This window comes from Arthrobacter sp. J156, assembly GCF_056172865.1.
Map to the genome: position 1 here is coordinate 394975 of NZ_CM149650.1, position 112957 is coordinate 507931.

Genomic DNA, 112957 nt, shown 5'->3' on the forward strand with positions numbered 1-112957 from the left:
CAGCCCGGGGAGAGCCCGCTCGGTTCGGCGACGTCCGAACGCGGGCGCTACCAGGTGGAGAGCTACCTGGACCACCAGGCGGACAAGCTCGCGGCGCGCTTCGACGCCAACAGCTACCTGGTCCTGACCGAGGCGCTCATGAGCCACGACGTCGGCCGCGGCCGGGGCGGCGTGGAGGCGGCGCTCGCGCGTCTGGATTCGACCCGCTTCTTCATCGCCGCGGTGACGAGCGACCGGTTGTACTGGCCGGAGCAGTCGGAGCGCCTCGCGGCGCTCCTGCCGGGCCGTCCGCCGGTCCACGCCATCGACTCGCCGATCGGGCATGACGGCTTCCTCACGGACATCACGCAGCTCGACGCGCCGCTGCGCGCCACGGTCTTCGCCGGCTGAGCCGCGGGAGCGGCCGGGCCCCGGACCCCTCCACCCGGCGGGGCCGGGCGTGCGTCCCGCGCCTAGCCTTCCCCGTGCTGCCGCTCGGGATCGCCGGCGCCCACCGTGCCCGTCGAAAGCGGGGAGGCGAGCGGGCGCTTGGCGGTGACCCCGTCGCCGCTGGAGCGGCCGCGCAGGCGGCGCAGGACCCAGGGGGTCAAGTGGGTCCTGGCCCAGACGAGGTCCTCGCGGCGGGCCTCGCGCCAGGGCTTCGGCACCACGGGCTTGACCTGCAGGGGCTCGAGCTCGTGCGCCACGTTGAGGGTGTCCAGGAACATCGCGGCGATCGTGTGGTGGCCCAGCGCCGAGAAGTGCAGCCGGTCCTCGGCCCACATGGCCGGGTGGTGCAGCTCGCCGAGGGACCAGAGGTCGGCGACCACGGCGTCGTGCCGCGCTGCCACGGTGCGCAGGTTCTCGTTGTAGATGGCCACGCGCCCGCGCCGGGTGTTCAAGACGGGGGTCGTGCCGATGTCGGGGCCGTTGAACAGGACGACAGTGGCCCCGGTGGCCGCGAGGTCGCCGATGAGGACGTCCATCTCGGCCGCGAGCGCGTCGGGGTCGCCATTGGGCCGGATCACGTCGTTGCCGCCGGCGCAGATGCTCACGAGGTCGGGCTTGAGCTCGATCGCGGGGCCGACCTGCTCCTCGTGGATCTGCCGCAGCAGGCGCCCGCGGATCGCCAGGTTGGCGTAGGCGAAGCCCTCCACGCCGCGGCTGAGCTCCTCGGCCGCGCGGTCCGCCCAGCCCCGGCTGCCGCCGGGGGAGGATGGATCCGGGTCGCCGATGCCCTCGGTGAACGAGTCGCCCAGGGCCACGTAGCGCCGCCAGGGATGCCGTTCCACGTCACGGGCGTCGTCGCCGACCGTGTCGGACCAGGGGGAGGTCTTGTGGTTACTCACGGGTACATCCTCGCAAATCGAGGCCCTCGGCGCCATGCCTGGCGGGGTGCGACGCATTGCTTCAAGCTTCAATGACGCGCGTGGTTCAATGGTCTTCATGAGTGCGCATGCCTGGAATCCCGTTGTCGTCTGGTCCCGCCCCGAGTCCGAGCGGGCGGGGACGCCCCTGCTCGTCATGTTCCACGGCTACCTGTCCCACGAGCGGGACCTGATCGGCCTGGCGCCGCTGCTCCCCGCCGAGTTCACGATCGCCTCGGTGCGCGCGCCCCACGCCCTCGGACCCGGCTTCACGTGGTTCCCCCTGACCCAGGACATCGACTATTCCGTCGAGAAGGTCGTCGAGGCCTGCGGGGACGTCTGGTCGTGGCTGGACGCCGTCAGGGACCAGCACAGCTCCGTGACGCTGCTGGGCTTCTCCATGGGCATGGCCGTGGCGACGTCCGTGCTGCGCCACCGCCCCGCGGACATCGACGCGGTCGTCGGGCTGTCCGGATTCGCCGTCGATGCGGGCGGCGACGCGTTCTTCGACGACGAGGCGGCCCGCCGGCTCCGCCGACCGCTGTTCTGGGGCCGTGGCCAGGCGGACGCCGTCATCGGCGAGGACAAGATCGCCCACACCCTCGCATGGGCCAGGGACCATGCGGAGCTGAGCAAGATGCTCTACGCCGGACTGCCGCACTCGATCAACGAGGCCGAGATGGGCCACGTCTCCGAGTTCCTGCGGCACCACGTCCTGGACCGCAGCGTGGCCGAGGCGTAGCGCGGTCCGGGCGCGGCGCCGCGCTCCGGGCTCAGGCCCCGGACTCGACGCGGATGCGCTCCCCGTTCGCCTCGACCTCGTCGCCCGGGCGGACCTGGCGGCCCCTGCGCGTCTCGATATCGCCGTTGACCTTGACCAGCCCGTTCTCGATGAACTCCTTGGCCTGGATCCCGTCCTCCGCGAGGGAGGCCAGCTTCAACAGCTGGCCGAGGCGGATCGACTCGTCGCGGATGGCCACGGGCAGCGGTTCGTGTGCGCTCATGGAACCATCATCCACCATGCGTCCTCCGCCCCCGGAACGCTCCCCGGCGGACCGGAGGCCGGCACCGCCGTCGTCCGCCGCGACCCCTCGCCGGATCCCCGGCGCAGGAGTAGCGTTGGACCCAGGACCGGACCCCAGGGGGAAGCCATGGACTCCAACGCGCACCGCACGGGATACGACCCCGGATTCCTCGGCCCAGCCATCGAGCCGCCGGCACGGGCGGGGGAGGGAGCCGCGGTCGCGTACGACGACGGCGAGGTCGTCCCCTACGCCCACTTCTCCCTGTCCATGCACGGGGCCAGGCGCCTGGCGCGCTGGGTCGCGTGGAACATCGACGGCGGAGGACTCATGAGGCTCAACCGCACCGGGATCCGCTTCACCAAGGACCGGCGGGTGCCCGCCGGGCACCAGGCCGGCGACGAGCTCTACTCCGCGAACCGCCTGGACCGCGGGCACATCGCCCGGCGGGCCGACCTGCTGTGGGGAGGCCGCGAGGAGGCGGAGGCGGCCAATCGGGACTCCTTCTACTTCACCAACATCGCCCCGCAGCTCGACGACTTCAACCAGAGCAGCCGCCAGGGCGTCTGGGGCCGCATCGAGGACGCGCTCTTCGAGGACGTCGAGGTCCAGGGGCTGCGCGCCTCGGTCTTCGGCGGACCCGTCTTCCACGACGACGACCGCGTCTACCGCGGCGTTCCGATCCCGCGGGAGTTCTGGAAGCTCGTCGCCTTCCTCCACGACGACCACCTCACGGCACGCGCCTTCCTCCTGACGCAGAACCTCTCCGTCCTCGAGGCCCTGGAGATCGACGAGTTCCGCACGTACCAGGTCTCCGTGGCCGAGCTCGAGGACCGGACCGGGCTGCGCTTCGACGCCCCGCTGCACGACGCCGACACCCTCGCCGTGACCGCCGACGACGCCCTGCGCCGGCCCCTCGACGCCCCCGCCGACATCCAGTGGTGAACGCCCGCGGGCCCCGCGGGCGCGCCGTCATGGACGCCGTGCCCGTGGGGGCCACGCACTAGCATGGGCCGGTGAGCCAGAGCCCCGTACCCCGACCGATGCCCGCACCCGGATCCGCCGCTGCCCGGCGTGTGCTCCCGGTCTGGGCCGGCCTCCTCCTAGCGGTCTTCGCGGGACTGCTCATGCCCCTGCAGGGGCGCGTCAACGGGGGACTGAGCACGGCGATGGACGACGGCGCCGGCGCCGCGACCGTCAGCTTCGCCACGGGCCTGATCGTCATGACCGTCCTCTCCTTCGCCCTCCCCGCCGGCCGCCGGGGGCTCGCCCAGGCGCGCGCGGCCCTCCGCGACCGCGACTTCCCCCGCTGGTACCTCCTGGCCGGCGTGCTCGGCGCCTACCTCGTCCTCGGCCAGGCGAGCGCGGTGCCGCTCATCGGCGTGGCCGTGTTCACGGTCGCCGTGGTCGCAGGCCAGACGATCAGCGGCCTGGTCGTGGACCGGATCGGCTTCGGACCCGGAGGCCGCCGCGCCGTGACGGCCCGGCGCCTGACCGCCGCGGTCGTCATGGTCCTGGCTGTCGCGTGGGCCGTGTCTCCGAGGATGGCCCCGGGAAGCGACGGCGACCCGGGCCCCCTGCTTCCCGTCCTCCTGCCGTTCACGGCGGGGCTGCTCATGGGGTTCCAGCAGGCCATGAACGGGACGCAGGCCGCCCGCTATGGCACGCCGATCACCGCGACGTTGTTCAACTTCGCCGCCGGCGCCCTCGTGCTCGCCACCGCGTGGGCGGTCAAGGTCCTCGTCGGCGGCGGAACCGCCTCCTGGCCGGGCGAGTGGTGGCTCTATACGGGCGGACTGTTCGGTTGCATCTTCATCGCCATCGGCGCCGTCCTGGTCCGCTCCCTCGGCGTCCTGGTCTCCGGGCTGTGCATGATCGCCGGCCAGCTCGTCGGCTCCCTCGCCATCGACCTCGTCCTGCCCGCTCCGGGAACGATCATCGCCCCGGCCACGGTCCTCGGGACGCTCGTGACCCTCGGCGCGGTCGTCCTCGCGAGCCTTCCCGGACGGCGCCCGCGGTAGGCGCGGCCCCGGCGTCGTCCTCCGCCCCCGCGCAGACCGCGAATCCTTCCCCCCTCGCACGGACCGCGCCTCCCTCCTCCGCGCCCGGCCCGAGCCACCCGGCCCCCGCTGCCGGCGGCGGATTGCGGCGGCGGCAAGGCGCCGCGCTAGGCTGTGTCGGTAGCATTTCCCACCCCCGTTGCGGACCGCAACCAGCGGCCACGTGAACCTTTGGAGTTGTATTCATGGCGCCCCAGTCCAAGCTCGACCAGGTCATCTCCCTCGCCAAGCGGCGCGGCTTCGTCTTCCAGGCGGGTGAGATCTACGGCGGATCCCGCTCCGCGTGGGACTACGGACCCCTGGGCACCGAGCTCAAGGAGAACATCAAGCGCGAGTGGTGGCAGACGTTCGTCCGCGGTCGCGAGGACATGGTGGGGCTCGACTCCTCCATCATCCTGCCCAAGCAGGTCTGGGAGGCCTCCGGACACGTCGCGACGTTCACCGACCCGCTCGTCGAGTGCACCTCGTGCCACAAGCGCCACCGCCAGGACCACCTCCTCGAGGCCTTCGAGGCCAAGAAGGGGCGCGCGCCGGAGTCCATGGCGGACATCGCCTGCCCCGATTGCGGCACCAAGGGGCAGTGGACCGAGCCCCAGCTCTTCTCCGGCCTGGTCAAGACCTACCTCGGCCCCGTGGACAACGAGGCGGGCCTGCACTTCCTGCGCCCCGAGACGGCCCAGGGCATCTTCGTGAACTTCAACAACGTCCTGACCGTGTCCCGGAAGAAGCCGCCGTTCGGCATCGGGCAGATCGGCAAGGCGTTCCGCAACGAGATCACGCCCGGCAACTTCATCTTCCGCACGCGCGAGTTCGAGCAGATGGAGATCGAGTTCTTCACCGCTCCCGAGGACGCCGACACGTGGTTCAAGGACTGGGTCGAGGAGTGCTGGACGTGGTTCCTGGACCTGGGCATCGACCCCGAGAACATGCGCCGCTTCGACGTCCCCGAGGACGAGCGCGCCCACTATTCCGCGGGGACGATCGACTTCGAGTACCGCTTCGGCTTCCAGGGCTCCGAGTGGGGCGAGCTGATGGGCGTCGCCAACCGCACCGACTACGACCTCGGCTCCCACACGAAGGGCTCCGGCACCGAGCTCAGCTTCTTCAATCAGGCCACGGGCGAGCGCTACACCCCGTACGTGATCGAGCCGTCCTTCGGCCTGACCCGGTCCATGATGGCCTTCCTCGTCGACGCCTACACCGAGGACGAGGCCCCGAACGCCAAGGGCGGCGTGGACAAGCGCACCGTCCTGAAGCTCGATCCGCGCCTGGCCCCGGTCAAGGCCGCCGTCCTGCCGCTGAGCCGCAACGAGGAGCTCTCGCCGAAGGCGCGCGACCTCGCCGCCGAGCTGCGCCGGCACTGGAACATCGATTTCGACGACGCCGGCGCGATCGGCCGGCGGTACCGCCGGCAGGACGAGATCGGGACGCCGTTCTGCATCACGGTGGACTTCGACACGCTCGAGGACCAGGCCGTCACCATCCGCGAGCGCGACACGATGGCGCAGGAGCGCGTGGCCCTGGACCAGGTCCGGAGCTACCTGGCGGCGCGTCTGCTGGGAGCGTGAGCATGGCCGAGCTGAGCTACCGTCCCTGGACCGACGGCGACGACCTGGCCCTGCTGCAGGTGTGGGGGGACCCCGCCACACCGCAGGCCCATCTGGACCGCACGATGCTGCGGCCCGCGAGCGGGGATCCCTGGGCCCGGACGCTCGTGGCCGAGGACCAGGGCGTCCCGGTCGCCGCGGCGACGCTCTTCGAATCCTCGCTCCACCCGGACCGGCTGTGGCTCTACGCGGAGGTCGCGCGCGAGAACCGCCGCGCGGGCGTGGGCACCGAGCTGCTGCGGCGCCTGCGCGAGGAGGTCCCGCCGTCGGGCACCACCGCGGTCCGCGCCCGGTACACCGTGGAAGGGGCCGACGGCGAGGCCGCCGCCGCCTTCGCCGCGTCGCTCGGGCTGCACCCGATCCAGCGCTCGCGCGACGTCGTCGTCGAACCGGGCGGCCTGCCCCTGCCCGTCTTCGAGGAGGACGGGCTCACGCTCGAGGAATCGGCGACCGGTTCGGTCGAGCTGACCCAGCTCGTCGCCGACTTCTACAACGCCGTCCACGGCTGGGACCGTTCCGAGATGACGCTTGGCCGGGCGCAGACCATGCTCCTCGGCGACCCGACCGGCGCCAAGGGAGCCGTGGTGCTGCGCGACCGTCCGCGGGAGCAGGGCGGGAAGATCCTGGCCTTCGCCGTCAGCTACGAGCCGGACCGCCTCGACGCCCCGGCGGACGTCCTCCTGGGCTGGGATCCCTCGCTCGCCGAGCCGGCAGCCCGCGAGGCGCTCTCCGGCCTGCTCGCGATGCTCGCGCACCAGTACCCGGTCAAGCTCGAGGTCGACGACGCGATGCAGCCCCTCGGCGACCTCGTCGACGCGCTCATTGCGGCCGGGCAGGCGACCGTCGTCACGACGACGCACATCGTCTCCGACCAGTAGCCGCAAGCGAGCCGGAGGAAACCGCATGGGACACAGCCACGGCCACGAGGGCCCCGTGCTGAGCGATCCGCTGCGCCGACGCCGCGCGACGGTGATCCTGGCGGCCATCCTGCTGCCGCTGGCCGTGCTCACCGGCATCGGGGCGGTGGCCCTCTGGCCGGGGCCGGCGGCCGACCGCGTCTCGCTCGGAGACCCCTACTCCACGGCAGCGGGCGTCGTCTTCGCCTCGGGAACCGTGCAGCGCACGGTGACCGAGGAGTGCCCGTCCTCGGGGGCCACGGCGGACGCCGGCGGGACGGCGCAGCTTTGCGAGGTCTCCTACGTGCTGCCGTCGGCGGGCGGCAGCGCCGTCCCCGTGGAGGTCCCGCCGGAGATCGTCGCCTCGACGGGCGTGCAGGCCGGGGACAAGATCCGGTACCTCGACCTGCGCGGCGCCGTGACCGGCTCGGCCGCGCCCTACGTGTTCGTGGACTTCGTGCGGACCGTGCCCATCCTGCTGCTCGCCGTCGTCTACGCGGCCGTCGTCTGCCTCGTCGCGCGGTGGCGCGGCTTCCGCGCGCTCCTCGGGCTCGTCGGCGCCTACGGCGTGTTGTCCGTGTTCATGCTGCCGGCGCTCGTCGAGGGGAAGCCGCCGCTGCTCGTGGGCCTCGTGGGCTCCTCCATGATCATGATCGCGGTGCTCTACTTCGCCCACGGCTTCACGGCCCGCACCACGACGGCCCTGCTCGGGACGATCTTCGGGCTCATGGTGACCACGGTCCTCGCGGCCTGGGCGACGGGCGCCGCGCACCTGACCGGGGTGGGCGACGACGCCTCCTACACGCTCGTCAACCAGGTCCCGCAGCTGAGCCTGTCCGGCGTCATCCTCTGCGGCCTCCTCGTGGCCGGGCTCGGCGTGCTCAACGACGTCACCATCACGCAGTCCTCGGCCGTGTGGGAGCTCGCCGAGGCCTCGCCGGACCGCAGCGCCGGGGAGCTGTTCGCGTCCGCCATGCGGATCGGCCGCGACCACATCGCCTCCACGGTCTACACGATCGCCTTCGCCTACGCGGGGGCCGCGCTGCCGGTGCTGATCCTCCTGAGCCTCTACGACCGGGCCCTGTTGGACACGTTCACGAGCGGCGAGCTGGCGGAGGAGGTGATCCGGACGCTCGTCGGGTCGATCGGCCTGGTCCTGGCCATCCCCGTGACGACGGGCATCGCCGTCCTCGTCGTCAAGGCCGTCGGCCCGGGGAGGGGCCGCGGGCCCGGTGCCGCGGGCGCCGCGGGTGGCGGCGCATCCGGTGATCCCCTCGCGAGCCGGGCCGGCTGACGGGCGCCGCCGATTTGCCCCCTCTTGACATAATGGACGGGTGACTGCCACTACCGCCGCCCCGACCACCACGAAGCTGGAACTGCCGCCCCTGAAGCTGGGCCGGCTGACCATCGACGTGCCCGTGGTCCTGGCGCCCATGGCCGGCATCACCAACCGCGCCTTCCGGCGGCTCTGCCGCGAATACGGCGGCGGACTGTACGTCGCCGAGATGGTGACCTCCCGCGCGCTCGTGGAGCGCAACGAGATGTCGATGCGCATCATCTCCCACGACGCCGACGAGGACGTGCGCTCCGTGCAGCTCTACGGGGTGGACCCGAAGACCGTCGGCGCGGCCGTGCGCCTCCTGGTCGAGGAGGACCGGGCCGACCACATCGACCTGAACTTCGGCTGCCCCGTCCCCAAGGTGACGCGCCGCGGCGGGGGATCGGCCCTGCCCTGGAAGACGGAGCTGTTCACGGCGATCGTGCAGACGGCCGCCCGGGAGGCCGCCCGCGGGGACGTCCCCCTGACCATCAAGATGCGCAAGGGCATCGACGACGACCACTTGACGTTCATCGAGGCGGGCCGGATCGCCCGCGACGCCGGCGTCGCCGCCGTCGCCCTGCACGGGCGCACGGCGAGCCAGTACTACTCCGGGCAGGCCGACTGGAACGCCATCGCGGAGCTGCGCAACGCGCTGCCCGACATCCCCGTGCTCGGCAACGGGGACATCTGGAGCGCCGAGGACGCGGTCGCCATGGTCGAGCAGACGGGTGTGGACGGGGTCGTGATCGGCCGCGGATGCCAGGGGCGGCCGTGGCTTTTCGGCGACCTGCAGGCGGCGTTCGAGGGATCCGGGCGCCGCTTCAGGCCGGGGCTGAAGGAGGTCGCCGACAGCTTCTACCGCCATGCCCAGCTGCTCGTGGAGTACTTCGAGGACGAGGGCAAGGCCCTGCGCGACATCCGCAAGCACGTCGCCTGGTACTTCAAGGGCTACCAGGTCGGTGGGGAGCTGCGGGCCTCCCTCGCCACGGTGCCGGACCTCGCGACGCTGCGCGCGCTCCTGGCCGAGCTCGACGCCGGGGCCCCCTACCCGGGGCCGGACGCCGAGGGCCCGCGGGGCCGCGCCGGATCACCCAAGCGGACCACGCTGCCCGACGGGTGGCTCGACAGCCGCGAGCTGAGCACCGCGCACCGGGCCATGATCTCCGCCGCCGAGCTGGACGTCTCGGGTGGCTGAGCGCCGCACCGCCGCCTGGCCGGCCGGTACCGCGGGACGTCCCGTGCCCGGATACAGCGCATACGACGAGGAGCGCTGGGTCCCCGAACCACCCAAGAAGTCCTACCGGACGAGTTTCGAACGGGACCGCGCGCGCGTGCTCCACTCCTCGGCCCTGCGCCGGCTCGGGGCGAAGACACAGGTCGTCGCCCCCTACTCGGACGACTTCGTCCGGACGCGCCTGACGCACTCGCTCGAGGTCGCGCAGGTCGGGCGCGAGCTCGGCGCCACGCTGGGCTGCGATCCCGACGTCGTGGACACGGCGTGCCTCGCCCACGACCTGGGGCATCCGCCGTTCGGCCACAACGGGGAGAAGGCGCTGGACCGCCTCGCCGCCCACATCGGCGGCTTCGAGGGCAACGCCCAGACGCTGCGCCTGCTGACCCGTCTCGAGACCAAGGCCTTCCGCCCCGGGGGCGGCTCGGCCGGCCTGAACCTGACGCGGGCGACGCTGGACGCCGCCTGCAAGTACCCGTGGGCCCGGCCCGAGGCCCCGTTGAAGGCGGACGGGACGCCGACGCGGAAGTTCGGGGTCTACCAGGACGACCTCCCGGTCTTCGAGTGGCTCCGTTCCGGGAACGACGACGGTGCCTCCGGGGCGCGCCCGGAACCGCAGCAGAAGTGCGTCGAGGCCCAGGTCATGGACCTCGCCGACGACATCTCCTACTCCGTGCACGACGTCGAGGACGCGATCGTCGCCGGCCGGTTCCAGTTGCGCTGGATCCGCAACGCCGACCAGCGCGGGAGGGTCATCGAGTACACGCGGCGCTGGTACCTGCCCGGGATGGACGACGCGACGATCGACGCCGCGTTGCGGCGCCTCGAGGCGACCGACGAGTGGGTTCCGCACGCGGACGGCTCCCGCCGCTCGATGGCGGCGCTGAAGGACATGACGAGCCAGTTCATCGGGCGGTTCTGCCAGTCTGCGCTTGACGCGACGGCCGCGGAGTTCGGCAGCGAGCCGCTCACGCGCTTCAACGGCCGGCTCATCGTGCCGGAGGAGACGGAGCACGAGATCGCCGCGATGAAGGGCCTCGCGACCGCGTACGTCATGACGAGCGAGGAACGCCAGCCCATCTACCAGCGGCAGCAGGAGGTCCTCGGGGACCTCGTGGGACTGCTGGAGGAGACGGGGGAGCGGTACCTCGAGCCGATGTTCGCGGCGGATTGGCGGGAGGCCGAGGACGACGCGGGCCGGCTGCGCGCCGTGGTCGACCAGGTGGCGTCCCTGACCGACGGCTCCGCGATCGAGTGGCACGCGACCCTCGTCCAGGGGCATTCGTTCGGGGCGGAGCTCTTCTGAACCGTGCGGAGCAGCGCGTGGGGCGTTAGGTAAGCCTAACCAACGTGATAGCGTGGTGCGCGACGGCCACCGGCCCCGAGCATCCAGGAGCGTTCCATGTCCGAGCAGTCCACTGCCCCACGGCGACTGGCCCGCGGCTTCGAGGGGGCGGTCCTCAAGCTGCTCCGGGCCGACGACCACGAGATCCGCCTCACGGCACGGCGGCCGCTGCCGGGGCGCATGCTCCGCCTCTCGTTCGCCTCACCGACCCTCTTCGGGGCCGCTCCGCCCTTCCCGTCCTTCTGGATCCGCATCTGGTTCCCGGATCCCGCCGCACCGGGCAGGGCCCGCCAGCGTGCCTATACCGTCCTCAACGCCGACCCGGAGGCGGGCACGTTCGACGTCGACTTCCTGGTCCATGAGCCCGCCGGGCCCGCCTCGGGCTGGGCGGGGACCGCGGAACCCGGCGAGGTGCTCGCCGCGACCGTCTACGGATCCAAGGAGTACCCCACCGGGCCGGGCCGCCGCCATGTCCTGCTCGCGGACCTCGCCTCACTGCCGGCGGCGCGCGACGTCGCCGCGACGCTGGCCGCCGACGGCGCCGAGGCCCGCGTCCACATCGCCCTGCTGCCGGCCGAGGATTGGCGCGGCGCGCCGGACGGCCGCCCCGAGACCGACGGCATGGAGCGCGCCGACGTGGCCTGGACGATCGACCGCGGGACCGGTGACGAGCTGGCGGCCGCCGCCGGGCCGGACCTGGCCTGGGCGGACGCCGTCTGGATCGCGGGGGAGTCCGGCCGGATCAGGACGCTGCGCCGGGCCGTGAAGGAGCACACGTCGCTCGGGCGCAAGGACGTCCACGCGCTGGCCTACTGGGCCTCGGGCCGGGCCATGGGCAGGTCCCCTCCGAGGCCGGCTGAGGGCCGGGCGGGTCCGCCGGGACGGGTGCCGGGCGCCGGGTCCAAAGCGTCGCCTTCCGCCAGTAAGCTGGAGGGCATGGCGGGGCTGATCAAACGCGAGGACATCGACGAGGTCCGCTCTCGCACCGACATCAAGGAAGTCGTCGAGGGGTACGTGACGCTGCGCTCGGCGGGCGTCGGATCCTTCAAGGGCCTGTGCCCCTTCCACGATGAACGGAGCCCCAGCTTCCACGTCCGGCCGCAGGTCGGGTCGTTCCACTGCTTCGGGTGCGGCGAGAGCGGCGACGTCATCTCCTTCATCCAGAAGATGGACCACACGGGATTCTCGGAAACCGTCGAGCGGCTCGCGGCCCGCATCGGCTACGAGCTGCGCTACGAGGACGGCGGCACCGGCCCGAGCCGGCAGGAGGTCGGCCGCCGCCAGCGGCTCATCGACGCCCACAAGGTGGCCGAGGAGTTCTTCCGCGCCCAGTTGGGAACGCCCGGCGCCGAGACCGGCCGGGCCTTCCTCACCGAGCGCGGCTTCGACCGCGCCGCGTGCGAGCACTTCGGCGTCGGCTACGCGCCCCAGGGCTGGGACGCGCTCCTGAAGCACCTGCGCAACAAGGGCTTCCACGACGAGGAGCTCAAGCTCACCGGCATGTTCTCGGAGGGCCAGCGGGGCATCTACGACCGCTTCCGCGGCCGCCTCACGTGGCCGATCCGCGACCTCACGGGGGCGACGATCGGCTTCGGCGCCCGCAAGCTGTACGAGGACGACCAGGGCCCCAAGTACCTCAATACTCCCGAGACCCAGCTGTACAAGAAGTCCCAGGTCCTCTACGGCGTGGACCTCGCCAAGCGCGAGATCACGCGGAACCGGCAGATCATCGTCGTCGAGGGGTACACCGACGTCATGGCCTGCCACCTCTCCGGGGTCGGGACGGCCGTGGCGACGTGCGGTACGGCGTTCGGAGCGGACCACATCAAGATCGCCCGGCGGCTCCTGCAGGACGACGGGACCGGGGGCGAGGTGGTCTTCACCTTCGACGGCGACGCGGCGGGTCAGAAGGCCGCGCTGCGCGCCTTCGAGGAGGACCAGCGGTTCATCGCCCAGACCTACGTGGCCGTCGAACCGAGCGGCGCCGATCCCTGCGAGCTGCGCCAGCAGCGCGGGCCGGAGGCCGTCCGGGAACTCATCGCGTCGAAGCGCCCGCTGTTCGAGTTCGCGATCAAGGTCGGCCTGAAGAAGTTCGACCTGGACACGGTCGAGGGCCGCGTCCAGGCGCTGCGCACCTCCGCCCCCATCATCGCCGCCATCCGCGACTCCGCGATGCGCCCCGCCTATGCGCGCGAGCTCGCCGGCTGGCTCGGCATGGACATGGACGACGTCCACCGCGCGGTTTCGGCCGCGGCCAAGCGGGCCCGCGAGGCTCCGCCGGCCGGGACGGAGCGCGGACGGCGGCAGGGTGCCGCCGCGGACCGCGAGGGCCGGGACGCGGCGCGCCCGGGCGCGGAGCAGGGGAGGGGGTACGACGGCGGGGCCGGCGCCCCGTCGTCGTACTCCCCGCCGGCGCACCAGCAGCCCGACGTGAACGATCCCGTGACGCGGATGGAGCGGGAGTCGCTCGAGGTGGTCCTGCAGCAGCCCGCGATGCTGACGCCCGAGCAGTGGCAGGCGTTCTACGAGGCGCGCTTCCTGGCGCCGGCCCACGCCGCGGTCCACGCGGCCGTTCGGGCCGCCGGCGCGTCCGGCGCGACGCCGTCACGCTGGGTCGAGGCGATCCGGCAGGAGGTGCCGGAACCGTTGCGGCCGCTCGTGTCGGAGATGGCCGTGATGCCGTTGCCGGCGAACTCGACGGAGGCGCTCGCGCGGTACTGCCGGGACATCATGAACCGCCTGTTCGAGCTGCAGATCACCCACCAGAAGGCGGAGCGGATCGGACAGCTCCAGCGCATGGATCCCGCCGCGGACCCGGAGGGCTTCCAGCGGATCAACCGGGAGCTCATGGAGCTCGAGATCCGGCGGCGCGCCCTGCGCGGGGACTGAGCCAGGGGGAGGCCCGTGATTTAGCGTCGGCGGCGCGGCTCTTGTATAGTCTTATCCGTTGCCTTCCCCCGTAGCTCAATTGGCAGAGCATTCGACTGTTAATCGAAGGGTTACTGGTTCGAGTCCAGTCGGGGGAGCTCTCCGCGAAGTCCCAGCAGGCCCAGGCCGCTGGGACTTTCGTCGTTAACCCGTGGGGTTGCAACGCCGCCGCCGGCACGCCGGCCCCGGCGGCGCGCCCGGATATCAAATCGTTATTTCAGGACTCTTCGCGGTCCAGCGAGGCCGCTCTGCCCGCGACGATCGTTTCCGAAACGTAACCTTCACGTCGAGGGTGGCGGCGCCTGGTCGCCGCGCGCCGCTGCCCGATGCGCGCCACGGCGCGGCCGGATGTGACCCGCGTCACGGGGTGGGGCATTGTAGGGACATCCACGCCAGGCTTCAATGACCCCTTCGGTGGACCCGGCCACCCGTCCTGCTCGACGATTCCACGTTCCGCGGGCGTGATTCCGTGGAGGCGGCGCAAGGGCGACGCGGAGTGTGCCTAGAATGACTGGAATTCCCGACGGTCAACACGATCTGTCGAGTGGTTCCTGGCGGATTTCCGCCTGATTGACGTGGCGTGTGAGGAGCGTGGTCCGTGGTTCTGTCGACGGCTGGGGGAGGTCCAGAACGGGTACGGCCGCCCCGGTCCGGGAGGGGGCCCGCGGGGCGGGGTGCGCCATGCTGAAGTACCTGGGCCGCCGGGCGGCGACCTACGTGGTCATGATCTTCCTGACCACGTCCGCCACCTACTTCCTGGCCGTGAGCACCATGAAGCCGGCGCTGTTGGAACAGGAACGGATCCCCCGCCCCACGCCCGAACAGGTCGAACGCTCCTTCAAGGGCCTCGGGCTGGACCCGACCGCCTCGCCCTGGGAACGCTACGTCGACTGGCTCTCGGGCGTGCTCTTCCGGTGGGACTGGGGCCGCAGCCCCAACAGCGCCTTCGTCAACGAGCAGTTCGGGGACCGCGTCTGGGTCTCGACCCGCCTCTTCCTCGCCGCGATCATCCTGACGCTCGTGATCGGCGTCGTCCTCGGCGTCGTCTCCGCGGCGCGGCAGTACAAGATCTCCGACCGTCTCATCACCGGCTACAGCTACTTCGTCTACATCCTCCCGGCCCCGATCGGCTACTTCCTGATCCAGCTCGGGGCCATCCAGATCAACGCCATGGCGGGCGAGCGGATCTTCTTCGTCACGGGCATCGCCACCCCGGGGGTCGAGCCGGGCTGGGAGGCCTTCTGGGACATGGCCGCCCACTACGCCGTGCCGACGTTCGCCATCACGGTCATGGGCTGGCAGGCCTACCAGATCGCGCAGCGCCAGTACCTCCTCGACAACGTCAACGCCGACTTCGTGCGCACCGCGCGGGCCAAGGGGCTGACCCGCAACCAGGCGATCAGCCGGCACGCGCTGCGCGTCTCCTTCATCCCCGTCGCCCAGTCGATCGCCTTCACCATCCCGGCCATCTTCACGGGAGGCTTCTTCGCGGAGGCCATCTTCGCCTGGCCGGGCATCGGGCTGTGGGGCATCCAGGCGATCTCCATGGCCGACGTGAACGGCACCGTGGCCACCGTCGCCTACGCCTCGCTGATCTTCGCCATCGGCGCCATCCTGGCCGACTTCGCCACGACGCTCGTCGATCCGAGAGTGAGGGTCTCATGACCACGTGGGGAACCCCGGACCCCCGGGACATCGGCACCCTGGAGCCGGACGCGGAGCCGACGCTCGAGCACGGCGTCGTCAAGAGCAAGAACGCCATCATCCTCCGCCGCTTCCTGCGCAACCGGACGGCCGTCCTCGGTCTGTGCATGTTCGGCTTCCTGTGCGTCTTCGCCGCGTTCGGCGGACTCCTGAGCCCGTGGGACAGCCGGACCATCGATCCGCTCGCGGTTTCGCAGGGGCCGTCGGCCGAGCACTGGTTCGGGACGTCGCAAAGCGGGCGGGACCTCTACATGCAGATGGTGGACGGCGTCCGGACCTCGATCGTCATCGGACTGATCGTCGGTCTCGGATCGGCCCTGCTGGCGGCGGTCTACGGCTGCACGATGGCCTACTTCGGCGGCCGGGTCGAGAAGTACATGCTGCTGTTCCTGGAGACGCTGATCATGGTCCCGACGATCCTCATCGTGGCCATCGCCACGAGCGGCGGCGGCGGGCTCAAGGAGAACGTCCCCGGGTGGATCCTGCTCACCGCGGTCCTGTTGCTCTTCGGCTGGATGGGCGCCGCCCGACTCATCCGCTCGCTCGGGCTGTCCCTCATGACGCGGGAGTTCATTAAGGCGGCCCAGTTCATGGGGATCCACCCCTTCAAGATCGTCTGGCGTCACCTGGTCCCGAACATCGGTTCCCTCCTGGTCCTCGAGGTCACCAAGGGCATCTCCCTGGCCGTGCTGGCCGAGATCTCCTTCTCCTTCGTGGGAATCGGCGTCAAGGACCCGGACATCAGCCTCGGCGTCCTCATCGCCCAGGCCTCCTCCCAGGTCAGCTCCTTCCCGTGGATGTTCTGGTTCCCGCTCGCGGCGATGTTCTTCCTCACGGGAGCGCTGGCCATGATGAACGACGGCCTGCGGGACGCGTTCGACCCGCACTCGACGTCCGTCGGAAAGGCCAAGCCATGAAGCAGCGACCCCTAGGTGACACTCCGGCCGCGGGCGCGGGTGCCCGGCCCGCCCCGGGAACGGGAGCGGCCGGCACCCTCGCGCAGGGCCCCGCCCCCGTGCTGAGCGTCCGGGACCTCAACGTCCGCTTCAACACGGAGAACGGCGTGATCCACGCGGTCCGGGGCATCGACCTGGACCTGCACCCCGGCAAGACCCTCGGGGTCGTCGGCGAGTCCGGATCCGGAAAGTCCGTGACGTCGATGGCCGTCATGGGGCTGCTGCCCGAGACCGCGCGGATCACGGGCTCCATCAGCTACCGGGGAACCGAGCTGCTCGGCCTGGGCGACAAGGAGATGTGCCGCTACCGCGGCAAGGACCTGGCCATGGTCTTCCAGGACCCGCTCTCCTCCCTGACCCCCGTCTTCACGGTCGGGGACCAGATCATGGAGGCGCTCACGGTCCACCACCCCCGGATGAGCCGGCAGGCCAAGGCCGCCCGCGCCGTCGAGCTCCTCGCCCTCGTGGGCATTCCGAGCCCGAGGGAGCGCATGAAGGCGTTCCCGCACGAGTTCTCCGGCGGCATGCGCCAGCGGGTGATGATCGCCATCGCCATCGCCAACGATCCGCAGGTCATCATCGCCGACGAATGCACGACGGCGCTCGACGTGACCATCCAGGCGCAGGTGCTCGAGGTGCTCAAGGCCGCCCAGGAGGAGACCGGCGCCGCCGTGATGATGATCACCCACGACCTCGGCGTCGTGGCCGGCATGGCCGACGACATCGTCGTCATGTATGCCGGACGGGCCGTCGAGAACGGGACGGTCGAGGACATCTACTACGGCCCGCGCATGCCCTACACGCTCGGCCTGCTGGCGGCCGTGCCCCGCGTGAACCAGACCACGTCCGAGTCGCTCGTGCCCATCCACGGCACGCCGCCCAACCTCGTCGACCCGCCGCCCGGGTGCGCGTTCGCCCCGCGCTGCCCGCTCGCCTCCGAGGAATGCACCCGCTCCGACGTGGCGCTCGTACCGGTCGACGGAAGCCCGGGCCACAGCGCGGCCTGCCTCAAGACCGACCTCGTCAGGGACAACCCGGACGCCCACCAGGTCTTCTCGGCGCCCGAGATCCCGGGATCGCTGCTCGCCGACGTCCCCCGGGCCGAGCGGCGCACGGTCCTGGAGCTGCGCGACGTCAAGAAGCACTTCCCGCTCATGAAGGGCGCGCTCGTGAAGCGCCGGATCGGTACCGTCAAGGCCGTCGACGGGCTCAGCTTCGACATCCGGGAGGGGGAGTGCTTCTCGATCGTCGGCGAATCCGGCTGCGGCAAGACCACCACGCTGCTCGAGATCATGGAGTTCAAGAAGGCGACGGACGGGCAGATCCGGATCAACGGCGTCGGAAACGGCGAGGCGAGCCGGAACGAGGTCCGCACCGGGGTCCGCAAGGACCTCCAGATGGTCTTCCAGGACCCCACCGGGGCGCTGGACCCGCGGTTCACGGTCTACGAGATCCTGGCCGAGCCGCTCGAGAACCAATGCGTGGCCAAGCCCGAGATCCGGCGCCGCATCCTCGAGCTGATGCGGACCGTGGGCCTCCAACCGGACCACGTCAACCGCTTCCCGAACCAGTTCTCGGGAGGACAACGGCAGCGGATCGGCATCGCGCGGGCGCTCGCGACCAACCCCCGGCTCGTGGTCCTCGACGAGCCCGTGTCCGCCCTCGACGTCTCCGTCCAGGCGGGCGTGGTCAACCTCCTCGACCAGCTGCGGGCCGAGCGCGGCCTCAGCTACCTCATGGTGGCCCACGACCTCTCCGTCGTCCGGCACATCTCGGACCGCGTCGCCGTGATGTACCTGGGCCGGATCGTGGAGATCGGGGAGGTCGACGAGGTCTTCGAACGCCCCCGGCACCCCTACACGCGGGCCCTCCTCTCGGCGATCCCCATCCCCGATCCCCGGGTGGAGCGCGCGCGGCGCCGGATCATCCTCGACGGCGACCTGCCCACGCCGCTCGACGCGCCCCGGGGGTGCAACTTCGCCTCGCGGTGCCCCATCTTCGCGGGCCTCCCGCCGGAACGCCGGCAGAAGTGCCTCGACGAGGTGCCCGAGCTGCAAGCGGTGGCCGCCGACCACGGCCACGCCTGCTTCTACCCCGACGACCGCCTGGACGACGCCGTCGTCGTCCAGGGACATTCCGCGGGCCACGTCAGCGCCGCGGCGACAAGCCTCGACCGGACCACGGGACAGGACCACTGAGAAAGGTATGCCATGAACAACCACATCAAGGTAGGCGCGGCGCTGTCCGCCGCCCTGCTGCTGACCGCATGCGCGGGCGGCGGCAACGGAAGCGGCGGCCCGGCCTCGGCCGCGGCCGGCGTCTCGGGCGACGACCTCGCCCAGCTCGTGGACATCAACGAGCAGCCCCGCGAGGCGCTCGCCGACGGCGGGACCCTGACCCTCCCGGTCGGCAACGTCGGGCCGAACTTCAACCGTCACACCAACGCCGGCAATTCCGCTGACAACGCGTTCCTGCTCTCGCCCATGAACCAGGCCGGCTGCTGGACCGGGGACGCCGTGGGCACGCCCCAGCTCAAGGAGGACTTCTGCACGGAGTTCGAGAGCGATGTCGTGGACGGGGTCCAGACCATCACCATCAAGATCAACGAGCAGGCCGCCTGGAACGACGGCACGCCCATCGAGGCGGACTCCTTCATCAACACGTGGAAGCAGCTCGACGGCTCCATCGAGGACAACGACATCGTCAGCCCGGGCAGCTACGAGTACATCGAGTCCGTCGAGCAGGGCGAGACCGCCAAGGACGTCACCGTGGTCATGAAGACGCCGACGTTCCCCGTCGACGCCCTGTTCTACCGTCTCGTCCACCCCGACGTGAACACGCCCGAGGTCTTCAATGACGGGTTCGTCGGCGAACCGCATCCCGAGTGGCGCGCGGGCCCCTACACGCTGGACCAGTACGACAGCGCCGCGCAGACGATCTCCTACAAGAAGAACGACGCTTGGTGGGGCGAACCCGGCAAGCTGGACACGATCGTGTTCCGCCAAATGGAGGACTCGGCGACCATCGCGGCCTTCAAGAACGGCGAGATCGACGCGACCGCGGCCAACACGCTCAACCGCTACCAGCAACTCGACGGAACCCCCGACGCGGACGTCCGCCGCGGCCAGCGGCTCTTCGCCGGCGGCATGAACATCAACGCCCAGGCCGACGTCGTCAGCGACGTCGCCGTCCGCGAGGCGATCTTCACGGCTGTGGACCGCAAGGCGCTCGCCGCCGTGCGCTACAGCGGACTGAACTGGGAGGAGGAGACGCCGGGATCGATGATGCTCCTGCCGGTCTCGCCGCACTACCAGGACAACTACCCCGTCGAGGAGCCGGGCGCCGAGGCGGCCAAGCAGGTGCTCGTGGACGCCGGGTACGAGGAGGGCGCGGACGGCGTCATGGCCAAGGACGGGGAGAAGGTGGCGTTCTCGATCACCAACTTCGGCGACGACCCGACGACCCTGGCGCTCGTCCAGACGCTCCAGGACCAGCTGAACAAGGCCGGGATGGAGGTCTCGATCGACCAGCGCGGTTCCTCGGACTTCGGCAAGGTCATGGGCGAGCGGACGTTCCAGATGACGATCTCCGGATACACGGTCGGCTCCGATCCGACGAACACGGTCAAGCAGTTCTACGACACCAAGGTCTCGGCCAACGGCGTCGGCGACGAGGAACTGGACCGCCGGATCGCGGAGGTCCCGCAGATCGAGGACGACACCGAGCGCATCAAGGCCGCGATGGACATCGAGAAGGAGCACATGGCCAAGTACTACTCCATGGGCATCGCGTTCAACGGGCCGCTGATCACCTTCGCCAAGCAGAAGCTGGCGAACTACGGCTCGCCGCTCTTCAAGGGCAGCGAGGACCTGGACTGGACGCTCGTGGGCTGGGAGTCCGAGTAGGCCGGGACCGGGGCGGGCGCGCACCCCGTCGGGTGCGCGCCCGCCGCGGCACGGATTGGCACTGGTGCGCGGGAGCCTGCTAGAGTTTTGTTCGCTTCATTCCCCCGTAGCTCAATTGGCAGAGCATTCGACTGTTAATCGAAGGGTTACTGGTTCGAGTCCAGTCGGGGGAGCGTTCCCGAAAACCCCCGCCTTGGTCCTCGAGGCGGGGGTTTTCCCGTCCCCGGGCCGCGACGTGGCGGCCCGCCTCATCCCGGGGTCGTACGCCCGGAGGCTGAGCCGATCCCACGTGACGCAGTGGTAGCTTTGGTGTGGATCGGCCCAGGGTGGCCGGGAGAGGATGGAAGCGGACCATGGCAGGAAGCACCTCCAACGGCCAGTCGGCATCGCTCATCGGACTGCTCAAGGACGCGGGCCGGTTGGCACCCAAGCAGTTGAACGACGAGATCCAGCTCGCCGTCGCCCAAATGAAGTCCAAGGGGATCCACGTCGGCATCGCCGCGGCCCTGGCCGTCGTCGCGCTCGTGTTCGTGGCGTTCGTCGTCGTGGCACTGCTGGTGGCGGGGATCCTGGCGCTCGGCCTCGTCGTCGAGCCGTGGCTCGCCGCGCTGCTCGTGGCCGCGTTCTTCCTGGTCCTCGGCGGACTCCTCGGCCTCATCGGCTTCGGGCGCGTGAAGAAGGCCATGCCGCTCGTCCCGGAGGACGCGATCCGAGGGTTCAAGCACGATCTCGGCGTGATCGCCGAGGGATCGGCCTTCGACCCCTCCGTCCTCGACGAGCCCAAGCCCGAGAAGGAGGAGGACTCCTCCGGGGAAGACGCCAAGGAGAAGAAGCCCAAGCCGGAGCCCGTCCCCTACGACGAGCTGCTGCGCCGCTCGGCCGAGCGCCGCGACCACCTCGCCCGCCTGCGCGACGAGATCGGCCCCAAGGTCGACGTCAAGACCCGGGCCGGGCACGGCGTCGAGCGCCTCATGGGCTTCGCCTCCCGCGGTGCCGAGCGGGCCTCGCAGACCGTGTCCGACGCCGGGTCGGCAGTGGGCGACGACGCCGCGCGCCTCGTGCGCGAACGGTGGCAGCCCCTCGCGGTGATGGGCGCCTCCCTCATCGCCCTCGCCGTGTTCCTCAGGCGCCTGACCAAGGGGTAGGCCCCGGGCGCCGCGCCGCCACCGAGCACAAGAAAGGGGGAGCCACGTTGCGGATCTTCGGCGCCGGCCACCGCGACGACATCGAGTACCGCGTCCTCGATTCGTTCTGGACCGTACCCAATGTCATCACCGTCGGCCGGTTCCTCCTGGTCCCGGCGTTCGTCTGGCTCGGCGCCACCGGGCAGTACCTGGCCGCGACGGTCGTCCTCGTGGTCCTCGGCAGCACCGATTGGATCGACGGATACCTCGCGCGGCGCCTGAACCAGGTCTCCACCGTCGGGATGTGGCTCGACCCCCTCGCGGACCGCCTGGCGCTGATCACGGTGGCGGCCACGTTCGTCGTCACGGGAATCGCCCCGGCGTGGCTCGTCTATTCGATTGTCGTGCCGGACGTCATCCTGATCGTCAACTCGCTCCTGCTCTTCGGCGGCAGTCCGGGCCTGCGCGTCTCGCGACTGGGCAAGACCCGCACGGCCCTGATGCTCGTCGGCGCGCCCCTGTTGCTGCTGGGCCGCGTCCCCGGCCTGGAGGAGAGCGCCATCGGTCCGACGGCGACCGTGCTGCTCGCCATCGCCTGCGCACTGCACATCGCCGCCGCGGCCGGCTACTTCGTCAAGGCCCACCAGAAGGCCAGGGCACGACGTTCCGGGACCGCATGGTCTGGGTAGCCGTCTGCTGCGCGATCGCGGCGGCCTTCTTCCTGGCCTTCGGCACGCAGCGCCAAGGCGGTGCGGTGCGGGCCAGCACGGGCGGACTGAGCGTCACCTCGCGTGGCATGGTCCGCCTGCTGGCCAACCCCCGCTGGGTCTTCGGCCTGCTCCTGATGGTCATCGGCATGTCGCTCAACGTCTACGCGCTGGCGACGGCGCCGCTCACGGTCGTGCAGCCCATCGGGGCGATCGCGCTCGTGATCACCACGATCGTGAACTCCCGAGAGCTCGGCATCCGGATCAACCGCCCGACCGTCCTGGCCATCACGGCATGCATGGTCGGCAGCATCGGATTCGTCCTCATGGCCATCAATGCGACGGCCGAGAACCACAGCGTCACGCGGGAGCAGGAACTGACCACGGTGCTGCTGCTCGTGCTGGTCGTGGCCGCGTTCGGAGGACTCGCTTCCGTCTTCCGGCACCGGCTCAACGCCTTCTTCTACATCGTCGGCGCGGGCGTGCTGTTCGGCTTCGTGGCCGTCCTGGTCCGGACCATCGCGATCGCGCTCATGGACCCGAACGGGCTCTTCCTCGCCAACGTCTCCTGGTATGTGGTGCTGTCCGTGGCCGCGGCCGGACTGCTCGGGACGTACTTCGTGCAGAACGCCTACTCGAGCGGCCCGCCGGACCTCGTGATCGCCGGTCTCACCGTGATCGACCCGATCGTGGGGATCGCGATCGGGATCTGGATCCTCGGCGAGCTGCGCCCCGACGTGCATCCGGTCACGGCGATCTCCATGGCCGGGGCCGCCATCGTTGCTATCGTGGGGGTCGTTGCCCTTTCCCGGCACCACCCGGACGTCCTGCAACGCCAGGCCGAGGCGCGTCGGAAGCATCCCGACGCCTAGCCGGTGCCCGTCCCACGGGCCGCACGTCCCGCCAGCCGCTTCCCCCGAACGACGCAAGGAGCCCGCCACCGTGACCGGTGACAAGCCACTGAAGATCCTCATCGCCGCGGACACGTATCCGCCGGACGTCAACGGGGCGTCGGTCTTCTGCCACCGGCTCGCCACGGCGATGGCGGCGCGCGGCCACGAAGTGCATGTCGTGGCGGCCCGCGCCTCGAAGGGCCCGGGCTACGTCGAGCAGCGTCCGGAGGCGACCGTGCACCGGTTGGCCTCGCACGCCGTCCCGACGCACCCGAGCTACAGGATCGTCTTCCCGTGGGATGCGGCCCGGGACCTGGCGCGCATCATCGACGACGTGCGGCCCGACGCCGTCCACGTCCAGTGCCACTACATGGTGGGCCAGGCGGCGGTGAACCAGGCGGTGAAGCGCGGGATCCGGACCATCGCGACGAACCACTTCATGCCGGAGAACCTCGACCCGTTCCTGCCGTTCCCGCGGTGGTTCAAGCGCATCGTGGCCCGCAATTCGTGGCGGGACATGGGCAAGATCATGGGTCGGGCCGACGTCGTCACGACGCCGACGCCGCTGGCGGCCCGTGCGATGAAGCTCCACGCCCGCCTCGACGAGGTGCTGCCGCTGTCCAACGGCATCGATTCGAGCCACTACGAGCTGGCGCCGGGGGAGGAGGTCGTGAAGGACCCCTGGCCGCTGGTGTTGTTCGTGGGACGCCTGGCGGTGGAGAAGAACGTCGACGTCCTGCTCGAGTCGCTGACGCGGATGAAGACCGAGCCCGCTCCGCACCTCGAGGTCATCGGCGGCGGAGAGCAGCGCGCCAACCTCGAGCGGCGGGCCGCGGAGCTCGGCGTCGCGGACCGCGTGGCGTTCCGCGGCCACGTGGACGACGAGGAGCTGCGCCGCGCCTACCTGCGGGCCGACGTGTTCTGCCAGCCGGGAACCGCCGAGCTGCAGTCGCTCGTGACGCTGGAGGCGCTGTCCGCGTCCCGTCCCGTGGTGCTGGCGGACGCCATGGCCCTCCCGCATCTGGTGGACGACGGCGGGAACGGCTACCTCTTCACCCCGGGGGACGCGGAGGACCTGGCCGGGAAGATCGACCGCGTCCTGGCCGCCTCGGACGAGGAACGCGCGGCGATGGGGGAGGCCGGCCACCGGAAGGCCGTGTTCCACAGTGCGGAGAAGACGATGAACACCTTCGAGGCGCTCTACCGTGGCGCCACGGCGCAGGACGTCCTCGGCGCATGAAGCCCTCCGGCCGTCCACTAGGATGGTTGGTGCTGCCCGGCGCTCCGCGGTGCCGCGGCCGAGGGGCGGTAGCTCAGTTGGTTAGAGCAAGGGACTCATAATCCCTGGGTCGTGGGTTCAAGCCCCACCCGCCCTACCACGGGCGGTTCCGGTGTACCGGGACCGCCCTTCGGGGCACGACAGCAATCCGTAGGGAGGTGCCGCATGGACCGGCCGCTGCACATCGCCATGTTCGTGGACCAGCATCCGCAGTCCCTCGGCGGCATGCAGACCTCCGTCCGCCTGCAGCGCAAGTACCTCGAGCGGCTGGGCCACCAGGTCAGCGTCGTCGCTCCGCCGGCGCGGCACGGCCAACCCGAGGGCGCCGCCGTCATCGAGCTGCCGGGCTTCGGCGTGCGCGGCAGCGAGTACTCGGTGAGCCTTCCGGGCCGCCGGGCCGATCGCGTGCTCGACGAGGCGCTGGCCGGCAGCGCCCCGGTCGACGTCGTCCACGTCCAGGCCGACTTCTGGCAGGCCGCGACCGGATACCGATTCGCCCACCGGCACCGCCTGCCCGTCGTCCACACCATGCACAACCGCCTGGACGTGGGCCTGCGCGCCACGGTCCCGTTCCCCGACGTCGTCGAGCGGGCCATGGGCCCGGCGATGCGGGCGATGCTGCCCGGGCCGACGCCGCCGGCCAGGGACGCCTGGGGCTATCTGCGGGTCATGACCGAACGGGCTGCCGTGGTCACGGCCCCGTCCAGCCACTTCGCCCGCCTCCTCGAGGAACGCGGGGTATTCGACTCCGTCCGCGTGGTCCCCAACGGCTTCGACGACGACCTCGCCGCCGAACTGCTCTCCGTCCCGCGGCCGCAGCGATCGGGCCGCCCGCGCCTCGTGTGGATCGGCCGCTTCAGCCCCGAGAAGCGGTTGCTCCCGTTCCTCGATGCCGTGCGGCGCTCCGGCATCGACGCCGAGGTCCACGTCTTCGGCGACGGGGCCGAGAGGGCGCGCGCCGAGGCCGCGGTGCGGGGGCTGACGACGCCGGACGTCGTCTTCCGGGGCACCGTCCCCTACGCGGCCATGCTGGGGGAGCTGCGGGCCGCCGATGCGCTGGTGCAGACCTCGCTCGGCTTCGAGACGCAGGGCATGACCGTCTTCGAGGCGGCGGCCCTCGGCACGCCCACGATCCTCAGCGACGCCCGGATCGCCGAGGACCTGCCGCCGGGCTCGTTCGTCCAGGTGCCGTCCGGGCAGCACGCCGACGACGTCGAGCCGCTCGCCACCGCGTTGCGTTCCTCGGTCGCCGCGCTGAAGGACGGCCGCCTCGGCCGCGTCGAGGGCATCGACCCCGAAGCGGTCCTGCAGTCGCGGCAGACCCGGCTCATGCTCGACGCCTACGTCTCGGTCCTGGTCCGCCGCTGACGCCCACCGGTCGCCGGCCCCTCCCGGCCTGCCGTCCGATCAAGCCCCGGGTCTCGGACCTACCGGTGCGCCGCCGGCCGGGGCCGCCCCGGTCGGCCGTCCGAAGCCGCCATGGTCCTGCGCGGCTCACCGCCCTCCCGGCGGGAGGGGGAGCAGGACGGACGGCCTCCGGTCGCCGACCGTGTCGAGCGGGTCGATGTACTCTCCGTCCAGCCGCAGTCCCCAGTGGACGCAGCTGCTGCCGCAGTGGCCGCCGGATCCGACCGCGCCGAGCGGTTGTCCCCGGGCGAGCACGGCTCCGACCTCGAGTTCCGTCTCCACCGGTTCAAGGCTCGTGACGAGTCCGTTGCCGTGGTCGACCGTGACGACGGGCCGGTCGACGACGATGCCGGCGAACGCCACCCTGCCTGCGGCCGGGGACACGACGGGCGTTCCCGGCGACGAGGCCAGGTCAGCGCCGCGGTGCCCTGCCATCCAGTCCTTCGGCGGCGGATCGAAGCCCTCGAGGACGCGGGGACCGGCAGGCCCGCCGACCGGCCAGGCCCAGGAACCCGTCGGCGCGGCCGTCGGCTCTGAGGGGGCCGCGGCCGAGGCGGTACCGAGGAGGGCGAGGGCCGCGGCGAGGAGGACCGCTGGGGCCCGGCGCCCCGCACCCGGCATCCTGTTGCCGCGATGCCCGGTCCGCCAGGGGCCGGGCGGGCGGCTGTTCCCGCCCGCCGGAACCGCCTGCCGGTGCTCGACGACGCGCATGCCGCCCTCCCGTTCCGTTCTGCCGCTTCCGTTGTGGTCCGCCGTCTCCCGGCGCCTTCCGAACCAGTCTGGCCGGCCGCCGCCCGGGTGCCCGTCCGGCGTCGTACTCCTGTGGATCCCTGCCCGACCGCGGCGCTTGTGGAGGGCGGATCCGCGCGGCCGGGACAGGCTGTGGGGTGGGCCCCGGGCGGCGCCGGGACGCGGTCCGGGGCGCGGCGGCGCTGTAGTACAATTGGGGGTGCAGTTTTGTGCGTCGATGATCCCTGTCCGGATCCCGGCCGCTGAACTGACTTCGCGCATCGCGCATCCACCACCGGAACCCTCGGGAACGGGTGTGGACCGCGCCGCCTTCGGTCCGGAATACCGGTGGGGCGGCGGGGCCGGGAATCCGGGGCCGATGCCAGGGGCGCCGTCCACCAGGGGCGGAGGCCGACAACCGATAAACAACAGGCAGTTACCGCAGCCCCCACGGGCTGGTCCGCCACTGCCGGAAGGAGTGACGACATGCCCGTCGTTACCATGCGCCAGCTGCTCGACAGCGGAGTCCACTTCGGTCACCAGACCCGCCGCTGGAACCCGAAGATGAAGCGCTTCATCTTCACCGAGCGCAACGGCATCTACATCATCGACCTCCAGCAGTCGCTGTCCTACATCGACCGCGCCTACGAGTTCGTCAAGGCCACCGTCGCCCACGGCGGCACCGTGCTCTTCGTCGGCACCAAGAAGCAGGCCCAGGAGGCCATCGCCGAGCAGGCCACGCGCGTCAACCAGCCGTACATCAACCACCGCTGGCTCGGTGGCATGCTGACCAACTTCTCCACCGTCGCCAAGCGCGTGCAGCGGATGAAGGAACTCGAAGAGATCAACTTCGACGACGTCGCCGGCTCGGGCCACACCAAGAAGGAACTGCTGCTGCTCAAGCGCGAGCTCACCAAGCTGCAGGCCAACCTGGGCGGCATCCGCAACCTCACCAAGACCCCGTCCGCCATCTGGATCGTGGACACCAAGAAGGAGCACCTGGCGGTCGACGAGGCCAAGAAGCTGGGCATCCCCGTGGTGGCCATCCTCGACACCAACTGCGACCCGGATGAGGTCGACTTCCCGATCCCGGGCAACGACGACGCCATCCGCTCCGTCAACCTGCTCACCCGCGTGATCGCCGACGCCGTTGCCGAGGGCCTCATCGCCCGCAACAACAAGGCCGCCGGCAACACCGAGGCCGCGGCCGAGCCGCTGGCCGAGTGGGAGCGCGAGCTGCTCGAGGGCAACGCCGAGGAGGCTCCGGCCGCCGAGGCCCCCGCCGCCGAGGTGCCGGCCACGGAGGCCCCCGCCACCGAGGCGCCCGCCGCCGAGGCCCCGGCCGAGGACGCCAAGTAACCATCCGAGTTTCGAGCCGGCGGGCGTGAGCCCGCCGGCCCGGGTCAACCGGGTGCGGACCATTCCGCCGCGCCTGGAACATCAACGAACCACACAGAATGGGGTTGCACATGGCCAACTACACCGCCGCTGACATCAAGGCCCTGCGCGAACGCACCGGCGCCGGCATGATGGACGTCAAGAAGGCCCTCGACGAGGCCAACGGCGACGCCGACAAGGCCGTCGAGATCATCCGCATCAAGGGCCTCAAGGGCGCCACCAAGCGCGAGGGCCGCTCCACCGCCGAGGGCCTCGTGGCCGCGACGGTCGTCGACGGCACCGTCGGCTACATGGTCGAGGTCAACTGCGAGACCGACTTCGTCGCCAAGAACGAGAAGTTCATCGCCCTGGCCAACAAGGTCCTCGAGGTCGCCGTCGCTTCCGGCGCCGCCGACCTGGAGACCCTCCTGGCCGCCGACGTCGACGGCAAGACCCTGGGCGACTACGTCGTCGAAGAGGGCGCCGTGCTCGGCGAGAAGGTCGTCGTGCGCCGTCTGGCCCGCGTCGAGGGCGCCACGGTCGACGCCTACCTGCACAAGACGTCCAAGGACCTCCCGGCCCAGGTCGGCGTGCTCCTGTCCGTCGACGGTTCCGGCGAGGCCGCCCAGACCGTCGCCCACGATGTCGCCGTGCACACCGCCGCGATGGCTCCGACGTACGTCTCCCGCGACGAGGTCCCGGCCGAGACCGTCGAGAACGAGCGCCGCATCGCCGACGAGACGGCCCGCGCCGAGGGCAAGCCCGAGGCCGCGCTGACGAAGATCGTCGAAGGACGCCTGACCGGCTTCTTCAAGGAGATCGTCCTCGTGGACCAGGCGTTCGCCAAGGACGCCAAGAAGACCGTCGGCAAAGTCCTCGACGAGGCCGGCGTTGCCGCTACCGGCTTCGCGCGTTTCCGCGTAGGCTCCTAGCAGGACCAAGGCGGCCGGATACCGCCCGCCGCGCAAGGCAGCAAAGGGGGTGGCCACCACACGGTGGCCACCCCTTTTCCCTGCCGTCCCGCCCCTTCCGGCGGGCCGCCCACCACAGACCACCCAGCAGCCAAGACGACGGCGGATCCCGGGTCCGCGACAGGAGGCACCATGGAAGCCACGCAGGAACAGGCAGCACCGCTCACGGCCGAGGAGACCGCCCCGCAGCGTCGGCGCGTGTTGCTGAAGCTCTCCGGCGAGGTGTTCGGCGGCGGCAAGCTCGGCGTGGATCCCGAGACCGTGCGCGGCATCGCGCGCCAGATCGCCGAGACCGTCGGCCAGGTCGAGACCGCGATCGTCGTCGGCGGAGGCAACTTCTTCCGCGGCGCCGAGCTGAGCCAGTCCGGCATGGACCGCTCGCGTGCCGACTACATGGGCATGCTGGGAACCGTCATGAACTGCCTCGCGCTGCAGGACTTCCTCGAGCAGGCAGGCGTCGAGACCCGCGTCCAGTCGGCGATCTCCATGGCCCAGGTCGCCGAGGCCTACATTCCGCGCCGCGCCATCCGCCACCTCGAGAAGGACCGCGTCGTCATCTTCGGCGCCGGCGCCGGCCTTCCCTACTTCTCCACCGACACGGTCGCCGCACAGCGCGCGCTCGAGGTGCGCGCCGACGTCGTCCTCATGGCCAAGAGCGGCGTCGACGGCATCTACACCGCCGATCCGAAGAAGGACCCGTCCGCCGTCAAGCTGGACACCCTGACCTACGACGAGGCGCTCATCAAGAACATCCGGGTCATGGACCAGACCGCGATGACGATGTGCAAGGACAACAGGCTCGAGATGATGGTGTTCGGGATGGAGGGCGACGGCAACGTCACGCGTGCCATCCTCGGCGAGGAAATGGGAACCCGCGTCACCGTCTGAGCAGGTGGCATAGGATGATCCAAGAGCCCGTTCAAGCCCCGGGGACCGCGACTTCGCGGCCCGGATCCCGAAGGAGAAGACAGTGATTGACGAAACCCTGCTGGACGCCGCGGACAAGATGGAGCGTTCCGTCGAGGCGGCGAAGGAAGACTTCGCCACGATCCGCACCGGCCGGGCAAACCCCGCCCTCTACTCCAAGGTCCTCGTGGACTACTACGGTTCGCCGACGCCGCTGCAGCAGCTCGCCTCCTTCGGCGTCCCGGACGCACGGACCATCCTCATCACCCCCTACGACACCTCCGCGCTGCGCGAGATCGAGAAGGCGCTGAGCGATTCGGAGATCGGCGCCAACCCGTCCAACGACGGCAAGGTCATCCGCGTGGTCCTGCCCGAGCTCACCGCGGAGCGGCGCAAGGAATACGTCAAGGTCGTCAAGGGCAAGGGCGAGGACGCCAAGGTCGCGATCCGCAACCACCGCCGCAAGGCCAAGGACGCCCTGGACAAGCTCGTCAAGGACGGCGAGGTCGGCGAGGACGACGGCGCGCGCGGCGAGAAGGAACTCGACGCCCTGACCAAGAAGAGCACCGACGCGATCGACGAGCTGCTCAAGCGCAAGGAAGCGGAGCTGCTGGAGGTCTGATGACGACCCCGACGCAGCCGGACGTCCCTCCGCCGGACGCCGGGCCACCGCCCGCCGCCCCGACGCGGCGTTCGATGCGAGGCGGCAAGCAGTCCCGGGCGGGACGCGACCTTCCGGCCGCGATCGTTGTGGGCGTGCTGCTCCTGGCGGCCGTCCTGCTGGGCATGTTCCTCCTGCCGCTGGCGTTCGTGGTGACGATCTCGTTGTTCGGCGTCGTCGGATGCTGGGAGATCAGCCGGGCGCTGACGGCCGCGAAGGTCCAGGTTCCGCTCGCACCGCTGGCCGTCGGATCCGTGGCGATGCCGTTCTCGGCCTACTACGCCGGGGCCGAGGGGCTGGGGTTCGCCCTGGCCGGGACGGCGGTGCTCGCCCTGCTGTGGCGGGTCATCGAAGGCGGCCCCGGGGCCTTGCGCTCCGTGATGTCCTCCGTGTTCATCGCGCTCTGGGTGCCGTTCCTGATCAGCTTCGCGGTGCTGCTGCTGAACGAGGACCACGGGCCGTACAAGGTGGCCACGTTGCTGCTGCTCGTGGTCGCCAACGATACCTTCGGCTACCTCGTGGGTGCCTTCCTCGGCAAGCATCCGATGGCGCCGAAGATCAGTCCCAAGAAGTCCTGGGAGGGCTTCGGCGGGTCCGTCGCCGGGGCCGTGGCCGTGGGCATCCTGGCCACGGTGTTCCTTCTGGACCAGCCCTGGTGGGCCGGCGTGCCGCTCGCGATGGCCACGGTTGCGGCCGCGACGGCCGGGGACCTGTCGGAGTCGATGGTCAAGCGCGAGCTCGGCATCAAGGACATGAGCAACCTCCTGCCGGGCCATGGGGGAGTCATGGACCGCCTCGATTCGGTGGTCTTCGCGGCTCCCGTCTCCTACATCCTGTCGGTGCTGCTGCTGCCCGGCGGCGGATAGGCCGCCCGGCGCAAGGGAATCACCAGGAAGGGCCCCGGCTGATGGCGGGGCCCTTTCCGTGTTGCCTGCCGGGCCGGTTGTGGACAACCGGCTACGGACGTCATTTCGCGATAGGATGTTTTTACTTCTGGTGTCAACATTCTGTGAGGTCCCCATGCTGAGCCGTTCGATCGCGCGGTCGCGCCTCCTGGCCGTTCCCCTGGCCGTTGCCCTGCTCGCGGCCGGGTGTGCGGGCGGCGGGGAGGCCGAGCCCGGGTCACCGGAGACCTCCTCCGGGGCGGCTCCCACCTCGTCGGCGGCGCTTTCATCGAGCGCGGCACCGAGCAGTGCTTCGCCGACGCCCGTCCCGGCGAGCTCGACGGGCCCCGCCGAGAACTGGCCCGTTCCGGAGATGCCGGCGGAGGCCAAGGAGCAGACGGCGGAGGGGCTCAAGGCCTTCGTCGAGTACTACTTCGACCTCATCAACTACACGGGGCAGACTCAGGACTCGGCTCCGCTCAAGGCCGTTACGTCGCGTTCCTGTGAGCTGTGTGCCACGGCATTCATCGACGTGGCCGACCTGAACAAGGAAGCGGGCGCGTGGATCGTTGGCGGGGAGCACGATGTGACGGTGTTCACCTCCCACAGCGAGGAAGCGGGCACTGGAATCGCGACATTCGGAGTGGTGGTCGCACCGATGACGATTTACAACAGCGATGGGACGCTCAACGGCGAGGCCGAGGAGGAAGAGGACATTCTCGGCGCCATTTCGACTGAGTTCGACGATGGTTGGACCGTTGTGGGGTTCGATGTCTCGGAAGACTCCTAGCCGTGAGTTGTCGATTCAGCTTCCTGAGGATCGCCGTTTGCCTCGTGCTGGTCGCGGCTGGCATCTCGCTAGCGGGCGTTCATGAGGCAGCTGCCGCCGCGAACTGCGGCCGGGGATATGGCCTGAGCGGTGGCAACGCGCACGCCAAGACGACAGGGTGTACTACGAAGAAGCCAGGGTCGGCCGGATGGGCTGGGACGACTTCTGATCACATTGACGTAGGCCCTAAGCTCCAGTATCGAGTCGTGTACATTCAGGGTTGCTCTGCCGAACAGGCCGCGTTGGGTTCATGTATCGCCTTGAGCGAGGTGCCATGTGCCGACGGCTCGTACATGACGACGCGTCGGGTGTTTGCGCTGAACGGTCCGCGCGAAGGCCAGGTTGTCGAGACGCGAACCTACTGCCGCGACGAACCCGAGCCGACCATCGTGGGCCTGGAGCAGGAGATCGCCGTGGTCACGCCGGAGCGCTTCCAGGAGTTCCCGATCCTCGCGTCGTCGGTCGTGAGCCAGCCGGACGGGTTCTCGCTGCGCAATGGCCACGCGCATCTCTACGCGGAATCGGAGACCCAGACGTTCAGCGTCACGATCTTCGACCAGGACGTGCGGGTGCGGGCCATCCCGACGACGTGGGTCTGGGACTACGGGGACGGCGAGACGGTGCGCCGCGACTTCGCCGGAGCGCCGATGCCGGACCACGACCTGGCGGTCGAGACTCCGAGCAGCCACGTCTACACGGAGACCGGCGACTTCCAGGTCCGGTTGACCACCCTCTACCGGGGCGAGTACTCGACCGAGGGCGGACCGTGGACTCCGATCCCCGGGGTCGCCGGCGTCCCGAGCGACCCGCTGACGATGAGCGTCTGGCGGACCAGGAAGCTCCTGGTCGCGGAGGACTGCACGGCCAATCCGGACGGACCCGGCTGCGCCTCGCCGTTCGTCGGCGACGACGAGTGACGGCGGACGCCCCTGCCGGCGCCGGGGACCGCCGGCCCCGGAGCCACGACGTCCGCACGCCTCCGGCGCCGGGTGGGAGCCGCACTTGCGACTGCTGGGTAAGATGGTCTGAGCGGTCCGCCCCGGCGGCCGCGCTTTGATGAGCATCCAGTCCGAGCGGCGCCGGCCGAAGTTGAGGAAGACCGTAGTGAGCCACGAGACCACATCGACGACGCAGACGCCCTTCGAACGTGTCCCGGCCCAGGAGTTCGGCTACAACATCCGCCAGGTGGACAACTTCCTGGCCCGCGCCCGGGCGACCTTCAACGGCGCAGGCGATGACGAGAGCATCGTGACAAGCCACCTGATCCGCCGCACCGCGTTCGAGCCTCAGAAGGGCGGCTACGACGCCCGCGAGGTCGACCTCGCGCTGGACCGCCTCGAGGACGTCTTCGCCCAGCGCGAGCGCGAGGCGCTCATCGAGGGCCAGGGCGAGGAGGCCTGGCTCCAGCAGGTCGGACGGCTCTCCGCCATCCTCCGCGGCCGGCTGCACCGCGAGCCGGGAGAGCGCTTCCGCCGCCCCAGCCGCCGCGGCGCCCCCAGCTACAACGTCGAGGACGTCGACGAGCTCTGCTCCCAGCTCGTCGACTACTTCGAGAACGACACTCCGATGAGCGTCGACGTCGTCCGGCGCGCGACTTTCCGCGAGGCGCGGGGCCACGAGGGCTACGAGGAGAGCCAGGTCGACGCCTTCCTGGACCGCGTCGTGGAGCTCATGGCCTCGATCGACTAGGACCCTCCGGCCCGGGCATCCGGGCCTCCGGCGCATGCAGCCGGGCCATCACGGCGCCCACGTGCGCGGCCGGCCTCCCGGCCCGCGACACCACCACCATGGTCAGGAACGCGAGCGGCACGGTCCAGGCCGCCGGCTGCTCCAGCAGCTGGACGACGCCGGAGGGCAGCCCCAACGGCAGTCCGGCGGCCACGAGCGCCCCGCCGCACGCGACGGCGCCGGCGACCATCCCGGCGACCGCACCGGCCGCCGTGAGGCGCCGCCACCAGATCCCGAGCAGCAGCAGGGGACAGATCGTCGAGGCCGTGAAGGCGAAGACCGAGCCGATCGCCCCCGCCAGCGCGAAGCTGCTCGTCCCCACGGCGAGCAGGAGCGGGACCGCGCACGCCGCCACCGTGGAGATCCGGAACCCGCGCACGGTGCCCTTGAAGAGCCCCTGGCTGATCACGCCCGCGAGCGAGACGACGAGGCCCGACGTCGTCGACAGGAAGGCGGCGAACGCGCCCCCGATGACGAGCGCGGACAGCACGTCTCCGGCGGTCCCGCCGACGATCCGGCCAGGCAGGAGCAGGATCGTCGCGTCCGCGTTTCCGCTCGCCGCGAGCTCGGGGGTGAAGGTGCGTCCGAGGACGCCCAGCATGGTGGGGAAGAGGTAGAACAGGGACAGCAGTCCGAGCACGATCACCGTCGTCCGCCGGGCCGAGGGGCCGTCCGGGTTCGTGTAGAAGCGCACGAGCACGTGCGGCAGCCCGAGCGTCCCGAACAGCAGCGCCACGATGAGCGAGATGGTCCCGTAGATCCCGAGCCCGGTCCCGGGGCCGCGCTCGAACGCCCGGCCTCCCGCGGTCGCCGACTCCCCGGCGAGGCCCAGGTGCAGGAGCAGGAAGACCGCCGGAACGGCGAGGGCCAGGAGCTTGAGCCAGTACTGGAACGCCTGGACGAACGTGATCGAGCGCATCCCGCCGGCCAGGACGGTCACGCACACGATCACCATGACCAGGACGGCCCCGAGCCAGCCCGGCAGTCCCGTCGTGATGCCGAGCGTGAGCGCCGCCCCGTGGAGCTGCGGGACGATGTACAGCCATCCGACGACGACGACGAGGCCGCTCGTCACCTGCCGCGGCGTCATGCTCCCGAGCCGGGCCTCGGCGAAGTCGGGCAGCGTGTAGGCGCCGGAGCGGCGCAGGGGCGCGGCCACGAAGAGCAGCAGCATCAGGTACCCGGCCGTGTAGCCGATGGGGAACCACAGGGCATCCTGGCCGGAGACCACGATGAGGCCGGCGACGCCGAGGAAGCTCGCGGCGGAGAGGTACTCGCCGCCGATCGCCGAGGCGTTCCACCACGGCTTCACGGTCCGCGAGGCCACGTAGAAGTCGCTCGTCGTCCTCGACAGGCGCAGCCCGTACACGGCCACGAGCACGGTCGCGGCGGTCACGAGGACGACGGCGGCGAGCGCCGTGGACGGGTTCACGATCCCCCCGGGTCGGCGAGGTCCCGGTAGCGCTCCTCGTTGCGGGCGGCGGCCCGGTTGTAGACGAACGCGCCGAGCAGGATGATCGGGTACACGCCGATGCCCAGCACGAGCCAGGGCAGCGGGACGGTCAGGAGCCGGATGTCGTGGATCTGCGGCCATGCGGCCACGAGCACGGCGAGGCCGACGAGCAGCAGGAGGAAGCCGATCGCGACGGAGAGGGCGAGCCGCAGCTGGGAGCGGATGAGGGACCGCACGTAGAAGTCCCCGCTCGGATCCGCTGCCCCGCGCCCCGTCCGGGGTACCCGGGCGTCGGCGGGCGCGGTGACCCGGACGCGCTCCGGGCGCGCCGGCCGGCTCACAACGGGCGCACCCGGTTGGCGGCGAGCCGCTCGCGCAGGGACGGCAGGGCGCGCCGGCTGACGGGCAGCTCCGTGCCGGCGACGAGGACGCAGGCGCGCCCGGTCTGGAGCTTGACCTGCTCGATCCGGTCCATGGCCACGAGGTAGCTGCGGTGGATGCGCACGTAGCCGGCGGACGCCCACTGCTGCTCGAGGTCGTTCAGGGGCACCCGGATGAGGTAGCTGGCCTCGGGGGTGTGCAGCCGCGCGTAATCGCCCTGGGCCTGGATGTGGGTGATCTCGTCGCGGCGGATCATCTTGGTCACGCCGCCCTGGTCGACGGTCACGAGCTCGGGGTCGGCCGGCGCCTCGCCGGACATCTGCTCGCTGATGCGCCGCACGGACTCGGCGAGGCGCTCGGGTCGGATCGGCTTGAGCACGTAGTCGATGGCCGCCAGCTCGAAGGCCTCGAGGGCCTGGTCCTCGTCCGCGGTGACGAAGACGACGGCGGGGGGCCGGCTGAAGCGGGAGATGACGCGGGCGATGTCCAAGCCCGAGAGGGCCGGCATGTGGATGTCGAGGAAGAGGGCGTCGACCTCGAACTCCTCGAGGGCCTTGAGGGCCTCGGCACCGGACGTGGCACGGTGGATCTGGCCGATCCTCGCGTCCTGGGACAGGAGGTGCGCGAGCTCCTCGACGGCGGGGAGCTCGTCATCGGCGACGACCACGTTGATCATGGCTGCAATTCTAGGCCGTCGCCTCCACCTGCTCCGCGGCCCGCCCGCGGGGAGGCGTCGTGGCGGGGCTGGAACTTGGGGATCCGCAGGGTGATCAGCGTTCCGGCGCCGGGGGCGGTGTCGATGACCAGTCCGTGCTCCTGGCCGTAGACCTGGCGCAGCCTGACATCCACGTTCCGCAGCCCTACGTGCACGCCCTCGACGGTGCCGGCGAGGGTTGCGCGCAGCGCCTCGGGATCCATGCCGACGCCGTCGTCCTCCACGGTGATCTCGGCGTACTCCCCGGCATCGGTGGCCGTCAGCGTGATCAGCCCGCCCTCCGCGACGCCCTCGAGTCCGTGGCGGACCGCGTTCTCGACGAGCGGCTGCAGGGACAGGAAGGGGATCACGGTGCTCAGGACCTCGGGCGCGATCGAGAGGCTGACCTGGATCCGCTCGCCGAAGCGCGCCTTCTCGAGGAGCAGGTAGCGGTCGATCGCCTGCAGTTCCTCCGCGAGCGTCGTGAAGTCCCCGTGGCGGCGGAACGAATAGCGCGTGAAGTCCGCGAACTCCACCACGAGCGCTCGGGCTCGCTGCGGATCGGTGTTGATGAACGAGGCGATGGCGTTGAGGCTGTTGTAGATGAAGTGCGGGCTGATCTGGGCCCGCAGGGCGCGGACCTCCGCCTCCATGAGCAGGGCCCGGGACTCGTCGAGCTCGGCGAGCCCGAGCTGTGCCGCCACCCACGCGGCGACCTCCGTCGCCGCGCGGACCAGGCCGGCGTCCGCCCGGTCCGTGAAGGCGATCACCGCACCGGCGATCCGGTCTCCGACGACGACGGGCGCGCAGACGGCGTCGACATCCCCGACCCGGACCATTTCCGTGCGTCCCGTGGCCAGGGCGCCCGCGGCGATCCCCGGCAGGTCCGCGCCGGGGACCCGGCCCTCGGTGGCGAGCACCGACGTCGTATCCGTCATCGCGAGTCCGTCGCAGGCCAGCAGCCCGCGCAGGTGCCGCGCCGCCTTGCCGGCCCCCTCGGCCGTGAGGCCCGCGCTGAAGTGGGGCGCCGCCAAGGAGACGGTGTGCAGGGTCTCGAAGGTCGCGCGGTCGGCGTCGGTGCCCAGATCGCGGGAGGAGCGGACGATCCGGTAGCCGATGAAGAGCACCACGGCGACGGCCACGAGGACGATCGCGGCGATCAGCGTGGTCTCCAGCGCGGTCGACATCATGGACCCAGCGTAGACGGCCCGCCGGGGCCGCGCGCGGCGCCCCGTGGGGCCCCGTCCGGGCCCCGCCGTTCGTCGGGTGGCGGTGCCGCTCGGCGCACGCCCGGCACCGTTCGGCCCTCGGCAAATGTGACGCCCTTCACACCACGCGGGCGCCTGCCACAGAGTGATGGCAGTCACGTTCCGCACAGGCGGAACGCACCCACGAGGAGGAATCATGGGCAACCCACCACCGGACAGCGGTCCGGAGCAGGAGGGCTCGCCGGTCGCCACTGACCGGCCGGCCGCCGACTTCCAGCAGACGCAGGCCACCGACGAGTTCAAGGAACTCCGCCGCACCCACCGGAGCTTCGTGTTCCCGATGGCCGTGGTGTTCCTGCTCTGGTACTTCGCCTACGTGCTGCTGGCCGCCTACGCGCACGACTTCATGTCGACCAAGGTCGTCGGCAACATCAACGTGGGCCTGGTCCTGGGCCTGCTGCAGTTCGTCTCGACGTTCGCCATCACCGCCGCCTACGTGCGGTTCGCCAACAAGAAGCTGGACCCGAAGGCTACGGCGATCCGCCACGAGCTCGAAGGCGATCCGGAAGGAGTCCGCCCGTGATCCACGCATCCCTGGCCCCGTTCGCGGCGGCCGCCACCGAGTCGACGAAGGTCGGCAATCCCTGGATCAACATCGCGATCTTCGGCGCGTTCGTCGCCGTCACGCTCGTGATCGTGCTCCGCGCCAGCAAGAACAACAAGACCGCCGCCGACTACTACGCGGGCGGGCGCTCGTTCTCCGGCACGCAGAACGGCACGGCCATCGCCGGCGACTACCTGTCCGCCGCCTCCTTCCTCGGCATCGTCGGCGCCATCGCCATCAACGGCTACGACGGCTTCCTGTACTCGATCGGCTTCCTCGTCGCCTGGCTCGTGGCCCTCCTGCTCGTCGCCGAACTGCTGCGCAACACCGGCAAGTTCACCATGGCCGACGTGCTGTCCTTCCGGCTCAAGCAGCGCCCCGTGCGGATCGCCGCGGCGATCAGCACGCTCGCCGTGTGCCTGTTCTACCTCTTGGCGCAGATGGCCGGCGCGGGTGCGCTCGTCTCGCTCCTGCTGGGCATCGACGACCGGCTCGGCCAGTCGCTCGTGATCACGATCGTCGGCGGGCTCATGATCCTCTACGTACTGGTGGGCGGCATGAAGGGCACCACCTGGGTGCAGATCATCAAGGCCTGCCTGCTCATCGCCGGCACGTTCGTCATGACGGTCTGGGTCCTGGCCATCTACGGCTTCAACCTCTCCGAGCTCCTCGGCGCCGCGGTCGAGACCGCCGGGGACCCGAACATCCTGAATCCGGGCCTGCAGTACGGCGTCAGCGAGACGGCCAAGCTGGACTTCCTCTCCCTGGGCCTGGCCCTCGTGCTCGGCACGGCCGGCCTGCCTCACGTGCTGATGCGCTTCTACACGGTCCCGACGGCCAAGGAGGCCCGCAAGTCCGTGGTCTGGGCGATCTGGCTCATCGGCGCCTTCTACCTGTTCACCCTGGTCCTCGGCTACGGCGCCGGTGCCCTGATCGGCGCGGACCGCATCCTCGCGGCCCCCGGCGGCGTGAACTCCGCGGCGCCGCTGCTGGCCTACGAGCTCGGCGGCTCGCTCCTGCTGGGGCTGATCGCGGCGGTGGCGTTCGCGACCATCCTCGCCGTCGTCGCCGGCCTGACCATCACCGCGGCGGCGTCCTTCGCCCACGACGTCTACGCGAGCGTCATCGCCAAGGGCCGGACCACCCCCGAGAAGGAGGTCAAGGTCGCACGGCGCACGGTGCTGGTGATCGGCGTCCTGTCGATCCTCGGCGGCATCGGCGCGCAGGGCCAGAACGTGGCCTTCCTCGTGGCCCTCGCCTTCGCGGTCGCGGCCAGCGCCAACCTGCCGACCATCCTCTACTCGCTGTTCTGGAAGCGCTTCTCCACCCAGGGCGCGCTGTGGTCGATGTACGGCGGACTGGGCTCGGCCCTGATCCTGATCGTCTTCTCGCCGGTCATGTCCGGCGGCGAGACGGCCATGATCCCGAGCGCGGACTTCGTCCTCTTCCCGCTCAAGAACCCGGGCATCGTCTCGATCCCGCTCGCGTTCTTCCTGGGCTGGCTCGGCACCATGCTGGACAAGGGCCGCGAGGACCGGGCCACCCAGGCCGAGATGGAGGTCCGTTCCCTCACCGGTGTCGGCGCCGAGAAGGCGGTGCAGCACTAGCGCGGCACCCGGTTCCTCCCGCGTGGGGGGAACCGGGTACGACGCCGGACGCCCCACCGGGCGCGCGGCACCGAATGCAGCGGCGGCCGGGTCTTCGACCCGGCCGCCGCTGCATGTTCCCCGGAGCCTTGCTCCCCGATGTCCTGCTCCCCGACGCCCCGCATCCCGACGCCCCGCATCCCGACGCCCCGCATCACGCGGCGTCGGGGAACGTGTTGGAATGCGGCGCGCTGTCGAGCACCTACCCCGACACGGCCGGGGAGCGTCTTGTGCCCCTGCGGTTCGGGGAGCGTTCCCTGGGGCGGGGGTCAGGGGAGCGTCTTGTGGCCTGAGGGCCCGGGGGACCGGTGCAGCAGCGGGCGCATGCGGTGGGGGATGAGCTCGGCCATGGACAGCGAGGTGTCGGCCCGGTCGACCCCCTTGATGGCGAGGATCCTCCCGTTGACCGCGAAGAGCTCCTCGGCGCTCGCCGCGACGACGCGGGCGAGGATGTCGGCCGTGCCGGTGAGCCCGTGGGCCTCGACGATCTCCGGGATCCCGGCCAGCTCCCGCACGATCTCGCCGAGCCGGCGCTGCTGGACGTGGATATGGACGAAGCTCGTCAGGGGGTATCCGAGGGCGGAGGGCGCCACGCGCCTCTCGAAGGGGAGGAACGTCCCGCGTTCCTCGAGGCGCGCGAGCCGCGCCTGGACCGTGTTGCGGGACAGCCCCAGCTGTTGGGCCAGTGCCACGACGGTCGCCTTGGGATCGTCGCAGAGCGCATTCACGAGCCGGACGTCGGTGTCATCAAGGTGTGGCATAGTGCGCAAGATTAGCACTATGCGCCGTTCAGAGACAGAGCAGAGTGCTCAGTTCGCCGCGCCCCGGTTGTGCGAGGTGATCCCTGTGAGTATCGTCACAGTACAGGTGCGGCGACGGCGCCCCGCCTCCGGGGAACCGCCCACGGCCACCGCCGGATGCCGGCTTCCCGACCAACGACGAAGGGTGCAAACAGTGTCCTGGCAACATCAACAGGAATCCTCCGGCAGTGGGCGGGAGGAGATGGTCCAGCTGATCGGGCCCACCGGCGAGCGCAGCGCCCACGCCGCGTTCGACGCGGTCCTCGGGGACGTCGACGACGCCTTCCTCGAGGCGCTCTACACGGACATGGTCGCGGTGCGCCGCGTCGACAACGAGGCCACGGCCCTGCAGCGCCAGGGGGAGCTCGCGCTCTGGCCGCCGCTGCTGGGCCAGGAGGGCGCGCAGATCGGGGCGGCGCGCGCACTGCGCGACGATGACTTCGTCTTCTCCTCTTATCGCGAGAACGCCGTGGCCTATTGCCGTGGCGTCGACTTCGAGGACATCCTGCGGGTCTGGCGCGGCAACGCCTCGAGCGGCTGGGACCCCTTTGAGCTGAACATGGCGACCCCGCAGATCATCATCGGCGCCCAGACGCTCCACGCCGTCGGCTACGCGATGGGCATCAAGTTCGACGGTGGGGACCAGGCCTCCATCACCTTCTTCGGCGACGGCGCCACGAGCCAGGGCGACGTCAACGAGGCCCTCGTCTTCGCCGCGAGCTACCAGGCACCCGTGGTCTTCTTCTGCCAGAACAACCACTGGGCCATCTCGGAACCCGTGGAGCTGCAGACGCACGTGAAGATCGCCGACCGGGCCGCTGGCTTCGGGATGCCCGGCCTGCGCGTTGACGGCAACGACGTCCTGGCCTGCCTCGCGGCGACGCGGATCGCCCTGGACCGGGCGCGCAGCGGCAACGGCCCGACCTTCATCGAGGCCGTGACCTACCGGATGGGCCCGCACACCACGGCCGACGACCCCACCCGCTACCGCGACGCCAACGAGCTCGAGGCCTGGCGGGCCAAGGACCCGATCGACCGGCTCGAAGCGCACCTCGCCTCGAGGGGCGTGGATCCCGAGGGCCTGCGTTCCCGGGCCGGCGCCCACGCCGACGCCGTCGCGGCGAAGCTGCGGGCCGGCGTCATCTCGATGGCGGAGCCCGGGGCCATGGACGTGTTCGAGCACGTCTACGCCGAGCCGCACAGCTGGCTCGACCGCCAGCGCAGCCACTACGGGCTGTACCTCGACCAGTTCGCCGCCGACGCGGCCTCGGAAGGAGCCGGACGATGAGCACGCTGACCTTCGGCAAGGCGATCAACGCCGGCCTGCGCCGGTCCATGGAGAACGACCCCAAGGTCGTGTTGATGGGCGAGGACATCGGCCAGCTCGGCGGGGTCTTCCGCGTCACCGACGGGCTGCAGAAGGACTTCGGGCAGCACCGCGTCCTGGACTCGCCGCTCGCCGAGTCCGGGATCGTCGGGACCGCCGTCGGCATGGCCTACCGCGGTTTCCGCCCCGTCGTGGAGATCCAGTTCGACGGCTTCGTGTACCCGGCCTTCGACCAGATCGTGAGCCAGATCGCCAAGCTCCACTACCGCACCAAGGGCCGCGTGCGGATGCCCCTGACGATCCGCATCCCCTACGGCGGAGGCATCGGATCCCCGGAGCACCACTCCGAGTCGCCGGAGGCGTACTTCGCCCATACCGCGGGCCTGCGCGTCGTGAGCCCCTCGAACCCGCAGGACGCCTACACGATGATCCAGCAGGCGGTCGCGTGCGAGGATCCCGTGATCTACTTCGAGCCCAAGCGCCGCTACCACGAGAAGGCCGAGGTCGACCTCGAGGCTGCTCCGGAGCTCCCGCTCGGCTCGGCCCGCGTCGCCGCGGCCGGATCCGATGCCACCCTCGTCGCCTACGGGCCGCTCGTGAAGACGGCCCTCGACGCGGCCGTCGCGGCCTCCGACGACGGCGTGTCCGTCGAGGTGATCGACCTCCGTTCCCTCTCGCCCATCGACTTCGCGGCCGTCGAGGCGTCGGTGCGCCGCACCGGCCGGCTCGTCATCGCGCATGAGGCCGGGCAGCACGGGGGCCTCGGCGCGGAGATCGCGGCGAGCATTACGGAGCGCTGCTTCTACCAGCTCGAGCACGCCCCCGTCCGCGTCACGGGGTTCGACATCCCCTACCCGGCGTCGAAGCTCGAGTTCCACCACCTGCCCGATCTGGACCGCATCCTGGACGGCGTGGACCGCGTCCTGGGCCGCCCCCATTCCCTGAGCTCCCTGGAAGGCTAGATGAGCGCCATGTTGAAGGTATTCAGGCTCCCCGACCTCGGCGAGGGTCTGACCGAGTCGGAGATCCTCGTCTGGAAGGTCGCGGTGGGGGACACCGTGGCCCTGAACCAGGTCATCGCGGACGTCGAGACGGCCAAGGCCGTCGTCGAGCTCCCGTCGCCGTACGCGGGAGTCATCGCCCAGCTGCACGAGGAGCCCGGGACCGTGGTGGAGGTCGGCAAGCCGATCGTCTCCTTCGAGGTCGCCGGCGAGCCGGGTGCCCCGGCCCCGGATTCGGCGGACGACGCCGGGGCCCCGGCGAAGCGCGAGCCGAACCTCGTGGGGTACGGGGCAGCCGTCGAGACGAAGGGCCGCCCGGCGCGCCGCGCGCGGCCGGGCGCAGCGGCCGGCGGTGCCCAGGGCAACGCCGTCCCCGGGCCGCTCACGGCCGCCGCCGCGTCCGTCGCGGCTCCGGCTCCGGCGGCGGAACGACCCCGTTCGACCCCGCCCGTGCGCAAGCTCGCCCGCGACCTCGGTCTCGACCTCGCGTCCGTCGCGGGCTCCGGCGACGGGGGGCTCATCACGCGCGGGGACGTGGAGGCGGCCGCGCGGGCCGGCACCGGCGGCGTTCTGACCGCATCCGCGGGGCCCTCGGGGCGCACCCCGGGCGCGACCCCGATCCCGGGAGCCGGCCCCGCGCCGGTGACGGTCGGCGGCACCGGGCCGGGCCCCGGCGTCGTCCGCACCCTCGGCGGGAGGCCCAGGGAGGAACGGACCCCGATCAAGGGCGTGCGCAAGCACACCGCCGCCGCGATGGTCGCGAGCGCCTTCACCGCCCCGCACGCGACCGAGTTCCTGACGATCGACGTCACGCCGACCATGGAGCTGCTCGAGCGCCTGCGCTCCGGCCGCGCGTTCGCGGGAGTGAAGCTCACGCCCCTGGCCGTCGTCGCGAAGGCCGTCTGCATCGCCCTCGAGCGCACGCCCTCGCTCAACGCCCGCTGGGACGAGGCCGCCCAGGAGATCGTGCAGCTGAACTACGTCAACCTCGGGATCGCGGCCGCGACGCCGCGGGGCCTGACCGTGCCGAACATCAAGGACGCGCAGGCGCTCGACCTCGCCGGCATGGCGCAGGCCGTGCGTGTCCTGGCCGAGACGGCGCGCGAGGGACGCACCGGTCCCGCGGAGCTGTCCGGGGGGACGATCTCGATCACCAACGTCGGGGTCTTCGGCATCGACGCCGGCACCCCGATCCTGAACCCGGGCGAGGCCGCGATCCTGGCGATGGGCCAGGTCCGCCGCATGCCGTGGGAACACCGGGGCGAGATCGCGCTGCGCCAGGTGATGACGCTGAGCCTCTCCTTCGACCACCGGCTCGTCGACGGGGAGCAGGGCTCGCGCTTCCTCGCGGACGTCGGGACCATCCTGGCCGATCCGGGGATGCTGCTCACGATGGTCTAGCCGCAGTCCACCGCGGTCGCGCGGTAGACGCCCATCCGGACCCCGGGCCGGGTCCGCCAGCCGGCGGATCCGGCCTCGGTCCCCGCGCCGCCGCACTCCCCGCCGGGGCCGTGCGGCGACGCTGTCGTGTCCGGTCCCTTCCGTCCCGGCCGGCCTCGCCTCGCGGAGGCCGGGCCCCAGACCAACGACGAGGTGAAATGTGACGCTTGACACGTGTCAGGCGTCACTCTACTCTTGACGATCAGAAGCCTGACACGTGTTAGGAAAGGTCATCATGAAGAAACCACACAACGCCGGCCGCGCGGGGCAGCTCACGCGCCGCGCGCTCCTCGGAGCGGCGGGCCTGGGCCTTGCCGGCGCCACGATCGGCGCCTGGCCCCGCCTGAGCGGGACCGACATCCCGGGGCGCGGCGGCAGCGAGCTGAGCATCGCCATCCTGGGCACGTCGGCCGACGCCGCCGCGCGCCAGGGGCTCGTCGAGGCCTTCCGCAGGGCGCACCCGGACATCCCGGTGCGGCTCCAGGCCATCCAGGGGGCGGACTGGCGCGACTTCTTCGCCAAGATCCTCACGATGGTCGCGGCGGGCAACCCGCCCGACGTCGTCTACGTGGCCACGGAGGGCGCCCAGCTATTCGCCGAGAAGCTCGCCGAGCCGCTCGACGCGTTCGTGCGGCGCGACGCCGCCGAGATGGCGGACTACTTCGACGATGTCCACCCGAGCCTCATCGAGGCGTTTATGTACCGGGGGAGCCTCTACCAGCTTCCGCTGGACTGGAACGCCGCCAACATGTACCTGAACACCAGGAACCTGGAGGAGGCGGGCCTCGAACGCCCCGCGGACGACTGGAACCGGGACGACTTCGCCGACGTGCTGCGCGCCATGAAGCGGACGCAGCCCGCGGGATTCACACCGTACTACTGGACCAACCGCCTCTTCGGCGGGGTCGTGCCGTGGCTCTACGCCAACGGCACGTCCTTCCTCACCGAGGAGAAGGCGCCCGGCGGGGACTGGCTCTGGGACCGCTTCTATCCCGGCGACCCCGCCCGGTCCGGCCGCGGCGGCGGCTACCTCTGGGAAGGGGCAAACGCCACCGACGAGTTGGTCCTGGACACCTTCGACTACCTGCGCGAACTCGTCGGCGAAGGGCTCGGCGTCCGGCCCGAGGAAGGCGGCGGCAGCGCGCTCGTCGGCCTCTTCGCGAGCGGGCGCATCGGCGCCGCGCCGGCCGGCGGCTACTGGGTGCAGGGCCTGCACGAGGCCGGCATGGGAAGCGGGGACTTCGACGTCCAGTTCTTCCCCCGGGCCCGCACGCAGCGCCACCAGTTCGGCGCCGCCGGCTACGCCGTCATGCGCACCGCACGCGACAAGGACGCGGCGTGGGAGTGGGTCAAGTTCTGCGCCCGGCGGGAGTCGATGGAGCTCGTCTTCCCCACGCCCAGCACGACCCCGACGCGGCGTTCCCTCGTCAACGAGGGGCTCTACCGCGAGACCGGTCCCAGGCACTGGCAGGTCTTCTACGACACCCTGGACCGCTTCCCGGACTCCGGGCCCATCCCGGCCCCGCCCCAGCAGGCCGCCGTGGAAACGGCCCTGATGAAGAACGTCTCCTCCGCCGTCGGCGGGGGGCCCGCCCAGCTGCGGCAGTCCATGGGGCTGCTCCAGCGGGACCTTGAACTAGCACTCGGGAGGAAGTCATGAGCACCGCACCGCCACTGGCGGTCCGGGAGGCCCGCAGGAGCCAACAGGCCCCGGCCGCACCGGAGACCGTCCGACGCTCCGGCTACCGGCTGCTGGCCTGGATCCTGCTGGCGCCCACCCTGATCGGCATGGGGGTGTTCACGCTCGTGCCGATCGCCGGATCGGTGGTCCTGGCCTTCTTCCGCTGGGACATCATCTCCGCGCCGGAGTTCGTCGGCCTGGCCAACTTCGCCGAGATCGCCACCGATCCGACCGTACGTGTCAGCTTCCTGAACACCATCGTGTTCGTCGTCGTCGCCGTGACGCTCCAGCTCGGCATCGCGCTTGGCCTGGCCGCCCTCCTGCAGGCCCGGATGCCCTCGTGGCTGCGGATGTTCTTCCGCTCCACCTTCTTCTTCCCGCTGATCCTCTCCGCCGCGTCGGTCTCGATCTTCATGCGATACCTCTTCAACGAGCAGTTCGGCGTCGTCAACTGGCTGCTCTCGCTCGTCGGGATCCCGGCGGTGCCCTGGCTGACGACCTCCCAGGGGGCGGCGGCCGTCGTCGTCCTGGTCTACGTGTGGCAGAACTTCGGGTTCTCCTTCCTCCTGTTCATCGGCGGCATGGCCTCGATCCCGAAGGAACTGAACGAGGCGGCCTCCATCGACGGGGCCACCGGCTGGAAGCAGTTCCGCAACGTCACCCTGCCCCTGCTGAGCCCGACGACGCTCGTGGCCTCGGTCATGGCCGTGATCAGCGCGCTGCAGGTCTTCGACCAGCCCTACGTGCTCACCCGCGGCGGTCCCGGCGACAGCACACGCACCGCCGTCATGGTCATCTTCGAGTCGGCCTTCCAGCAGCTCGAGTTCGGCCGGGCGTCGGCGATCGGGCTCGTCCTGATGCTGCTGATCATGGCCGTCACGTTCGTCCAGTTCCGGCTCAGCCGCCGATTCGTCTTCTACCAGTGAGGCCATGATGCACACCCAAGCCACCGCCCCCGCGGCCCCCACCGCCACGGCGCCGGACGGACGCCGACGGTTTCCCTGGACCACCGTCGGCCGGACGGCCCTCCTGGTCCTGGCCGCCGTGCTGACGCTCGGCCCCGTGATGTGGACCCTGTCCACCTCCCTGCGGACTCCGGCCGAGTCGTTCGACCTGCCGCCGCAGTTCCTGCCCCTGGACCCGGACTTCTCCTCCTACGCGGAGGTGTTCCGGCAGATCGACATGGTCCGGCTGGTCCTGAACTCCGCGCTCGTCACGGGGCTCATCGCCGCCGGGCAGATGATGACGGCGGCGATGGCGGGCTACGCGTTCGCCCGCCTGAGCTTCCGGGGCAAGGGGGCGCTGTTCTCGATCGTCCTGGCCACCATGATGGTCCCCGTCCAGGTCACGATCGTCCCGGTGTTCATGCTGATCCGCGGCATGGGCCTGTCCGACACCCTGCTCGCCCTCATCATCCCCGCCATCCCGACGGCGTTCGGCACCTTCCTCATGCGGCAGTACTTCATGGGGGTGCCCGCCGAGCTCGCCGAAGCGGCACAGATCGACGGCGCGAGCCCGTGGCGCACGTTCTGGTCCGTCTACCTCCCGCTGGCCACGCCCGGCATGGCGATCGTCGGCATCCTGGCGTTCAACTTCCACTGGAACGAGTTCTTCCGGCCGCTCATCCTGACGATCTCCGAGGAGAACTTCACGCTTCCCCTCGGCCTCGTCTCGCTGCAGGGCAACATGGGCACCGGGAGCATCTCCGTGGTCCTCGCCGGCGTCGTGTTGTCGATGCTGCCCGCCCTCGTCGTGTTCCTCTTCGGCCAGCGCAGCCTGCGCGAAGGCCTGACCGCCGGGGTCGGCAAGTAGCCCCGCCCGGACCCGTCCACCACCGCCTCCGGCCCCGTCCGGATCCCCGTTTCGCCGGCGACGCCCGGCCATCGACACCCCAGGAGCAGATCACCGTGACATCCGCCGCCGCCAGCGCCACCCGGGCACCGGTCCGAGACCTTCCCACGATCCACCCGCGGCCCCGGGCCGGCTGGATCAACGACCCGAACGGCATCATCCGGCACGAGGGCCGGTACCACGTCTTCTTCCAGCACAACCCCGGCTCGGCGCGGCACGGGGACATCGTCTGGGGCCACATGAGCTCCGCCGACCTGCTGGCCTGGGAGCAGCATCCGCCGGCCCTGCGGCCCCAGCCAGGGGAAGCCGACGCCGCCGGCTGCTGGTCCGGAGTGGCCGTGCTGGACGACGCCGGTCGCCCGACCGCCGTCTACACGGGGGTCACCGCCGACGGCGGAGCGTCCTCCGTGATCGTCGCGACGGGACGCCCGGGACTGGCCGGATTCGAGCAGCCCGGACGCCTCGCCACCGGGATGCCACCGGGCGAGCCGTTCACTGACGTGCGGGACCCGTTCGTCTTCCACCACGGGGGGCGCCGCTACGCGATCCAGGGAGCGGGAAGCCCGGGCGGCGACCCCGCGATCCTGCTCTACGACGCCACGGTCCTGGACGACTGGGTCTACCTCGGCACGCTCCTCGACTCCACCGATCCGCTGGCCGCGCGACTGGCGCCGGCCAACATCTGGGAGTGCCCGCAGCTCCTCGAGATCGACGGAACGTGGGTGCTCATCCTCTCGCTGTGGCGCAACGACGGCGGCGAACACCGCCTGAGCGGCGTGAGCTACCTGCACGGAGCGCTCGAGGCGGTCCCGGGGCAGGAGCCCGCCGGGCTCTCGCGGGCCGCCGTCGGTGCCGGTCCCGAGGTGGCCGGCCCGGCCGCGCCGGCCCTGCGCCTCGTGCCCGCCGGCGGCGGGGAGGTCGATTCAGGACCCGACTTCTACGCCCCGCAGGTCCTGCGCGAGGACGGGAGGGCGCTGCTCTGGGGCTGGTCCTGGGAGGGCCGGCCGCAAGAGGAATCCGACGCCGCCGGCTGGGCCGGGATGCTGACGCTGCCCCGCGAACTGGGGTTCTCGGGCGGCCGGCTCGTATCGGTGCCCGCCGCCGAGAACGCCGGATTCCGCCGCGGCCCGCTGGACTGGCGGGCCGGGGGAACGGTCCTGCCCGACGCGGCCGAGGTCCACCTCGACGCGGCGGACGGCGATGCCGAACTGGTCCTGGAGGGACCCGAAGGCACCGTGACCGTGGCGCGGCTGCCGATCGGGGACGGCCTGCGGATCGTCGTCGACGTCTCGATCGCCGAGGTCTTCCGGACGGGCTCGGTGCCGCACACCGTCAGGGCCTACCCGGGGGCGGGCCAGGCGTGGGCCGTCCGGGTCCCGGCCGGCGCCACGGGCCGGGCATGGGAGCTCGCGGTCCCCTCGGCGGACTGAGCCGGGCCGTGTTACGTCCGCGGCGGGGCCGTCGAGGCGCGTACCACGAGCGGGCACGGCACGCGGATGAGCGGCGCGCCGGCCCCGGCGCCACCCCGGGGGCCGGCCGCGGGCCGGCCCTCCAGCGCGTCCAGGAGCAGGCCCGCCGCGGCGGCGCCCATCTCCGCGTGGGGCAGGGCGACCGTGGTCAGGGACGGCACGAGGTGGGCGGCGAGGTGCTGCTGGTCGTCGTAGCCGATGACGGACAGCTCGTCCGGAACCGAGATCCCGTGCCGCGCGGCGTAGAGCATCACGCCCACGGCCACGCGGTCATTGGCGCAGACGATCCCCGTCGGGCGTTCCTCCGGGGAACCGCCGAGCAGGCGTGCGGCGGCCGCGTAGCCGTCGTCGACCTCCCACCCCGCCTCGAGGACGGTTCCCTCCGGAAGGCCGGCGGCGGAGACCGCGCGCCGGTAGCCCACGACGCGCTCGGGGCCGGCGTCGTTGTCGTCGCCCGCGGCCATCGCCAGGCGCCGGTGGCCGAGCGAGATCAAGTGGGCCGCCGCCGCCTGCCCGCCCTCGACCTCGGCCGGGACGACGCCGGGAAGCCGCCCCTGCGCGTCGCGGCAGTTCGCGAGGGCGGCAGGCTGGGAGAGCAGGCCGGAGGGCACGTCGAGGGTGCGGAGGGCGCCCGTGGCGTAGATGATCCCGTCCATGCGGCGGCGGACGAGCTCGGCGATGAGCTCCTGCTCCCGTTCCGGATGCCGGTCGGAGTCGGCGACGACGACGAGGTAGCCGCGCTCGGCGGCGGCGCTCGAGGCTCCCGAGACGACCTTGCCGGCGAACGGGCTGGAGACGATCTCGTCCGTCACGATCCCGAGGGTGAGGGAGCGCTGGTTGCGCAGGCTCACGGCCACGGGGTGCGGCGTGTAGTCGAGTTCCGCGGCGGCAGCCCGGATCCTCGACTGGGCCTCGGGGGCGACGTTGCCGTCCGCATGGCCGTTGAGGACCATGGAGACGGCGCTGCGGGACACGCCCGCGAGCTTGGCCACGTCGAGTGCCGTGGGGCGCCGCGCCTTCATGCCGAGCGCTCCCTCCGGGTCAGGACAGCTCCATGATGTATTCCTTGACGACCGCGGCACGGGCGTTGGCGAAGCCCTCGGCCTCGCCGACCACCTCGAAGCCGCGGCGCGTGAGGACCTTCTGCGAGCCGATGTTGTCGGTCACGACGCGGGCCCGGATGGGGCGCTGCGTGAACTCGGCGAGGAACGCGTCGACGGCGCTCGTGGTGATGCCCTGGCCCCAGAACTCCTTGGCCGTCCAGAAGCTGATCTCCGGCACCCCGTCGTTGGGGTAGGCCAGGACCGAGCCGACCACGCGCCCGTCGTGTTCGATGGTGCGCACCGTGATCTCGGGGTCGTTCAGGATCAGTCCCCAGTGGTGGTCGAACACGCCGCGGTCGGCGGGGTTCTTGGCGGTGAAGGCGGCCATGAGGTTGGCCTCGGGGTCCTGCTGGTGCTCGAAGAACCAGTCAAGGTCCGTGGCCTCGACGGGGCGTAGCTTCACGGTGGTTGCCTCTCTCGATGCGGTGGTGGGGTCCTTCGTCCTAGGGTACCGGCGCGGAGAGGGCGGCACGCGCCATCGCCGTCAAACGGAGTCTCCGGGCGTCGGGATCGCTGTCCGTGCGGTGGGTCGAATGCGGAGTCGAGTTCAGCAGGCCGAAGACCGCCTGGGCGCGGAACCGGGCGGCGGCCCGGTCCTCCCGTGGGTGCAGCCGCAGCAGCTCGTCCGCCCACACGTCGATGTAGGCGCGCTGGAGCCGGCGGACCTCGGCGGCGTCGCCGTCGGACAGGCTGGCGAGGTCCCGGTCCTGGACGCGGATGACGTCCCGGTGTCCCAGCGCGAACTCGGCGTGGAAGTCCACGAGCCGGGCGAGCACCTCCGCGGCCCCTCCACCCGCTCCGGCGACCGAGCGTCCGCCGTCGAGCAGGTCCGCGCTGACGCCCGTGAGCAGGGCGCCCAGGACGGCCGACTTGCCGGGGAAGTGGCGGTAGACGGCGGGGCCGCTGATGCCCGATGCCGCGCCGAGGTCCTCGATCGAGACCCCGTTGTAGCCGTGGAGCGCGAAGAGCCGCGCGGCCTCGGCGAGCAGCGTCGAGCGGCGGCTGGCCTTGGCGCGGCCGCGCTCCGTGGGGGCCTGGTCGGTGTCGGTCATCGCGTGTCCTGCTCCTTGCGTCGTCGGGCGCGGCCGGATGTGGCGCGCGCCACGAATCCGGCTGGACATTCCAGTTAGCGACCACTAACCTCGATTTCAGTTAGCCGATGCTAACCGAATGTCCCGTGCGGTCATCCTACGCCCCCGCGGCGCGGGCGCCCCCACTGCTACAGGAAGACGTCAATGGAGACCCTGGTATCCCGCGTCGACGCCGGCTCCGGCGGCTTCGCCGCCAACGACGAGGCCCAGCGCGGCCTGGTCCGCGAGCTGCGCCAGCGGCTCGCCCGCGCCGCGCTCGGCGGACCCGAGGCCTCCCGGAAGCGCCACGTCGAACGCGGCAAGCTCCTGCCGCGGGACCGCGTCGACGCCCTGCTCGACGACGGCTCGCCGTTCCTCGAGATCTCGCCGCTCGCGGCCGAGGGCATGTACGACGGCGACAGCCCGGGCGCGGGCGTGATCGCCGGCATCGGACTGGTCCACGGCCGCCACGTCATGGTCGTGTGCAACGACGCCACGGTCAAGGGCGGGACGTACTACCCGATGACGGTCAAGAAGCACCTCAGAGCGCAGGAGATCGCCCTCGAGAACGGGCTGCCGTGCATCTACCTGGTCGACTCGGGCGGGGCGTTCCTGCCCAAGCAGGACGAGGTCTTCCCGGACCGCGACCACTTCGGCCGGATCTTCTACAACCAGGCCAACCTCTCCGCCCGCGGGATCCCGCAGATCGCCGCCGTGCTCGGTTCCTGCACCGCCGGTGGCGCCTACGTCCCCGCGATGAGCGACGAGACCGTGATCGTCCGGAACCAGGGCACGATCTTCCTCGGCGGGCCGCCCCTCGTGAAGGCGGCGATCGGGGAGGTCGTCACCGCCGAGGAGCTCGGCGGGGGCGAGCTGCACGCCCACGTCTCCGGCGTCGTCGACCACCTCGCCGAGAACGACGCCCACGCCCTGCAGATCGTCCGGGACATCGTCGAGACGCTGCCGCCCGTCCCCGAGCCGGCGTGGGAGATCACGGCCGCCCAGGCACCGGCCGCGGACGAGTCCGAGCTGTACGGGGCGGTGCCCGTGGACGTCAACGCGCGCTACGACGTCCACGAGGTCATCGCCCGGATCGTCGACGGCTCGGGCTTCCACGAGTTCAAGGCCGGCTACGGCGACACGCTCGTCACGGGCTTCGCCCGGATCCACGGGCACCGCGTGGGGATCGTCGCCAACAACGGCGTGCTGTTCTCCGAGTCCGCGCAGAAGGGCGCCCACTTCATCGAGCTGTGCGACCAGCGGGGCATCCCGCTCGTCTTCCTGCAGAACATCTCCGGCTTTATGGTCGGACGGGACTACGAGGCCGGCGGGATCGCCCGCAACGGCGCCAAGATGGTGACGGCAGTGGCGACGTGCCGCGTGCCCAAGCTGACGGTCGTCATCGGCGGGTCCTTCGGCGCCGGGAACTACTCCATGTGCGGCCGCGCCTACTCGCCGCGCTTCCTGTGGATGTGGCCCGCCGCGCGGATCTCCGTGATGGGCGGCAACCAGGCCTCGTCCGTGCTGGCGACGGTCAAGCGCGACCAGATCGAGGGCCGCGGGGGCTCCTGGAGCGCCGAGGAGGAGGACGCGTTCACCGCGCCCATCAAGGAGCAGTACGAGTCGCAGGGCAGCCCCTACTACTCGACCGCCCGGCTCTGGGACGACGGGGTCATCGATCCCGCCGACACCCGCCGCGTCCTCGGCATGGCCCTGGACGTCTGCGCCCAACGACCCCTGCCGGAGACCTCCTTCGGCGTCTTCCGGATGTAGGAGATGCCCTCCATGACCCAGCAGCTGTTCCACACCGTCCTCGTCGCCAACCGGGGCGAGATCGCCGTCCGCGTCATCCGCACCCTGCGGCGCCTCGGGATCACTTCCGTCGCCGTCTACTCCGACGCCGACGCCGGCGCCCTCCATGTCCGCGAGGCGGACCTCGCCGTGCGGATCGGACCCGCGGCGGCCGCGCGGAGCTACCTCGACATCGCCGCCGTCGTCGAGGCCTGCCGGGCCACGGGAGCGCAAGCGGTCCACCCGGGCTACGGCTTCCTTTCCGAGAACGTCGACTTCGCCCGCGCCCTCGAGGACGCCGGGATCGTCTTCATCGGCCCCGACGTCCACTCGATCAACCTCATGGGCGACAAGATCCGGTCCAAGAACCACGTGGCCTCCCACGGCGTGCCGGTGGTGCCGGGGATCGCGGAGCCCGGGCTCTCCGACGACCAGCTCGTCGAGGCCGCGGCCGGGGTCGGCTACCCGCTGCTCATCAAGCCCTCGGCCGGCGGCGGCGGCAAGGGCATGTTCGCCGTCGAGTCCCCGGAGGAGCTCCCGGCCGCCCTCGCGAGCGCCCGGCGCACCGCCCGCGGCGCGTTCGGCGACGACACGCTGTTCCTCGAGCGGCTCGTGCGCAGCCCACGCCACATCGAGGTGCAGGTCCTCGCCGACCGGCACGGGCACACCGTCCATCTGGGCGAACGCGAGTGCTCGCTGCAGCGCCGCCACCAGAAGGTCATCGAGGAAGCGCCGTCCCCGCTCCTCGAGGGCCTGGCGGACGGTCCGGCGCTCCGGGAGCGCCTCGGAGCCGCGGCCGTCGACGCCGCGCGGTCCGTCGGCTACGTCGGCGCGGGAACGGTCGAGTTCCTGGTCTCCGACGAGGAGCCGGGGGAGTTCTTCTTCATGGAGATGAACACCCGCCTGCAGGTCGAGCATCCCGTCACCGAGGAGGTCGTGCGCATCGGCGGCGGCCGGATCGACCTCGTCGAGTGGCAGCTCCGCGTCGCCGCCGGGCAGGAACTGGGCTTCGGGCAGGACGAGATCGGGCTCGAGGGCCACGCCGTGGAGGCGCGCGTCTACGCGGAGTCGCCCTCGAACGGCTTCCTGCCCTCCATCGGCGAGGCGTTCCACCTCGAGGAGCCCTCGGGAGACGGCATCAGGGTCGACTCCTCGCTCGGGACGGCCGGATGGGTCAGCGAGCACTACGACCCGATGATTGCCAAGGTCATCGCCTGGGGCCCAGGCCGCCCCGAGGCGCTGGACCGCCTCGACCGCGCGCTTGCCGCGACCGTGGTCCTCGGCGTCGAGACCAACCTCGAGTTCCTCCGCTCGCTCGTCGCGGACCCGGACGTCGCCGCCGGCCGCCTCGACACGACGCTCATCGACCGCAAGGGCGTCGCACCGAAACGCGCGATCACCGGCTCGGAGCTCGCGGTCGCCGCGGCCCGATTCCTCGCCGACGAGGCGGGGCGGACGCCGGCCGGCGGGCGCGGCGGGCAGCCGGGACCGTGGGACGGGAACGACGACTGGCGCGTCGCGGGCCGCCGCTGCCGGGAGCTGCTGATCGACACGCAGGACGGCCCCCGCACGGTGCTGCGCCGCCCGGCGCCGGCCGGCCGCGGGGAGGTCCTGGAGGTCGACGGCGTCGAGCACGTCGTCGCACCCGCGGCGCCGGACGGACGGGCCCGCGTCGACGGCCGCGCCGTGCGGCTGACGGTCCGGACCACCGCATCCGACGGCTTCGGCGACGCCTGGGTCTCCGCGGAGGGCTGGAGCACCGTGGTCCGCCGCCCGGACCGCCGGGAGCTGCTGCACCGCGCCCTGTCGGCGATCGAGCGGGGGGAGTCGGCCGGGGATCCGGAGGCGCGCTCCCCGATGCCCGGAACGGTCGTCTCCGTCTCCGTCGCCACGGGGGACCACGTCGTCGCCGGCCAGCAGCTGATCGGCGTCGAGGCCATGAAGATGGAGCACCCGCTCACGGCGGCCGTGTCCGGCGTCGTCACCCTCCATGCCGCCGTCGGCGAGCAGGTCCGGAAGGACCAGGTCCTCGCCACCGTCCACCCCGACCCCGAGCCCGAACCGGATCCGGCCACCGCCGGCGCCGCGCAGCAGACCACCACCACAGGAGCCTGAGCATGCCGAACCTTGAACTCGAAGACGAATACCAGGACCTCGTCGACACCGTCCGCGACTTCGCCGACCAGGTCGTCGCCCCCGTCTCCGCCAAGCACGACGAGGAGCACAGCTTCCCCTACGAGGTCGTCGCGCAGATGGGCGAGATGGGCCTGTTCGGGCTGCCCTTCCCCGAGCAGTACGGCGGCATGGACGGGGACTACTTCGCCCTGGCCCTGGCCCTCGAGCAGCTCGGACGCGTCGACCAGTCCGTCGCGATCACGCTCGAGGCCGGTGTCTCGCTCGGCGCCATGCCCGTCTACCGCTTCGGCACCGAGGAGCAGAAGCAGGAGCTCCTGCCTCCGCTCGCGGCGGGCACCGCGTTGGCCGGCTTCGGACTGACGGAGGCCGAGGCGGGATCCGACGCCGGCGGCACCCGCACGACGGCCCGGCTCGAGGACGGCGAATGGGTGCTCAACGGCACCAAGGAGTTCATCACCAACTCCGGCACCGACATCACCCAGCACGTCACCGTCACGGCCGTCACCGGGACGAGCGAGCGGCCCGACGGCACGGTGAAGAAGGAGATCTCCACGATCGTCGTCCCGGCGGGAACGCCCGGATTCACCGCGGAAAAGGCCTACAACAAGGTGGGGTGGAACGCCTCCGACACGCACCCGCTGACCCTGAAGAACGTCCGCGTCCCCGAGGCCAACCTCCTCGGCGAGCGGGGCCGGGGCTACGCGAACTTCCTGTCCATCCTGGACGAGGGCCGCATCGCGATCGCCGCCCTCGCCACGGGCGCCGCGCAGGGCTGCGTCGACGAATCGGTCCGCTATGCCAAGGAGCGCAGCGCCTTCGGCCAGAACATCGGCAAGTACCAGGCCATCGCGTTCAAGATCGCCCGCATGCAGGCCCGCGCCCACACCGCCCGCCTGGCCTACTACGCCGCCGCTTCGAAGATGCTGGCCGGCAAGCCGTTCAAGACGGAGGCGGCGATCGCCAAGATGGTCGCCGGCGAGGCCGCCATGGACAACGCCCGCGACGCGACCCAGGTCTTCGGCGGCTACGGCTTTATGAACGAGTTCCTGGTCTCCCGCCATTACCGCGACTCCAAGATCCTGGAGGTCGGCGAGGGCACCACGGAGGTCCAGCTCATGCTGATCGCCCGCGAGCTGGGGCTCTAGGGATGGGCGCGGGGACGACGCCGGAGCGCGGCCCGTCGGGCGGGCGGCGGATCGAGCAGCGGGGCCTGTACCTGGACGAGCTGGAGGTCGGGGCCGTCTACGTCCACGGCCCCGGGCGCACGGTCACGGAGGCGGACAACGTCCTGTTCACGACGATGACCATGAACACGCAGGCCCTGCACCTGGACGCCGCCTGGAGCGCTGGACAGCCGTTCGGCCAGCGCCTCGTGAACTCCATGTTCACCCTCGCCACGATCGTCGGCCAGTCGGTTGCGCAGCTCACCCAGGGCACGATCGTCGGACAGCTGGGGCTGGACGACGTCCGCTTCCCGCACCCGCTCTTCCACGGAGACACCCTCTACACGGAAACGGAGATCCTCGCGGCCCGGCCCTCGGCGTCCCGGCCCGGGCAGGGGATCGCCACCATGCGCCACACGGGACGCAAGCAGGACGGCACGATCGTCGCCGAGGCGACCCGCAGCTGCCTCATGTGGACCTCGGAGGGCCACCGGGCCGCGCTGGCGGGGGGCCGGCCTGCCGCCGGAAGCGGGTCCGCCGGGGGCGGGCGAGGTGCGGCGGGCAGGGGACCGGAGGGCAGCGCGCCATGAGCGGGTTCGCGCTGGGCCCCGCCATCCTCTTCGTGCCCGCCGACCGGCCGGAGCGCTACGCCAAGGCGGCCGAGCGCGCCGATGCGGTCATCATCGACCTCGAGGACGCCGTCCTGCCGGAGGCCCGCCCCGCCGCCCGGGAGGCCGTCGCGGCGAGCCGGCTGGACCCCGAGCGGACGATCGTGCGCGTCAACGAGGCCGGCAGCCCCGACTTCGCCGCGGACCTCGAGGCCCTGGCCCGGACCGGCTACACCACGGTCATGCTGCCCAAGGCCGAACGCCCGGAGCAGCTCGAGCCCCTGGACGGCTACCGCGTCGTGGCCTTGTGCGAGACGGCCGCGGGCGTGCTCAATGCCCCGGCCCTTGCCGCCGCCCCCCACACCGTCGCGCTGATGTGGGGAGCCGAGGACCTCATGGCCTCCCTCGGCGGGACATCCAGCCGCTCCGACGACGGCCGCTACCGGGACGTTCCGCGCCACGCCCGGGCCGCCGTCCGGCTGGCCGCCGGCGCCCACGGCAAGGCCGCCATCGACGCCGTGTTCCTGGACCTCGAGGACCACGGCGGCCTGCGCGCCGAGGCGCTCGACGCCGTTGCGAGCGGTTTCGCCGCGACGGCCTGCATCCATCCCGGCCAGGTACCCGTCATCCGCCGTGCCTATGCTCCGACGGCCCAGGAGCTCGACTGGGCCCGCAGGCTCCTCGCGGCCGCCGGGGGCCGCCAGGGCGCGTTCGGCTTCGAGGGGCGCATGGTCGACGAGGTCGTCCTCAAGCGCGCTCGCCTCATCGCCCACCGCGCCGGGGACTGAGCCGCGCCGGGGCAGCGGGCCCGGACCAGCCCGCCCCGCACGCGAGCGCCCCGGCGGTGTTCCCGGACGCCGCGGGGAAGCGGACGCCGACACGGGCCGGGCCATGGGGGACCGCGCCATCTCCCCGCGTGGCGCAGAATGGCAGGCATGGATTTCGATGACGCCGAGGGCCCGGATACCAGCTACACGACGCTCGAGGGCGTCCCGTACGTCCGGCTCGTTCCCGAGGAGGGGCCCAGCCCGGTCTGGGCCTGGGAGGCGATCGGGTACGACGTCCTCTCGCCCGCCCCCGAGCTGGAGCGCCGGCTGCGGCGATGGCACGAGACACACCTGGCGGAGGGGTCCGGCGGGGCCGGAACGACTGCGGGCGGAGGGACAAGTGCCGTCCTCCAGCGCCTGCGCGCCGAGGGCATCCTGATCGCCCAGGAGCTCGCGGCGCACCTCGGCTCGCCACTCGCCGTGGAGTTCGGCGCCGCCGACCCCTCGTGGGACCCCGACGCGGCGGCGCACCAGGCGGGCGGATCGCCGTGGGAGGCCGGAAGCGGCTGGGACGGGGCCGACGGCGAAGGCCGGCGGCCCTCCCTGATGGATCCCGCACTCTTCCACGCCCGGACCTTCCCGGCCGACCCGGCCGCCAGCCGGCGGATCGCCTGGATGCTGTCCCACCCCTACGAATCCCCGGACCACGGGGCGGCCCCGGACGGAGCCGGGGACGACTGGGACTGATCCGGCGGTCTGGAAGAATGGGCCGGTGAGCACCACCGAGCAGCACTTCACCCCTCCGCCCGCGGACCGGCCCCGCCGCGTCGTCTTCCTGGGATCGACCGGTTCGATCGGCACCCAGGGCCTCGACGTCGCCGCCGCGGCCCCGGACCGCTTCGAGGTCGCGGCGCTCGCCGGCGGCTCCAACACCGCCCTCCTCGCGGAACAGGCCGTCGCCACGCGCGCCGGCGCCGTCGGATCCGCCGCGGGCACCGTCGACGGCCTCGCCGCCGCCATCGCCGAGCGCGCCGCGGCCGAGGGCGTCCGCGGCTACCGCCCCGAGCTCTTCGCCGGCCCCGACGCCGCGGCGCGCATCGCCGCCTGGGAGGGCGCCGACGTCGTCCTCAACGGGATCACGGGCTCGATCGGGCTCGCCCCCACCCTCGCCGCCCTCGAGGCCGGCCGCCTGCTCGCCCTCGCCAACAAGGAATCGCTCATCGTCGGCGGGGCGCTCGTCAAGGACGCCGCCGCCGAGGGACAGCTCGTCCCCGTCGACTCCGAGCACTCCGCGCTCGCCCAGGCGCTCGCCGGCGGCACGCGCGCGGAGGTCGCCCGGCTCGTCGTCACCGCCTCCGGCGGCCCGTTCCGCGGCCGCAGCCGCCCCGAGCTGGCCGCCGTGACCCCCGCCGAGGCGCTCGCCCACCCCACGTGGGACATGGGCCGCGTGGTCACCACCAATTCCGCGACGCTCGTGAACAAGGCGCTCGAGGTCATCGAGGCGCACTTGCTCTTCGACGTCCCGCTCGAGCGGATCGTCCCCGTGGTCCACCCGCAATCGGTCGTGCATTCGATGGTCGAGTTCGTCGACGGCTCCACGCTCGCCCAGGCCTCCCCGCCGGACATGCGCCTGCCGATCGCGCTCGGCATGGCCTGGCCCGCCCGCGTTCCGGGGGCCGCCGCGGCGTGCGACTGGACGCGCGCCGCCGAGTGGACGTTCGAGCCCCTCGACGAGGAGGCCTTCCCCGCGGTCCGGCTCGCCAAGCAGGCCGCCGGCGCCTCGGCGACCCACATGGCCGTCTACAACGCGGCGAACGAGGAGGCGGTGGACGCCTTCCACGCCGGCCGGATCGGCTTCCTGGACATCGTGGACTCGGTCGCCGCCGTCGTCGACGAGTACGACGCCGGAGCGGTCGCCGGCGCCTCCCTCACCCTCGGGGCCGTGCTCGCGGCCGAGGACTGGGCACGAAACCGGGCCCGCGCGCGTTGGGAGCAGATGTGACCGTCCTCCTCTTCACCGTCGGCGTGCTGATCGTCGCCGTCGGCATCGCCGTCTCCATCGCCCTGCACGAGGTGGGCCACCTGGTCCCCGCCAAGCTCTTCGGCGTCCGCGTTCCCCAGTACATGGTCGGCTTCGGCAAGACCGTCTGGTCCTTCAAGCGCGGCGAGACGGAGTACGGCTTCAAGGCCCTGCCCCTGGGCGGCTACGTCTCCATGATCGGCATGTACCCGCCGGCCACGGTTCCCGCGGGACGGCCGGGCGCGGGGGAGGAGGTCGTCCGCCAGTCCAGCACGGGGATGTTCCAGCAGCTCGCCGACGACGCCCGCAAGGCCGCGGCCGAGCAGCTGCAGCCCGGCGACGAGAACCGCATGTTCTACAAGCTCCCCGTGTGGAAGCGGATCATCATCATGCTCGGCGGGCCGCTCATGAACCTGCTCATCGCGTGCGCCCTCATCGCCGTGCTCGTCTCGGGCTTCGGCACGGTGCAGAGCACCACGCGGGTCTCCGAGGTCTACCAGTGCGTCGTCTCCGACGCCGAGCAGGCCCAGCGCGCCGAGGCCGGCCAGGAGGCCTGCCAGCCCGGCGACCCCGAGGCCCCGGCCTTCGCCGCCGGGCTGCGGCCCGGGGACGTCGTCACCTCCATCGACGGCGTGCCCGTGCGCCTGTGGGACTGGGACCGGCTGACCGAGCGCATCCGCGCCGGCGCGGGCCAGGAGACCGCCATCACCTACGAGCGCGACGGCCGGGAAGTCACCGGGACCATCACGCCGCTGCTGACCGAACGCCCGGCGCTGGACATCAACGGGCGGGCCGTCGTCGCCCCCGACGGCACGGTCGAGACGGTCCAGGTCGGCTTCGTCGGCATGGGCTCGGAGCAGCTCCTCATGACCCTGCCCGTCACGGAGGTCCCCGGCCTCGTCGGCCAGAACGTCCGGGCCGTCGCCGACGTGGTCCTGGACCTGCCCGCCCGCATGGCGGCCGTGGCCCGGGCCGCGTTCACCGACGCGCCGCGGGACGTCAACGGGCCCATGTCCGTCGTGGGCGTCGGCCGGATCGCCGGCGAGGTCTCGGCGATGGAGGAGATCCCGCTGCAGAACCGCTTCTCCACGCTGCTCGGGCTCATCGCGAGCCTGAACGTGGCCCTGTTCGTCTTCAACCTCATCCCGCTGCTACCGCTCGACGGCGGACACATCGCCGGCGCGCTGTGGGAGGCGCTCCGCCGCGGCTTCGCGAAGCTCTTCCGGCGCCGCGATCCCGGGCCCGTGGACATCGCCAAGCTGCTGCCGCTGACCTACGTCGTCGCGGCGATGCTCCTCGGGATGGGCGTGCTGTTGATCTACGCTGACATCGTGAAGCCGGTCCAGTTGTTCTGACTGCCGCCGCCGCACCGCCCGGCGCCGCACCACCACCGGAAGGACACGTCGTGCGTCCTGCCACTCCACGCCACCCCGCCGCCGGAACCCCCGGCATCCGCCCTGCCGCCGCCGTCTGCGCGGTCCTCGCCCTCGCCCTGCTCCTGGGCGGCTGCACGCCCGGCACCGGGCCGTCGGACGCCGCGGGCACCGCCGCGCCGGCGCCGACGGCGGACCCGCACGCCGTCGTGCTGAAGGAGCCGGATCCGGGCCCGGCACGGCTCGACGCCACCGGTTCCGACGCCGCGCTCCAGGCCAGCCGCCTCTACTTCGACCACGCCCCGGCCGTCGTCCTCGTGGCGGTCCCCAACAGTGGCGCCCTGCCTCCGGCCGCCGTCGAGGCCGCCGCCCGGCTCGGCGTCCCGCTCCTGCAGGCAGGGCCCGGCGACGAGGCCGCACCGCTCGCCGCCGAGATCGAACGGCTCGGCGCCGAGCACGTCGTGGCCTGGGGAGAGCCCGACGGCGGGTGGGAGCCCTTCACGGCCGGGCGCTCTCTCGTCGACGGCCGGGCACCGGACGCGCAACTGCCGCCCACGACACCGGCGCCGGCCCCCGGGCAGCCGCCGCTCGTCGTCGTCCTGGATCAGGACGAGGACGCGCTCGCCGCGGCCTCCGCGACGGCCGCCGCGGCCGGCGCCGACGTGGAAGTGCTCGCCTCCCCCGATCCGCGCGAGGGAGCCAACTTGGCGCTCTTCCAGGCGGCTGCCGGTCGCCCCGTCCTCGGGCTGGGCCCCGGACTGGGGGCCGAGGAGGACTTCGCCGCCCTCGCCGAGACCGCGGCCAGCGGCCCCGAGCTCCCGGGCGGCGGGCAGACGGTCTTCCCCGCGCGCCGCATGGTCGCCCTTTACGGGCACCCGGAGACCGGGGCCCTGGGCCTGCTGGGGGAGCAGGACGCCGAGGCCGCCGTCGCCCGGGTGAAGAAGCTGGCCGCGGACTACCAGCCCTACAGCGACGAGCCCGTGCAACCGGCCTTCGAGATCATCGCCACGGTCGCCTCGGCGGGCGCGGGCGATGACGGCACCTACTCCCGCTACACGCCGGTCGAGACGCTCCGCCCCTGGGTCGAGGCCGCCGGAAAGGCCGGCGTCTACGTGGTCCTGGACCTCCAGCCGGGCCGGAACGACTTCCTGAGCCAGGCCAGGCACTACGAGGAGCTGCTGAAGCTCCCGCACGTCGGGATCGCCTACGACCCCGAGTGGCGGCTGGGGCCGGACCAGCGCCACATGGTGCAGATCGGCTCCGTGTCCGCCGCCGAGCTCAACGAGGCCAATGCGTGGCTCGCCGAGCTGACCCGCAAGCACCGGCTGCCGCAGAAGGTCGTCATCCTGCACCAGTTCCAGCTGCGGATGATCCGCGACCGGGAGAGCCTGGAAACGGGCCATCCCGAGCTGTCGCTCGTGCTCCACGCCGACGGCAACGGGACCCCCGGGCAGAAGCTCGAGACCTGGAACGCGCTGCGCCGGGACCTCCCCGGCGGGATCCGCATGGCCTGGAAGAACTTCATCGACGAGGACTCGCCGACGTTCAGCCCGGAGCAGACCTACGACGTCGAGCCGAAGCCGTGGTTCGTCTCCTACCAGTAGCGGACCGGGGCCGGGAACCGCCGCGCCGCCGAGGTGGGGCGCGCCACGTCCGTCGTGGCCGCGCCGCCGCACGGTCTAGGGTAGGAACATGACGATTTTCGCTGTCGAGTATGTCTACGGGACGGGCACGGACGCCGCCCGCGACGAGCACCGCCCCGAGCACCGCGCCTTCCTCGCCTCGCTGACCGACGCCGAGGGCGTGTCCCTCGTGGCCTCCGGCCCCTACGCCGACGGCAGCGGGGCCCTGTTGATCCTGCGCGCCCCGGACGAGGCGCGGCTGGCCAGCGCCCTGCAGCAGGACCCGTTTAATGCCCAGGGCCTCGTCTCGGCGCTGCGCACCACAGCGTGGATCCCCGCCACGGGCGAGCTCGCCCACCACGCCTGACCTTCCCGCCCCCCACGACCCCGGAGGAAGCCTTGACCCCGGTCAGCCTCGGAATGCCGTCCGCGCCCCCGCCCGTCCTCGCGCCGCGGCGCAAGACCCGCCAGATCAAGGTGGGCTCGGTCGGCGTCGGCTCTGAATCCCAGATCAGCGTGCAGTCGATGACGACGACGCCCACCACCGACATCAACGCGACGCTGCAGCAGATCGCCGAGCTGACGGCCTCCGGCTGCGACATCGTCCGCGTCGCGTGCCCTTCCGCCGACGACGCAGAGGCCCTGCCGATCATCGCCCGGAAGTCCCAGATCCCCGTGATCGCCGACATCCACTTCCAGCCCAAGTACGTCTTCGCGGCGATCGAGGCCGGCTGCGCCGCCGTGCGCGTGAACCCGGGAAACATCCGCAAGTTCGACGACCAGGTCAAGGAGATCGCCCAGGCCGCCAAGGACCACGGGACCTCCATCCGCATCGGCGTCAACGCCGGCTCGCTGGATCCGCGGCTCCTGAAGAAGTACGGCAAGGCGACGCCCGAGGCCCTCGTCGAGTCCGCCGTCTGGGAGGCCTCCCTCTTCGAGGAGCACGACTTCCACGACTTCAAGATCTCGGTCAAGCACAACGACCCCGTGGTCATGGTGCGCGCCTACGAGCTCCTGGCCGAGCGCGGGGACTGGCCGCTGCACCTCGGCGTCACCGAGGCCGGCCCGGCCTTCCAGGGCACCATCAAGTCGGCCACGGCCTTCGGTGCGCTCCTCTCGCAGGGCATCGGCGACACGATCCGCGTCTCGCTCTCCGCCCCTCCCGTGGAGGAGATCAAGGTCGGCCTGCAGATCCTGCAGTCGCTGAACCTGCGCGAGCGCAAGCTCGAGATCGTCTCCTGCCCGTCCTGCGGCCGCGCCCAGGTCGACGTCTACACGCTGGCCGACGAGGTCACGGCGGGCCTCGAGGGCATGGAGGTCCCGCTCCGCGTGGCCGTCATGGGCTGCGTCGTCAACGGTCCGGGCGAGGCGCGCGAGGCGGACCTCGGGGTCGCCTCCGGCAACGGCAAGGGCCAGATCTTCGTCAAGGGCGAGGTCATCAAGACCGTACCCGAGGACCAGATCGTCGAGACGCTCATCGAGGAGGCCATGCGCATCGCCGAGTCCATGGAGGTCCCCGAGGACGGCGGCGGGGCCCCCACGGTCACCGTCTCCTGACGCCGGCGGGCAGCCCGTATGACGGCCGCATGACACAGGGCGCGCCCCCCGACGGGCGCGCCCTGTCGCATCCGCTCCGGTTCCTGACAGACTAGGGGCAGGGAACCGGGCGGAACGGGATAAGGGGAACGGTGGCGAGGATTCTCTCCAGGGTGGCACCGTGGCTGCCCGGAACACGGCGCATGCCGTCGGCGGGCGAGGAGCTGGGCGGCGGCGTCCGCGTGCTCGGCGACGCCGACACGCCGGGATTGCGCGCCCTCGTGGACCGAGACCCCGTCGCCCACCTCTTCATGGACTCCCAGCTCGAGGCCACCGGGACCGCCGCGCCGTCCTCGACCGGCTCGCTCGTGCTCGGCCGCTTCGACGGGAACCGGCTCGCCGCCGCATGCTGGGTGGGGATGAACATCGTCCCCGTCGAGGCCTCGCCGGAGGACGCGACGGCGTTCGCGGACGCGATCCTGCCGCTCGAGCGCCGCTTCTCCTCCGTCTTCGGCGATGCCCGCACGGTCCTGTCGCTGTGGTCGCGCCTGCAGGACGGCCCGCAGCGAGCCTTCGACATCCGCGCCTCCCAGCCGCTCATGCGGCTCGACCGCGCGCCCGAGCCGGGCCCCGGCGTCGTCCGGCGGACCCGGGAGGAGGAGTACGACGTCGTCCTGCCCGCCTGCGCGGCGATGTTCCAGGAGGAGCTGGGCTACTCCCCGCTCGCCGGAGGAGGATCCTACTACCGGGCCCGCGTGCGCACGCTGATCCGCCAGGGGCACTCCTTCGTGGACCTCGAGCCCTCCGGACGGGTCCGCTTCAAGGCGGAGCTCGGCACCGTCTCGCCGCGCGCCACCCAGATCCAGGGCGTCTGGCTCGCGCCTCAATTCCGCGGGCTCGGCCTCGCCGCCGGCTACATGGCCTCCGTGGCCCGGCACGCGCTCGAGCTGGCGCCCGTGACGAGCCTCTACGTCAACGACTACAACACGCCCGCGCTGGCGACCTACCGCCGCGTCGGCTTCCACCAGGTCGGGGAGTTCGCGACCATCCTCTTCTGAACCGGCGCCGGGCGGGCCGGACGCCGGGGGAGCAGGCGGTAAAGTGAAGGGGGCCCGGGCGGCCAGACCGCCCCGGACCCCCTGTCACGTCCCCGTGCCGGCCGGCTCGCGCCCCCGGCCCACGATCCAGAAAGAGGAGCCGTGGTTCTCCGACTCTCCAGCTTCTTCCTCCGCACCCTCCGCGAGGATCCCGTCGACGCCGAGGTCGCCAGCCACAAGCTGCTGGTCCGCGCCGGCTACATCCGCCGCGCCGCCCCGGGGATCTACACGTGGCTCCCGCTCGGGCTGAAGGTCCTCGCCAAGGTCGAGGCGATCGTGCGCGAGGAGATGAACGCGATCGGCGGCCAGGAGGTGCACTTCCCGGCGTTGCTGCCGAGGGAGCCCTACGAGGCCACGAACCGCTGGAAGGAGTACGGCGAGGGGCTGTTCCGCCTCAAGGACCGCAAGGACGCCGACTACCTCCTGGCCCCCACCCATGAGGAGATGTTCACCCTCCTGGTCAAGGACCTGTACTCCTCCTACAAGGACCTGCCCGTCTACCTGTACCAGATCCAGAACAAGTACCGCGACGAGGCCCGCCCGCGCGCCGGCCTGCTCCGCGGACGCGAGTTCATCATGAAGGACTCCTACTCCTTCGACATCGACGAAGCCGGCCTCGAGGCGGCCTACCAGGCCCACCGCGCCGCCTACCTGAGGATCTTCGCCCGGCTCGGCCTCGAGGTGGTCCCGGTCGCCGCGACGGCCGGCGCCATGGGAGGGTCGAAGTCCGAGGAGTTCCTGCACCCCACCGAGATCGGCGAGGACACGTTCGTCCGCTCGCCCGGCGGCTACACCGCCAACGTCGAGGCGGTGACGACCGTCGTCCCGGAGGAGATCGACTTCACGCACTTCCCGGCGTTCGAGGTCCTGGACACCCCGGACACCCCGACGATCGACACGCTCGTCGAGGCCTCCAACCGCATCGCCCCGCGCGAGGGCGGGCCGTGGACCGCCGCCGACACCCTCAAGAACGTCGTCCTGGCCGTCACGCTGCCCACGCTCGAGCGCCAGCTCGTCGTGATCGGCGTCCCCGGCGACCGCGCCGTGGACCTCAAGCGCGTCGAGGCCAACATCGGCGCGCACGTCGACGTCCCCGGCGAGCTGTCCGTGGAGGCCGCCACCGAAGAGGACCTCAAGAAGCACCCGCGGCTCGTCAAGGGCTACATCGGCCCTGGCCTGGGCGACGGAGACCGCCTGCTGGGCACCGACGCGGCCAGCGGGATCACGTACCTCGTCGATCCGCGCGTCGTGGCCGGCACGCGGTGGATCACCGGCGCCAACGAGGCCGGCAAGCACGTCTTCGGCCTCGTGGCGGGACGCGACTTCGGCTGGGACGGCGTCATCGAGTCCGTCGAGGTCCGCGAGGGCGATCCGGCCCCCGACGGCTCGGGGCCGCTGCAGACCGCGCGCGGGATCGAGATGGGACACATCTTCCAGCTCGGCACCAAGTACGCCGAGGCCCTCGGGCTGCAGGTCCTGGACCGGAACGGCAAGCTCGTCACGGTGACGATGGGGTCCTACGGCGTCGGCGTGACGCGCGCCGTGGCCGCGCTGGCCGAGTCCAACCACGACGAGCGGGGCCTGGTCTGGCCGCGCAACGTGGCCCCGGCCGACGTCCACCTCGTCGTCACCGGCAAGACGGAGGAGATGTTCGCCGCCGCCGACAAGATCGCGAACGAGCTCGAGGCGCTCGGCCTCGAGGTGATCTACGACGACCGTCCCAAGGTCTCCGCCGGCGTGAAGTTCGGTGACGCGGAGCTCATCGGCGTCCCGACCATCGCCGTCATCGGGCGCGGCCTCGCCGAGGGCCTCGTCGAGGTCAAGGACCGGGCCTCCGGGACGGCGGAGAACGTCCCCGTGGACGAGGTCGTCGCACGCCTGGCCGCGACGGTCCGCGGCTAGCGGCCCCGCGTGGTCGAATGGCTCGCCGGGCTTGAGGGCTCCGGCCTGGAGGACCTCCAGGCCGGGACCCTGCTCCTCGTGGTGGTCGCGGGCCTCGCCGCCGGCTGGATCGATGCCGTCGTCGGCGGCGGGGGGCTGCTCCAGCTCCCGGCACTGCTCCTCGTTCCGGGGATCACGCCCGTCCAGGCCCTCGCCACGAACAAGCTCGGCTCGGTCTTCGGCACCACGACGAGCGCCGTCACGTACTACCGCAGGGCCAGCCCGGACCTGAAGACCGCGCTGCCCATGGCCGGCATCGCGTTGGCCGGCAGCTTCGGCGGGGCGATCATCGCCACCGTGCTGCCCGCGTCCGTGTTCAAGCCCATCATCGTGGCCGCTCTCGTCGCCGTCGCGCTCTTCACGGCCTTCAAGCCCACCGTCGGCGAGCTGACGAGGCTGCGCTTCACCGGTCCGCGGCACTACGCCACGGCGGGCCTGATCGGGCTCGTGATCGGCTTCTACGACGGGCTGATCGGCCCCGGGACGGGCTCGTTCCTCATCATCGCCATGGTGGTCTTCCTGGGCTACAACTTCCTGGCGTCGAGCGCCAAGGCGAAGATCGTCAACATGGCCACGAACCTCGGCGCCCTGGCGTTCTTCCTGCCCTCGGGCCACCTGCTCTGGGGTCTCGGCCTGGTCCTGGGCGTGGCCAACATGATCGGCGGCTACCTCGGCGCGCGCATGGCCGTGAGCAAGGGGAGCCGGTTCATCAGGATCGTCTTCCTCGTGGTGGTCGGCGTGCTGATCCTGCGCCTCGGCTACGACGTGCTGCAGGAGAACATCCTCCACCGCGCCTAGCCCGGCCCGCCACCGCGTCGGTCGTGCGCGAACCGCGCGGCCGCGGCCTGCGGGTCAGTCGTTCTTGCGGCCGAAGACGATCTCGTCCCAGCTCGGGACGGAGGAGCGCTTCTGGCGGTTCTTGCGCGGCTGGCCGGACTCGTCGGGAGCGGCGTCGTCGCCGTCCGGCTCCGGTTCGTCCCGGGCGTCGAAGCGCAGGGCCCGCAGCGACGGCACGACCGTGAACTCGCTCGTGTGCGTGCTCACGCCGTCGTGCAGCCGGGGCAGGCCGTCATGGTCCGTGTCCTCGGCCAGGCCGAGGCGCTCCGCCTCGTCGGCGTCGACGAATTCCTCGTCGCGCGGATGGGCGGCCGGGATCTCGCCGCGCGTCAGGGCCTCCGCGAGCGCGTCGTCGGCGTCCTCGTCGGTGCCGAGCCGCTGCCCACGGCGGGAGCGGAGCAGGTCCAGGAAGTCCTCCCGGTCGCGGTCGGCCTGCGGGACGCCGGTCGCCGGGCCCGCCGGCGTCGCGGCATCGGCCTCGAAGTCGAAGGGCCGGTCGGAGACGGCCGTCAACCGGCGGCCGCCCAGGGGCGTGTCCAGGGGTTCGAGCTCGCTGAGCACCTGGGCCCAGCGGTTGGTGTTCTGCAGCGACTTGCGGGCCGGGTGGAAGATCCACCGCGCGGGCGGTTCCTCGCCGATCATCGACTGGTGCGTCGAGGAGGACGGGGCGAAGCTCACGACGACTTCCCAGGTGCCGTCGGAGCGGCGCCAGGCGTCCCACTCGGCGGACTCCGCGTCGATGCCCAATCCCGTCAGGCGGACCGGGACGACCTCGCCCAGGGTGGCGGGATCGTCGCCGAAGGTGGAGCGGTAGCCGTCGTTCGCCTGGGGTGCGGAGACCTCGACGCCCCGCGCCTGCTGGGCGACGTACTCCCGCTCGGCGAAGACCGGGCCCGCGTAGCGCATCACGTTGGCCAGCGGCAGGCCGGACTCCTCGGAGAGCTCCTCCGCCGTGGCGCCGGACCGGATCCGGGCCTGGATCTCCCGCGGGGCCAGTGACGCCCCGGGCGAGGGCGCGCCGGAGCGGGACGCGGGCCGGGACACGGCAGCACGCAGGGCCTCGTCGATGACCAGCTGGAAGCTGCCACCGTCCTCGGTGCCCAAGAGCAGGTGCCCGCCGTCCTCATGGACACCCACCAGCTTGACTTGCCGCATGAAAAACCTCCACAGCCGTTGCGTTCTCCCAGAAACAATGCCATTGAAGGGCCCGGAAACCCGTGATTTGCGGGGGTGTGGCGCGCACTCCGGTGGGACCCGCGGATGTGTCCTGGCGGCAAGGATGACGGGGCGGCCGACGGGGATTGGATTTTTCTCCGCCGATGGTGAACAATCTGTGCGTCACGGGCACAAAACGGCCCGTTGCGGCGTTGTACGGGCCGGGACAGGGGGATTCCGCTCCGGACAAGGGACGGGACGGAAGTTGTTTCCCGCAGGCACGGCCTGCGCCTAGACGAGGATTTCCCGCGCGGGCCAGGGCCTGCGCAGACCGATAGCAGCTACCACCGGAGCGTGATTGAGAGACTATGGCGACCGACTACGATGCGCCGCGCAAGAATGAGGACGAGCTCAGCGAGGACTCCCTCGAAGAGCTGAAGGGCCGCCGTTCGGACAAGCAGTCCGCGGTCGTTGACGAGGACGAGGCCGAGACCGCCGACAGCTACGAGCTTCCGGGCGCCGACCTGTCCGGCGAGGAGCTGCTGGTCCGCGTCCTGCCCGCGCAGGCGGACGAGTTCACGTGTGCCTCCTGCTTCCTGGTGCGGCACCGCTCCCAGGTCGCCAAGGAGAAGAACGGCCTGCTCTTCTGCAAGGACTGCGAAGGCTAGGAACCAGGGAAGCCGGGCCAGAGGGCCGGGCACCCCGACTGCATCAAGCGGCGTCCCTGACGGGACGCCGCTTTTGTGGTTTCCGGGACCGTGTGATCTCGGGGGCCCGCGGGGTGCGGTTACGGGCGCTGCAGCGCGGCGACGAGATCTTCCGGCCGGCGCGTCGAGGCGAGCCAGTAGGGGGTGGCGTCGCGCGGGTCCGTGATCTCGATCCGGGCGACGGGGTCGATCCACCCGCGCAGGCACAGGAAGGCCGTGCCGTTCAGGCCTCGGCCGCGCTGGAAGGTGGCGTCCTCGCCGCGGTACGCCGCGGCCTCGCCGACGTAGGAGCGCTCGATCACGGCGCGGCCCACTTGCAGGGTGTCTTCCGTGACGGTGATCGCGGACGTCGTGGCCACGCCGACGACGATCAGGGCCAGGACGACGACGATGGCGGCCACGATGCCGGCCGTGATGCCGACCGGCGCCAGGGCGACGAACGCCGCGCCGCCCGTCCCCAGGACCAGGAGCCAGATCCACCAGGCCGGCCAGAGCTTCTCGTGGAACAGGGGAGCGGGGGCGGTGGGGGACTGCTGCGGGGTGGTGGCCATGGCAACCAGTTTATGGCCCGTGAAGGAAGCCTTGCGCATTGGGGCGGTGCCGGATCGCCGCTAGAGTGAACACGTCCCCTTCCCGAAGCCTTGGAGAACCCGGCCCCATGCCCGAGACGCACGCGACCCTCGACGTCCAGCTGAAGATGCTCGACCCCGGACTCGAACCGCCGAGCTACGCCCATCCGGGCGATGCCGGGGCCGACCTGCGGGCCCGTGAGGACGTCGTCCTCGCTCCGGGCGAGCGCCGGCTCGTGCCCACGGGCGTCTCGCTCGCGCTGCCGGACGGCTACGTCGGACTGGTGCACCCTCGCTCGGGCCTGGCCACGCGCCACGGGTTGACCGTGGTCAACGCCCCCGGGACCGTCGACGCCGGCTACCGCGGAGAGATCGCCGTCACCCTCCTGAACACGGACTCGAGCCAGCCGATCGAACTGCGCCGCGGAGACCGCATCGCCCAGCTCGTCATCCAGCGCGTCGAGACCGCTCGATTCGTGGCCGTCGACGAGCTGCCCGGCTCGGTGAGGGGCGAAGGGGGCTTCGGGTCCACCGGGGGCTTCGCCGTTGCGGAACCCGGCGCCGGCGCCGCACGTTGACCTTCCGGCCGGTGTGTCCACCACCGGCCCTGATCGGCCGGCCCGTCCGGCCCAAGGAGCAGCACCATGATCTTCAAGCGCAAGAACAAGAACGCGGCGGGAACGCAGGACGCCGCGGCCACGGACGCCGCGGAGGCCCCGGAAGCCGTTGAACCCGGATCCGTCCCCGCCGAGGCGGGGACGGCGCCCACCGCGTTGTCCGGCCCGTTCGACGCCGAGTCCGAGGACGCGCCGGCGCGCGACGGATACGTCGACCTCGGGGCCCTGCTCATCGAGCCCATCGAGGGGATGAACCTGCGGCTCGAGGTCGAGGACGCCACGAAGCGCGTCGTCGCCGTCGCCCTCGAGCTCGACGGCTCGCGGCTGCAGCTGCAGGTCTTCGCGGCGTCGAAGTCCAGCGGCCTGTGGTCCGGCATCGCGGACCAGATCTCCGAGAGCATCGCCGGTCAGGGCGGCAAGACCGACCGCGTGCAGGGCCGCTTCGGCGAGGAGATCATCGCCCGCGTCCCCGCGACCGGACCCGACGGCACGCAGGGGTACATGGTGGCCCGCTTCATCGGCGTCGACGGACCACGCTGGTTCCTCCGCGGCGTCGTCGGCGGGCCGGCCACGCTGGACCGAGCCCAGGCCGAGCGCCTCGAAGACCGGATCGCCCGGGCGATCGTGGTCCGCGGCGAGCAGCCCATGCCCCCGGCCGAGCTCCTTCCGCTGCGCATGCCCGAGGGGGCCGTCGCCCGCCGCGAACCGGCGCAGCCGGGCGGCCCGTCCCCGGTGGCCCCGCCCGAGCGCGGCCCCGAGACGACCCAGATCGGCTAGGCGGTGCCCGCTCCGTCCGGGCCCTGCACCGGCATCGAGGGGCTGCCCCCGCGCGGCCGGGTCCACGCCGAGGGCTTCGTCGAGCACGTCCGGCTGCAGCCGGCCGCGCAGACGCCGTCGTTCCTGGCCAGCGTCGTGGACGCGCCGGCCCCGCCCGGCGGCCGGCGCCGTCCCGCACCGTCGCTGCGGCTCGTCTGGCACGGCCAGCGGACCGTCCCCGGCGTCGTGGCCGGGGCGAGGCTCCGCTTCTCCGGCATGGTGTCCGCCGTCGACGGCGTCCCCACGGTCTTCAACCCGCGCTACGAGATCCTTCCAGCGCCCGAGAGCAACGAGGCCCCCCGCCATGAGTGAGCAGGAACCGGTTCGACCCCGACCGGACGACGACGCCGCGCCGAGCGCGGAGGACATCGCCCGGCGCGTCGCGGAGAACGCCGGTGTCCGGCGCGGCGCGGACGGCCAGGTCGACGTCCTCGCGACGATCGGCGGTGTCCGGGGCCTCGCCGAGAGCGTGCTGCCGGGCCTCGTGTTCCTCGTGGTCTTCACGGTATGGCAGCAGCTCAATCCCGCACTGATCGCCTCCCTCGCCGTCGCCGCCGTCTTCACCGTGGCGCGGCTCGTCCAGCGCACGCCGCTGACGCAGGCCCTCGCCGGCCTCGCCGGCGTCGTCGTGTGCGCGCTCGTCTCCCGCACGACGGGCGAGGCCAAGGACTACTACGTCGCCGGGTTCTTCACGAATCTCGCCTACGGCGGCGCGATGGTGCTCTCGATCCTGCTGCGCTGGCCGCTCATGGGCGTCGTCCTGGGCTTCATCCGCGGCGAGGGGACGACGTGGCGCCGGGAGCCGGCGCGGCTGCGCGCCTATGCCGTGGCCACGTGGATCGTCGTGGCCGTGTTCGCGGCCCGGCTCGCCGTCCAGGTCCCCTTGTACTTCGCGGACAACGTGCCCGCGCTCGGGGCGGCCCGCCTGGCCATGGGCCTCCCGCTCTACGCGATCGGCCTGTGGCTCGCCTGGTCGCTCTCGCGCCCGCCCGCGGACGGGACGGCCACCACCAAGTCCTGAGCCACGGGGTCGCAGCGGTCCTTCCGGGCCGCGCGCCCGTCGGCACGTGCTACCCGGCCGACGGGTTCCCCGGCTCCGGCTGGGGCCGGAGCACGCGGCGCAGCTCGTCCTCCGCGGCGATCGCCGTGATGAGGAACAGCTCGTCCCGGGCCTCGATGACGTCGTCGGGGCTCGGCGTGATGGGCAGGTCGTCGCGCAGCACCGCCACGACGGTGGAGTCCTGCGGCCAGTCCAGCTGCCCGAGGGTCATCCCGATGAGCGGCGAATCGGCGGGAACCGTGAACTCCACCATGGACGTGACGCCGGTCTGCAGCGTCAGGAGCCGCACGAGGTCCCCGATCTCGACGGCCTCCTCGACGAGCGCCGTCATGAGGCGCGGCGTGTTCACCGCGACGTCCACGCCCCACGCGTCGTCGAACATCCAGTCGTTCTTGGGGTTGTTGACGCGGCCGACCGTGCGGCCGACGCCGAACTCGCTCTTGGCGAGGAGGGAGACGACGAGGTTGACCTTGTCGTCCCCGGTGGCGGAGACGACGACGTCGACGCCGTCGAGCCCGGCCTCCTGGAGCGTGCTGAGCTCGCACGCGTCGCCGAAGAGCCACCGGGCGCCGAGCAGCCCGCTGCGCCCGACGACCTCCGGCTTCTCGTCGATGAGCAGGACGTCGTGCCCGTGCGCGAGCAGTTCCCTGGCGATCGAGGAGCCCACGCTCCCCGCTCCGACGATGACGACCTTCACAGCTCCTCCTCCGCGCCGTCTCCGGCTGCCGCCGGCGGTGAGGAGAGGATCCTGTCGATCTCGCCGGTGGACCCCACGGGCATCATGGCGTGCAGGACGTCGCCCTGCTGCAGGCGGGCGCCGGGGCCGGGAATGAGGCCCTCCCCGAAGCGGGTCAGGTACGCGACGCGCAGCCCGGCCGCGGCCTCGATGTCCGCCAACGAGCTGCCGTACCAGTCCGCATGCACCGCGACCTCGCCGAGCAGGAGCCGGCCCGAGGCGTCGCGGAAGTCGCCGTTGACGCCCTGCTCGGGCAGGATGCGCCGCAGCACCTGGTCGGCGCTCCAGCGCACCGCGGCGACCGTGGGGATCCCGAGCCGCTGGTAGATCTCGGCCCGGCCGGGATCGTAGATGCGGGCCACGACGTGGGGCACGTGGTAGCTCTCGCGGGCCACGCGCGTGGCCAGGATGTTCGAGTTGTCCCCGCTCGAGACGGCGGCGAAGGCGTAGGCGTCGGCGATGTCCGCCCGCTCGAGCGTCTCGCGGTCGAATCCGACGCCGGTCACGCGGCGCCCCGAGAAGCCGCGCCGCAAGCGGCGGAAGGCCCGCTCGTCCTGGTCGATGATCGCCACGCTGTGTCCCGAATCGTCGAGCGCGTGGGCCAGGGTCACGCCGACCCGGCCCGCCCCCATGATGACGAAGTGCGCCACGTCAGCTCCTGGTTTCCGTACCTCGGCGGAGCGGCCCCGACGGCCCTCCGCGCCTTGTGAACCCCAGTCTCGCACGCTTCGGCCGCGCCGGTGTGGCCGTGCGGCGCCCGCCGGGCTAACGTTGACAGGTGCTGACGTTCCTCGACGCGCTCAAACGCATGCTGGTGGGGCGGCCCTTCCGGACCGAAAGCCTCAAGCAGGCCCCGCTGCGCCGCCGCCTCGCCCTGCCCCTGCTCTCCTCCAACGCGCTGTCCTCCGTCGCCTACGCCCCGGACGAGATCCTGCTGACGCTGGCGATGGCCGGGCTGTCCGCCATCTACTTCTCCCCGTTGGTCGGCGTCGCCGTCATGGCCGTCATGCTCGTCATCATCGCCTCCTACCGGCAATCGGTGAAGGCCTACCCCTCGGGGAAGGGCGACTACGAGATCGCCTCCGTCAACCTCGGTCCCCGCGCGGGGACCACGGTCGCCGCCGCCCTCCTGATCGACTTCGTCCTCACCGTCGCCGTCTCGATGTCCTCGGCCGCGCACTTCCTCGTCGCCGCCGTCCCCCTGCTCGACGGGAGGCAGGCGCTCCTGGCGGGCTCCGGCGTCGTCCTCCTGGCGGTCCTGAACCTGCGCGGCGTCGGCCGCTCGCGCATCGGCAACGCGGTGCCGACCTACGCGTTCGTCGCCGGCATGGCGGCCATGATCGGCGCCGGGGCGGTGGCAGCGGCCGCCGGCACCCTCGGCAGCGCACCGAGCGCCGGCTTCGAGATCGTCCCCGAGGCCGGCTACGAGGCCGGCCTGACGGGGCTGTTCGGGGCCCTGCTCGTGCTGCGGGCGTTCTCGACCGGCTCGGCCGCCCTGACCGGGATCGAGGCGCCGATCAGCAACGTCCCGACGCTCGCGCCGCCGCGCGCCCGCAACGCCGCCTCCATCCTGCTGTGGCTCGGGGTCATCGCCACGGCGCTGACCCTGGGCACCATGTTCCTGGCCCGCTTCACGGGCGTCCACGTCGTCGAGGACCCGCAGGCGAACCTGCTCCTGGACGGCGGTCCCATCCCCGCCGACTACGTCCAGGCCCCGGTCGTCGGTCAGCTCGCCCACGCCGTGTTCGGCCCGCATAGTCCGGGGTTCTACGCCATCCTCGCGCTCACGGCGGGCGTGCTGTGGATGGCCGGGCACACGGCGTTCCGCTCCTTCCCGGCGCTCGCTTCCCACCTCGCCGCCGACGGCTACCTGCCCCGCCAGCTGCGCACGCGAGGCGACCGCCTGGGCTTCAGCAACGGCATCCTCGCGCTCGGCATCGCGGCCCTCGTGCTCGTGCTGCTCTTCGACGCCCACGTCGCGACGCTGATCCAGCTCTACGTCGTCGGCGTGTTCGTCTCCTTCACCCTGAGCCAGCTCGGCATGGTCAGGCACTGGTCGCGCCAGCTCGCCGCGACCGCCGACCGGCGCGTGCGGCAGCGGATCGCCCGCTCGCGCCTGCTGAACCTCGTCGGCTTCGTGCTGACCGCCGCGGTGCTCGTCGTCGTCCTGGCCACCAAGTTCATCTTCGGCGCGTGGCTCGCGGTGCTCGGCATCGTGGCCCTCTACCTCGTCATGTACTCGATCCACCGCCACTACGAGGCCGTGGACCGCGAGCTGGCGATCGAGGACACCGACCCCGTCCGCGCCCTGCCCGCCCGCGTGCACGCGCTCATCCTCGTCTCCACGCTGCGCAAGCCCGTGCTGCGCGCCCTCGCCTTCGCCCGGGCCGGGCGGCCCTCGAAGCTCGACGCCGTGATCGTGGACATCGACGGGGAGAAGACGGCCCGGACGCTCGCCGAGTGGGAGCAGCTCGGGCTGCCCGTGCCGCTCACGGTGCTCGCCTCCCCGTACCGGGAGACGGCCGCGCCCATCATCGACTACATCAAGGGCATCAAGCGGGACTCGCCGCGCGACCTCGTGGTGGTCTACATCCCCGAGTACGTCGTGGGACGCTGGTGGGAACAGCTCGTGCACAACCAGACGGCGCTGCGGATCAAGACCCGCCTGCACTTCGAACCCGGGGTCGTCGTGGCGAGCGTTCCCTGGCAGCTCTCCGAGTCCACGCACGGGAGGGCGCTCTTCGAGCAACCCGGAGCCACCGCGCCCCGTCAGGTGCCGGGCACGACGACGGACACCACCTCCGGTACGACGCCGGACACGACCCCGGGCCCCGCCCAGGAGGGACCACGATGAAGCACCCCGCACCCGAGGACCCCTCCGCCGCGTCCCGCGCGGACGCCGCCGGCGGCGCCGTGGTCGAGCTGCGCGTCGGCGCGCCCGCGCACGGAGGCCACTTCGTGGCGCGGCACGAAGGGCGGGTCGTGTTCGTGCGCCACTCCCTGCCCGGGGAACTGGTCCGGGCGCGCCTGCGGGCGGACGACGCGTCGGCGCGCTTCTGGCGGGCGGACGCCGTCGAGGTCCTCGAGGCCTCGCCCGACCGGCGCCCGCACCCGTGGGCCGAGGCCGACGCGCTGCGGGCCGCAGAACGCGGGACGCTGCCCGTCGGCGGGGCCGAGTTCGGGCACATCGGGCTCTCCCGGCAGCGGGCGCTGAAGGGCGAGGTCTTCGCCGAGCAGCTGCACCGCCTCGGCGGCATGGACGCCGACGCCGTGGGCTTCGCCGGCGTCGAGGCCGTCGACGGCGAGCATCCGCTCGGGCTCGGCTGGCGGACGCGCGCGGCGTTCAGCGTCGACGCGGCCGGACGGCTGGCCATGAACGCCCACCACTCGGACGTGCTCGTCCCGGTGAAGGACATGCCCCTGGCCACGGACGCGATCCGCTCCCTGAAGCCGTGGGACGTCCCGCTGCCCGGCATCGCGCGCGTCGAGATCGCCGCCCCGGCCGCCGGCGGCGGGGTCCTCGTCCTGCTGATCGCGGCGCCGGACGCGCCCGCCGGTTCCGCCGAGCGCGCCGCGCGCCGGCTGCCCGACGGCGTCTCCGTCGCGGCGGCCACGCAGGCCGCCGGGTCCGCCGCCGACGGGAAGGGCAGCCTGCGCCGCCTGGCCGGGCGGACGTGGGTCGCCGAGGAGGCGGCCGGGCATGCGTACCGGGTCACGGGGGAGGGCTTCTGGCAGATCCACCGGCGGGCCCCCGACGTCCTCGTCGAGGCCGTCACCGGCCTGATCGCGCCGTCCCCGGGCGACGCGGTCGCGGACCTCTACGCGGGGGCGGGGCTCTTCACGCTGCCGCTCGCCGCCGCCGTCGGACCCGAAGGCCTCGTGTATTCCATCGAGGGCGCGCCGGGCACGAGCCGGGACGCGCGGCGCAACGCCCACGAGCTGCCCCAGGCGAGGGTCCGGCAGGGCCGGGTCGAGCGGCTCCTGCGCCCCGCCGCCGCCGAGGCGGGCCGGGACGGGAAGCGGTTCTCCGGCGTCGTCCTGGATCCCCCGCGCACGGGTGCCGGCAAGGCCGTGGTGCGGCAGATCGCCGAGGCGGCGCCGGCGAGGATCGCCTACGTCTCCTGCGACCCCGCGTCCTTCGCCCGCGACGTCGCCGACTTCGCGCGCCGCGGCTACCGGCTCGCCTCGGTGCGCGTCCTGGACCTCTACCCCAACACCCACCACCTCGAGACCGTGGGGCTGCTCGTGCCGTCGGGCCCGGGGCCGGCGTCACACAACGGCTAGACTGGGTCCAGCTCTGCCGTATTTCCCGCGATCCCCGTCTGCTGTTAGGCAGTCCTTACTGGCACGGGGGTTACGTGTGCAACAAAGATGAAAGTCTGGCGAGAGGAGTCCCCGTGAGTACTGTGGACAGTTTTGGGGCCAAGGGCGTATTGGACGTCGATGGCACCGAGTATGAAATTTTCCGGCTGAAGGCCGTTGAAGGCTCCGAGAGCCTTCCGTACAGCCTCAAGGTCCTGCTGGAGAACCTGCTGCGCACCGAAGACGGTGCCAACATCACCGCGGACCACGTGCGGGCCCTGGCCCAGTGGGACGCGAACGCCGAGCCGGACACCGAGATCCAGTTCACCCCGGCCCGCGTCATCATGCAGGACTTCACCGGCGTGCCCTGCGTCGTCGACCTGGCGACCATGCGCGAGGCCGTGAAGGACCTCGGCGGAGACCCGAAGCGCGTGAACCCGCTGGCCCCGGCCGAGATGGTCATCGACCACTCCGTGCAGATCGACGCCTTCGGCAACTCCGGCGCCCTCGAGCGCAACATGGAGATCGAGTACCAGCGCAACGGCGAGCGGTACCAGTTCCTGCGGTGGGGCCAGACGGCGTTCGACGACTTCAAGGTCGTGCCCCCGGGCACCGGAATCGTCCACCAGGTCAACATCGAGTACCTCGCGCGCACCGTCATGACCCGAGAGGTCGACGGCGCGGTCCGCGCCTACCCGGACACTTGCGTCGGCACCGACTCGCACACCACCATGGTCAACGGCCTGGGCGTGCTCGGCTGGGGCGTCGGCGGCATCGAGGCCGAGGCGGCCATGCTCGGCCAGCCCGTCTCCATGCTCATCCCGCGCGTCGTGGGCTTCAAGCTCTCCGGCTCCATCCCGGCCGGCGCCACCGCCACCGATGTGGTGCTGACCATCACCGAGATGCTGCGCCAGCACGGCGTCGTCGGCAAGTTCGTCGAGTTCTACGGCGACGGCGTCGCCCAGGTGCCGCTCGCCAACCGCGCCACCATCGGCAACATGAGCCCGGAGTTCGGCTCGACCGCCGCGATGTTCCCCATCGACGACGTGACCCTGGACTACCTGCGCCTGACGGGCCGCACGGACGAAGAGGTCGCGCTCGTCGAGGCCTACACCAAGGAACAGGGCCTCTGGCACGATCCGAGCCGCGAGCTGCGCTTCTCCGAGTTCCTCGAGCTGGACCTGTCCACCGTGGTCCCCTCGATCGCCGGCCCGAAGCGTCCGCAGGACCGCATCCAGCTCACCGACGCCAAGGAGCAGTTCCGCAAGGACATCCACAACTACGCCGCCGGCGACGCCGACGCGCTGGGCGTGGGCCGCCCGTCGAAGGCCGTGGACGTCTCCACCGCCGACGGACGCTCCTTCACGATCGACCACGGACTCGTGTCCATCGCGTCGATCACCTCCTGCACCAACACGTCCAACCCCTCCGTGATGCTCGCCGCCGCACTGCTCGCGCGCAACGCCGTGGACAAGGGCCTGACCTCGAAGCCGTGGGTCAAGACCTCCGTGGCCCCGGGCTCGAAGGTCGTCACCGACTACTACGAGAAGTCCGGCCTGACCCCGTATCTGGAGAAGCTCGGCTTCTACATCGTCGGCTACGGCTGCGCCACGTGCATCGGCAACTCCGGCCCGCTGGAGCCGGAGATCTCGGAGGCCATCCAGGCCAACGACCTCGCCGCGACCGCCGTCCTCTCCGGCAACCGCAACTTCGAGGGCCGCATCAACCCGGACGTGAAGATGAACTACCTGGCGTCCCCGCCGCTCGTCATCGCCTACGCGCTGGCCGGCACGATGGACTTCGACTTCGACACCGACGCGCTCGGCCAGGACGAGGCCGGCAACGACGTGTTCCTCAAGGACATCTGGCCGAACCCGGTCGAGGTCCAGCAGGTCATCGACTCCTCGATCGACAAGGAGATGTTCGCCAAGGGCTACGAGGGCGTCTTCGACGGTGACGAGCGCTGGAAGGCACTCGACACCCCGGCCGGCGACACGTTCGCCTGGGCGGAGGACTCGACCTATGTCCGGAAGCCCCCGTACTTCGAGGGCATGAAGGCGCAGCCGGATCCGGTCAAGGACATCGACGGCGCGCGCGTGCTGCTCAAGCTCGGCGATTCGGTCACGACGGACCACATCTCCCCGGCCGGCTCGTTCAAGTCGGACACCCCGGCCGGGCAGTACCTGCTGGCCAACGGCGTGGACCGCAAGGACTTCAACTCCTACGGCTCCCGCCGTGGCAACCACGAGGTGATGATCCGAGGCACGTTCGCGAACATCCGCATCCGCAACCAGATCCTGGACGGAGTCGAGGGCGGCTTCACCCGCGACTTCACGCAGGACGGCGGACCGCAGGCCTACGTGTACGACGCCGCGCAGAACTACGCCGCCGCGGGCACCCCGCTCGTGGTCATCGCGGGCAAGGAGTACGGCTCCGGATCCTCGCGCGACTGGGCAGCCAAGGGCACCGCGCTCCTGGGCGTCAAGGCCGTGATCGCCGAGAGCTACGAGCGCATCCACCGCTCCAACCTCATCGGCATGGGCGTCCTGCCGCTCCAGTTCCCGGCCGGCGAGTCCGCCGCGACCCTGGGCCTGGACGGCACGGAGAGCTACTCCGTCGCCGGCGTGACCGAGCTGAACAACGGCACGACGCCGAAGACGCTCACGGTCACCGCGACGGCCGAGGACGGCACCACCAAGTCCTTCGACGCCGTGCTGCGCATCGACACCCCCGGCGAGGCGGACTACTACCGCAACGGCGGCATCCTGCAGTACGTGCTGCGCCAGATCTCGGCCAGCTAGACGGACTGCCCGGACCGGCCGGTCAGCCGCAGGGCGGGTCCCCCTCGAGGGGGCCCGCCCTGCGGCGTTCCCCGGCGCCTGTGGAGGGGACGACGCCGGATCCGCGGCCACGCGCCCGGCTCGCCCCGATTCCGGGACCGGACGGGGCAGGCTGGCCGGTAGGATGGGGCGGTACCTGCCCCGGCGAAAGGAACGGCTTCGTGTCCCTGCTCGAATCCATCGGCGAGCCCCGCGACCTGCGCGCGCTGGAGCCCGGGCAGCTGGAGGAACTGGCCGCGGAGATCCGCGGCTTCCTCATCGCCAACGTCGCCCGCACGGGCGGCCACCTGGGGCCGAACCTGGGCGTCGTGGAGCTCACGATCGCCCTGCACCGCGTCTTCGACTCGCCGACCGACTCCGTCGTCTTCGACACCGGCCACCAGTCCTATGTGCACAAGCTCCTCACGGGCCGGCAGGACTTCTCCACGCTGCGCCAGGAAGGCGGCCTGGCCGGCTACCCCGACCGCTCCGAGTCCGTGCACGACATCGTCGAGTCCTCCCACGCCTCCAGCTCTCTGTCCTGGGCCGACGGAATCTCCCGCGCCTACCGCCTGCGGGGCGAGGACGGGCGCTACGTCGTCGCGGTCGTCGGCGACGGCGCGCTGACGGGCGGCATGGCCTGGGAGGCCGTGAACAACATCGCCGCGGACAAGAAGCGCAAGGTCGTCATCGTCGTCAACGACAACGGCCGCTCCTACGCGCCGACCATCGGCGGCCTCGCCGACCAGCTCGCCGGGCTGCGGCAGACCCTGGACAAGGTGCGCACGCACCGCGTCTACGAGGGCACCCTCGACTGGTGGAAGGCGCGCCTGCAGGACGGCGGTCCCGTGGGCCGCTTCGCGTACAAGTCCCTCCACGCCACGAAGAAGGGCATCAAGGACTGGTGGGCGCCGCAGGGCCTCTTCGAGGACCTCGGTATGAAGTACATCGGACCCATCGACGGCCACGACCTCGAGGCGGTCGAGGAGGCCCTCCAGATGGCCCGCGACTACGAGGGGCCCGTCATCGTGCACGCCCTGACGGAGAAGGGGCGCGGCTACGCCCCGGCCCGCGCGCACGAGGAGGACCAGTTCCACGCCGTCGGCGTGATCGACCCGGAGACCGGCCAGGCCGTCGAGCGTCCCGGGGCCCGTTCGTGGACGAGCGTGTTCGGCGAGGAGATCGCCGCGATCGCCGACGAGCGCGAGGACATCGTGGGCCTGACCGGGGCCATGCTGATCCCGGTGGGCCTGCAGGAGTTCGCCGAGCGGCACCCGGAGCGCGTGTACGACGTCGGCATCGCCGAGCAGCACGCCATCACCTCCGCGGCCGGCATGGCGTTCGGCGGCCTGCACCCCGTCGTCGCCATCTACGCGACCTTCCTGAATCGGGGATTCGACCAGCTGCTCATGGACGTGGCCCTGCACCGCGCGGGCGTGACGCTCGTCCTGGACCGGGCGGGCGTGACCGGGCCGGACGGGCCGAGCCACCACGGCATGTGGGACATGGCGCTCCTGCAGATCGTCCCCGGCCTGCACCTCGCGGCCCCGCGCGACGCCACGCGCCTGCGCGAGGAGCTGCGCGAGGCCGTCGCCGTGTCCGACGCCCCCACCGTGCTTCGCTTTTCGAAGGGCACGGTCGGCGGGGAGATCGAGGCCCTCGAACGCCTCCACGACGGCGTCGACGTCCTCGCCCGCCACGGATCCGGGGATCCGGACGTGCTCATCGTCGCGGTCGGATCCATGGCCCCGATGGCCCTCGACGTCGCCGAACGCCTCTCCTCGCAGGGCATCGGCTCCACCGTGGTGGACCCGCGCTGGGTGCTGCCCGTGCCGCGCTCCGTCGTCGGGCTCGCGGCGCGCCACCGGATCGTGGTCTGCATCGAGGACGGAGTGAAGGCCGGCGGCATCGGCTCCCGCATCCGCCAGGAGATGCGCGCCGCCGGCGTCGACACGGCCCTGAACGAGGTGGGCCTGCCGACGGAGTTCCTCCAGCACGGCTCCCGGGGCCAGGTGCTCGAACGCGTCGGCGTCACGGCGCAACGGATCGCCCAGGACACGCTCGCGCAGGTCCTTGGCACCAAGGTCCCGTTCGCGCGGCCGCTGCCCGGCCAGGACCTGCCCACCGGACAGATCCCGCAGCTGTGAGCATCCCCGAGGGCCTCCTGCCGCACCCCGAGGGCGCCGTTCCGGGCGACCTCGTCGCGGCCCGTGCGTGGAAGTACGACGGCGGGGCGCACTGGGTGGTCCCCGGGCGGTACCTCGGCGCGGATCGCCACGGCGACTGGGTCTTCCAGCCGGCCGGCTCGTTCGTGGCCCGCCCCGGGCTCGCCTTCCATGCCGAGTCCGACGCGGTCTGCCTGTTCCCGCGCGGCGGCGACTGGGTCGCGACGTTCTACGACGAGGACCACCCGGACGGCGTCCGGCTCTACATCGACGTCTCCACGTCCCTGGGCTGGCGGCCGCTGCGCCCCGCGGGATGGGAGGCGAACTCGATCGACATGGACCTCGACGTCGTCGACTCCGCCGAGCGGGGCCTCTACCTCGACGACGAGGACGAGTTCACCGAGCATGCCGGGCGGTACGGCTACCCGGAGGAGCTCGTGCGGCGCATGCGGGCCTCCGCCGACTCGCTCCTGGACGACGTCGGGGCGCGGCGCGCCCCATTCGACCAGGACACGGCGGGGCAGTGGTTCGCCGCCGGCCGCCGGCTCGACCGAGCGGCCGCCGCCCGCTCCTGACCCACCGACCTCCCGCCCGGCACCACCGCCGCACCCGACCCATCGGCCCCGCCGATCCAGCCACCCAAGGAGCACCATGGCCATCATCCGCACCTACCGCCGGGACCAGAGGGGCGAGCTCGAGTTCCGCGAGGCCTGGTACGAGCCCTACACCGATGCCGAGCTCGGCCAGTTCGTGGTCAACCACGGCAAGGTCGGCCACCAGTCCACCGTCAAGGACGTCGACGACGTCGATCCCGCCGCGGGCGCGCAGCTGATGTCGGCGTTCGCCGAGCAGTGCGCCGAGGACGGCTTCGCCGAGATCCCCGCGGACGAGCAGTACTGGGTCGTGGCGCAGTATGCCCTCAAGAGCAGGGACGGAACGCAGCGGGACGAGTACCTGCGCGAAAAGGCCGTGGACCTGCTCTCCGGCCACCTCGCGTGGCGCGGACTCGGCACGGTCGAGTCCTGGGACCTGGCGCCCTGGAAGCTCAACGTGCGCATCCTCAGCCCGGAGCCGGGCAAGGCCGTCGCGGCGATCAAGACGTGCCTGCGGGAGGCCGACCTCGACTTCCGCAAGCTCTCCATCGCCGTCGGCGGGCAGGGCGGGATCGGGACGCTGCGCCAGAAGCACCCCGCGCCCGGCAAGGCCCCCTTCACGCTCGACTAAGCGGTCACCCGCCGGGTCCACCCCGCCGGGGCCACACCGCCGGACGGGCCGGCAGGACGCCCGGAGACAGACGCCCGGTGGCAGACGCACGGTGGCAGACGCACGGAGGCCCGGCCCCCTCAAGGGGGCCGGGCCTCCGTGCGTCCTGCCGCACCCTCGGGAGGGCGGGAAGACGGCGTCAGTCGGTTCCGGCGTCGAACGCCGCGGCCTCGATGGCCCGCTCGAACGCCGAGGCGCCCTCTCCGGCTCCGTCCTTGACGGCGATCTCCTCCGCGCCGCCGGCCTCCAGCTGGCCCACGAGCTCGGCTGTGGCCCCGCCCACGAGGCCCTGGCCGGCGTACTGCTCCAGGCGCTGGCGGGAGTCGGCGATGTCGAGGTTGCGCATGGTCAGCTGTCCGATGCGGTCCAGGGGGCCGAACGCGGCGTCGCCGACGCGCTCCATGGAGAGCTTGTCCGGGTGGTAGCTCAGCGCGGGGCCCGAGGTGTCCAGGAGCGTGTAGTCCTCGCCGCGGCGCAGGCGCAGCACCACGGTGCCCGTCACGGCCGAGCCGACCCAGCGCTGGATGGACTCGCGCAGCATCAGCGCCTGCGGGTCCAGCCAGCGGCCCTCGTACATGAGCCGGCCCAGGCGGCGGCCCTGCTCGTGGTAGGTGGCCACGGTGTCCTCGTTGTGGATCGCGTTGAGCAGGCGCTCGTAGGCGATGTGCAGCAGCGCCATGCCGGGCGCCTCGTAGATGCCGCGGCTCTTGGCCTCGATGATGCGGTTCTCGATCTGGTCGCTCATGCCCAGGCCGTGGCGGCCGCCGATGACGTTGGCCTCGTTGACGAGGGCGACATCGGACTCGAACGTGGCGCCGTTGATGGAGACCGGGCGGCCCTGCTCGAAGGCGATCGCGACGTCCTCCGTGGCGATCTGAACGGACTCGTCCCAGAAGCGCACGCCCATGATCGGCTCGACCGTCTCGAGCGAGGTGTCCAGGTGCTCGAGCGTCTTGGCCTCGTGTGTGGCGCCCCAGATGTTGGCGTCCGTGGAGTAGGCCTTCTCAGCGGAGTCCCGGTACGGGAAGCCGTGGGCCTGGAGCCACTCGCTCATCTCCTGGCGGCCGCCGAGCTCGGTCACGAAGTCGGGGTCGAGCCACGGCTTGTAGATGCGCAGCCGCGGATTGGCCATGAGGCCGTAGCGGTAGAAGCGCTCGATGTCGTTGCCCTTGTAGGTGGAGCCGTCGCCCCAGATGTCCACGCCGTCCTCGCGCATCGCCCGGACGAGGAGCGTGCCGGTGACGGCGCGGCCCAGGGGAGTGGTGTTGAAGTAGGCGCGGCCCGCGGAGCGGATGTGGAAGGCGCCGCAGGCGAGGGCCACGAGGCCCTCCTCGACGAGGCCGGGCTTGCAGTCGACGAGCCGCGAGGCCTCGGCCCCGTAGTCCAGGGCGCGGCCCGGCACGGCGTCGATGTCGGGCTCGTCGTACTGGCCCAGGTCGCCCGTGTAGGTGTAGGGGACGGCGCCCTTGTCGCGCATCCAGGCCACGGCCACCGAGGTGTCGAGGCCGCCGGAGAAGGCAATGCCGACGCGTTCGCCGACGGGAAGTGAAGTGAGGACCTTTGACATGCCTCCTACGCTATGGCTTCCGCGCCCAAAAGGGGAACCGGGAACGCCCGGGAGCGCGCATGTGAAGCACGCGTGCAAGAATCGAGGACACATGCCCCGCACGCGCCGCAGCCGCGGCCTGCCCGAAAGGACGCCATGGAACAGGACCAGATGAACTACCGCCGCCTCGGGGACTCGGGACTCGTGGTGTCCGTCGTCGGGCTCGGCTGCAACAACCTGGGCCGCAGCGGGACGGCCACCGAGTCGCAGGAGGGCACGGACGCCGTCGTCCACGCCGCCGTCGACGCCGGGGTGACCCTCTTCGACACGGCCGACACCTACGGCCGGGTGCCCGGACTCTCGGAGGAACGGCTGGGACGGGCGCTCGGCACGCGCCGCTCCGACGTCGTCGTGGCCACGAAGTTCGGGATGGATGCCGGCGGCGCCAACGGGCGCGACTTCGGCGCCCGGGGTTCGCGCCGCTACATCACGACGGCGATCGAGGCCTCGCTGCGCCGGCTCGGGACCGACTACATCGACCTCTACCAGTTCCACACCCCGGATCCGCTCACGCCCATCGACGAGACGCTCGCCGCCCTCGACGACGCGGTCCGCGCCGGCAAGGTCCGCTACGTCGGACATTCGAACCGGGCCGGATGGCAGATCGCCGAGGCCGAGTTCACCGCCCGGATGACCGGGGGCACGCGCTTCATCTCGAGCCAGAACCACTACAACCTCCTGGACCGCCGGGCCGAGCTCGAGGTGGTTCCCGCGGCGGAGGCCTACGGGCTGGGCGTCCTGCCCTACTTCCCGCTGGCCAACGGCCTGTTGACGGGCAAGTACTCCCACGGCGCGGCACCCGAGGGCTCCCGGCTGACGCACTCGCGGCAGAACCTGCTCGAGAAGGCGGACTTTGAGCAGCTGCGCGCCTTCGGGGAGTTCTCGCGCGAGCGGGGACTGAGCGAGGTGCAGGTGGCCTTCTCGTGGCTCGCCGCCCAGCCCGCGGTCTCGAGCGTCATCGCGGGCGCGACCCGCCCGGAGCAGGTGCGCGAGAACGCGTTGGCGGCGTCGTGGACGCCGTCCGCCGCCGACCTGGAGGCCCTCGACGCCCTGTTCCCGCGCGTGCCCCGCGTCGCCCTCTTCTAGGCCGCCGGAGATGGAGCCGTTCGAGCGCTGGGAGGCCTTTCACGAGCCCTCGGGGCGCGTCGGCGCGCTGCGCCGGAGCCTCGAGGCCGGCGTCCTGACAACCCGGATCGCGTTCGGCCGCCCACCCGAGCTCTACCTGGCCGTCTCGCGCATCCGCCTCGACGACGACGGCTCGTGGCAGCTCAGCCGCTTCCACGCCCCCGGCACGACCGGTCCCGTGCTGTTGGACCGGACGGCCGGCGGCTTCGGCCCGGAGTCGATGCCCGGCTACGGAGAGTTCCTGCTGGTGCGCCGCTTCGTGGCGGGCGGCGCCGCGGAGCTGCCCTACGTGCAGCTGGCCGACGACGTCCCCGGCGGCGATCCCGTTTCCGCGGTGCTCCGCGCGGCTCCCTCCGCGCCACGCCGGACCTCGGTCGCCGTCGACGGGCTCGGGCTCGACGGGGCGCGGGCCGTGGAGAGGATCCAGGCCGGCCGCACGGCCGCCAGGCACTGGGTCCGCGCCGGCGAGATGGTGGCGAGTGATTGGCAGGGCGCCGTGTCCGTGCCGGTCGCGGGCGCGCCGAGCGACGCCGCCTGGGCGAGCCTCGAGGACCTCGACGACGCCGCCATCGAGTTCCTCACGGCGACGGGACGCCATGCGGGAAGCTGACGCCGCGCCGGGGGCGGGCCCGGAGCCCGTGCGGATCCTCATGGACAACGACACGGGGATCGACGACGCCCTGGCGCTCGCCTACCTCGCCGCGTGCCCCCACGTGGACCTCGTCGCCGTGACGAGCTCGCCCGGCAACGTCGGCACGGCCCAGGTCGCCGCCAACAACCGGGCCCTGCTCGCGCTCTGCGGCCGGGCCGGCGTCCCGGTCCTGACCGGCGCCGAGACGCCCCTGCAGCTCCGCCTCGTGACGACGCCGGAGACCCACGGCCCGCAGGGCCTCGGGCACGCCGTCCTGGATCCCGTGCCGCCCCCGCAGGCGGGTCCCGGCGCGGTTCCGGGCGACGCCGTCGCACGGTGGGTCGAGGCCGCCCGCGCCGAACCAGGGCGGCTCACGGCCCTGCTGACGGGGCCCCTGACCAACTTCGCCCTCGCCCTGCGCGCCGAGCCCCGGCTCCCGTGGCTCTTCAAGCGCGTCGTGATCATGGGAGGCGCGTTCTACCACCAGGGCAACACGACCCCGACGGCCGAGTGGAACACCCACGTGGACCCGCACGCGGCGCGCGAGGTCCATGCGGCCTATGCCCGTGCGGCCGAGGAGGGCCTGGACCCGGACCGCCTGCCCGTGCTCTGCCCGCTCGACGCCACGGAACGCTTCGAGATGCGCCCCGCCTTCCTCGCCGAGCTGGCCCGCGAGGCCGGGTGCCCGGAACCCGAACACGTCGCCGACGGTCAGCCGGACGGGCTGCCCAGCCGCGCTGCGAACCCGCTCGTGAGACACCTGTCCGACGCGCTGCGCTTCTACTTCGAGTTCCACCGCGACTACGACCAGGGCTACATCGCCCACGTCCACGACCTCTTCGCCGCCGGCGTCGCGGCGGGCACCATGGCCTACCGGACCCGTCCGGCCGCCGTCGACGTGGAAACGGAGTCCAGCCTCCTGCTCGGCACCACCGTGGCCGACTTCCGCGGGCTCTGGGGCCGGGCGCCCCACGCCCACGTCGTCGAGTGGAACGACCCGGAGGCGGGCTTCGCCGATGCGTTCCGCCGCCTCGGGCTCCTCGCCCGCCGGATCGACGGGACCCGGCCGGATCGATCGCGGATCGGATAGGATGCTGAACCGGGTCGAGGTGACATAGGCCCGCACCCCGCACACCCCATCCAGCACGCCTGACGCGCCCTGCGCCGCCGCGTGTGGCAGGAGAGCCTATGTCCACGTCCCCGTCCGCCCCGCCGTCCCTGCTGGCCGCCCCCGGTTCCCGCGGTCCCTCCCGGCGCTCCACGATCCTCGGCGCGGCGGGCCTCGCCGTCCTGGCCGGCACCTACATCGTCCTGCTGGCGACCCGGCCGGACGCCGTCGCGGGGGGTCTCGGCGAGGCCGCGGCGCTCGGCGCGTTCGCCGGCTACCTGGCCGCCGCCCTCCTCCTGCTCGCGGCCGTGCTGCCCGAGCTGCCCACGGAGGCCGTGGTGCTGATCCCGGCCGCCCTGGCCCTGAACATCGTGCTCGGACAGTTCGTCGGCTCCGTCATGCTGCCCCTCTACCTGGACTCGATCGGGACCGTCCTGGTCGGCTTCCTCGCCGGGCGCCGGGCCGGGGCGGCGACGGGCCTGATGGGGACGCTCATCTGGTCGCTCTTCAACCCGACCGTCCTGCCGTTCGCGGCCGGCGCCGGGCTCATCGGCTTCCTCGCCGGCACCGCCGCCCGCTGGGGCCTGGTCCGCCGCGTCTACCTGGCCCCCGTGGCCGGCCTCGCGACGGGCGTCGTGGCGGGCGTCGTCTCGGCGCCGGTCGCCGCGTTCGTCTTCGGCGGGACGTCGGGCGTCGGCACGGGCGCGCTCGTCGCGGCCTTCCGCTCCATGGGCGACGGCCTGCTCTCCGCCGTGACGAAGCAGGCGCTGATCTCCGACCCCGGGGACAAAGCCGTCGTCTTCCTCGCCGTCGCCCTCCTGGTCGCGGCCCTTCCGCCGCGGCTGCTGCGCGGATTCCGCTCGCCCGCGGCCCGCCGGGACCCCTGAGCGGATCTCCCGTGGCCCGGCTGCATCCGTTCACGACGGCGTCCTTCGCCGCCACGACCGCCGTCGTCGTCATCGCGAGCGGCTCGCGCTGGGCCGCGGCCGCGACGGTCCTCGCGTGCGCCGTCGCAGCGGTACGCACGGGCCGGCTGCGCCGTTTCGCGGCGGCCTGCGCGGCCGTCCTCGGACCGTTGTGGGCTTCGCAGCTGATGATCCACGCCCTCGTGGACCGCTCCGGCGCCGCGGCCCTGTGGGAGGTGGGACCGCTGCGGATCACGGCCGGGGGACTCGATACCGCGCTCGGGCTGGGCCTGCGCGCGGCGGTCCTCGTCGCGGTGGGAACACTTGCCGCCCTCGCGGTCGACCGCCACGATCTCGTGGCGGCGATCGACGCCGCCGGCGTGCCCGCACAGCTCGGCTACATCGTCGGAGCGGCGTTCGGCCTGGGCCCGCAACTGGCCGGCCGCTCCCGGGCCATCGGGCGCGCCCAGGCGCTGCGCGGCGCCGGCGGCCGCGGCCCGGCGGGGTGGCTGCGCGCCGTCCGGCTCCGGGCCGTTCCGCTGGTCGTGGCGACCGTGCAGGACGCCGCCTTGCGCTCCGGGCACCTCGCGGCCCGCGGCTTCCCCGCGTCCGGGGCGGTGGTCCGCTACCGCGAGGTCGCCGACTCGCGGCGCCAGCGCCTCGCCCGCCGGATCGCGCCCGCGGCCGGCGCGGTCCTCGCCGTCGTCCTGATCGCCGGTGGGGGAGCGCTGCCGTGACGGAACCGCTCCTGCGCTACGAGCTGGACTCCTACGCCCCGGCCGCCGCAGCCGGTCCCGTCCTGTCGGGATGCATCGTCGAGGTCGCGCCCGGCACGCTCACGGTCGTCCACGGGACCTCGGGGTCCGGGAAGTCGCTGCTCGGGAGCATGCTCGCCGGGCTCCTCCCGCACGGCGGGGACGCCCTCGACGCCCGGGTCCGCCTCGCCGGCCAGCGCCTCGCCTTCCACCCGGGAGACGGCGCCCTCCCGGACCGCGCCGCGTGGGGCCGCCACGTCGGGCTGCTGCCGCAGGACGCGCGGACCCTCTTCTCCGCCGCGCGGGCCACGGTCGCCGAGGAGATCGCCTTCGCCCTGGAACAGCGGGGCATGGAGCGCGCCACGATGCAGCGCCGCGTCGGGGAGGCGGCCGGTGGGCTGGGCCTCGACGCCCTGCTGGCCGCCGATCCCTTCGCCCTCTCCGGCGGGCAGCAGCGCCTCGCCGCGCTCGCCGCGCTCGTCGCCGCCCGGACCCCGGTCCTGGTCCTCGACGAGCCCTTCGCCGGCCTCGACTCCGCCGCCCGCCGCGCGCTCGCCGCCGCCCTGGCCCGCCTGCGGGCGCGCGGCACGGGAGTCGTGCTGCTGGGCAACGGCCTGGAAGACGACGCCGGTGCCGCCTCCGGTGCCGACGCCGTCCTCCGGCTCGGCTCGGGGACGCTGCGGCGCGAGGCGGCCACGGCGCCGGACGCGGCCCGCGTCGAAGGGTCTCCGTCGGCCCGAGCCGATGCACGGACGCACCGCGCGCCGGAGGTCCCGTCCACCGCCGGCGGTGCGGACCCGGCGTCGGACTCCGCATCCGGCGGCGCCCGATCCCGTTCCGCGCACTCCCTTCCGCGGTTGAAGCTCATCGGACTGGCGGCCGCTCCCGACGGCGGCCCCGTCGCCGTCCGCGGGCTCGATCTCGAGCTAGGCCCGGGGGAGCGGCTCGCGCTCACCGGCGCCAACGGCGCGGGCAAGACGACCGTGCTGGCCACGATCGCCGGCCTGCTGCCACCCGCCGCGGGAACCGTGCTCGTCGACGGGGCGCCCATCCGTCCGGGCCGGCCGGCGGAGACGGCGCGGCGGCTCGGGCTGGCCCTGCAGCATCCCGCGGACCAGCTCTTCGAACGGACGGTGGAGCGCGAGGTCCGGTTCGGGCTGCGCGGGCCGCGGGCCGGGGCGGAGACCGCCGAGATCCTGGAGCAGCTCGGCCTGCGCGACGACGCCCGGACCCACCCGTGGGAACTGCCCGCGGCGAAGCGCCGGCTCGCGGCCCTGGCGACCGTCCTCGTGCGGAAACCCGGCGTGCTGTTGCTGGACGAGCCGACGAGCGACCTCGACGCCGACGCCCGCGACCGGCTCGAGGACGCGCTCGCGGCGGCCGCCGGACGGGGAGCCGCGATCGTGTTCACGACCCACGACGCGGCGTTCGCGGCGCGCACCACGGATCGGCAGGAGGGGCTCCGGGCGCCCGGCCCGGGCACCGCCCCGGGGATCTCCGGGACTACAGGTAGATCAGGACGTCGTCGCCGTCGATGGCGGCCGCGAAGCGCTCGAGGGGACGGTTCGCCGGTCCGCCCGTGACCGCGCCGTCGGCGTGGGCGAAGCGCGAGCCGTGGCACGGGCACTCGAACTGCGTCTCGCCCGTGAGCACCTCGCAGCCCGCATGCGTGCAGACGGCGCGGTACGCGAGGACCGTCTCGGCGTCCGGCCGGTAGAGCAGGTAGGCGCGGCCCTCGACCTGGACGGAAAGCGAGGCGCCCTCGGGAAGCTCGGACAGCGTGGCGGCCTGCGTGCCCTCGGCCCCGCCCCCGGCCGGCGCCGAGGGGACCTCGGCGGGCGAGGCGGAGCCGCAGGCCGCGAGGAAGGCCGCGCCCCCGGCGGCCACCGAGGTGCCGAGGACGGTGCGGCGGGCGGGGCGGGGTGTCTCGGTGCGCGTCATGGGCACCATCGTAGGACGCGCGCGGGGCCCGGCACAGGGGACCCGGCTGTGGGTCTCCTGTGCCGGGCCCCGGGGCACCGGCGCGAGTGGTCCTAGCCGGCGTGGAACGGACGCCCGTTGACGCGCTGCGACGCGCCGACCCGGTCCAGGTACGGGGTGATGCCGCCCAGGTGCATGGGCCATCCCGCGCCGAGGATCATGCAGAGGTCGATGTCCTCCGGGCCCTCGACCACGCCCTCCTCGAGCATCAGGCCGATCTCCTGCGCCAACGCGTCCTGCGTGCGGACCAGCAGCTCCTCGGCGGTGCTCGGCGAGTCGCCGAAGGAGAGCAGGGCGAGCGTCTCCTCCGGAATCCGCACGCTGCCGTCCTCCTGCTTCTCCCACAGGCCCTTGACGCCGTTGTCGATGAGCGCCTGCTGGTTCGCGGAGACCCGGAAGCGGTCGCCGAACGCGTCGTGGAGGGACTCCATGACGTGCTGGGCCACGGGGATCCCGACCATCGCGAGCAGCGTGAAGGGGCTCATCGGCAGCCCCATCGGCTTCAGGGCCGTGTCCGCGACCTCCGCGGGCGTGCCGTCGTCGAAGGCGTTGGACACCTCGCCCATGAGGCGCAGGAGGATCCGGTTGACGACGAACGCCGCGGAGTCCTGGACCAGGACGGCCGTCTTCTTCAGGTTCTTGGCGAGCGCGAACGCCGTGGCGAGCACCTCGTCCGTGGTGTGCGGCGCCTTGACGATCTCGATGAGCGGCATCACGGCGACGGGGTTGAAGAAGTGGAAGCCGACGACGCGTCCGGGGTGGCGCAGGTCCTGGGCCATCTTCGTCACCGAGAGCGAGGAGGTGTTGGTCGCGAGGATGCACTCGGGGGAGACGACCTGCTCGACCTCGGCGAAGACCTTCTTCTTGACCTCGAGCTCCTCGAACACGGCCTCGATGACCAGGTCCGCGTCGGCGAAGGCCGACTTGTCCACGGAACCGGTCACGAGGGCACGCGTGCGGTTGGCGGCGTCGGGCGAGAGCCGCTTCTTCGCCGCGAGCTTGTCGATCTCGCCGTGGATGTAGGCGAGTCCGCGGTCCACGCGTTCCTGGTCGATGTCCGTGATCACGACGGGCACCTTGAGCGACTTGGCGAAGAGCAGGGCGAACTGTCCGGCCATGAGGCCGGCACCGACGACGCCGATCTTGGCCACGGGCCGCGCCAGCTTCGCGTCCGGGGCGCCGGCGGGTCGCTTGGAGCGCTTCTGGACCAGGTCCAGGAACGCGTAGACCGTGTCATGGAACTGCGGGGTCTGCATGAGTTCCGTCAGGGCGTCGCACTCGAGGCGGGCCGACTCCGGCTGGGTCGCCGTCAGCCCCGCCTCGAAGACGTCGAGGACCTTGGCGGGTGCCGGTGCGGCGTTGGAGGTCTTGGCCTCGACGAACGCGCGCGCCGTGGCGGCGGCCGCGGTCCAGCGGGCCGCGGTCTCCGGGTCCGCCGGGTCGACGGCGTGGCGGCGCTCGGGCTCGGCCCCGTCGACCACGGACGCTGCCCAGGCCACCGACTGCTCGAGAAAGTCGGCCGGGGCGAACGCGGCATCGGCGATCCCCAGCTCGAACGCCTGCGCTCCGCCGAGCGTGCGGTTGTTGTTCAGCGGGTTCTCGATCATCACCTTCAGCGCGGCCTCGGGGCCGATCAGGCGGGGCAGGCGGTAGACGCCGCCCCAGCCCGGGACGAGCCCGATGAAGGCCTCCGGCAGCCCCAGCCCCTGGGCGCCCGTGGAGACGGTGCGGTAGTTCGCCGCGAGGGCGATCTCGAGCCCGCCGCCGAGGGCCATCCCGTTGATGAAGGCGAAGGTCGGGACGCCGAGGTCCGCCAGGAGGTCGTAGGCCGCGTGGCCCAGCTCGGCCATGAGGCGCCCCTGCTCGGCGGTGCGCAGCCCCTTGACGGCGGACAGGTCCGCGCCCGCGACGAGGAAGTACGGCTTGCCCGTCACGGCGAGGGCGTGGATCCCTCCGGCCGCGGCGCGATCCCGCTGCTCCAGGAGCGTCTGCCCGAGGCCGATCAGGGTCCGCGGGCCGAGCGTCGTCGGCTTGGTGTGGTCCAGTCCGTTGTCGAGCGTAATCAGCGCGAGGGTACGGCCGCCGGGCAGCGGGACGTCGGCGACGAGGGCGTTCGTGACGACCTCGTTCGGAACCAGTGCGGTGAGCGGTTCGAAGCGTGCGAAGGAATCGTGTGCCATGGTCCTAGGCGTCCTTTCCGTAGTCTGCGTGGTGCGGGTTCTCCCAGATCACGGTGCCGCCCATGCCGAGGCCGATGCACATCGTGGTCAGGCCGTAGCGCACCGAGGGGTCCTGCTCGAACTGCCGCGCCAGCTGGGTCATGAGGCGCACCCCGGAGGAGGCGAGCGGGTGGCCGACCGCGATGGCGCCGCCGTAGCGGTTCACGCGCGGGTCGTCGTCGGCGATCCCGAAGTGGTCCAGGAAGGACAGGACCTGGACGGCGAAGGCCTCGTTGACCTCGAACAGGCCGATGTCGTCGATGGCCAGGCCCGCCTGGGCGAGCGCCTTCTCGGTGGAGGGCACCGGCCCGATCCCCATGACCTGCGGCTCGACGCCGGCGAAGGCGTAGGACACGAGCCGCATCCGCACGGGCAGGCCCAGCTCCTCCGCTGCCCCGGAGGAGGCCAGGAGGGCGGCGGTCGCGCCGTCGTTCAGGCCGGCGGCGTTGCCCGCCGTGACGCGTCCGTGGGCGCGGAAGGGGGTCTTCAGCCCGGCCAGGTCGGCCTCGGTGGTGCCGGGGCGCGGCGGCTCGTCGCGCGTGTGGACCGTCCACCCCTCGCCGGGGCGGCGGGCCGCGGTGGGCACGAGGTCGGGCTGGATGCTGCCGGCCTCGTAGGCGGCGGCGAGCTTGGCCTGGCTGGCGACGGCGTAGCGGTCGGCCCGCTCCTTCGTGACGGCCGGGAAGCGGTCGTGGAGGTTCTCGGCCGTGTTGCCCATGTTCAGGGCGGCGGGATCGACGATCCGCTCGGAGAGGAAGCGCGGGTTGGGATCGGCGCCGGCGCCCATCGGGTGGTTGCCCATGTGCTCGACGCCGCCGGCGATCGCGACGTCGTAGGCGCCGAAGGCGATGGATCCGGCGGTGCTCGTCACGGCGGTCATGGCGCCGGCGCACATGCGATCGATCGCGTAGCCGGGAACGGTGTGGGGCAGGCCCGCCAGCAGCGCGGCGGTGCGGCCGATGGTCAGTCCCTGGTCCCCGCTCTGCGTCGTCGCCGCGATCGCCACGTCGTCGATCCGCTCGGGCGGGAGCGAGGGATGGCGGCGCATGAGCTCGCGCAGGCACTTCACCACGAGGTCGTCGGCGCGCGTTCCGTGGTAGATGCCCTTCTCTCCGGCCTTGCCGAACGGGGTGCGCACGCCGTCGACGAAGACGACGTCGCGGACCGCGCGGCCGCGGCCGAGGGGGCGGGTGGGGGTGGGGTTCACCGGGTGCTCCTTACGGAAGGGTGGGACGGGTGTGATCCACCCCATACGTTACTGGCCGGTAACTTGGGATGCAACAGCGGCGCGGGGTGCCGTCCCACCGATCCTGTCAGAGCGGGTCCGGGTCGAGGAAGGCCACGGTCAGGACCGGGGCCGCGATCTCCACCTGCCAGGGCCGGGCGCCGAGGCCGGCGAGGGCTTCCGCGATCGAGTCCGGCTCGATCGGGGTCGGCGGCCGCCAGGCGATCCGGCGCAGGAAGTCGGGGGTCAGCAGGTTCTCGACGGGCATGTCCAGCTGCTCGGCCGTGCGCTGCAGGCGCGGGCGGGCGGTATTGAGGCGGGCCGCCGCGTCCGGGTCCTTGTCGGCCCACGTGCGCGGTGGCGGCGGGGCGTTGGACGGCAGGTGCAGGGGCGGCAGGTCCTGCGCGGCGCGGGCCTCCTGTAGTGCCCGGAGCCACCGCGGTGCCTCCTTGCCCGCGGCCCGGCCGTGGAAGCCCGGGGTCTTCAGCAGCGCGGGAACGGTCGTCGGCATGGCCTTCGCCGCGGCGACGAGCGCCGCGTCCGGGATGAGCCGGCCCGGGGCGACGTCCCGGTTCTCGGCGAGTGATTCGCGTTCGTGCCAGAGGGCCCTGACGGCGGCGAGCTGGCGCCGGTCGCGCAGGGTATGCAGGCCCGAGGTGCGCCGCCACGGATCGGTGCGCGGCGGCGCGGGTGGTGCCGTGCGGATGGCCTCGAACTCCTGCTCGGCGTAGGCGAGCTTGCCGTCGCGTTCGAGGAGCGCGACGAGTTCCGCGCGCAGTTCCACGAGGACCTCGACGTCGAGCGCGGCGTAGCGCAGCCACGGCTCCGGAAGCGGGCGCTTGGACCAGTCGGCGGCGGAGTGCTCCTTGGCGAGCGAGAGGCCCAGGAGGGATTCGACGACGGCGCCGAGGCCCACGCGCGGCAGGCCCGCCAGGCGGGCGGCGAGCTCGGTGTCGAAGAGCCGGTCCGGGTGCATTCCGAGCTCGGCGAGGCACGGGAGGTCCTGCGTCGAGGCATGGAGGATCCATTCGACGCCGGAGAGCGCGTCGCCCAGGACGGCCAGGTCCCCGAACGGCTCGGGGTCGATGAGCCAGGTCCCGGCCCCCTCCCGGCGGATCTGCACGAGGAAGGCGCGTTGGCCGTAGCGGAACCCCGAGGCCCGCTCGGCGTCCACGGCGGCGGGCCCGTGTCCGGCGGCGATGGCCTGCGCGGCGCGGCGCAGGCCAGACTCCGTGGAGATCACGAGCGGCACGCCGTCGCGCGGCTCCGTCAGGGGCACCGCCCCGGCGTCGGAGGATCCCGGATCCTGGGTGGCGGAGGACAGCTCGTCCTGCTCGGGGGCGCTGGTGGCGGCGTCGGCTGCGGTCATGATGCAGACGATTCTAGTGCCTTCACGAACGACGTCGGTGGGGCAGGGCCGCGACGCCGGGCGGCAGCGGGGGCAGCCCGGCGAACGTGCACACCATGTCGCCCCAGGCCTCGAGGTGCGCGGTGACGTCCGCGTCGAGCGGCGTCCAGGAGGCGCGCAGCTCGATGTCGATCGTCCCCTCGCGTCCGGCGAGCGTGCCGAAGCTCTCCGAGAGCACGCGGGTCGCGGTCCCCCCGGCGTTGACGTGCGGGGCCGCATGCTCCTCGAGCGCCTCCGCGAGCCAGGTCCACGCGACCGAGCCCAGCATCTCGTCGTTGCCCATGTCCGCCTCCAGCTGGGCGCGGATGTAGGTGACGATCCGGAAGGTGCCGTTCCAGACGGGGGAGCCGGCGGGGTCGTGGAGGAGGATGAACCGGCCCGTGGCGAGCTCCTCGTCCACCGTGTCGGCGGCGTGGAGGGCGGCGGCGGCCGGGCCGTGGAGGCGGACGGCCGGCCGTCCGGCCTCGACGACATCGGCGGAGAGGGCGACGGCGAACGGCGCCAGCCGGGCGGGTGCGGGGATCTCCTCGAGCCGCATCTCCGGGCGGCACTCGGCCCGGCGCAGGGCGGAGAGCGCCGTCAGGAAGTCCGGTGGAACCGAAGCCAGGTCGCCAAGTGCGGTCACACCCCCGATTTTAGGGCGGCCCGGCCCCGGCGCGTCCGAGGCACGCCGGGGACTCAGCCGGCGGAGAGCTCCTCGCGCAGCGCCGCGGCGAACGCGTCGATGTCCTCCTCGCTCGTGTCGAACGAGCACATCCAGCGCACCTCGCCCGCTCCGCGGTCCCAATCGTAGAAGCGGAAGCGCTCCCGCAGGCGGTCGGCCACGGCGTTCGACAGCCGCGCGAAGACGGCGTTGGACTGGGTCGGCTGCGTCGCCTCCACACCCTCGAGGGCATCGACGGCGGCGCGCAGCCGGGCGGCCATGGCGTTCGCGTGGGAGGCCGAGCGCAGCCACAGGTCCCCGCCGTAGAGCGCCACGAGCTGCGCGGAGGTGAAGCGCATCTTCGAGGCGAGCTGCATGTTCATCTTGCGCAGGTACTTCAGTCCGTGGGCGGCCTCTGGATCGAGGACGACGACGGCCTCGCCGAACATCAGCCCGTTCTTGGTCCCGCCCAGGCTGAGGATGTCGATCCCGGCGTCCCGGGTGAAGGCGCGCAGGGGCAGGCCGAGGGCGGCCGCGGCGTTGGAGAGCCGGGCGCCGTCCATGTGGACCTTCATTCCCAGGGAGTGGGCGTGTTCCGTGATGGCCTTGATCTCGCGCACGGTGTAGAGGGTTCCGAGCTCGGTCGACTGGGTGATGGACACGGCGAGCGGCTGGGCCCGGTGCTCGTCGCCCCAGCCCCAGGCCTCGCGGTCGATCAGCTCGGGGGTGAGCTTGCCGTCCGGGGCGGGCACGGCGAGCAGCTTCATGCCGCCGATGCGCTCGGGGGCGCCGTTCTCGTCCACGTTGATGTGGGCCGTCCGGGCGCAGACCACGGCACCCCAGCGCGGCAGCAGCGACTGCAGGGCCGTGACGTTCGCCCCGGTGCCGTTGAAGACGGGGAACACCTCGGCCGCGGGGCCGAAGTGGTTCAGGACCACGTGGGAGAGGTGCTCGGTGTAATCGTCCTCGCCGTAGGCGGTCTGGTGCCCGCCGTTGGCGGCCGCGAGGGCCTCGAGGACCTCGGGGTGCACGCCCGAGTAGTTGTCGGAGGCGAATCCGCGGACGGCGCGGTCGTGCAGGGGCTGGTTCACGTGGCTCCTGGGGTCGTAGGTGGTGGGGGGTGCGGCGCGGGCCCGGGGGACGGGCCGCGTGCCGCGGGGCTCAGGGGATGGCGGCCGGCGTCCCGGGGTTCAGCGGGCCGCGGTCAGGTCGATCCGCGCGCCGTTGAGCCCGTCCGCGTCGCCGGAGGCCACGCGGACGAGCTCGCGGCCGAAGTCCTCGACGTCCGTGAAGCCGGCGAAGGACTTCTCCGGCTCGGCGGCGCGCGCGGCGGCGTCGGTGAACGCCTTGATGGCGAGGACGACGGCGGCCGAGCGCTGCGGCACGGGATCCTGCCGGCGCCCCGACTGGGCCGCGCGGAAGCCCGCCGCCACGGCGCGCACCCACGCCTCGGCCGCGGCCTTGGCGGCGACGTAGTTGGCGCCGGAGGCGGTGGGGTGTTCGACGGCGGAGGCCGAGACGATCACGAGCCGCCCCCGTGCGGAGTCGGCGAGGTCCTCGTAGAACGCGCGGGAGGTGTTCCGCAGCGTCGTGACGACGTGGGTCAGCAGGAACTCCCAGTCCTCGTCGGACTGCCCGGCGAGCCCGCGGCCGCCGCGCCAGCCGCCCACGAGGTGGACCAGGCCGTCGAGCCGCCCGTGCTCCTCGTGGATGCGGCGGGCGAGCCCGGCCACGGCGTCCGGATCGGCGAGGTCGGCCACGTAGCGGCCCGCGGCAAACGGCACCCGCCCCTCCAGCCGCCCCGCATCGGTGCCCGCCGCGAGGACCGTGGCACCGGCGTCGTCCAGGGCGCGCGCGGCGGCGGTTCCGGAGGCGCTCGTGGCCCCGGCGACCAGATAGAGGGCCCCGGCCAGGGGCCGGGACTCCGTTGCGCTGAAGCTCATGGGGGCCAGTCTAGGGGCTCGGCGACGACCGCGCGCGGCTCAGGCCGCGTCCGCGCCACCGGCCGGGGCACCGGTGATGCCCACGGTCGATTCGATCACGGGCTTCATCTTCTTGGACAGCGCCTCGTAGAACATGGACAGCGGGAACTCGTCGTCCATGACCTGGTCCGTCACCTCCCGCAGTGGGGCGGTCAGCGGCAGGGCGTCGGGGCCCTTCGCCCACGTCGAGGCCGGGTGCGGCGTCACGGTCGCCGAGACGAGCTCGTACGCGGCGAGCCAGTGGGCGAGCTTCGGGCGGTCGATCGAGCGCCAGTACAGCTCGTCGATCGCGTCGCCGAGGGCGCTGACGACGGCGGGGACCTGGTCCCAGTCGATCGTGAGCTTGGTGTCGGTCCAGTGCAGGACGTGGTGCTGGTGCATCCAGGCGAAGAGCAGCTGGCCGCCGAGGCCGTCGTAGTTGCGCACGCGGGAACCCGTGATGGCAAAGCGGAAGATGCGGTCGAAGATCACGGCGTACTGGACGAGCTTCGCGTGCTGGCGGGCGACGGGATCCGCAGCGGCGTCCTGCTCGATCCGCACCGACTCGCGGAACGCCGTGAGGTCGCAGCGCAGCTCCTCGAGCGAGTAGAGGAAGAACGGCATGCGCTGCTTGATCATGAACGGGTCGAACGGCAGGTCGCCGCGCATGTGCGTGCGGTCGTGGATGAGGTCCCACATGACGAACGTGCGTTCGGCGAGGGCCTGGTCCGTGAGCAGCTCGGCGGCGTCATCGGGGAGCTCGAGGTTCGTGATGCCGGCCGCGGCCCGGACCACGCGGCGGTAGCGGGCCGCCTCGCGGTCCTGGAAGATCGCGCCCCACGTGAAGCTCGGGGTCTCGCGCAGCGCGACGGACTCGGGGAAGAGCACGGCCGAGTTCGTGTCGTAGCCCGGCGTGAAGTCCAGGAAGCGCAACGGGACGAAGAGCGCGTTCGAGTAGCCGCCGGCCTCGAGGCCCGCGATGAAGTCGGGCCAGATGACCTCGACCAGGACGGCCTCGACGAAGCGGTTGGTGGAGCCGTTCTGCGTGTACATGGGGAAGACCACGAGGTGGCGCAGACCGTCGACGCGGTGCAGCTGCGGCTGGAAGGCGACGAGCGAGTCGAGGAAGTCCGGCACGCCGAAACCGCCCGCGGACCAGGCCTCGAGGTCGGCGACGAGCAGTTCGAGGTACTCGGCATCGTGCGGGAACTGAGGGGCCAGCTCCCGCACGGCGGCGGTGATGGAGGCGACGAGCCCGGCGGCCCGGGCGTGGTCCTCGGCCTCGGGGACGGAACCGTCCTTGACCTGCAGCCGCTGGAGTTCCGTCGCGGCGGCCTTGAGCGAGAGCCACGCCTGCGAGGCCACGAGATCCGCGGCGTCGAGGGGCTGGGGGCTGAGGGTGGGCTGCGTCATCGCTGCACCTCTTTCCGGTGTGACGGCCGGCGCGTCGCCGGCGGAGGGAACGGCGGCCCGGTGGGCGTCCGCCATGGTCCCTCCAGCCTAGGCATCGGACAGGAACGCTGGTGCGAATAGCTTTCAAGGCCAAGCGACGCTAATGCTTGGAAGCACGCGCCGCGTCCCCAGCGACAGGGGCGGCGGTGGTCGAAGGAGTGTCCATTGGCGCCGGGCGGGCGGGTGCGGCCGCGGAGCCTCCCTGCCCGCCGGCCGGGGCCCGGTCAGGGGGCCGGGCGGAGCTTCAGGGAGACGGAGTTGATGCAGTAGCGCTGGTCGGTCGGCGTTCCGTATCCCTCGCCCTCGAAGACATGCCCGAGATGGGAATCGCAGGCCGCGCAGCGGACCTCGATCCGCTCCATGCCAAGCGTTCCGTCGCGGAGGTAGCGGACGGAGCCCTCGGCGAGCGGCGCCCAGAACGAGGGCCACCCGCAGTGCGCGTCGAACTTCTCAGAGCTCGTGAACAACTCGGCTCCGCAGGCGCGGCACGCATAGACGCCCTCCTCGTGGCTGTCCCAGTACTCGCCCGTAAAGGGGCGCTCCGTGCCGGCACGGCGCAGGACCTGGTACTCGGCCGGAGTGAGCTCGCGCCGCCACTCCGCGTCGCTCTTGACGACTCTCGGGCCGTCGGGGGTGGATGGCTGGCCGGGGGTGTTCTCGCGCATGACGGGTTCAACGCGCAGGAGCGGCCCGGGATTCCCGGCCCCCGCGCGGCAACTGGCCGAGCGGGGGACCGACTTGGAATGATGGGGCCATGAGCCACGAAGCACGCAACGCCCTCCCGGCCCGCCCGACGGGACCCATGGTGCGCTGGGGACTGCTCGGTGCCGGCGTCGGGGCGGTGGCCGGCTCGGTCTTCGCCGCGAGCGTCTCGGCGCTCGCCGGCTACTTCGCGCGCCAGGTCGTCACGCCCAAGCCCCGCGTGGAGGACATTGCGATCCTCGCCGTCGTCCGGGGGGTCGACGGCGACGAGGTGATCCTGCCCGCGAACGCCGAGACGACGGCGCCGGGCAGCTACTCCCTGTATTTCGACGGCGGGGCGGGCCACGCCCGCATCGGTCGCGTCCTGTCCTTCGTCCCCGCCGAGGGGACCGTCTCGCGCGAGGTCGAGCACGTCTACGCCGGCGAGCTGCGGGCCGCCGTGCGGGGCTGGTGGTCCGGCGTCGTCTATCCCACCCCCGCGGAGATCGGGGCGGACGCGGAGGACGTCGAGGTCCAGGTCGAGGGCGGCGTGGCACCCGCCTGGCTCGTGCCCGGAACCCACCGTGCCGGGACATGGGCCGTGATGGTCCACGGCCGCGGGGCCTCCCGCACCGAGGGGATCCGCGCCATTCCCACGGCCCGGGAGCTCGGCATGACGTCGCTCCTCGTGTCCTACCGCAACGACGGCCTCGCGCCAGACGCCGGTGACCAGCGCTACGGCCTCGGGAGCACCGAATGGGAGGACGTCGACCACGCCATCGACTTCGCCGTGTCTCGGGGCGCCCGCGACATCGTCCTCTTCGGCTGGTCCATGGGCGGGGCGATCTGCCTGCAGCTCGCCGACAAGTCCCGCCACCGGCGGCGTCTGCAGGCGCTGGTCCTCGACGGGCCGGTCGTGAACTGGATGGACGTGCTGGCCCACCACGCGCGGGTCAACCGGATCCCCGAGTCCGCGGGCCGCCTGGGCCAGTGGCTCCTCTCCAACAAGGCCGGCCGCTGGGCGACGGGCCTGGCCTCGCCCGTGAACCTCAAGGACCTGAACTGGGTGGCCAAGCCCGAGCAGCTGCGGCTGCAGACGCTGATCCTGCACAGCGAGGACGACGACTTCGTGCCCGTGGGGCCTTCGGCCGCGCTGGCGGAACTCAACCCGTCCATGGTCACGTTCGAACGCTTCACCCAGGCGGGCCACACGCGCGAATGGAACGTGGACCCGGAGCGCTGGCACTCGACCGTCGTCTCCTGGCTCGGCTCCGTGCTGGACGCGCCCCATCCGGGCCGCCCCCGCGCGGAGGCCGCCGCCGGGTCCTAGCCCGAGGCGATCGGGGCCCGCGCCGCACCGAGCAGGGCACGCAGCCGCTCGGGCGCGAGTTCGAGGTCGAGGCCGCGCCGCCCGCCGGAGACGAACACGGTCCCGTGCCCGAACGCCGACTCGTCGACGACCGTGGGGGACGGGTGGCGCTGCCCGAGCGGCGAGATGCCTCCGACGACGTATCCGGTGCGGCGCTCGGCGAGGGCCGGATCGGCCATCTCCACGTGCTTGACGCCCACCGCCGACGCCATGGCCTTCAGGTCGAGGCTGCGGTCGACGGGCACGATCGCGACGGCGAGGGCCGCCCGGCCCGGCCGTCCCGTCGTCACGAGCAGCGTCTTGTAGACGCGGCCCGGTTCCACGCCGAGGGCCTCGGCGGCCTCGAGCCCGAACGAGGCCGCGCGCGGATCGTGGTCGTACTGGTGGACGGCGAAGGCGATCCCGGCTGCCTCGAGGACCGAGGTCGCGGGGGTGCCCGGCGCTGCGTGCTTCCTGTTCCGCCCGGCCATGCGGTGCCTAGGCGGCGATCCGCTCGCGGACCTGCCGCTTGATCCGGCCCAGCATGGCCGTCATCCCGCGCATCCGCAGGGGAGTGACGGCGCGGGTGAGCCCGAGCTGATGCGGCATGTCGTCCGGGACGGCCAGCAGCTCGTCGGCCGGCAGGCCGTTGAGGCCCTCGTGCAGCACGCCCGCGAAGCCGCGCGTCGTCGGGGCCTCGCGGGGCGCCGAGAAGAAGAGCTCCACGGTGTGTTCGGGGCCGGGGGAGACCTCCAGCGTCAGGAACAGGGGCGACTGGCACTCCACGACCTGCTCCAGCAGCTCGGGGTGCGAGGCCAGGCGTTCGGGGAGCTCGGGCAGCGCATCAGAGAATTCGAGCAGCAGCTCGAGCCGTTCCTGTTCGCTCAGGGCCCCGAAGTCCTCGACGATCCCGGACAGCGTCTCGGGCAGGGTCGGTTCGGCCATGTCAGGCCTTCCGTCCGGAGGGCGCCTCGCCCGGCTCGGTACCCGTCGCGATCGGGACGCGCACGGCGTTGCCCCACTCGGTCCAGGATCCGTCGTAGTTGCGCACGTTCTCGAAGCCCAGGAGGTGCTTGAGGACGAACCAGGTGTGGCTGGACCGCTCGCCGATCCGGCAGTAGGCCACGACGTCGTCGCCCGGTGCCAGCCCCGCGTCTCCGAGGTAGATCTCCTCGAGGGCGGCGCGTCCCTTGAACGTCCCGTCCTCGGCGGCCGCTCGGGCCCACGGAACCGACGCCGCCGTCGGAATGTGTCCTCCGCGCAGCGCACCCTCCTCCGGATAGGCGGGCATGTGGGTCCTCTCGCCCGAATACTCCTCCGGGGAGCGGACGTCGACGAGGGGCTTGCCGAAGTGGTCCAGGACGTCGGGCAGGAAGGCGCGCACCGTCGTGTCGTCGCGTTCGACGACGGGGTACTCCGTCGCCGCGGGCTGCGGCTTCTCGCGCGTGAGCCCGCGGCCCTCGGCGATCCACTTGTCGCGCCCGCCATTGAGGAGCCGGACGTCCTCGTGGCCGAAGAGGGTGAAGACCCACAGGGCGTAGGCGGCCCACCAGTTGCTCTTGTCGCCGTAGACCACGACGGTCGAGTCGCGGGAGATGCCCTTGGCGGACATCAGCGCGGCGAACGCGGCGCCGTCGATGTAGTCGCGCGTCACGGCGTCGTTGAGCTCCGTGTGCCAGTCGACCTTGACCGCGCCGGGGATGTGGCCGGTCTCGTAGAGCAGGATGTCCTCGTCGGATTCGACGACGACGAGCCCCTCGGTCCCGAGCCGCTCGGCGAGCCATTCGGTGGAGACGAGCCTCTCCGGCCGGGCGTAGTCGGAGAACTGGGGATTCGGGTCTGCGGCGATGGCCACGGTGATCCTCGCTTCGGTCGGCGGTCGGTGTGCTGGCTCCAGCCTATCGGCGCGGCGAGCGGGGCGTCACGCCGGGTGCGCCCCGGTGCGCGCGCGGCGTAAAGTGGCCGTGGCGCCACCCGTGCGCCCCCGCCCCCGACACCGTGAGGACCCCCGAGCCCGTGGCCACGATCGAGCACCTGACCGACAGGACTCCGCACGTCTCAGCCGAGGAGCTGCTGGACGGCTTCCACCCGTCCTACCGCTTCGGCGAGGTCTCCTTCGACAGCTACCGCCCGGATCCCGCGCAGCCCTCGCAGGCCGAGGCGGTGCAGCGGCTGCGGGCCTTCGCGGAGAGGATCTCCTCCTCCGGGGGCGGCGGGCTCTTCTCGCGGCTGTTCGGCGGCAGGGGGAAGCCGGAGAAGGCCGGCATCTACCTCGACGGCGGCTTCGGTGTGGGCAAGACCCACCTGCTCGCGTCCTTGTGGCACGCCGTGCCGGGGCCGAAGGCGTTCGGCACGTTCGTGGAGTACACGAACCTCGTGGGCGCCCTGTCCTTCCGCAAGACGGTCGACGTGCTGAGCGGCTACCGGCTGGTCTGCATCGACGAGTTCGAGCTCGACGATCCGGGGGACACCGTCCTGATGTCGCGGCTGATGCGCGAGCTGTCCGACGCCGGCGTGAAGCTCGTGGCGACGTCCAACACGCTGCCGGGTTCCCTCGGCGAGGGGCGCTTCGCCGCCGTGGACTTCCAGCGCGAGATCCAGGTCCTCGCGGACCAGTTCGACGTGGTCCGGATCGACGGCGAGGACTTCCGCCACCGCGGCCTGCCCCAGGCCCCGGACCCGCTGCCGGACGCGGAACTGCTGGAGCACGCGAGCGCGCGCTACGAGGGCTCGACGCTCGCCGTGGACGACTTCCCGGCGCTCGTGAAGCACCTCGCGACGGTGCACCCGAGCCGCTACCGCCAGCTCATCGACGGGATCGACGTCCTCGTGCTGCGCGACGTGCACACGATCACCGAGCAGGCGCTCGCGCTGCGCTTCGTGGTCCTCGCCGACCGCCTCTATGACAAGGACGTGCCGATCGTGGCCAGCGGCGTGCCGTTCAGCGAGCTCTTCACGCCGGAGATGATGGCCGGAGGCTACATGAAGAAGTACTTCCGTGCGGTCTCGCGCCTCACCGCGCTGGCCCGGGAGGGACAGAAGGGCGAGGCCCTGGTCTAGGCGTCACGCCGCTCCAGGAGCAGCCGGACCGCGAGTCCGGCCAGCAGTCCCCAGAACGCCGCGCCGATCCCGGCCACGGCGAGGCCCGAGGCCGTGACGAGGAACGTCGTGAGGGCGCCCAGCCGGTGCCGCGGATCCGCGAGGGCGGAGGATGCCGCGGACCCGAGGGTGCCCAGGAGGGCGAGCCCCGCGGCGGCCGCGAGCAGTCCCGGAGGCGCGGCCGTGGCGACGGCGGCGACGGCCGCCGACCCCAGCCCGAGGAGGAGGTAGAAGCCGCCGGCCGAGGCCGCGGCGATCCAGCGGCGGTTCCTCTCGGGCCCGGCTTCCTCCCCGGCGGCGAGGGCCGCCGAGATCGCGGCGAGGTTGACGGCGTGGCCGCCGAAGAGGGCGGCCGCGGCGGATCCGGCGCCCGTGGCGAGCATGGTGGCGGACCACGGTGGCCGGTATCCGAGGCCCGTCAGGACGGCGACGCCGGGGACGTTCTGCGACGCCATGGTGACGATGAACAGGGGCACGGCGATGCCCGCGAACGAGGCGGCGCTGAAGGCCGGCGCGGTGAACTCGAGGCGTGGTACGAGACCGCCGGCGTCGGGGAGCGCGCCGGCGGCGGGGCCGGCGAGGACGACGGCGAGCGTCACCGCCATGGCGACGGGTACCGCCCAGCGCGGTGCCCAGCGCATCATGGCGAGCCAGGCGAGGACGACGGGAGCGGCCAGCAGGGGCACGTCGGCGAGTGCGTGCACGGGGGCCAGGCAGAGCTCGAAGAGGACCCCGGCGAGCATGGCCTGGGCCAGGGGGACGGGAATCGAGCCGACGAGCCGGCCGAGGGCGGGGACGGCTCCTGTCAGGGCGATGAGTCCGGCACAGGCCAGGAAGCCGCCGACGGCCTCGTCCCATCCGAGGCCGAGGCCTCCGGCGGCCGCCAGCAGCGCGGCCCCGGGCGTGGACCACGCGAGCGTGATCGGCTGCCGCGTGGTCACGGCTAGGAGGATCGTGATGACGCCGAAGGACAGCGTGAGGGCCAGCAGGCCGGAGGCGGCCTGGCCCGGTGTCGCGCCGACGGCCCGCAGGCCGGCGAGCACGACGGCGAAGGACGAGCTGAACCCGACGAGCGCGGTGACGAGTCCGGCGCCGAGGGGTTGAACGAGCCGGCCCCGCCCCGGATCGCGGTCCGCCGCGTGCGCTCCGCGGGCTCGGGACAGGGTCATGGGACTCCTTCAGGACGCCGTGTGTTCTGTTTACGGAACGTGCTGTCACTGTAGTCTGCCGGTATGACGCAGACAAGCGACCCGCGGTTGGCGCACGTCGGCGGACGAATCCGCTCCGTTCGGGAGGGCCACGGCTGGAGCCTGTCGCGCCTGGCCGCGGCGGCGGGCATCGGCAAGGGGACGCTCTCCGAACTGGAGCAGGGCGCCCGGAACCCGACGCTCGAGACGCTCTACGCCTTGGCCGGCGCCCTCGGCGTTCCGCTCGCGTCCTTCGTCGCCGGATCGGAGCGTGCGTCCCACGTCCCGGGGCGCACGGTCGACGCGACGCTGCTGGACGTCCGGACGCTTCCCGACGGCACGGTCGTCGAGTCCTACCATCTCGCGATCCGGCCCGGCCGCCGCGAGTCGCCGGGGCATGGGCCCGGCGTCGTCGAGCACTTGTTCCTCGTCCGCGGGGACGCCGTCGTCGGGCGTGTTGGTGCCGGACGCTCCCTCCGTCCCGGCGAGTCCTGGACGTGGGGCAGCGATGTGCCGCACGCCTATGCCAGCGAGGAGGGGGCGGAGGGGGTGCTGACCATCGTCAATCCCGCGCGGGCCGACGCGGCGGCCGCGGAAGGCGGAGGCTGACGGCGGTCCGGGCACGGCAACGGGTGCCGGTCGCCGCCTGGCGGCGAGTCCGGCACCCGTCGTGGCGTGCTGTGGGGCGGGCCGGGGTCGTGGACTGCGGACCCCGCCGCGGTCTAGGAAGCCGGCGTCTCGCCGTCGCTTCCCGAGACCTTGTCGAGCAGATCCCGGGCGGAATCCTGCAGGTTGTCCACCTGCTCGGCGTATTTTCCGCCGGTCTTCTCGTCGACGAAGTCCCCGATGCCCTCCACGGCGCCACGGAGCTTCTCCGCGCCGTCTTCCGCGAGGGAACCGGCCTTGTCCTTGAGTTCTCCGGCCTTGCCCTTGAGTCCGTCGAATACCGACAAGTGCCACCTCCTTCCACCCGGGGGAGCCGGTGCCGCTCCCGTCTGCTGCACATCCTAGGCCAGCGGTGGAGCCCCGTAAACGCCTCGGGCGCCTCCCCTGGGAGAGGGGAGGCGCCCAAGGCGTCGTGTTGGAGCGGACAACGGGATTCGAACCCGCGACCTCCACCTTGGCAAGGTGGCGCTCTAGCCAGCTGAGCTATGTCCGCGCGACCGCGTGGCGCCCGGCCCGGCTGCTGCCGGAGGCCCCACACAAAAGAATCCCCGCCAAGGCGGAGATTCTTCGTGGGCGATACTGGGATCGAACCAGTGACCTCTTCCGTGTCAGGGAAGCGCGCTACCGCTGCGCCAATCGCCCCTAGGGGGTGCAACTACTGTAAGCGAGGTGGGGACGGGATTCGAACCCGCGTGGACGGCTTTGCAGGCCGCTGCCTAGCCACTCGGCCACCCCACCATGTCCTGGAACGGTGTCCCGCACCTGGCGTGACCGACGGATCGGTCATTACAGTGATTGCGAGCGGACAACGGGATTCGAACCCGCGACCTCCACCTTGGCAAGGTGGCGCTCTAGCCAGCTGAGCTATGTCCGCACGAAGGATTTCCCTCGCGGTGGGGGATCTTCATCCCGCTCCGTTCCGGTGCTTTCCAACGAGTAAAAACTCTATACGACGATTCGCCGTTCGTCCAAATCGGGGATTCCGAGGGCGTGGCGGGACTCCACGGGAGGTCGTCGCAGCGGCACCGGAGACGGGATCCGAAGCGTCGGGAGCGCATGCCAGAATCGATGCCATGACCACACCAGCGCTTGCCCAGCAGACCGACTACGGGCGGATGTATGCCCGCAGGATCGGTGGATTGCCCGAGGTTCCGTCGATCACGACCGTGATCTCCCAGCAGGGTGCCGGCCTCGACGGCTGGATCGGGCACATGGCGGCGACGGCGGCCGTGGGCGACGGGCGCCTCGCCGGGGCGCTCGGCAAGCCGGCCCAGCTCAAGGCGATCGCCCGGGATGCCTCCAAGGCCGCCGAGGTCTTCCGCAACGCGGCGGCCGCCCGCGGGGACCGCGTCCATGCGTACTGCGAACAGGTCGCCCTGCGCGCCCTGGGCCGCCCGCACACGGCCGCGGACGCCCGGGCGCTCCTCGAGGAGCACGGCGAGGGCGCGTTCGCCTCGCGCTTCGACGACTGGTGGGACGCGTACCAGGTGGTCCCGCTCGCCGCCGAGGTCACCGTGTGGAACCACACCGTCGGCTACGCGGGGACCCTGGACCTCGTCGCCCGGATCGGCGGCCGCTTGTGCCTCGTGGACTACAAGACGAAGGGAACGGGGCGCGACGGCCGGGTCAAGCCGCTCGACGCCAAGGTCGTGATGCAGCTCGTCGCCGGCCTGAAGGCCGAGGAGATGGTCGTCGACGCCGCCGAGGGGACGTGGGAGGAATGGAAGTACGGGGAAGACCCCCTCCTGCTGGGGGTCGCCGTGGGCGAGACGGAAGTGCAGCCGATGATGGCGAGCCCGCAGGTCCTGCCCGCCCATTGGAGCAAGTTCTGGGCCCTGCGCGCCGTGTGGGAGAACACCATGAAGGCCGACGACGCCGGGACGGCCCTGCGGCCCATCGGTCCGCCGCCGCCCGTTCGGGAGGCGGCCGTCGCCGGACCCTGATTCGTCCGTGGTGGACGCCCGGGAACGAGGTCCGTGGCCGCCCGGTCCGGCTGCCCTGGTCCGTCCGTGGCGGACGCCCGCCCGCGTAGACTGGTCTGGGCGCCCATGCCCGCCGCCCGACGTGGCGGCGCACCGCGGGCGCCCCGCCTGCCGTGCACCGTCGGCCTTGCCGGCATGGTGCGGGCGCAGGCCACCGCAACCGCAGCACCTTGCATCCACAGCACCTTGCCGGCGCCGGTACACGCCGCCCGGCGGAAAGGGGGACCGGCCCATGGCAGTCCTCGGCATCCGGATCGTCGGCGATCCCGTCCTGCGCACCCCCGCGGAGGAGGTGACCGAGTTCGGTCCCGGTCTCGCCCGGCTCGTCGGCGACATGCTCGAGACCATGGACGACGTCGACGGCGCCGGCCTCGCGGCCCCGCAGATCGGCGTGGCCCTGCGCGTCTTCACCTACAGGATCGGCGAGGAGCGCGGCTACGTCGTCAACCCCGTCCTCGAGGTCTCCGATGACCTGCAGGAGCCCGGCGGCGAGGGCTGCCTGTCCGTCCCCGGGCTCGGCTATACGACGCCGCGCCGCCGCTGGGCGCGGGTCACCGGAGTGGATGTCGACGGAGCACCGGTCGTGGTGGAGGGAGAGGGGCTTCTGGCCCGCTGCCTGCAGCACGAGACCGACCACCTCGACGGCCGTCTCTACATCGACCGGCTGACGGGCGGGGACAAGAAGGACGCCTTGCGCCGGATCCGCACGAGCGGCTTCAACGGCGTGGCCGCGGCCACCGTGGCGGAGCGCGCCAGGTCGCTCGGCTCCAGCTTCGGCCCGGGCTCCGGGACGACGGCGTGAGGATCCTCTTCGCGGGAACGCCCGCCGTCGCCGTCCCCTCGCTGCGCCGGCTCGTCGAGGACGGACACGACGTCGCCGCCGTCCTGACCCGGCCGGACGCGCCGACCGGCCGCAAGCGCACGCTGACCCCCTCGCCCGTGGCCGCCTGCGCCACCGAGCTGGGGCTGCCGCTCATCCACGCCCGCCGCATCGACGCAACGGTCCGGGACGCCGTGCGCGCCGTGCGGCCCGAGCTTGCCGCCATCGTCGCCTACGGCGGCCTCGTGCCGTGGGAGGCCCTCGCCATCCCGGAGCACGGCTGGATCAACCTCCACTTCTCGCTCCTGCCCCGCTGGCGCGGCGCGGCGCCCGTGCAGCACGCCGTCATCCACGGCGACGAGATCACGGGAGCGGCCACGTTCCAGCTCGAGGAGGGTCTCGACACGGGCCCCGTGTTCGGCACCGTCACCCAGCCCGTCGACCCCGGCACGACCTCCGGCGAGCTCCTCGAGGCCCTCTCGTTCAGCGGCGCCGAGCTCCTCGCCCAGACCGTGGCCGGCATCGCCGCAGGACGCCTCGAGGCCGTGCCGCAAGCCGGCGAACCGAGCCTCGCGCCCAAGCTCGGGATCGAGGACGGGCGGGTCGACTGGGCCCAGCCGGCCCTGGCCATCCGCCGCCGGATCAACGGGACCACGCCCGAGCCGGGGGCCTGGACCGAGCTCGACGGCCAGCGCCTCAAGCTCGGCCCGCTGCGCGCGAGCGGCCCCGTGCCGCCGGAGGCCGGGACGCCGCGGCCCGGCGGCGTCGTCGTCCTTCCCGGAAAGCGACCCCGCGTCTTCGTGGGCACCGGCTCGCACCCCCTCGAGCTCGAGACCGTCCAGCCGGCCGGGCGCAAGATGATGACCGCAGCGGACTGGGCCCGCGGCCTGCCGGCCCCCGACGCAACCCCGCATGCCGACCCGGCCGAGAGGACGTACCTGGGATGAGCCACGCCACGGGCGGCGGAGACCGCCGCAACGAGAGGGGCAGGGAACGCCACCGCGGCGGATCCGGACCCCGCCGCTTCAGCACGCAGGCACCCTCCCAGCGCAAGCGCACCGCCGACCCGGCGCGGCTCGCGGCGTTCGAGGTCCTCCGCGCCGTCGCCGCCGACGACGCCTACGCCAACCTCGTCCTCCCGTCCCGCCTCCGCGCCCACCGGCTGGCCGGCCGTGACGCCGGGTTCGCCACCGAGCTCGCGTACGGGACCCTGCGCGGCCGCGGGTTCTACGACGCCGTCCTCGCCCGCTGCGTCGACCGCCCGCTGGACCGGCTCGACGCCGCCGTCCTCGACGTGCTGCGGCTCGGCGCCCACCAGGTCCTGGCCATGCGCGTGCCCGTCCACGCCGCGCTCGATGAGACGGTCGCACTGGCCCGGGCGGAGATCGGCGCCGGGCCGAGCGGCCTCGTCAATGCCGTCCTGCGCAAGGTCGCGGCCCGCGAGCGCGCCGACTGGACCGCCGAGCTGCTCGCTGGCGTCCAGGACCAGACCGAGCGGGACGGCATCGAGCA

Annotated in this window: 104 protein-coding genes, 7 tRNA genes and 1 pseudogene (2 of these 112 running past the window's edge); 78 read left to right on the forward strand and 34 right to left on the reverse strand. The window is 72.2% G+C overall.

The window, feature by feature from the left end; genetic code table 11:
* On the forward strand, positions 1–390 hold the 3' portion of the coding sequence (gene metX, locus AC0QR5_RS01840) for a homoserine O-acetyltransferase MetX (RefSeq protein ID WP_430632792.1). The gene continues 774 nt to the left of window position 1, outside the view; only the last 390 of its 1164 coding nucleotides appear in the window; the start codon falls outside the window, past its left edge; the stop codon is at positions 388–390.
* Positions 391–452: 62 nt separating this feature from the next.
* Here the strand turns inward: metX and AC0QR5_RS01845 are convergent, their stop codons facing one another.
* A complete protein-coding gene (locus tag AC0QR5_RS01845) occupies positions 453–1328 on the reverse strand; it encodes an SGNH/GDSL hydrolase family protein (RefSeq protein WP_329859884.1) in 876 nt (291 codons plus the stop codon).
* A gap of 97 nt (positions 1329–1425) precedes the next feature.
* On the opposite strand from AC0QR5_RS01845, the gene AC0QR5_RS01850 reads away from it, so the two are divergent.
* Positions 1426–2088: an alpha/beta hydrolase gene (locus AC0QR5_RS01850; RefSeq protein WP_329859885.1), complete on the forward strand. Its 663-nt coding sequence runs from the start codon at positions 1426–1428 to the stop codon at positions 2086–2088.
* Between the two features lie 31 nt (positions 2089–2119).
* On the opposite strand, the gene AC0QR5_RS01855 is transcribed toward AC0QR5_RS01850, so the two are convergent.
* A complete protein-coding gene (locus AC0QR5_RS01855; protein WP_329859886.1) occupies positions 2120–2350 on the reverse strand; it encodes an RNA-binding S4 domain-containing protein in 231 nt (76 codons plus the stop codon).
* 147 nt (positions 2351–2497) lie between these two features.
* On the opposite strand from AC0QR5_RS01855, the gene AC0QR5_RS01860 reads away from it, so the two are divergent.
* The 21 genes and pseudogenes from AC0QR5_RS01860 (at position 2498) to AC0QR5_RS01960 (ending at position 25692) form a co-directional block, all read left to right on the forward strand.
* Positions 2498–3313 (forward strand): DNA/RNA non-specific endonuclease, encoded by an 816-nt coding sequence (locus tag AC0QR5_RS01860; protein ID WP_329859887.1) that lies wholly within the window; start codon positions 2498–2500, stop codon positions 3311–3313.
* Positions 3314–3411: 98 nt separating this feature from the next.
* Entirely contained in the window at positions 3412–4389 is a 978-nt protein-coding gene (locus AC0QR5_RS01865) for a DMT family transporter (protein ID WP_329859913.1), read from the forward strand.
* Positions 4390–4613: 224 nt separating this feature from the next.
* Positions 4614–5996 carry a glycine--tRNA ligase gene (locus AC0QR5_RS01870; protein WP_329859888.1) on the forward strand — a complete coding sequence of 461 codons (1383 nt, stop codon included), beginning with the start codon at positions 4614–4616 and terminating at the stop codon, positions 5994–5996.
* Between the two features lie 2 nt (positions 5997–5998).
* Entirely contained in the window at positions 5999–6913 is a 915-nt protein-coding gene (locus AC0QR5_RS01875) for a GNAT family N-acetyltransferase (RefSeq protein WP_329859890.1), read from the forward strand.
* 25 nt (positions 6914–6938) lie between these two features.
* A complete protein-coding gene (locus AC0QR5_RS01880; protein ID WP_329859892.1) occupies positions 6939–8225 on the forward strand; it encodes a YibE/F family protein in 1287 nt (428 codons plus the stop codon).
* A gap of 40 nt (positions 8226–8265) precedes the next feature.
* Positions 8266–9447: a tRNA dihydrouridine synthase DusB gene (dusB, locus tag AC0QR5_RS01885; RefSeq protein WP_329859894.1), complete on the forward strand. Its 1182-nt coding sequence runs from the start codon at positions 8266–8268 to the stop codon at positions 9445–9447.
* The gene (locus tag AC0QR5_RS01890) at positions 9440–10789 is read left to right on the forward strand and encodes a deoxyguanosinetriphosphate triphosphohydrolase (protein ID WP_329859896.1); all 1350 of its coding nucleotides are present in this window, start codon (positions 9440–9442) and stop codon (positions 10787–10789) included. Before dusB ends, AC0QR5_RS01890 begins: the two co-directional genes overlap by 8 nt.
* Before the next feature lie 219 nt (positions 10790–11008).
* A pseudogene (locus tag AC0QR5_RS01895) lies at positions 11009–11593 on the forward strand (siderophore-interacting protein); the annotation flags it as partial.
* A 171-nt stretch (positions 11594–11764) separates the two neighbouring features.
* Positions 11765–13717, forward strand: a complete 1953-nt coding sequence (gene dnaG / locus AC0QR5_RS01900) for a DNA primase (RefSeq protein WP_329859915.1) — start codon at positions 11765–11767, stop codon at positions 13715–13717.
* Positions 13718–13781: 64 nt separating this feature from the next.
* A tRNA-Asn gene (locus AC0QR5_RS01905) sits at positions 13782–13854 on the forward strand.
* Between the two features lie 583 nt (positions 13855–14437).
* Positions 14438–15421: an ABC transporter permease gene (locus AC0QR5_RS01910; RefSeq protein WP_329859898.1), complete on the forward strand. Its 984-nt coding sequence runs from the start codon at positions 14438–14440 to the stop codon at positions 15419–15421.
* A complete protein-coding gene (locus tag AC0QR5_RS01915) occupies positions 15418–16377 on the forward strand; it encodes an ABC transporter permease (RefSeq protein ID WP_329859900.1) in 960 nt (319 codons plus the stop codon). The genes AC0QR5_RS01910 and AC0QR5_RS01915 overlap by 4 nt, the downstream gene beginning before the upstream one ends.
* The gene (locus AC0QR5_RS01920) at positions 16374–18614 is read left to right on the forward strand and encodes an ABC transporter ATP-binding protein (RefSeq protein WP_329859902.1); all 2241 of its coding nucleotides are present in this window, start codon (positions 16374–16376) and stop codon (positions 18612–18614) included. The genes AC0QR5_RS01915 and AC0QR5_RS01920 overlap by 4 nt, the downstream gene beginning before the upstream one ends.
* Positions 18615–18626: 12 nt before the next feature.
* Entirely contained in the window at positions 18627–20321 is a 1695-nt protein-coding gene (locus AC0QR5_RS01925) for an ABC transporter family substrate-binding protein (protein ID WP_329859904.1), read from the forward strand.
* 100 nt (positions 20322–20421) lie between these two features.
* A tRNA-Asn gene (locus AC0QR5_RS01930) sits at positions 20422–20494 on the forward strand.
* A gap of 180 nt (positions 20495–20674) precedes the next feature.
* Complete coding sequence (locus tag AC0QR5_RS01935; protein WP_329859916.1) at positions 20675–21466, forward strand: phage holin family protein; 792 nt, start codon at positions 20675–20677, stop codon at positions 21464–21466.
* A gap of 47 nt (positions 21467–21513) precedes the next feature.
* A complete protein-coding gene (locus AC0QR5_RS01940; RefSeq protein ID WP_329859918.1) occupies positions 21514–22134 on the forward strand; it encodes a CDP-alcohol phosphatidyltransferase family protein in 621 nt (206 codons plus the stop codon).
* A complete protein-coding gene (locus AC0QR5_RS01945) occupies positions 22122–23024 on the forward strand; it encodes a DMT family transporter (RefSeq protein ID WP_329859920.1) in 903 nt (300 codons plus the stop codon). Before AC0QR5_RS01940 ends, AC0QR5_RS01945 begins: the two co-directional genes overlap by 13 nt.
* 70 nt (positions 23025–23094) lie before the next feature.
* Complete coding sequence (locus AC0QR5_RS01950; protein WP_329859921.1) at positions 23095–24285, forward strand: glycosyltransferase; 1191 nt, start codon at positions 23095–23097, stop codon at positions 24283–24285.
* A 62-nt stretch (positions 24286–24347) separates the two neighbouring features.
* Positions 24348–24424 (forward strand) — tRNA-Ile (locus tag AC0QR5_RS01955).
* Positions 24425–24489: 65 nt separating this feature from the next.
* Complete coding sequence (locus AC0QR5_RS01960; protein ID WP_329859922.1) at positions 24490–25692, forward strand: glycosyltransferase; 1203 nt, start codon at positions 24490–24492, stop codon at positions 25690–25692.
* Between the two features lie 126 nt (positions 25693–25818).
* Here the strand turns inward: AC0QR5_RS01960 and AC0QR5_RS01965 are convergent, their stop codons facing one another.
* On the reverse strand, positions 25819–26442 hold the full coding sequence (locus AC0QR5_RS01965) for a murein hydrolase activator EnvC family protein (protein ID WP_329859923.1): 624 nt from the start codon (positions 26440–26442) through the stop codon (positions 25819–25821).
* A 504-nt stretch (positions 26443–26946) separates the two neighbouring features.
* Between AC0QR5_RS01965 and rpsB the strand changes: the two genes are divergently transcribed.
* From rpsB to AC0QR5_RS02005, 8 genes are all read left to right on the forward strand, one after another.
* Positions 26947–27819 carry a 30S ribosomal protein S2 gene (rpsB, locus tag AC0QR5_RS01970; protein ID WP_329859924.1) on the forward strand — a complete coding sequence of 291 codons (873 nt, stop codon included), beginning with the start codon at positions 26947–26949 and terminating at the stop codon, positions 27817–27819.
* A 110-nt stretch (positions 27820–27929) separates the two neighbouring features.
* Positions 27930–28769 (forward strand): translation elongation factor Ts, encoded by an 840-nt coding sequence (gene tsf, locus AC0QR5_RS01975; RefSeq protein ID WP_329859926.1) that lies wholly within the window; start codon positions 27930–27932, stop codon positions 28767–28769.
* 171 nt (positions 28770–28940) lie between these two features.
* A complete protein-coding gene (gene pyrH, locus AC0QR5_RS01980) occupies positions 28941–29696 on the forward strand; it encodes a UMP kinase (RefSeq protein WP_329859927.1) in 756 nt (251 codons plus the stop codon).
* An 82-nt stretch (positions 29697–29778) separates the two neighbouring features.
* On the forward strand, positions 29779–30336 hold the full coding sequence (gene frr / locus AC0QR5_RS01985) for a ribosome recycling factor (RefSeq protein WP_329859928.1): 558 nt from the start codon (positions 29779–29781) through the stop codon (positions 30334–30336).
* Entirely contained in the window at positions 30336–31241 is a 906-nt protein-coding gene (locus AC0QR5_RS01990; protein WP_430970674.1) for a phosphatidate cytidylyltransferase, read from the forward strand. Before frr ends, AC0QR5_RS01990 begins: the two co-directional genes overlap by 1 nt.
* A 154-nt stretch (positions 31242–31395) precedes the next feature.
* On the forward strand, positions 31396–32049 hold the full coding sequence (locus AC0QR5_RS01995) for a DUF6318 family protein (protein WP_329859929.1): 654 nt from the start codon (positions 31396–31398) through the stop codon (positions 32047–32049).
* A gap of 347 nt (positions 32050–32396) precedes the next feature.
* Complete coding sequence (locus tag AC0QR5_RS02000; protein ID WP_329859931.1) at positions 32397–33005, forward strand: hypothetical protein; 609 nt, start codon at positions 32397–32399, stop codon at positions 33003–33005.
* A 187-nt stretch (positions 33006–33192) separates the two neighbouring features.
* Positions 33193–33777, forward strand: a complete 585-nt coding sequence (locus AC0QR5_RS02005; protein WP_329859932.1) for a DivIVA domain-containing protein — start codon at positions 33193–33195, stop codon at positions 33775–33777.
* Here the strand turns inward: AC0QR5_RS02005 and AC0QR5_RS02010 are convergent.
* From AC0QR5_RS02010 to AC0QR5_RS02025, 4 genes are read right to left on the reverse strand one after another with little or no spacing between them, the layout of a single operon-like run.
* On the reverse strand, positions 33758–35248 hold the full coding sequence (locus AC0QR5_RS02010; RefSeq protein WP_329859933.1) for a sodium/solute symporter: 1491 nt from the start codon (positions 35246–35248) through the stop codon (positions 33758–33760). The two genes, AC0QR5_RS02005 and AC0QR5_RS02010, sit on opposite strands and share 20 nt — an antisense overlap.
* The gene (locus tag AC0QR5_RS02015; protein WP_329859935.1) at positions 35245–35610 is read right to left on the reverse strand and encodes a hypothetical protein; all 366 of its coding nucleotides are present in this window, start codon (positions 35608–35610) and stop codon (positions 35245–35247) included. Before AC0QR5_RS02015 ends, AC0QR5_RS02010 begins: the two co-directional genes overlap by 4 nt.
* Positions 35607–36326 carry a LytR/AlgR family response regulator transcription factor gene (locus AC0QR5_RS02020; RefSeq protein ID WP_329859937.1) on the reverse strand — a complete coding sequence of 240 codons (720 nt, stop codon included), beginning with the start codon at positions 36324–36326 and terminating at the stop codon, positions 35607–35609. The genes AC0QR5_RS02015 and AC0QR5_RS02020 overlap by 4 nt, the downstream gene beginning before the upstream one ends.
* Positions 36323–37534, reverse strand: a complete 1212-nt coding sequence (locus AC0QR5_RS02025) for a sensor histidine kinase (RefSeq protein ID WP_329859938.1) — start codon at positions 37532–37534, stop codon at positions 36323–36325. Before AC0QR5_RS02025 ends, AC0QR5_RS02020 begins: the two co-directional genes overlap by 4 nt.
* Positions 37535–37748: 214 nt before the next feature.
* On the opposite strand from AC0QR5_RS02025, the gene AC0QR5_RS02030 reads away from it, so the two are divergent.
* Together AC0QR5_RS02030 and AC0QR5_RS02035 are read left to right on the forward strand one after the other, a co-directional pair.
* Positions 37749–38135, forward strand: a complete 387-nt coding sequence (locus AC0QR5_RS02030) for a DUF485 domain-containing protein (RefSeq protein ID WP_329859939.1) — start codon at positions 37749–37751, stop codon at positions 38133–38135.
* Positions 38136–38146: 11 nt separating this feature from the next.
* Positions 38147–39763, forward strand: coding sequence for a solute symporter family protein (locus AC0QR5_RS02035; RefSeq protein ID WP_329859942.1), 1617 nt, complete (start codon positions 38147–38149; stop codon positions 39761–39763).
* A 308-nt stretch (positions 39764–40071) separates the two neighbouring features.
* Here the strand turns inward: AC0QR5_RS02035 and AC0QR5_RS02040 are convergent, their stop codons facing one another.
* Positions 40072–40563 carry an Lrp/AsnC family transcriptional regulator gene (locus tag AC0QR5_RS02040; protein ID WP_329859943.1) on the reverse strand — a complete coding sequence of 164 codons (492 nt, stop codon included), beginning with the start codon at positions 40561–40563 and terminating at the stop codon, positions 40072–40074.
* Positions 40564–40804: 241 nt separating this feature from the next.
* Here AC0QR5_RS02040 and pdhA point away from each other — a divergent pair, with 241 nt between their 5' ends.
* From pdhA to AC0QR5_RS02075, 7 genes are all read left to right on the forward strand, one after another.
* A complete protein-coding gene (pdhA, locus tag AC0QR5_RS02045; RefSeq protein WP_329859944.1) occupies positions 40805–41890 on the forward strand; it encodes a pyruvate dehydrogenase (acetyl-transferring) E1 component subunit alpha in 1086 nt (361 codons plus the stop codon).
* The gene (locus AC0QR5_RS02050) at positions 41887–42891 is read left to right on the forward strand and encodes an alpha-ketoacid dehydrogenase subunit beta (protein WP_329859945.1); all 1005 of its coding nucleotides are present in this window, start codon (positions 41887–41889) and stop codon (positions 42889–42891) included. The genes pdhA and AC0QR5_RS02050 overlap by 4 nt, the downstream gene beginning before the upstream one ends.
* Before the next feature lie 9 nt (positions 42892–42900).
* Positions 42901–44331 (forward strand): dihydrolipoamide acetyltransferase family protein, encoded by a 1431-nt coding sequence (locus tag AC0QR5_RS02055; protein ID WP_430970675.1) that lies wholly within the window; start codon positions 42901–42903, stop codon positions 44329–44331.
* Positions 44332–44605: 274 nt separating this feature from the next.
* Positions 44606–46030: an ABC transporter substrate-binding protein gene (locus AC0QR5_RS02060; protein WP_329859949.1), complete on the forward strand. Its 1425-nt coding sequence runs from the start codon at positions 44606–44608 to the stop codon at positions 46028–46030.
* Complete coding sequence (locus tag AC0QR5_RS02065) at positions 46027–46977, forward strand: carbohydrate ABC transporter permease (protein WP_329859950.1); 951 nt, start codon at positions 46027–46029, stop codon at positions 46975–46977. The genes AC0QR5_RS02060 and AC0QR5_RS02065 overlap by 4 nt, the downstream gene beginning before the upstream one ends.
* Positions 46978–46981: 4 nt before the next feature.
* Positions 46982–47863 carry a carbohydrate ABC transporter permease gene (locus AC0QR5_RS02070; RefSeq protein ID WP_329859951.1) on the forward strand — a complete coding sequence of 294 codons (882 nt, stop codon included), beginning with the start codon at positions 46982–46984 and terminating at the stop codon, positions 47861–47863.
* A gap of 95 nt (positions 47864–47958) precedes the next feature.
* Entirely contained in the window at positions 47959–49332 is a 1374-nt protein-coding gene (locus AC0QR5_RS02075) for a glycoside hydrolase family 32 protein (RefSeq protein ID WP_329859952.1), read from the forward strand.
* Between the two features lie 11 nt (positions 49333–49343).
* Here the strand turns inward: AC0QR5_RS02075 and AC0QR5_RS02080 are convergent, their stop codons facing one another.
* From AC0QR5_RS02080 to AC0QR5_RS02090, 3 genes are read right to left on the reverse strand one after another with little or no spacing between them, the layout of a single operon-like run.
* Complete coding sequence (locus AC0QR5_RS02080; protein ID WP_329859953.1) at positions 49344–50393, reverse strand: LacI family DNA-binding transcriptional regulator; 1050 nt, start codon at positions 50391–50393, stop codon at positions 49344–49346.
* Positions 50394–50412: 19 nt separating this feature from the next.
* Positions 50413–50877, reverse strand: a complete 465-nt coding sequence (locus AC0QR5_RS02085) for a GNAT family N-acetyltransferase (RefSeq protein WP_329859955.1) — start codon at positions 50875–50877, stop codon at positions 50413–50415.
* A gap of 40 nt (positions 50878–50917) precedes the next feature.
* Positions 50918–51526 carry a TetR/AcrR family transcriptional regulator gene (locus AC0QR5_RS02090; protein WP_329859956.1) on the reverse strand — a complete coding sequence of 203 codons (609 nt, stop codon included), beginning with the start codon at positions 51524–51526 and terminating at the stop codon, positions 50918–50920.
* Positions 51527–51709: 183 nt separating this feature from the next.
* Between AC0QR5_RS02090 and AC0QR5_RS02095 the strand changes: the two genes are divergently transcribed.
* The 14 genes from AC0QR5_RS02095 (at position 51710) to AC0QR5_RS02160 (ending at position 68396) form a co-directional block, all read left to right on the forward strand.
* A complete protein-coding gene (locus tag AC0QR5_RS02095) occupies positions 51710–53317 on the forward strand; it encodes a carboxyl transferase domain-containing protein (RefSeq protein WP_329859957.1) in 1608 nt (535 codons plus the stop codon).
* Positions 53318–53329: 12 nt separating this feature from the next.
* Complete coding sequence (locus AC0QR5_RS02100) at positions 53330–55450, forward strand: acetyl/propionyl/methylcrotonyl-CoA carboxylase subunit alpha (RefSeq protein ID WP_329859959.1); 2121 nt, start codon at positions 53330–53332, stop codon at positions 55448–55450.
* A 2-nt stretch (positions 55451–55452) separates the two neighbouring features.
* Positions 55453–56616, forward strand: a complete 1164-nt coding sequence (locus AC0QR5_RS02105; protein WP_329859960.1) for an acyl-CoA dehydrogenase family protein — start codon at positions 55453–55455, stop codon at positions 56614–56616.
* Between the two features lie 2 nt (positions 56617–56618).
* Complete coding sequence (locus AC0QR5_RS02110) at positions 56619–57224, forward strand: MaoC family dehydratase (protein WP_329859961.1); 606 nt, start codon at positions 56619–56621, stop codon at positions 57222–57224.
* Positions 57221–58030: an HpcH/HpaI aldolase/citrate lyase family protein gene (locus tag AC0QR5_RS02115; RefSeq protein ID WP_329859962.1), complete on the forward strand. Its 810-nt coding sequence runs from the start codon at positions 57221–57223 to the stop codon at positions 58028–58030. The genes AC0QR5_RS02110 and AC0QR5_RS02115 overlap by 4 nt, the downstream gene beginning before the upstream one ends.
* Before the next feature lie 147 nt (positions 58031–58177).
* Positions 58178–58756, forward strand: a complete 579-nt coding sequence (locus AC0QR5_RS02120; RefSeq protein ID WP_329859963.1) for a hypothetical protein — start codon at positions 58178–58180, stop codon at positions 58754–58756.
* Positions 58757–58781: 25 nt separating this feature from the next.
* Entirely contained in the window at positions 58782–60011 is a 1230-nt protein-coding gene (gene dxr / locus AC0QR5_RS02125) for a 1-deoxy-D-xylulose-5-phosphate reductoisomerase (protein WP_329859965.1), read from the forward strand.
* Positions 60008–61384 carry a M50 family metallopeptidase gene (locus tag AC0QR5_RS02130; RefSeq protein WP_329859966.1) on the forward strand — a complete coding sequence of 459 codons (1377 nt, stop codon included), beginning with the start codon at positions 60008–60010 and terminating at the stop codon, positions 61382–61384. Before dxr ends, AC0QR5_RS02130 begins: the two co-directional genes overlap by 4 nt.
* A gap of 50 nt (positions 61385–61434) precedes the next feature.
* On the forward strand, positions 61435–63006 hold the full coding sequence (locus AC0QR5_RS02135; protein ID WP_329859968.1) for a hypothetical protein: 1572 nt from the start codon (positions 61435–61437) through the stop codon (positions 63004–63006).
* An 88-nt stretch (positions 63007–63094) separates the two neighbouring features.
* The gene (locus AC0QR5_RS02140; RefSeq protein WP_329859969.1) at positions 63095–63391 is read left to right on the forward strand and encodes a YciI family protein; all 297 of its coding nucleotides are present in this window, start codon (positions 63095–63097) and stop codon (positions 63389–63391) included.
* A gap of 32 nt (positions 63392–63423) precedes the next feature.
* A complete protein-coding gene (gene ispG / locus AC0QR5_RS02145; protein WP_329859970.1) occupies positions 63424–64581 on the forward strand; it encodes a flavodoxin-dependent (E)-4-hydroxy-3-methylbut-2-enyl-diphosphate synthase in 1158 nt (385 codons plus the stop codon).
* A gap of 152 nt (positions 64582–64733) precedes the next feature.
* On the forward strand, positions 64734–65618 hold the full coding sequence (locus tag AC0QR5_RS02150) for a GNAT family N-acetyltransferase (RefSeq protein WP_329859971.1): 885 nt from the start codon (positions 64734–64736) through the stop codon (positions 65616–65618).
* A 141-nt stretch (positions 65619–65759) separates the two neighbouring features.
* A complete protein-coding gene (locus AC0QR5_RS02155; protein ID WP_329859972.1) occupies positions 65760–67559 on the forward strand; it encodes a proline--tRNA ligase in 1800 nt (599 codons plus the stop codon).
* A gap of 9 nt (positions 67560–67568) precedes the next feature.
* Positions 67569–68396 (forward strand): sulfite exporter TauE/SafE family protein, encoded by an 828-nt coding sequence (locus AC0QR5_RS02160; RefSeq protein ID WP_329859973.1) that lies wholly within the window; start codon positions 67569–67571, stop codon positions 68394–68396.
* Positions 68397–68450: 54 nt separating this feature from the next.
* On the opposite strand, the gene sepH is transcribed toward AC0QR5_RS02160, so the two are convergent.
* Positions 68451–69590, reverse strand: a complete 1140-nt coding sequence (sepH, locus tag AC0QR5_RS02165) for a septation protein SepH (RefSeq protein ID WP_329859974.1) — start codon at positions 69588–69590, stop codon at positions 68451–68453.
* 368 nt (positions 69591–69958) lie between these two features.
* Here sepH and AC0QR5_RS02170 point away from each other — a divergent pair, with 368 nt between their 5' ends.
* Entirely contained in the window at positions 69959–70258 is a 300-nt protein-coding gene (locus AC0QR5_RS02170) for a DUF4193 domain-containing protein (protein WP_329859975.1), read from the forward strand.
* A 119-nt stretch (positions 70259–70377) separates the two neighbouring features.
* Here AC0QR5_RS02170 and AC0QR5_RS02175 read toward each other — a convergent pair whose 3' ends face one another.
* Positions 70378–70848, reverse strand: a complete 471-nt coding sequence (locus tag AC0QR5_RS02175) for a DUF3093 domain-containing protein (protein ID WP_329859976.1) — start codon at positions 70846–70848, stop codon at positions 70378–70380.
* Between the two features lie 107 nt (positions 70849–70955).
* Here AC0QR5_RS02175 and dut point away from each other — a divergent pair, with 107 nt between their 5' ends.
* The 4 genes from dut to AC0QR5_RS02195 all read left to right on the forward strand — a co-directional run bounded on the left by dut (position 70956) and on the right by AC0QR5_RS02195 (position 73320).
* Complete coding sequence (gene dut / locus AC0QR5_RS02180) at positions 70956–71444, forward strand: dUTP diphosphatase (RefSeq protein ID WP_329859978.1); 489 nt, start codon at positions 70956–70958, stop codon at positions 71442–71444.
* 66 nt (positions 71445–71510) lie between these two features.
* Entirely contained in the window at positions 71511–72260 is a 750-nt protein-coding gene (locus AC0QR5_RS02185) for a DUF3710 domain-containing protein (protein ID WP_329859979.1), read from the forward strand.
* A 3-nt stretch (positions 72261–72263) separates the two neighbouring features.
* Entirely contained in the window at positions 72264–72611 is a 348-nt protein-coding gene (locus tag AC0QR5_RS02190; RefSeq protein ID WP_329859981.1) for a single stranded DNA-binding domain-containing protein, read from the forward strand.
* The gene (locus tag AC0QR5_RS02195) at positions 72604–73320 is read left to right on the forward strand and encodes a DUF3159 domain-containing protein (protein WP_329859982.1); all 717 of its coding nucleotides are present in this window, start codon (positions 72604–72606) and stop codon (positions 73318–73320) included. The genes AC0QR5_RS02190 and AC0QR5_RS02195 overlap by 8 nt, the downstream gene beginning before the upstream one ends.
* Positions 73321–73369: 49 nt before the next feature.
* Here AC0QR5_RS02195 and AC0QR5_RS02200 read toward each other — a convergent pair whose 3' ends face one another.
* Positions 73370–74056 carry a potassium channel family protein gene (locus AC0QR5_RS02200; protein WP_329859983.1) on the reverse strand — a complete coding sequence of 229 codons (687 nt, stop codon included), beginning with the start codon at positions 74054–74056 and terminating at the stop codon, positions 73370–73372.
* Entirely contained in the window at positions 74053–74745 is a 693-nt protein-coding gene (locus AC0QR5_RS02205; protein WP_329859984.1) for a potassium channel family protein, read from the reverse strand. Before AC0QR5_RS02205 ends, AC0QR5_RS02200 begins: the two co-directional genes overlap by 4 nt.
* Positions 74746–74873: 128 nt before the next feature.
* Here AC0QR5_RS02205 and AC0QR5_RS02210 point away from each other — a divergent pair, with 128 nt between their 5' ends.
* From AC0QR5_RS02210 to AC0QR5_RS02235, 6 genes are all read left to right on the forward strand, one after another.
* Entirely contained in the window at positions 74874–76949 is a 2076-nt protein-coding gene (locus AC0QR5_RS02210) for an APC family permease (protein WP_329859985.1), read from the forward strand.
* Complete coding sequence (locus AC0QR5_RS02215) at positions 76946–78379, forward strand: class I SAM-dependent RNA methyltransferase (RefSeq protein WP_329859987.1); 1434 nt, start codon at positions 76946–76948, stop codon at positions 78377–78379. Before AC0QR5_RS02210 ends, AC0QR5_RS02215 begins: the two co-directional genes overlap by 4 nt.
* 113 nt (positions 78380–78492) lie before the next feature.
* On the forward strand, positions 78493–81198 hold the full coding sequence (acnA, locus tag AC0QR5_RS02220) for an aconitate hydratase AcnA (protein ID WP_329859989.1): 2706 nt from the start codon (positions 78493–78495) through the stop codon (positions 81196–81198).
* A 200-nt stretch (positions 81199–81398) separates the two neighbouring features.
* On the forward strand, positions 81399–83363 hold the full coding sequence (gene dxs / locus AC0QR5_RS02225) for a 1-deoxy-D-xylulose-5-phosphate synthase (protein WP_329859990.1): 1965 nt from the start codon (positions 81399–81401) through the stop codon (positions 83361–83363).
* Positions 83360–83956 (forward strand): DUF402 domain-containing protein, encoded by a 597-nt coding sequence (locus AC0QR5_RS02230; protein ID WP_329859991.1) that lies wholly within the window; start codon positions 83360–83362, stop codon positions 83954–83956. Before dxs ends, AC0QR5_RS02230 begins: the two co-directional genes overlap by 4 nt.
* 76 nt (positions 83957–84032) lie before the next feature.
* The gene (locus AC0QR5_RS02235) at positions 84033–84605 is read left to right on the forward strand and encodes a hypothetical protein (RefSeq protein WP_329859992.1); all 573 of its coding nucleotides are present in this window, start codon (positions 84033–84035) and stop codon (positions 84603–84605) included.
* Positions 84606–84783: 178 nt separating this feature from the next.
* On the opposite strand, the gene argG is transcribed toward AC0QR5_RS02235, so the two are convergent.
* Positions 84784–86211 (reverse strand): argininosuccinate synthase, encoded by a 1428-nt coding sequence (argG, locus tag AC0QR5_RS02240; RefSeq protein WP_329859993.1) that lies wholly within the window; start codon positions 86209–86211, stop codon positions 84784–84786.
* A 150-nt stretch (positions 86212–86361) separates the two neighbouring features.
* On the opposite strand from argG, the gene AC0QR5_RS02245 reads away from it, so the two are divergent.
* The 6 genes from AC0QR5_RS02245 (at position 86362) to AC0QR5_RS02270 (ending at position 92357) form a co-directional block, all read left to right on the forward strand.
* Positions 86362–87336, forward strand: a complete 975-nt coding sequence (locus tag AC0QR5_RS02245; RefSeq protein WP_329860110.1) for an aldo/keto reductase — start codon at positions 86362–86364, stop codon at positions 87334–87336.
* Between the two features lie 10 nt (positions 87337–87346).
* Complete coding sequence (locus tag AC0QR5_RS02250) at positions 87347–87985, forward strand: hypothetical protein (protein ID WP_329859994.1); 639 nt, start codon at positions 87347–87349, stop codon at positions 87983–87985.
* Positions 87972–89096: a nucleoside hydrolase gene (locus AC0QR5_RS02255; protein ID WP_329859996.1), complete on the forward strand. Its 1125-nt coding sequence runs from the start codon at positions 87972–87974 to the stop codon at positions 89094–89096. Before AC0QR5_RS02250 ends, AC0QR5_RS02255 begins: the two co-directional genes overlap by 14 nt.
* 98 nt (positions 89097–89194) lie before the next feature.
* Complete coding sequence (locus tag AC0QR5_RS02260) at positions 89195–90001, forward strand: ECF transporter S component (RefSeq protein ID WP_329859997.1); 807 nt, start codon at positions 89195–89197, stop codon at positions 89999–90001.
* An 11-nt stretch (positions 90002–90012) separates the two neighbouring features.
* Positions 90013–90756, forward strand: coding sequence for an energy-coupling factor transporter transmembrane component T family protein (locus AC0QR5_RS02265; RefSeq protein WP_329859998.1), 744 nt, complete (start codon positions 90013–90015; stop codon positions 90754–90756).
* Positions 90753–92357, forward strand: coding sequence for an ATP-binding cassette domain-containing protein (locus tag AC0QR5_RS02270; protein ID WP_329859999.1), 1605 nt, complete (start codon positions 90753–90755; stop codon positions 92355–92357). The genes AC0QR5_RS02265 and AC0QR5_RS02270 overlap by 4 nt, the downstream gene beginning before the upstream one ends.
* Here the strand turns inward: AC0QR5_RS02270 and AC0QR5_RS02275 are convergent.
* The 9 genes from AC0QR5_RS02275 to msrB form a co-directional block, all read right to left on the reverse strand.
* Positions 92278–92715: a QcrA and Rieske domain-containing protein gene (locus AC0QR5_RS02275; protein ID WP_329860000.1), complete on the reverse strand. Its 438-nt coding sequence runs from the start codon at positions 92713–92715 to the stop codon at positions 92278–92280. The genes AC0QR5_RS02270 and AC0QR5_RS02275 overlap by 80 nt on opposite strands.
* Positions 92716–92807: 92 nt before the next feature.
* Positions 92808–94934, reverse strand: a complete 2127-nt coding sequence (locus AC0QR5_RS02280) for a 3-hydroxyacyl-CoA dehydrogenase NAD-binding domain-containing protein (protein ID WP_329860001.1) — start codon at positions 94932–94934, stop codon at positions 92808–92810.
* A gap of 4 nt (positions 94935–94938) precedes the next feature.
* Positions 94939–96180 carry a thiolase family protein gene (locus AC0QR5_RS02285; RefSeq protein ID WP_329860002.1) on the reverse strand — a complete coding sequence of 414 codons (1242 nt, stop codon included), beginning with the start codon at positions 96178–96180 and terminating at the stop codon, positions 94939–94941.
* A 106-nt stretch (positions 96181–96286) separates the two neighbouring features.
* Positions 96287–97567: an HRDC domain-containing protein gene (locus AC0QR5_RS02290; RefSeq protein ID WP_329860004.1), complete on the reverse strand. Its 1281-nt coding sequence runs from the start codon at positions 97565–97567 to the stop codon at positions 96287–96289.
* A 22-nt stretch (positions 97568–97589) separates the two neighbouring features.
* A complete protein-coding gene (locus tag AC0QR5_RS02295) occupies positions 97590–98231 on the reverse strand; it encodes a DUF3000 domain-containing protein (protein ID WP_329860005.1) in 642 nt (213 codons plus the stop codon).
* Between the two features lie 53 nt (positions 98232–98284).
* Complete coding sequence (locus tag AC0QR5_RS02300; RefSeq protein ID WP_329860006.1) at positions 98285–99340, reverse strand: threonine aldolase family protein; 1056 nt, start codon at positions 99338–99340, stop codon at positions 98285–98287.
* Positions 99341–99439: 99 nt separating this feature from the next.
* Complete coding sequence (locus AC0QR5_RS02305) at positions 99440–100192, reverse strand: SDR family NAD(P)-dependent oxidoreductase (RefSeq protein ID WP_329860007.1); 753 nt, start codon at positions 100190–100192, stop codon at positions 99440–99442.
* A gap of 39 nt (positions 100193–100231) precedes the next feature.
* On the reverse strand, positions 100232–101623 hold the full coding sequence (locus AC0QR5_RS02310; protein ID WP_329860009.1) for a DUF6421 family protein: 1392 nt from the start codon (positions 101621–101623) through the stop codon (positions 100232–100234).
* A 263-nt stretch (positions 101624–101886) separates the two neighbouring features.
* The gene (msrB, locus tag AC0QR5_RS02315; RefSeq protein ID WP_329860010.1) at positions 101887–102327 is read right to left on the reverse strand and encodes a peptide-methionine (R)-S-oxide reductase MsrB; all 441 of its coding nucleotides are present in this window, start codon (positions 102325–102327) and stop codon (positions 101887–101889) included.
* 89 nt (positions 102328–102416) lie between these two features.
* Here msrB and AC0QR5_RS02320 point away from each other — a divergent pair, with 89 nt between their 5' ends.
* Positions 102417–103673, forward strand: coding sequence for an alpha/beta hydrolase (locus tag AC0QR5_RS02320; RefSeq protein ID WP_329860011.1), 1257 nt, complete (start codon positions 102417–102419; stop codon positions 103671–103673).
* Here AC0QR5_RS02320 and ybaK read toward each other — a convergent pair.
* From ybaK to AC0QR5_RS02335, 3 genes are read right to left on the reverse strand one after another with little or no spacing between them, the layout of a single operon-like run.
* Entirely contained in the window at positions 103670–104182 is a 513-nt protein-coding gene (ybaK, locus tag AC0QR5_RS02325; protein ID WP_329860012.1) for a Cys-tRNA(Pro) deacylase, read from the reverse strand. The two genes, AC0QR5_RS02320 and ybaK, sit on opposite strands and share 4 nt — an antisense overlap.
* Positions 104183–104189: 7 nt before the next feature.
* Positions 104190–104636, reverse strand: coding sequence for a SufE family protein (locus tag AC0QR5_RS02330; RefSeq protein WP_329860013.1), 447 nt, complete (start codon positions 104634–104636; stop codon positions 104190–104192).
* 1 nt (position 104637) lies between these two features.
* Positions 104638–105546 carry a sulfurtransferase gene (locus tag AC0QR5_RS02335; RefSeq protein WP_329860014.1) on the reverse strand — a complete coding sequence of 303 codons (909 nt, stop codon included), beginning with the start codon at positions 105544–105546 and terminating at the stop codon, positions 104638–104640.
* Between the two features lie 161 nt (positions 105547–105707).
* Between AC0QR5_RS02335 and zapE the strand changes: the two genes are divergently transcribed.
* On the forward strand, positions 105708–106751 hold the full coding sequence (gene zapE / locus AC0QR5_RS02340) for a cell division protein ZapE (protein WP_329860015.1): 1044 nt from the start codon (positions 105708–105710) through the stop codon (positions 106749–106751).
* On the opposite strand, the gene AC0QR5_RS02345 is transcribed toward zapE, so the two are convergent.
* On the reverse strand, positions 106748–107959 hold the full coding sequence (locus AC0QR5_RS02345; protein ID WP_329860016.1) for a benzoate/H(+) symporter BenE family transporter: 1212 nt from the start codon (positions 107957–107959) through the stop codon (positions 106748–106750). The genes zapE and AC0QR5_RS02345 overlap by 4 nt on opposite strands.
* Positions 107960–108022: 63 nt before the next feature.
* On the opposite strand from AC0QR5_RS02345, the gene AC0QR5_RS02350 reads away from it, so the two are divergent.
* Complete coding sequence (locus AC0QR5_RS02350) at positions 108023–108586, forward strand: helix-turn-helix domain-containing protein (RefSeq protein ID WP_329860017.1); 564 nt, start codon at positions 108023–108025, stop codon at positions 108584–108586.
* Between the two features lie 113 nt (positions 108587–108699).
* Here AC0QR5_RS02350 and AC0QR5_RS02355 read toward each other — a convergent pair whose 3' ends face one another.
* The 5 genes from AC0QR5_RS02355 to AC0QR5_RS02375 all read right to left on the reverse strand — a co-directional run bounded on the left by AC0QR5_RS02355 (position 108700) and on the right by AC0QR5_RS02375 (position 109517).
* Positions 108700–108930 carry an antitoxin gene (locus tag AC0QR5_RS02355; RefSeq protein ID WP_329860019.1) on the reverse strand — a complete coding sequence of 77 codons (231 nt, stop codon included), beginning with the start codon at positions 108928–108930 and terminating at the stop codon, positions 108700–108702.
* A 129-nt stretch (positions 108931–109059) separates the two neighbouring features.
* A tRNA-Gly gene (locus tag AC0QR5_RS02360) sits at positions 109060–109136 on the reverse strand.
* Between the two features lie 77 nt (positions 109137–109213).
* A tRNA-Val gene (locus AC0QR5_RS02365) sits at positions 109214–109285 on the reverse strand.
* 25 nt (positions 109286–109310) lie between these two features.
* A tRNA-Cys gene (locus AC0QR5_RS02370) sits at positions 109311–109381 on the reverse strand.
* 62 nt (positions 109382–109443) lie between these two features.
* Positions 109444–109517: transfer RNA gene (locus AC0QR5_RS02375), tRNA-Gly, on the reverse strand.
* Between the two features lie 199 nt (positions 109518–109716).
* Between AC0QR5_RS02375 and AC0QR5_RS02380 the strand changes: the two genes are divergently transcribed.
* The 4 genes from AC0QR5_RS02380 to AC0QR5_RS02395 form a co-directional block, all read left to right on the forward strand.
* On the forward strand, positions 109717–110586 hold the full coding sequence (locus tag AC0QR5_RS02380; protein ID WP_329860021.1) for a cytochrome: 870 nt from the start codon (positions 109717–109719) through the stop codon (positions 110584–110586).
* Between the two features lie 271 nt (positions 110587–110857).
* Positions 110858–111427, forward strand: a complete 570-nt coding sequence (def, locus tag AC0QR5_RS02385; protein ID WP_329860022.1) for a peptide deformylase — start codon at positions 110858–110860, stop codon at positions 111425–111427.
* Entirely contained in the window at positions 111424–112392 is a 969-nt protein-coding gene (gene fmt, locus AC0QR5_RS02390) for a methionyl-tRNA formyltransferase (protein ID WP_329860023.1), read from the forward strand. The genes def and fmt overlap by 4 nt, the downstream gene beginning before the upstream one ends.
* Positions 112389–112957, forward strand: the beginning of a protein-coding gene (locus AC0QR5_RS02395; protein WP_329860024.1) for an RsmB/NOP family class I SAM-dependent RNA methyltransferase. It continues 964 nt past the right edge of the window; only the first 569 of its 1533 coding nucleotides appear in the window; it begins with the start codon at positions 112389–112391; its stop codon lies beyond the right edge, outside the window. The genes fmt and AC0QR5_RS02395 overlap by 4 nt, the downstream gene beginning before the upstream one ends.

Bases quoted from the DNA above. Each gene is read 5' to 3' on its own strand.
- AC0QR5_RS01850 (WP_329859885.1), top strand. From the start codon at position 1,426: ATGAGTGCGCATGCCTGGAATCCCGTTGTCGTCTGGTCCCGCCCCGAG.
- AC0QR5_RS01855 (WP_329859886.1), bottom strand. From the start codon at position 2,350: ATGAGCGCACACGAACCGCTGCCCGTGGCCATCCGCGACGAGTCGATC.
- AC0QR5_RS01860 (WP_329859887.1), top strand. From the start codon at position 2,498: ATGGACTCCAACGCGCACCGCACGGGATACGACCCCGGATTCCTCGGC.
- AC0QR5_RS01865 (WP_329859913.1), top strand. From the start codon at position 3,412: ATGCCCGCACCCGGATCCGCCGCTGCCCGGCGTGTGCTCCCGGTCTGG.
- AC0QR5_RS01870 (WP_329859888.1), top strand. From the start codon at position 4,614: ATGGCGCCCCAGTCCAAGCTCGACCAGGTCATCTCCCTCGCCAAGCGG.
- AC0QR5_RS01875 (WP_329859890.1), top strand. From the start codon at position 5,999: ATGGCCGAGCTGAGCTACCGTCCCTGGACCGACGGCGACGACCTGGCC.
- AC0QR5_RS01880 (WP_329859892.1), top strand. From the start codon at position 6,939: ATGGGACACAGCCACGGCCACGAGGGCCCCGTGCTGAGCGATCCGCTG.
- dnaG (WP_329859915.1), top strand. From the start codon at position 11,765: ATGGCGGGGCTGATCAAACGCGAGGACATCGACGAGGTCCGCTCTCGC.
- AC0QR5_RS01910 (WP_329859898.1), top strand. From the start codon at position 14,438: ATGCTGAAGTACCTGGGCCGCCGGGCGGCGACCTACGTGGTCATGATC.
- AC0QR5_RS01915 (WP_329859900.1), top strand. From the start codon at position 15,418: ATGACCACGTGGGGAACCCCGGACCCCCGGGACATCGGCACCCTGGAG.
- AC0QR5_RS01920 (WP_329859902.1), top strand. From the start codon at position 16,374: ATGAAGCAGCGACCCCTAGGTGACACTCCGGCCGCGGGCGCGGGTGCC.
- AC0QR5_RS01925 (WP_329859904.1), top strand. From the start codon at position 18,627: ATGAACAACCACATCAAGGTAGGCGCGGCGCTGTCCGCCGCCCTGCTG.
- AC0QR5_RS01935 (WP_329859916.1), top strand. From the start codon at position 20,675: ATGGCAGGAAGCACCTCCAACGGCCAGTCGGCATCGCTCATCGGACTG.
- AC0QR5_RS01945 (WP_329859920.1), top strand. From the start codon at position 22,122: ATGGTCTGGGTAGCCGTCTGCTGCGCGATCGCGGCGGCCTTCTTCCTG.
- AC0QR5_RS01960 (WP_329859922.1), top strand. From the start codon at position 24,490: ATGGACCGGCCGCTGCACATCGCCATGTTCGTGGACCAGCATCCGCAG.
- AC0QR5_RS01965 (WP_329859923.1), bottom strand. From the start codon at position 26,442: ATGCGCGTCGTCGAGCACCGGCAGGCGGTTCCGGCGGGCGGGAACAGC.
- rpsB (WP_329859924.1), top strand. From the start codon at position 26,947: ATGCCCGTCGTTACCATGCGCCAGCTGCTCGACAGCGGAGTCCACTTC.
- tsf (WP_329859926.1), top strand. From the start codon at position 27,930: ATGGCCAACTACACCGCCGCTGACATCAAGGCCCTGCGCGAACGCACC.
- pyrH (WP_329859927.1), top strand. From the start codon at position 28,941: ATGGAAGCCACGCAGGAACAGGCAGCACCGCTCACGGCCGAGGAGACC.
- AC0QR5_RS01990 (WP_430970674.1), top strand. From the start codon at position 30,336: ATGACGACCCCGACGCAGCCGGACGTCCCTCCGCCGGACGCCGGGCCA.
- AC0QR5_RS01995 (WP_329859929.1), top strand. From the start codon at position 31,396: ATGCTGAGCCGTTCGATCGCGCGGTCGCGCCTCCTGGCCGTTCCCCTG.
- AC0QR5_RS02020 (WP_329859937.1), bottom strand. From the start codon at position 36,326: ATGATCAACGTGGTCGTCGCCGATGACGAGCTCCCCGCCGTCGAGGAG.
- AC0QR5_RS02025 (WP_329859938.1), bottom strand. From the start codon at position 37,534: ATGATGTCGACCGCGCTGGAGACCACGCTGATCGCCGCGATCGTCCTC.
- AC0QR5_RS02030 (WP_329859939.1), top strand. From the start codon at position 37,749: ATGGGCAACCCACCACCGGACAGCGGTCCGGAGCAGGAGGGCTCGCCG.
- AC0QR5_RS02040 (WP_329859943.1), bottom strand. From the start codon at position 40,563: ATGCCACACCTTGATGACACCGACGTCCGGCTCGTGAATGCGCTCTGC.
- pdhA (WP_329859944.1), top strand. From the start codon at position 40,805: ATGGTCCAGCTGATCGGGCCCACCGGCGAGCGCAGCGCCCACGCCGCG.
- AC0QR5_RS02050 (WP_329859945.1), top strand. From the start codon at position 41,887: ATGAGCACGCTGACCTTCGGCAAGGCGATCAACGCCGGCCTGCGCCGG.
- AC0QR5_RS02055 (WP_430970675.1), top strand. From the start codon at position 42,901: ATGTTGAAGGTATTCAGGCTCCCCGACCTCGGCGAGGGTCTGACCGAG.
- AC0QR5_RS02060 (WP_329859949.1), top strand. From the start codon at position 44,606: ATGAAGAAACCACACAACGCCGGCCGCGCGGGGCAGCTCACGCGCCGC.
- AC0QR5_RS02065 (WP_329859950.1), top strand. From the start codon at position 46,027: ATGAGCACCGCACCGCCACTGGCGGTCCGGGAGGCCCGCAGGAGCCAA.
- AC0QR5_RS02070 (WP_329859951.1), top strand. From the start codon at position 46,982: ATGATGCACACCCAAGCCACCGCCCCCGCGGCCCCCACCGCCACGGCG.
- AC0QR5_RS02080 (WP_329859953.1), bottom strand. From the start codon at position 50,393: ATGAAGGCGCGGCGCCCCACGGCACTCGACGTGGCCAAGCTCGCGGGC.
- AC0QR5_RS02090 (WP_329859956.1), bottom strand. From the start codon at position 51,526: ATGACCGACACCGACCAGGCCCCCACGGAGCGCGGCCGCGCCAAGGCC.
- AC0QR5_RS02095 (WP_329859957.1), top strand. From the start codon at position 51,710: ATGGAGACCCTGGTATCCCGCGTCGACGCCGGCTCCGGCGGCTTCGCC.
- AC0QR5_RS02100 (WP_329859959.1), top strand. From the start codon at position 53,330: ATGACCCAGCAGCTGTTCCACACCGTCCTCGTCGCCAACCGGGGCGAG.
- AC0QR5_RS02105 (WP_329859960.1), top strand. From the start codon at position 55,453: ATGCCGAACCTTGAACTCGAAGACGAATACCAGGACCTCGTCGACACC.
- AC0QR5_RS02110 (WP_329859961.1), top strand. From the start codon at position 56,619: ATGGGCGCGGGGACGACGCCGGAGCGCGGCCCGTCGGGCGGGCGGCGG.
- AC0QR5_RS02115 (WP_329859962.1), top strand. From the start codon at position 57,221: ATGAGCGGGTTCGCGCTGGGCCCCGCCATCCTCTTCGTGCCCGCCGAC.
- AC0QR5_RS02120 (WP_329859963.1), top strand. From the start codon at position 58,178: ATGGATTTCGATGACGCCGAGGGCCCGGATACCAGCTACACGACGCTC.
- AC0QR5_RS02140 (WP_329859969.1), top strand. From the start codon at position 63,095: ATGACGATTTTCGCTGTCGAGTATGTCTACGGGACGGGCACGGACGCC.
- sepH (WP_329859974.1), bottom strand. From the start codon at position 69,590: ATGCGGCAAGTCAAGCTGGTGGGTGTCCATGAGGACGGCGGGCACCTG.
- AC0QR5_RS02170 (WP_329859975.1), top strand. From the start codon at position 69,959: ATGGCGACCGACTACGATGCGCCGCGCAAGAATGAGGACGAGCTCAGC.
- AC0QR5_RS02175 (WP_329859976.1), bottom strand. From the start codon at position 70,848: ATGGCCACCACCCCGCAGCAGTCCCCCACCGCCCCCGCTCCCCTGTTC.
- dut (WP_329859978.1), top strand. From the start codon at position 70,956: ATGCCCGAGACGCACGCGACCCTCGACGTCCAGCTGAAGATGCTCGAC.
- AC0QR5_RS02185 (WP_329859979.1), top strand. From the start codon at position 71,511: ATGATCTTCAAGCGCAAGAACAAGAACGCGGCGGGAACGCAGGACGCC.
- AC0QR5_RS02195 (WP_329859982.1), top strand. From the start codon at position 72,604: ATGAGTGAGCAGGAACCGGTTCGACCCCGACCGGACGACGACGCCGCG.
- AC0QR5_RS02215 (WP_329859987.1), top strand. From the start codon at position 76,946: ATGAAGCACCCCGCACCCGAGGACCCCTCCGCCGCGTCCCGCGCGGAC.
- AC0QR5_RS02235 (WP_329859992.1), top strand. From the start codon at position 84,033: ATGGCCATCATCCGCACCTACCGCCGGGACCAGAGGGGCGAGCTCGAG.
- argG (WP_329859993.1), bottom strand. From the start codon at position 86,211: ATGTCAAAGGTCCTCACTTCACTTCCCGTCGGCGAACGCGTCGGCATT.
- AC0QR5_RS02245 (WP_329860110.1), top strand. From the start codon at position 86,362: ATGAACTACCGCCGCCTCGGGGACTCGGGACTCGTGGTGTCCGTCGTC.
- AC0QR5_RS02250 (WP_329859994.1), top strand. From the start codon at position 87,347: ATGGAGCCGTTCGAGCGCTGGGAGGCCTTTCACGAGCCCTCGGGGCGC.
- AC0QR5_RS02255 (WP_329859996.1), top strand. From the start codon at position 87,972: ATGCGGGAAGCTGACGCCGCGCCGGGGGCGGGCCCGGAGCCCGTGCGG.
- AC0QR5_RS02260 (WP_329859997.1), top strand. From the start codon at position 89,195: ATGTCCACGTCCCCGTCCGCCCCGCCGTCCCTGCTGGCCGCCCCCGGT.
- AC0QR5_RS02275 (WP_329860000.1), bottom strand. From the start codon at position 92,715: ATGACGCGCACCGAGACACCCCGCCCCGCCCGCCGCACCGTCCTCGGC.
- AC0QR5_RS02280 (WP_329860001.1), bottom strand. From the start codon at position 94,934: ATGGCACACGATTCCTTCGCACGCTTCGAACCGCTCACCGCACTGGTT.
- AC0QR5_RS02290 (WP_329860004.1), bottom strand. From the start codon at position 97,567: ATGACCGCAGCCGACGCCGCCACCAGCGCCCCCGAGCAGGACGAGCTG.
- AC0QR5_RS02305 (WP_329860007.1), bottom strand. From the start codon at position 100,192: ATGAGCTTCAGCGCAACGGAGTCCCGGCCCCTGGCCGGGGCCCTCTAT.
- AC0QR5_RS02310 (WP_329860009.1), bottom strand. From the start codon at position 101,623: ATGACGCAGCCCACCCTCAGCCCCCAGCCCCTCGACGCCGCGGATCTC.
- msrB (WP_329860010.1), bottom strand. From the start codon at position 102,327: ATGCGCGAGAACACCCCCGGCCAGCCATCCACCCCCGACGGCCCGAGA.
- AC0QR5_RS02320 (WP_329860011.1), top strand. From the start codon at position 102,417: ATGAGCCACGAAGCACGCAACGCCCTCCCGGCCCGCCCGACGGGACCC.
- ybaK (WP_329860012.1), bottom strand. From the start codon at position 104,182: ATGGCCGGGCGGAACAGGAAGCACGCAGCGCCGGGCACCCCCGCGACC.
- AC0QR5_RS02330 (WP_329860013.1), bottom strand. From the start codon at position 104,636: ATGGCCGAACCGACCCTGCCCGAGACGCTGTCCGGGATCGTCGAGGAC.
- AC0QR5_RS02345 (WP_329860016.1), bottom strand. From the start codon at position 107,959: ATGACCCTGTCCCGAGCCCGCGGAGCGCACGCGGCGGACCGCGATCCG.
- AC0QR5_RS02350 (WP_329860017.1), top strand. From the start codon at position 108,023: ATGACGCAGACAAGCGACCCGCGGTTGGCGCACGTCGGCGGACGAATC.
- AC0QR5_RS02380 (WP_329860021.1), top strand. From the start codon at position 109,717: ATGACCACACCAGCGCTTGCCCAGCAGACCGACTACGGGCGGATGTAT.
- def (WP_329860022.1), top strand. From the start codon at position 110,858: ATGGCAGTCCTCGGCATCCGGATCGTCGGCGATCCCGTCCTGCGCACC.